The 90,736-nt window shown below is 50.5% G+C and carries 90 protein-coding genes, 4 tRNA genes and 2 pseudogenes (1 of these 96 only partly in view); 40 read left to right on the top strand and 56 right to left on the bottom strand.

Features of this window, described 5'->3' with window-relative positions; genetic code table 11:
• Nucleotides 1-197: pseudogene (tnpA, locus tag BEB42_RS13370) on the top strand (IS200/IS605-like element IS609 family transposase); the annotation flags it as partial.
• Nucleotides 198-233: 36 nt separating this feature from the next.
• On the opposite strand, the pseudogene BEB42_RS13365 reads toward tnpA, so the two are convergent.
• Nucleotides 234-548 (bottom strand): annotated as a pseudogene (locus BEB42_RS13365) (TetR/AcrR family transcriptional regulator); the annotation flags it as partial.
• A 271-nt stretch (nt 549-819) separates the two neighbouring features.
• On the opposite strand from BEB42_RS13365, the gene BEB42_RS13355 reads away from it, so the two are divergent.
• Entirely contained in the window at nt 820-1,614 is a 795-nt protein-coding gene (locus BEB42_RS13355) for a DUF2686 family protein (protein ID WP_001351393.1), read from the top strand.
• Between the two features lie 70 nt (nt 1,615-1,684).
• Here the strand turns inward: BEB42_RS13355 and rplI are convergent, their stop codons facing one another.
• From rplI to rpsF, 4 genes are read right to left on the bottom strand one after another with little or no spacing between them, the layout of a single operon-like run.
• Nucleotides 1,685-2,134, bottom strand: coding sequence for a 50S ribosomal protein L9 (rplI, locus tag BEB42_RS13350; RefSeq protein WP_001196062.1), 450 nt, complete (start codon nt 2,132-2,134; stop codon nt 1,685-1,687).
• 41 nt (nt 2,135-2,175) lie between these two features.
• Complete coding sequence (rpsR, locus tag BEB42_RS13345) at nt 2,176-2,403, bottom strand: 30S ribosomal protein S18 (protein WP_000135199.1); 228 nt, start codon at nt 2,401-2,403, stop codon at nt 2,176-2,178.
• Nucleotides 2,404-2,407: 4 nt separating this feature from the next.
• The gene (gene priB, locus BEB42_RS13340; RefSeq protein WP_001296681.1) at nt 2,408-2,722 is read right to left on the bottom strand and encodes a primosomal replication protein N; all 315 of its coding nucleotides are present in this window, start codon (nt 2,720-2,722) and stop codon (nt 2,408-2,410) included.
• 6 nt (nt 2,723-2,728) lie between these two features.
• Nucleotides 2,729-3,124, bottom strand: coding sequence for a 30S ribosomal protein S6 (gene rpsF, locus BEB42_RS13335; protein WP_001216676.1), 396 nt, complete (start codon nt 3,122-3,124; stop codon nt 2,729-2,731).
• 326 nt (nt 3,125-3,450) lie between these two features.
• Here rpsF and yjfY point away from each other — a divergent pair, with 326 nt between their 5' ends.
• Entirely contained in the window at nt 3,451-3,726 is a 276-nt protein-coding gene (yjfY, locus tag BEB42_RS13330) for a DUF1471 family protein YjfY (RefSeq protein WP_000492914.1), read from the top strand.
• Between the two features lie 74 nt (nt 3,727-3,800).
• On the opposite strand, the gene BEB42_RS13325 is transcribed toward yjfY, so the two are convergent.
• From BEB42_RS13325 to ulaA, 7 genes are all read right to left on the bottom strand, one after another.
• The gene (locus tag BEB42_RS13325; RefSeq protein WP_000996728.1) at nt 3,801-4,352 is read right to left on the bottom strand and encodes a YagU family protein; all 552 of its coding nucleotides are present in this window, start codon (nt 4,350-4,352) and stop codon (nt 3,801-3,803) included.
• Nucleotides 4,353-4,448: 96 nt separating this feature from the next.
• Nucleotides 4,449-5,135 (bottom strand): L-ribulose-5-phosphate 4-epimerase UlaF, encoded by a 687-nt coding sequence (ulaF, locus tag BEB42_RS13320; protein ID WP_001170812.1) that lies wholly within the window; start codon nt 5,133-5,135, stop codon nt 4,449-4,451.
• A complete protein-coding gene (gene ulaE / locus BEB42_RS13315; RefSeq protein ID WP_000949539.1) occupies nt 5,135-5,989 on the bottom strand; it encodes an L-ribulose-5-phosphate 3-epimerase UlaE in 855 nt (284 codons plus the stop codon). The genes ulaF and ulaE overlap by 1 nt, the downstream gene beginning before the upstream one ends.
• A 9-nt stretch (nt 5,990-5,998) precedes the next feature.
• Nucleotides 5,999-6,649 (bottom strand): 3-keto-L-gulonate-6-phosphate decarboxylase UlaD, encoded by a 651-nt coding sequence (gene ulaD, locus BEB42_RS13310; protein WP_000056760.1) that lies wholly within the window; start codon nt 6,647-6,649, stop codon nt 5,999-6,001.
• Nucleotides 6,650-6,662: 13 nt separating this feature from the next.
• Nucleotides 6,663-7,127 carry a PTS ascorbate transporter subunit IIA gene (gene ulaC / locus BEB42_RS13305; RefSeq protein WP_000776505.1) on the bottom strand — a complete coding sequence of 155 codons (465 nt, stop codon included), beginning with the start codon at nt 7,125-7,127 and terminating at the stop codon, nt 6,663-6,665.
• A 9-nt stretch (nt 7,128-7,136) separates the two neighbouring features.
• Nucleotides 7,137-7,442 carry a PTS ascorbate transporter subunit IIB gene (gene ulaB / locus BEB42_RS13300; protein WP_000218360.1) on the bottom strand — a complete coding sequence of 102 codons (306 nt, stop codon included), beginning with the start codon at nt 7,440-7,442 and terminating at the stop codon, nt 7,137-7,139.
• Nucleotides 7,443-7,457: 15 nt separating this feature from the next.
• Nucleotides 7,458-8,855: a PTS ascorbate transporter subunit IIC gene (ulaA, locus tag BEB42_RS13295; protein WP_001300695.1), complete on the bottom strand. Its 1,398-nt coding sequence runs from the start codon at nt 8,853-8,855 to the stop codon at nt 7,458-7,460.
• Nucleotides 8,856-9,209: 354 nt separating this feature from the next.
• On the opposite strand from ulaA, the gene ulaG reads away from it, so the two are divergent.
• Both ulaG and ulaR read left to right on the top strand, forming a co-directional pair.
• Complete coding sequence (gene ulaG, locus BEB42_RS13290; RefSeq protein ID WP_001295191.1) at nt 9,210-10,274, top strand: L-ascorbate 6-phosphate lactonase; 1,065 nt, start codon at nt 9,210-9,212, stop codon at nt 10,272-10,274.
• A 107-nt stretch (nt 10,275-10,381) separates the two neighbouring features.
• Nucleotides 10,382-11,137: an HTH-type transcriptional regulator UlaR gene (gene ulaR, locus BEB42_RS13285; RefSeq protein WP_000133631.1), complete on the top strand. Its 756-nt coding sequence runs from the start codon at nt 10,382-10,384 to the stop codon at nt 11,135-11,137.
• Here ulaR and yjfP read toward each other — a convergent pair.
• The gene (gene yjfP, locus BEB42_RS13280) at nt 11,134-11,883 is read right to left on the bottom strand and encodes an esterase (RefSeq protein ID WP_000569708.1); all 750 of its coding nucleotides are present in this window, start codon (nt 11,881-11,883) and stop codon (nt 11,134-11,136) included. The genes ulaR and yjfP overlap by 4 nt on opposite strands.
• Before the next feature lie 181 nt (nt 11,884-12,064).
• On the opposite strand from yjfP, the gene bsmA reads away from it, so the two are divergent.
• Nucleotides 12,065-12,394: a biofilm peroxide resistance protein BsmA gene (gene bsmA / locus BEB42_RS13275; protein WP_000254636.1), complete on the top strand. Its 330-nt coding sequence runs from the start codon at nt 12,065-12,067 to the stop codon at nt 12,392-12,394.
• 148 nt (nt 12,395-12,542) lie between these two features.
• Nucleotides 12,543-12,818, top strand: a complete 276-nt coding sequence (gene yjfN, locus BEB42_RS13270; protein ID WP_000811566.1) for a DUF1471 family protease activator YjfN — start codon at nt 12,543-12,545, stop codon at nt 12,816-12,818.
• Between the two features lie 116 nt (nt 12,819-12,934).
• On the opposite strand, the gene BEB42_RS13260 is transcribed toward yjfN, so the two are convergent.
• The 21 genes from BEB42_RS13260 to nnr form a co-directional block, all read right to left on the bottom strand.
• Complete coding sequence (locus BEB42_RS13260; protein WP_001339483.1) at nt 12,935-14,560, bottom strand: isovaleryl-CoA dehydrogenase; 1,626 nt, start codon at nt 14,558-14,560, stop codon at nt 12,935-12,937.
• A gap of 83 nt (nt 14,561-14,643) precedes the next feature.
• Nucleotides 14,644-15,807 carry a glutathionylspermidine synthase family protein gene (locus tag BEB42_RS13255; RefSeq protein WP_000943976.1) on the bottom strand — a complete coding sequence of 388 codons (1,164 nt, stop codon included), beginning with the start codon at nt 15,805-15,807 and terminating at the stop codon, nt 14,644-14,646.
• A 2-nt stretch (nt 15,808-15,809) separates the two neighbouring features.
• Nucleotides 15,810-16,448 (bottom strand): DUF1190 domain-containing protein, encoded by a 639-nt coding sequence (locus BEB42_RS13250; protein WP_000101644.1) that lies wholly within the window; start codon nt 16,446-16,448, stop codon nt 15,810-15,812.
• A 9-nt stretch (nt 16,449-16,457) separates the two neighbouring features.
• On the bottom strand, nt 16,458-16,856 hold the full coding sequence (locus BEB42_RS13245) for a DUF350 domain-containing protein (protein WP_000547760.1): 399 nt from the start codon (nt 16,854-16,856) through the stop codon (nt 16,458-16,460).
• A gap of 17 nt (nt 16,857-16,873) precedes the next feature.
• On the bottom strand, nt 16,874-17,533 hold the full coding sequence (locus tag BEB42_RS13240; RefSeq protein WP_000012553.1) for a YjfK family protein: 660 nt from the start codon (nt 17,531-17,533) through the stop codon (nt 16,874-16,876).
• A gap of 50 nt (nt 17,534-17,583) precedes the next feature.
• A complete protein-coding gene (locus tag BEB42_RS13235) occupies nt 17,584-18,282 on the bottom strand; it encodes a PspA/IM30 family protein (RefSeq protein WP_000511955.1) in 699 nt (232 codons plus the stop codon).
• An 18-nt stretch (nt 18,283-18,300) separates the two neighbouring features.
• Complete coding sequence (locus tag BEB42_RS13230) at nt 18,301-18,702, bottom strand: YjfI family protein (protein ID WP_000220137.1); 402 nt, start codon at nt 18,700-18,702, stop codon at nt 18,301-18,303.
• Between the two features lie 126 nt (nt 18,703-18,828).
• Entirely contained in the window at nt 18,829-19,560 is a 732-nt protein-coding gene (gene rlmB, locus BEB42_RS13220; protein ID WP_001293282.1) for a 23S rRNA (guanosine(2251)-2'-O)-methyltransferase RlmB, read from the bottom strand.
• A 179-nt stretch (nt 19,561-19,739) separates the two neighbouring features.
• Nucleotides 19,740-22,181 (bottom strand): ribonuclease R, encoded by a 2,442-nt coding sequence (gene rnr / locus BEB42_RS13215; protein WP_000076316.1) that lies wholly within the window; start codon nt 22,179-22,181, stop codon nt 19,740-19,742.
• 38 nt (nt 22,182-22,219) lie between these two features.
• On the bottom strand, nt 22,220-22,645 hold the full coding sequence (gene nsrR / locus BEB42_RS13210) for a nitric oxide-sensing transcriptional repressor NsrR (RefSeq protein ID WP_001177639.1): 426 nt from the start codon (nt 22,643-22,645) through the stop codon (nt 22,220-22,222).
• A 204-nt stretch (nt 22,646-22,849) separates the two neighbouring features.
• Nucleotides 22,850-24,148 carry an adenylosuccinate synthase gene (gene purA / locus BEB42_RS13205; RefSeq protein WP_000527940.1) on the bottom strand — a complete coding sequence of 433 codons (1,299 nt, stop codon included), beginning with the start codon at nt 24,146-24,148 and terminating at the stop codon, nt 22,850-22,852.
• Nucleotides 24,149-24,251: 103 nt separating this feature from the next.
• Nucleotides 24,252-24,449 (bottom strand): DUF2065 domain-containing protein, encoded by a 198-nt coding sequence (locus tag BEB42_RS13200; RefSeq protein ID WP_001089292.1) that lies wholly within the window; start codon nt 24,447-24,449, stop codon nt 24,252-24,254.
• Between the two features lie 81 nt (nt 24,450-24,530).
• Nucleotides 24,531-25,535, bottom strand: a complete 1,005-nt coding sequence (gene hflC, locus BEB42_RS13195) for a protease modulator HflC (RefSeq protein ID WP_001232412.1) — start codon at nt 25,533-25,535, stop codon at nt 24,531-24,533.
• A gap of 2 nt (nt 25,536-25,537) precedes the next feature.
• Nucleotides 25,538-26,797, bottom strand: coding sequence for an FtsH protease activity modulator HflK (hflK, locus tag BEB42_RS13190; RefSeq protein ID WP_000312477.1), 1,260 nt, complete (start codon nt 26,795-26,797; stop codon nt 25,538-25,540).
• Nucleotides 26,798-26,882: 85 nt separating this feature from the next.
• Nucleotides 26,883-28,163: a ribosome rescue GTPase HflX gene (gene hflX / locus BEB42_RS13185; RefSeq protein ID WP_000460360.1), complete on the bottom strand. Its 1,281-nt coding sequence runs from the start codon at nt 28,161-28,163 to the stop codon at nt 26,883-26,885.
• A gap of 76 nt (nt 28,164-28,239) precedes the next feature.
• Complete coding sequence (gene hfq / locus BEB42_RS13180; RefSeq protein ID WP_001051883.1) at nt 28,240-28,548, bottom strand: RNA chaperone Hfq; 309 nt, start codon at nt 28,546-28,548, stop codon at nt 28,240-28,242.
• A gap of 85 nt (nt 28,549-28,633) precedes the next feature.
• Nucleotides 28,634-29,584 (bottom strand): tRNA (adenosine(37)-N6)-dimethylallyltransferase MiaA, encoded by a 951-nt coding sequence (miaA, locus tag BEB42_RS13175; RefSeq protein ID WP_001280339.1) that lies wholly within the window; start codon nt 29,582-29,584, stop codon nt 28,634-28,636.
• Nucleotides 29,577-31,424 (bottom strand): DNA mismatch repair endonuclease MutL, encoded by a 1,848-nt coding sequence (gene mutL / locus BEB42_RS13170; protein WP_001353511.1) that lies wholly within the window; start codon nt 31,422-31,424, stop codon nt 29,577-29,579. The genes miaA and mutL overlap by 8 nt, the downstream gene beginning before the upstream one ends.
• Before the next feature lie 9 nt (nt 31,425-31,433).
• The gene (gene amiB, locus BEB42_RS13165) at nt 31,434-32,771 is read right to left on the bottom strand and encodes an N-acetylmuramoyl-L-alanine amidase AmiB (protein WP_000990287.1); all 1,338 of its coding nucleotides are present in this window, start codon (nt 32,769-32,771) and stop codon (nt 31,434-31,436) included.
• Nucleotides 32,772-32,789: 18 nt separating this feature from the next.
• On the bottom strand, nt 32,790-33,251 hold the full coding sequence (tsaE, locus tag BEB42_RS13160; RefSeq protein WP_000981977.1) for a tRNA (adenosine(37)-N6)-threonylcarbamoyltransferase complex ATPase subunit type 1 TsaE: 462 nt from the start codon (nt 33,249-33,251) through the stop codon (nt 32,790-32,792).
• Nucleotides 33,223-34,770 carry a bifunctional ADP-dependent NAD(P)H-hydrate dehydratase/NAD(P)H-hydrate epimerase gene (gene nnr / locus BEB42_RS13155; RefSeq protein ID WP_001353512.1) on the bottom strand — a complete coding sequence of 516 codons (1,548 nt, stop codon included), beginning with the start codon at nt 34,768-34,770 and terminating at the stop codon, nt 33,223-33,225. The genes tsaE and nnr overlap by 29 nt, the downstream gene beginning before the upstream one ends.
• Here nnr and queG point away from each other — a divergent pair.
• A complete protein-coding gene (gene queG / locus BEB42_RS13150; protein WP_001353513.1) occupies nt 34,769-35,908 on the top strand; it encodes a tRNA epoxyqueuosine(34) reductase QueG in 1,140 nt (379 codons plus the stop codon). The genes nnr and queG overlap by 2 nt on opposite strands.
• Here queG and BEB42_RS13145 read toward each other — a convergent pair.
• The 5 genes from BEB42_RS13145 to orn all read right to left on the bottom strand — a co-directional run bounded on the left by BEB42_RS13145 (nt 35,891) and on the right by orn (nt 37,475).
• Entirely contained in the window at nt 35,891-35,944 is a 54-nt protein-coding gene (locus tag BEB42_RS13145; protein ID WP_010723271.1) for a hypothetical protein, read from the bottom strand. The two genes, queG and BEB42_RS13145, sit on opposite strands and share 18 nt — an antisense overlap.
• A 233-nt stretch (nt 35,945-36,177) precedes the next feature.
• Nucleotides 36,178-36,253 (bottom strand) — tRNA-Gly (locus tag BEB42_RS13140).
• Nucleotides 36,254-36,410: 157 nt separating this feature from the next.
• Nucleotides 36,411-36,486, bottom strand: a tRNA-Gly gene (locus BEB42_RS13135).
• Nucleotides 36,487-36,643: 157 nt separating this feature from the next.
• Nucleotides 36,644-36,719, bottom strand: a tRNA-Gly gene (locus BEB42_RS13130).
• A 210-nt stretch (nt 36,720-36,929) separates the two neighbouring features.
• Nucleotides 36,930-37,475 carry an oligoribonuclease gene (gene orn / locus BEB42_RS13125; protein WP_001353514.1) on the bottom strand — a complete coding sequence of 182 codons (546 nt, stop codon included), beginning with the start codon at nt 37,473-37,475 and terminating at the stop codon, nt 36,930-36,932.
• Between the two features lie 94 nt (nt 37,476-37,569).
• Here orn and rsgA point away from each other — a divergent pair, with 94 nt between their 5' ends.
• The 3 genes from rsgA (at nt 37,570) to mscM (ending at nt 43,032) form a co-directional block, all read left to right on the top strand.
• Entirely contained in the window at nt 37,570-38,622 is a 1,053-nt protein-coding gene (rsgA, locus tag BEB42_RS13120) for a small ribosomal subunit biogenesis GTPase RsgA (RefSeq protein WP_000041975.1), read from the top strand.
• A gap of 96 nt (nt 38,623-38,718) precedes the next feature.
• A complete protein-coding gene (asd, locus tag BEB42_RS13115) occupies nt 38,719-39,687 on the top strand; it encodes an archaetidylserine decarboxylase (RefSeq protein ID WP_000934929.1) in 969 nt (322 codons plus the stop codon).
• 21 nt (nt 39,688-39,708) lie between these two features.
• Nucleotides 39,709-43,032 (top strand): miniconductance mechanosensitive channel MscM, encoded by a 3,324-nt coding sequence (gene mscM, locus BEB42_RS13110; protein ID WP_001236769.1) that lies wholly within the window; start codon nt 39,709-39,711, stop codon nt 43,030-43,032.
• Between the two features lie 30 nt (nt 43,033-43,062).
• Here the strand turns inward: mscM and BEB42_RS13105 are convergent, their stop codons facing one another.
• From BEB42_RS13105 to epmA, 4 genes are all read right to left on the bottom strand, one after another.
• Complete coding sequence (locus tag BEB42_RS13105; protein WP_001353515.1) at nt 43,063-43,377, bottom strand: YjeO family protein; 315 nt, start codon at nt 43,375-43,377, stop codon at nt 43,063-43,065.
• Entirely contained in the window at nt 43,374-43,691 is a 318-nt protein-coding gene (yjeN, locus tag BEB42_RS13100) for a protein YjeN (RefSeq protein ID WP_000368623.1), read from the bottom strand. Before yjeN ends, BEB42_RS13105 begins: the two co-directional genes overlap by 4 nt.
• A 62-nt stretch (nt 43,692-43,753) precedes the next feature.
• Entirely contained in the window at nt 43,754-45,256 is a 1,503-nt protein-coding gene (yjeM, locus tag BEB42_RS13095) for a glutamate/gamma-aminobutyrate family transporter YjeM (protein ID WP_024218677.1), read from the bottom strand.
• Between the two features lie 219 nt (nt 45,257-45,475).
• Nucleotides 45,476-46,453 (bottom strand): elongation factor P--(R)-beta-lysine ligase, encoded by a 978-nt coding sequence (gene epmA, locus BEB42_RS13090; protein ID WP_000004768.1) that lies wholly within the window; start codon nt 46,451-46,453, stop codon nt 45,476-45,478.
• A gap of 324 nt (nt 46,454-46,777) precedes the next feature.
• Between epmA and frdA the strand changes: the two genes are divergently transcribed.
• From frdA to blc, 6 genes are all read left to right on the top strand, one after another.
• On the top strand, nt 46,778-48,586 hold the full coding sequence (frdA, locus tag BEB42_RS13085) for a fumarate reductase (quinol) flavoprotein subunit (protein WP_001192973.1): 1,809 nt from the start codon (nt 46,778-46,780) through the stop codon (nt 48,584-48,586).
• Complete coding sequence (frdB, locus tag BEB42_RS13080; protein ID WP_000829498.1) at nt 48,579-49,313, top strand: fumarate reductase iron-sulfur protein; 735 nt, start codon at nt 48,579-48,581, stop codon at nt 49,311-49,313. The genes frdA and frdB overlap by 8 nt, the downstream gene beginning before the upstream one ends.
• Before the next feature lie 10 nt (nt 49,314-49,323).
• Complete coding sequence (frdC, locus tag BEB42_RS13075; RefSeq protein WP_000208757.1) at nt 49,324-49,719, top strand: fumarate reductase subunit FrdC; 396 nt, start codon at nt 49,324-49,326, stop codon at nt 49,717-49,719.
• Nucleotides 49,720-49,729: 10 nt separating this feature from the next.
• The gene (gene frdD, locus BEB42_RS13070) at nt 49,730-50,089 is read left to right on the top strand and encodes a fumarate reductase subunit FrdD (protein ID WP_000609663.1); all 360 of its coding nucleotides are present in this window, start codon (nt 49,730-49,732) and stop codon (nt 50,087-50,089) included.
• Nucleotides 50,090-50,151: 62 nt separating this feature from the next.
• Nucleotides 50,152-51,285 (top strand): BlaEC family class C beta-lactamase, encoded by a 1,134-nt coding sequence (locus tag BEB42_RS13065; RefSeq protein ID WP_001353517.1) that lies wholly within the window; start codon nt 50,152-50,154, stop codon nt 51,283-51,285.
• 89 nt (nt 51,286-51,374) lie between these two features.
• Entirely contained in the window at nt 51,375-51,908 is a 534-nt protein-coding gene (gene blc, locus BEB42_RS13060) for a lipocalin Blc (RefSeq protein ID WP_001238369.1), read from the top strand.
• On the opposite strand, the gene sugE is transcribed toward blc, so the two are convergent.
• The 4 genes from sugE to efp all read right to left on the bottom strand — a co-directional run bounded on the left by sugE (nt 51,905) and on the right by efp (nt 53,397).
• Entirely contained in the window at nt 51,905-52,222 is a 318-nt protein-coding gene (sugE, locus tag BEB42_RS13055) for a quaternary ammonium compound efflux SMR transporter SugE (RefSeq protein WP_000118482.1), read from the bottom strand. The genes blc and sugE overlap by 4 nt on opposite strands.
• Nucleotides 52,223-52,396: 174 nt before the next feature.
• Nucleotides 52,397-52,543, bottom strand: a complete 147-nt coding sequence (gene ecnB, locus BEB42_RS13050) for a lipoprotein toxin entericidin B (protein ID WP_000239594.1) — start codon at nt 52,541-52,543, stop codon at nt 52,397-52,399.
• Between the two features lie 110 nt (nt 52,544-52,653).
• Nucleotides 52,654-52,779 carry a lipoprotein antitoxin entericidin A gene (gene ecnA, locus BEB42_RS13045; RefSeq protein WP_000977757.1) on the bottom strand — a complete coding sequence of 42 codons (126 nt, stop codon included), beginning with the start codon at nt 52,777-52,779 and terminating at the stop codon, nt 52,654-52,656.
• A gap of 51 nt (nt 52,780-52,830) precedes the next feature.
• Nucleotides 52,831-53,397, bottom strand: a complete 567-nt coding sequence (gene efp / locus BEB42_RS13040; RefSeq protein ID WP_000257278.1) for an elongation factor P — start codon at nt 53,395-53,397, stop codon at nt 52,831-52,833.
• A 41-nt stretch (nt 53,398-53,438) separates the two neighbouring features.
• Between efp and epmB the strand changes: the two genes are divergently transcribed.
• Nucleotides 53,439-54,467 (top strand): EF-P beta-lysylation protein EpmB, encoded by a 1,029-nt coding sequence (epmB, locus tag BEB42_RS13035; protein WP_000940518.1) that lies wholly within the window; start codon nt 53,439-53,441, stop codon nt 54,465-54,467.
• A 234-nt stretch (nt 54,468-54,701) separates the two neighbouring features.
• A complete protein-coding gene (locus BEB42_RS13030; protein ID WP_001008063.1) occupies nt 54,702-55,571 on the top strand; it encodes a YjeJ family protein in 870 nt (289 codons plus the stop codon).
• Nucleotides 55,572-55,620: 49 nt separating this feature from the next.
• Here the strand turns inward: BEB42_RS13030 and BEB42_RS13025 are convergent, their stop codons facing one another.
• From BEB42_RS13025 to BEB42_RS13015, 3 genes are all read right to left on the bottom strand, one after another.
• Nucleotides 55,621-55,974 carry a DUF4156 domain-containing protein gene (locus tag BEB42_RS13025; protein ID WP_000558209.1) on the bottom strand — a complete coding sequence of 118 codons (354 nt, stop codon included), beginning with the start codon at nt 55,972-55,974 and terminating at the stop codon, nt 55,621-55,623.
• Nucleotides 55,975-56,111: 137 nt separating this feature from the next.
• A complete protein-coding gene (gene groL, locus BEB42_RS13020; RefSeq protein ID WP_000729132.1) occupies nt 56,112-57,758 on the bottom strand; it encodes a chaperonin GroEL in 1,647 nt (548 codons plus the stop codon).
• A 43-nt stretch (nt 57,759-57,801) separates the two neighbouring features.
• Nucleotides 57,802-58,095: a co-chaperone GroES gene (locus BEB42_RS13015; RefSeq protein ID WP_001026276.1), complete on the bottom strand. Its 294-nt coding sequence runs from the start codon at nt 58,093-58,095 to the stop codon at nt 57,802-57,804.
• A 275-nt stretch (nt 58,096-58,370) separates the two neighbouring features.
• Between BEB42_RS13015 and yjeH the strand changes: the two genes are divergently transcribed.
• Nucleotides 58,371-59,627, top strand: coding sequence for an L-methionine/branched-chain amino acid transporter (gene yjeH, locus BEB42_RS13010; RefSeq protein ID WP_000015866.1), 1,257 nt, complete (start codon nt 58,371-58,373; stop codon nt 59,625-59,627).
• A 15-nt stretch (nt 59,628-59,642) separates the two neighbouring features.
• Here yjeH and BEB42_RS13005 read toward each other — a convergent pair whose 3' ends face one another.
• Complete coding sequence (locus tag BEB42_RS13005; RefSeq protein ID WP_001267448.1) at nt 59,643-60,119, bottom strand: FxsA family protein; 477 nt, start codon at nt 60,117-60,119, stop codon at nt 59,643-59,645.
• A gap of 336 nt (nt 60,120-60,455) precedes the next feature.
• Here BEB42_RS13005 and aspA point away from each other — a divergent pair, with 336 nt between their 5' ends.
• The 11 genes from aspA to lysS all read left to right on the top strand — a co-directional run bounded on the left by aspA (nt 60,456) and on the right by lysS (nt 75,597).
• Entirely contained in the window at nt 60,456-61,892 is a 1,437-nt protein-coding gene (aspA, locus tag BEB42_RS13000) for an aspartate ammonia-lyase (RefSeq protein WP_000069437.1), read from the top strand.
• 117 nt (nt 61,893-62,009) lie between these two features.
• Nucleotides 62,010-63,311: an anaerobic C4-dicarboxylate transporter DcuA gene (dcuA, locus tag BEB42_RS12995; RefSeq protein ID WP_000961958.1), complete on the top strand. Its 1,302-nt coding sequence runs from the start codon at nt 62,010-62,012 to the stop codon at nt 63,309-63,311.
• Nucleotides 63,312-63,425: 114 nt separating this feature from the next.
• Nucleotides 63,426-63,764, top strand: coding sequence for a divalent cation tolerance protein CutA (cutA, locus tag BEB42_RS12990; protein WP_000883405.1), 339 nt, complete (start codon nt 63,426-63,428; stop codon nt 63,762-63,764).
• Nucleotides 63,740-65,437, top strand: a complete 1,698-nt coding sequence (dsbD, locus tag BEB42_RS12985) for a protein-disulfide reductase DsbD (protein WP_000068958.1) — start codon at nt 63,740-63,742, stop codon at nt 65,435-65,437. Before cutA ends, dsbD begins: the two co-directional genes overlap by 25 nt.
• Before the next feature lie 36 nt (nt 65,438-65,473).
• A complete protein-coding gene (locus BEB42_RS12980; RefSeq protein WP_001317578.1) occupies nt 65,474-66,049 on the top strand; it encodes a transcriptional regulator in 576 nt (191 codons plus the stop codon).
• 106 nt (nt 66,050-66,155) lie between these two features.
• Nucleotides 66,156-66,231 (top strand) — tRNA-Phe (locus tag BEB42_RS12975).
• A 631-nt stretch (nt 66,232-66,862) separates the two neighbouring features.
• Nucleotides 66,863-68,401, top strand: a complete 1,539-nt coding sequence (gene cadC / locus BEB42_RS12965) for a lysine decarboxylation/transport transcriptional activator CadC (RefSeq protein WP_001187201.1) — start codon at nt 66,863-66,865, stop codon at nt 68,399-68,401.
• Between the two features lie 364 nt (nt 68,402-68,765).
• Nucleotides 68,766-70,100 carry a cadaverine/lysine antiporter gene (cadB, locus tag BEB42_RS12960; protein ID WP_000092915.1) on the top strand — a complete coding sequence of 445 codons (1,335 nt, stop codon included), beginning with the start codon at nt 68,766-68,768 and terminating at the stop codon, nt 70,098-70,100.
• A gap of 79 nt (nt 70,101-70,179) precedes the next feature.
• Nucleotides 70,180-72,327 (top strand): lysine decarboxylase CadA, encoded by a 2,148-nt coding sequence (gene cadA, locus BEB42_RS12955; RefSeq protein WP_001353520.1) that lies wholly within the window; start codon nt 70,180-70,182, stop codon nt 72,325-72,327.
• A 58-nt stretch (nt 72,328-72,385) separates the two neighbouring features.
• Nucleotides 72,386-73,843 (top strand): dipeptide/tripeptide permease DtpC, encoded by a 1,458-nt coding sequence (gene dtpC, locus BEB42_RS12950; protein ID WP_000856812.1) that lies wholly within the window; start codon nt 72,386-72,388, stop codon nt 73,841-73,843.
• 236 nt (nt 73,844-74,079) lie between these two features.
• Nucleotides 74,080-75,597 (top strand): lysine--tRNA ligase, encoded by a 1,518-nt coding sequence (gene lysS / locus BEB42_RS12945; RefSeq protein WP_000003806.1) that lies wholly within the window; start codon nt 74,080-74,082, stop codon nt 75,595-75,597.
• Nucleotides 75,598-75,715: 118 nt separating this feature from the next.
• Here lysS and ghoT read toward each other — a convergent pair whose 3' ends face one another.
• From ghoT to yjdI, 4 genes are all read right to left on the bottom strand, one after another.
• A complete protein-coding gene (ghoT, locus tag BEB42_RS12940) occupies nt 75,716-75,889 on the bottom strand; it encodes a type V toxin-antitoxin system toxin GhoT (protein ID WP_001173343.1) in 174 nt (57 codons plus the stop codon).
• 27 nt (nt 75,890-75,916) lie between these two features.
• Nucleotides 75,917-76,213 carry a type V toxin-antitoxin system endoribonuclease antitoxin GhoS gene (gene ghoS / locus BEB42_RS12935; protein ID WP_000398619.1) on the bottom strand — a complete coding sequence of 99 codons (297 nt, stop codon included), beginning with the start codon at nt 76,211-76,213 and terminating at the stop codon, nt 75,917-75,919.
• A 228-nt stretch (nt 76,214-76,441) separates the two neighbouring features.
• Complete coding sequence (locus tag BEB42_RS12930; RefSeq protein WP_000405647.1) at nt 76,442-76,714, bottom strand: GNAT family N-acetyltransferase; 273 nt, start codon at nt 76,712-76,714, stop codon at nt 76,442-76,444.
• Nucleotides 76,715-76,725: 11 nt separating this feature from the next.
• Nucleotides 76,726-76,956, bottom strand: coding sequence for a 4Fe-4S mono-cluster protein YjdI (gene yjdI, locus BEB42_RS12925; RefSeq protein WP_000371708.1), 231 nt, complete (start codon nt 76,954-76,956; stop codon nt 76,726-76,728).
• A gap of 180 nt (nt 76,957-77,136) precedes the next feature.
• Between yjdI and BEB42_RS12920 the strand changes: the two genes are divergently transcribed.
• The 5 genes from BEB42_RS12920 (at nt 77,137) to BEB42_RS12895 (ending at nt 83,890) form a co-directional block, all read left to right on the top strand.
• Nucleotides 77,137-78,768 (top strand): sensor histidine kinase, encoded by a 1,632-nt coding sequence (locus tag BEB42_RS12920; protein ID WP_001216477.1) that lies wholly within the window; start codon nt 77,137-77,139, stop codon nt 78,766-78,768.
• A complete protein-coding gene (dcuR, locus tag BEB42_RS12915) occupies nt 78,765-79,484 on the top strand; it encodes a two-component system response regulator DcuR (protein WP_000611290.1) in 720 nt (239 codons plus the stop codon). The genes BEB42_RS12920 and dcuR overlap by 4 nt, the downstream gene beginning before the upstream one ends.
• Nucleotides 79,485-80,052: 568 nt before the next feature.
• Nucleotides 80,053-81,393, top strand: coding sequence for an anaerobic C4-dicarboxylate transporter DcuB (gene dcuB / locus BEB42_RS12905; protein ID WP_000899522.1), 1,341 nt, complete (start codon nt 80,053-80,055; stop codon nt 81,391-81,393).
• A 77-nt stretch (nt 81,394-81,470) separates the two neighbouring features.
• Nucleotides 81,471-83,117 (top strand): class I fumarate hydratase, encoded by a 1,647-nt coding sequence (gene fumB / locus BEB42_RS12900; RefSeq protein ID WP_000066710.1) that lies wholly within the window; start codon nt 81,471-81,473, stop codon nt 83,115-83,117.
• Nucleotides 83,118-83,239: 122 nt separating this feature from the next.
• A complete protein-coding gene (locus BEB42_RS12895; RefSeq protein WP_000198767.1) occupies nt 83,240-83,890 on the top strand; it encodes a DUF2238 domain-containing protein in 651 nt (216 codons plus the stop codon).
• Here the strand turns inward: BEB42_RS12895 and melA are convergent.
• Nucleotides 83,887-85,242 (bottom strand): alpha-galactosidase, encoded by a 1,356-nt coding sequence (gene melA, locus BEB42_RS12890; protein WP_032304332.1) that lies wholly within the window; start codon nt 85,240-85,242, stop codon nt 83,887-83,889. The genes BEB42_RS12895 and melA overlap by 4 nt on opposite strands.
• 258 nt (nt 85,243-85,500) lie before the next feature.
• Between melA and melR the strand changes: the two genes are divergently transcribed.
• The 4 genes from melR to adiC form a co-directional block, all read left to right on the top strand.
• The gene (gene melR, locus BEB42_RS12880) at nt 85,501-86,433 is read left to right on the top strand and encodes a transcriptional regulator MelR (RefSeq protein ID WP_255756424.1); all 933 of its coding nucleotides are present in this window, start codon (nt 85,501-85,503) and stop codon (nt 86,431-86,433) included.
• Between the two features lie 198 nt (nt 86,434-86,631).
• Nucleotides 86,632-88,899, top strand: a complete 2,268-nt coding sequence (adiA, locus tag BEB42_RS12875; RefSeq protein WP_105267414.1) for an arginine decarboxylase — start codon at nt 86,632-86,634, stop codon at nt 88,897-88,899.
• Between the two features lie 323 nt (nt 88,900-89,222).
• Complete coding sequence (gene adiY, locus BEB42_RS12870; protein WP_001217059.1) at nt 89,223-89,984, top strand: DNA-binding transcriptional activator AdiY; 762 nt, start codon at nt 89,223-89,225, stop codon at nt 89,982-89,984.
• A gap of 136 nt (nt 89,985-90,120) precedes the next feature.
• Nucleotides 90,121-90,736, top strand: partial view of an arginine/agmatine antiporter gene (gene adiC / locus BEB42_RS12865; RefSeq protein WP_000093154.1) — the 5' portion only. The gene runs 722 nt beyond the window's last position; the window shows 616 of its 1,338 coding nt (coding positions 1-616); the start codon lies at nt 90,121-90,123; the stop codon falls past the right edge of the window.

Raw genomic sequence — 90,736 nt, 5'->3', positions numbered from 1 at the left:
AACTGGCGATATCCAGTCTGGTAAACAGCCTCAAAGGCGTATCGGGTAGGTTACTGCGACGAGATCGACCAGATATTGCAGTCAGGTATTACTACAAAGGCGTTTTGTGGAGTCCTGGCTATTTTGCCAGTAGCTGCGGAGGTGCGCCAATATCCGCCATCCGTCAATACATTGAACAACAGCAAACACCTGGTTAGGTGGAAAACCGCGCCGTATATCCCCGCCCTGAAGGACGGGGTTTTACGGCGCACCAGATAAACCAGGCCAAGCGTATGCTGGTTGATCAAATAATATCCCCCAAGCGCAGCAATATTAATATTCACCTGCAATGGGTCGATACCTGGCTTAAAAATATTGTATTTCTTCCCTTCATCCAATAAGGATTCCATTAACTGCAAGTGCGCATGGTTAATTTCTAAGAGACGCTGTGATTTTGCATAATGCACACCTTTACTTTGATTTTCACTATGCACAATTTTTAAAAACCAAGGGTTAGCAATAGAATAATCCCATGTAAAATCAATAATTTTCTCAATGGCTTTTTGTGGCTGGTTAACCAGATGATTAACAAACGCACCGATACCAACAGCGTAGAATAATTACATACCGCACAACAAGAATGTATGGTGGAAGGCGTGGAAGTCATTTTCTCCCCGGGGGCATCGTTATATCCATAATGAGCGATTTTTGATATTAATATCTTTCACCATCCGCTATTTTCACTACTTCAGAAAACAAACTTATTTTTATTAATATCGATTCTTTTTCTGTGAACATCAGCTGCGATATTTATAAAAACATTAAACAGGTAACATTACAATGACATTACCAACGACTATTTATTCATTTCCTGCATATTCACCCCATTTTTCGTCCACCGACAAACCAGTAAAATTAAAATTTCATCAATATGCACGTGCTACATTACTGCCAAATCGTGGAAGAGATCATAATTGCGATGGCAGACGTACTGTTGAGATCCACAAACTAGATCTCTCTGACTGGCAAGCATTCAATAAGTTAGCAACGAAGTGTAATGCTTACGATGGAGTAACAATGAATGGTGATAATTCTTTTGGATGGAACCATGAAGCTACATTAGATAATATTCACGCCCAGAAATACAATAAAGCTTACGCGGGTGCGAGGTTAACCGCAGAACTGAAATATTTATTGCAAGATGTCGAATCCTTCGAACCCAACAGTAAATACACAATACACGAGGTTGTTTTGGGACCTGGTTATAGTACTCCAGACTATACCGGCCAAACGATAGGATACGTTGTAACCCTTCCTGCCCAAATGCCTAATTGCTGGTCATCTGAACTACCAACAATCGATCTTTATATCGACCAACTTCGCACTGTTACAGGCGTTTCTAATGCCCTCGGATTCATCATTGCTGCATTGCTAAACGCGTATTCTGATTTACCCCATGATTTGAAAATTGGTCTACGTTCCTTATCAAATTCAGCAGCAATCTACTCGGGTTTAGGTTTCGAGCGAGTGCCGCAGGACCGAGACATAAGGAGTGATCGTATGCATCTAACGCCAGCAAACCATCCTGACTTATGGACACAAGAGAATGGTGAATGGATCTACTTGCGAAACTAATACCTGACGAAAAATAGAAAGCAAAACGCCGACCAATGGTCGGCGTTTTTACGTCTCGTTGAATAACGAATTATTCAGCTACTACGTTTACGATCACTTTCGCGAATACTTCGCTGTGAACCTGGAAGCTCACTTCGTGTTCGCCAGTGGTACGCAGAACGCCGTTCGGCAGACGAACTTCGCTCTTAGCCACTTCAACGCCAGCTGCAGTTACAGCGTCAGCGATGTCGCGAGTACCGATGGAACCGAACAGTTTACCTTCGTCGCCAGCTTTAGACGCGATGGTAACAGTTTCCAGTGCATTGATTTTCTCAGCGCGAGCATTAGCAGCTGCCAGAACTTCAGCCAGTTTAGCTTCCAGTTCAGCGCGACGTGCTTCGAAGAATTCAATGTTTTTCTTGGTAGCTGGAACAGCTTTACCCTGCGGTACCAGGAAGTTACGAGCATAGCCCGCTTTAACGTTTACCTGATCACCCAGGCTACCCAGGTTTGCTACTTTATCAAGCAGAATAACTTGCATTACCTTATCCTCTCAAAGTCGTATTAATGGACCGTGACCGATTACTGATGGCGATCAGTGTACGGCAGCAGGGACAGGTAGCGAGCGCGTTTGATAGCGCGAGCCAGCTGACGCTGGTATTTTGCACGGGTACCGGTGATACGGCTTGGGACAATCTTACCGCTTTCGGTGATGTAGTTTTTCAGCGTAGCGATATCTTTATAGTCGATCTCTTGAACGCCTTCCGCGGTGAAACGGCAGAACTTGCGACGACGGAAATAACGTGCCATATGGCTAGTCTCCAGAATCTATCAATTCAATCTGCTCGGCATGCAAAACCATTTTGCTCAGTCCGTTCTTTGCCTTGTGGCATGAAATGAACCCCTGAACGGTTATGCGACTGCCGACCGTTATACTGTGAGTAATGGCCTGGTTTTCGTGTCCGCTAACAATAACGGGCATTTGGCACCACGCCTGCCGGTGAAAACCGGCTTCCTCCTGCACAGAACGATGCTCAAGCACGAACTGGCAGTGAGGAATTCCTGATGGACTGACCTTTCGAAGGGGAGTCCTGCACACGGTGCCGGACAACACCAGACGGTTGGTCATCAGAAATTACTCTTCAGAATCCCCAGCTTCAGCATCATCAGCGGTTTCGTTTGCGAAATCATCGCGACGCTCACGGCGCTCGTCTTTCGCTTTAACCATCGGAGATGCTTCGGTAACAGCGTGCTTGGTACGCATAACCATGCTGCGGATAACGGCATCGTTGAAGCGGAAGGTAGTTTCCAGCTCATCGATCACTTCCTGCGGAGCTTCAACGTTCATCAGAACGTAGTGTGCTTTGTGCAGTTTGTTGATCGGGTAAGCCAGCTGACGGCGGCCCCAGTCTTCCAGACGGTGGATCTTGCCTTCTGCACCAGTGATGGCAGCAGTGTAGCGCTCGATCATGCCCGGAACCTGTTCGCTCTGGTCAGGATGGACCATAAAAACGATTTCGTAATGACGCATCGAATTGCTCCTTACGGATTATTCAGCCTCCTGTCTGGGTCAGCCGAATCCCGGGGAGGCAAGGAACGTGTTAAAGGTCGGCTGAAAAATGACGCGTTATAGTACTTGTATGCCCCGCTAAACTCAAGGGCAGAGCCGAAATAAATCTCCCCTTTCGCAATTAACCTCTAAACCGCTGATTTGGAGTTCATCACACTTCATCATGGTGTTTTTTTGAACAACTGCATCAGAAATGGTCACCATCAACTTCTTTATCATTGATTAAAATTAAATCAGAAGATCATCACAGAGGAGAGCACACAAAGTCAGCCGTCGAGGAGGTATCTATGTTCAGTCGAGTTTTAGCCCTTCTGGCTGTGCTTTTGCTAAGTGCAAATACATGGGCAGCCATTGAAATTAATAACCACCAGGCCAGAAATATGGACGACGTACAGAGCTTAGGCGTGATTTATATCAATCATAATTTCGCCACTGAAAGCGAAGCACGTCAGGCATTAAATGAAGAGACAGATGCGCAGGGCGCAACGTACTACCACGTAATTCTGATGCGGGAACCGGGGAGTAACGGCAATATGCACGCCAGCGCGGATATTTATCGCTAGCACCAGGTATAACCAACGAAACATTGCCATAGTTTGCTTTGCCCCCTTCGCAGGGGGCTTTTTTATACGGTTATTCACCGAATTGCGACTTCCGGATCTGGCTCATGAGTAATGCGATTACGTAAGTCGCGGCGCATAATCTCTATTATCCAAAACCAGAAAATATGCCCCAGGATTTCAGACGCATATTCGTCAAAAGGCAATTGAGTGAGCGGCGGCGTTAAATTCAGCGCCGGGCAAAATATACCGTGGACTGCCACTGTCACAATAAGCCCTGCTAATATCCCCTGCCATAATTTCACTTTCGGAAAAATTTCCGCGACAACACAATACCCTATCGCAAAAACCAGTGAGAAGATGATATGCGTCACCATCACCGGGTTGATAATATGTTCCGAGAATGTGTACACAGTTTGGGTTGGGTCGATACCTAAATAATCTCGTAGAAAGATATACGGCGGGTTAAATTCATCGCGACCACCGGAAAATGTGCGCGGTGGCAAGGGGACTTCCGCTCCCCATTTAACAAATGCTGAAATAATTCCTGAAAGTACACCCACAAGTAACGCAACGCCATAGCGGCGACGTTGCGGATCCGTTCTGACAAACAATCCATTGATAGCCATAAAAACACCTGTTGTTTATACGATTTTTTAACTGAAGCGGCCCCGGAATCAGACCAATTACATCCCGCAGGAGGTAATAATTCCGGGGCGCACTGCTTACTTCTGCCCGTAATAGGCGTTAGGACCGTGCTTACGCATGAAGTGTTTATTCATGAGGAAGCTGTCGATGTGATTGAGTTGTGGATTAATACTGCGCGCAATCCACGCCATTTTCGCCACTTCTTCCATCACTACCGCGTTATGCACCGCGTCGTGGGCATCTTTCCCCCAGGCGAACGGTCCGTGCTGATACACCACAATTCCCGGCGTATGCAGCGGCTCGGCGTTGCCCAGCGTTTCGATAATCACTTTGCCAGTGTTCAGTTCATACTCACCCTGCACCTCTTCTTCGCTTAATCCACGCGTACACGGGATGTCACCAAAGAAGTAGTCAGCGTGCGTGGTGCCTAACGCCGGGATCGCCAGCCCCGCCTGCGCCCATGCGGTAGCATGAGTGGAGTGGGTATGGACAATGCCGCCAAGCGACGGATAACGACGGTAGAGTTCAAGATGCGTCGCGGTGTCGGAAGATGGGCGATACTCCCCTTCCACCACCTTACCGCTCATATCGACCACCACCATATCGTCTGCTTTCATGGTTTCGTAGGCGACGCCGCTGGGCTTGATCACCACCAGCCCGCGTTCGCGGTCGATAGCGCTGACGTTGCCCCAGGTAAAGGTCACCAGCCCATAGCGCGGCAGATCCATGTTGGCTTCAAATACCTGCTGTTTTAGCTTTTGCATTATGCCGCCTCCACCATGCCCGCTTTCGCCATGCGCGCTTTCACCCAATCACGCGCTTTCGCCACTTCTGCCGCCGGGTCTTCCGCCGTTTCGCTCCACATCTCAATCAGGTACGGCCCGCAATAGCCACTCTGTTTGAGCGTTTCGAAACAACGTTCGAAATCCACTACACCTTCGCCAAACGGCACGTTTTTGAAGACGCCAGGTTTGGTGTCTTTCACATGTACCGCGACGATATGCCCGATTCCGGCCTGCAACTCCATCTGCACATCGTTGTCCCACGCCGACAGGTTGCCGATATCCGGGTAGAGCTGGAACCACGGGTTGTTGAGATAGTGCGCGTAACCCAGCGCCTTGCTGATGGAGTTCATCAACGGATAATCCATGATCTCCATCGCCAGCGTCACCTGCGCGCGGCTCGCCATCTCAACGCTCTCTTTCAGGCCGTCACGGAAACGACGACGCGTTTCGTTATTGGCTTCCTGATAGTAAACGTCATAGCCCGCCAGCTGGATCACGCGAATGCCGACGTCCTGGGCGAACTGGATAGCTTTACGCATAATCTCCAGCCCCTGCGCCCGCACCGCGTCATCTTCACTGCCCAGCGGGAAACGACGATGAGCAGAAAGGCACATGGACGGCACGCGCACGCCGGTTTCAACAATCGCATTCACCAGCGCCAGACGCTGCTCGCGGCTCCAGTCGAGGCGCGACAGGCGCTCGTCAGTTTCATCTACCGACATCTCGACAAAATCGAAGCCCAACGTTTTTGCCAGTCGCAGGCGTTCCAGCCAGCACTCCCCGGCGGGGAGCGCTTTTTCATAGATGCCAAGCGGGATTTGTTTGGACAACATATCCGCTCCTTAGCCCCACAGTTCGGCGATGGAACGTTTGAACTGACGCGCGGCTTCAACCGGAGAAGCGGCATCACGGATGCTGCGACCGGCGATAAACACATGAATCGGAATACCTTTGAACAGCGGCAGATCTTCCAGCGCCAGGCCACCGGTGACGGTGACTTTGAAGCCCATATCGGAAAGACGTTTGATCGCGGTAATGTCCGCTTCGCCCCACGCTACGCCTGCGGCCTGCGCGTCACGGCTGCGGTGATAAACCACCTGCTGAATGCCTGCGTCACGCCACTGCTGCGCCTGTTCCCAGGTCCAGTAGCCGGTCAATTCGATCTGCACGTCGCCGTTAAACTCTTTTGCTACGTCCAGCGCGCCTTTGGCGGTGTTGATATCCGCACAGCAAATTACCGTCACCCAGTCAGCGTTGGCTTCGAAGCACATACGCGAAAGGATTTTGCCCGCATCAGCAATTTTAGCGTCTGCCAGTACGATTTTGTGCGGGTAGAGCGCTTTCAGGTCACGAACCGCACGCACGCCTTCGCCCACGCACAGAATGGTACCCACTTCGATAATGTCGACTTCTTCGGCAATCAGGCGAGTGGTTTCGTAGGCGCTATCCATAGTCTGGTTGTCCAGCGCGACTTGCAACATCGGTAATGACATCTTCAATTCCTTCTTAAGCTGCCGCGTTGGTGCGGTCAATGAGATCCAGTACTTCCTGCTCGGTACGGCAGGCACGTAAACGGTCGAAATTTTCTTCATCTTCAAACAGGTTGACGATCTGCATGATGCCCACTTCCTGGTGCGTGTTGGCATCGACCGCCGCCATGGTGATGAGGATATCCACCGGGTCGTTATCTTCGTGGTTGAACTCCAGCGGCTTTTTCAGCGTCACCAGCGCAAAACCGGTTTTCTTAACGCCCTCTTCCGGGCGACCGTGCGGCATTGCCAGGCCTGGTGCGAGCACAAAGTACGGACCGTGCTGTTCAACCGCATCCAGAATCGCCTGGTAGTAACGCGGCTCGACAACATCCGCCGCCACCAGCAGGTCAACGCCGATTTTTACTGCGTCCTGCCATGTCTCAGCTTCAGCCTGCAGGCGGATGGATTTATTCTCCGCCAGCGAATCACGTAATTTCATGGCGCGTCCTTACTTCACATCCTGCGGGAAATGCGCTTTGATCACTTCCAGCAGTTTCGGGCCAAAGTCGGCAGGAGAGAGCATGTTGCGCACGCCAACCACGTATTTGTTGCCGGTCACGGTGATTTCGCCCGCAATGTGCGTAGAAGCGATGATGATATCCGCGCCGCTCAACTCGCTTTTGTATTCGCCAACCGCGCAGCTATTTACCGTGTGGTCAATGTTTGATTGGGTTAAAAACTGGTCCACTTTCATCTTCATGATCATGGAACTGCCTTGTCCGTTGCCACACACAGCCAGAATACGTACGGTCATAATCAAAACTCCTTATTAAGCAGACTGTTCTGCCAGTTGTTTTTCTGCATCTTCTTCTGCGCGCAGTGCGCGGCCAGCGAAGAACATATAAGCCAGTGCAATTACAATGATGACGGCCATAAAGGCGATACCGATGGAGAAGAAGCCCTGCATCATCGGCGGTGCCAGAATCGACCAGTCCGCCATGCCCATCCAGGCGCTCATACCGGTGAGTTTCACCGCCCAGACGCAGCCAAAGATTTCAATCATCCCCATCACCAGACATATCTTCAGCGCCGCACGCCAGCCGCCGAAGTGGTTAGCGAACACGCCGATGGTGGCGTTGGAGAAGAACATCGGGATAAAGCCGGGAATAATCAGGATCGAGGAACCGCAGGCGACCAGGATGCCAACCGCAATCAGCTGACCGATGGTGCCCCACATAAAGCCCCAAACCACGGCGTTCGGCGCGAAGCTATAGATAGCCGCACAGTCAATCGCCAGAACCGCACCAGGGATCAGGCGCTGGGAGATACCGTTAAATGCTTCAGAGAGTTCCGCCACAAACATGCGCACGCCCTGAGTGATGATGAAGATCGCCACCGCGAAGGAGAAACCAGTTTGCAGGATGTACACCGTCCAGTTCACTTTGCCTGCCATCGCCTGCACGGTGTCGATACCGAAGGAGAGCAGAATGGCACCAAAGAAGATGGTCATCACAATCGCCGTGGAGACGATGTTGTCGTGGAAAATATTCAGCCAGCCTGGCAGTTTGAGGTCTTCAACGCTTTCCTCTTTTTTGCCGAGGAACGGCGCAACTTTATAGGCAATCCATGATGCAAACTGTTGCTGGTGACCGATGGAGAAACCGCAGCCGTCCGTCACTTCCTGAGTCGGCTTGTACATCATGTTGGAGGTAATGCCCCAGTAGAGCGAAACCAGAATCGCCGTGCAGATAATGGTTGTCCACATGGAGTAGCCGAAAATAAACAACGTAACGGCAATCAGCCCCGCCTGCTGGAACATGATATGACCAGTCAGCATGATGGTACGAATACCGGTAATGCGACGCAGCAGCACGTAACAGATGTTCAGCGCCAGCGCTAACAACACCGCGTAACCTACCCAGCTATAGGCATCGCCCATGCGGTCGATGGTTGCCATCATCGACGCGTAAGTATCGGAAATTGCGCCGTTAATGCCGTAGACTTCGGACATTTTCGCCACCACCGGTTTGAAGGTGCTGGTGAGGATGCCGGACCCTGCCTGCAACAACATGAAACCAATTATGGTTTTAATCGTGCCTTTAATAATAACGCTGACACTTTTGCGCAGTAGGATGTAGCCCAGACAGGTCACAATACCCAGCAACAACGGGGCATTGGTCATGACCTGGTTAAAAAACACGGTAAAGATGTTGTAGAGGATCTCCATAACGATCTCCTGAAGAAGAGGTAACCGGGTATTCCACACACCCGGAATGTTGTGCACTCACTCTAATTTTCAAAAGTAATCACAACAAGATTATTTATGATTAAATGTGACGCGACCCGCAAATAATTCCACATGGATAGAATGGGATTCACACAACGAAACAACTATTCATTTAAATTCATTTAGTTAATTGAATTACACATTCCATTAAATCTTTCCACACTCAAAATCAACAACCACTTCCCTGGCAAAAAGTCAAAAAATGGTCATTGCCTTCCTGAAAAAATAGTGTCAGGATTAATCAAAACCAATCACACATTGATTCGAATTGAACAATCATGAAGGTAAATGGCGATGAGTAAAGTGAAAAGTATCACCCGTGAATCCTGGATCCTGAGCACTTTCCCGGAGTGGGGTAGCTGGTTGAATGAAGAAATTGAACAAGAACAGGTCGCTCCAGGCACATTTGCGATGTGGTGGCTTGGCTGCACCGGGATCTGGTTGAAATCGGAAGGTGGCACCAACGTTTGCGTTGATTTCTGGTGCGGCACTGGCAAACAAAGTCACGGTAACCCGTTAATGAAACAGGGTCACCAGATGCAGCGCATGGCTGGCGTGAAAAAACTGCAGCCAAACCTGCGCACCACCCCGTTTGTTCTTGATCCGTTTGCGATTCGCCAGATCGACGCGGTACTGGCGACTCACGATCACAACGATCATATCGACGTTAACGTTGCTGCTGCCGTGATGCAGAACTGTGCTGATGACGTACCGTTCATTGGACCGAAAACCTGTGTGGATTTGTGGATTGGCTGGGGCGTACCGAAAGAGCGTTGCATCGTGGTCAAACCGGGCGATGTAGTAAAAGTGAAAGACATTGAAATTCATGCGCTTGACGCTTTCGACCGTACTGCACTGATCACCCTGCCTGCCGATCAAAAAGCGGCTGGCGTACTGCCAGATGGCATGGACGATCGCGCAGTAAACTACCTGTTCAAAACCCCTGGCGGTTCCCTATATCACAGTGGCGATTCCCACTACTCCAACTATTATGCGAAGCACGGTAACGAACATCAGATCGATGTGGCGTTAGGATCGTATGGTGAGAACCCGCGCGGTATTACCGACAAAATGACCAGCGCCGATATGCTGCGTATGGGTGAAGCCCTGAATGCGAAAGTGGTTATCCCGTTCCACCACGACATCTGGTCAAACTTCCAGGCCGATCCGCAAGAGATCCGCGTGCTGTGGGAGATGAAAAAAGATCGTCTGAAGTATGGCTTCAAGCCGTTTATCTGGCAGGTTGGCGGCAAATTTACCTGGCCGCTGGATAAAGACAACTTCGAGTACCACTATCCGCGCGGTTTCGATGATTGCTTCACTATTGAACCGGATCTGCCGTTCAAGTCATTCCTGTAATCTGTCGTTTATACCGGATAGCGTGGAGAAGTTCGCGCTATCCGGCGTAGTATTTCCTGGCTATTTCAAATATCATCTAAAAAAATCAAATTTTATCGGAATAGCTCATGACTGAAGCACAAAGACATCAAATCCTCCTGGAAATGCTCGCACAATTGGGCTTTGTGACCGTTGAGAAAGTCGTTGAGCGTCTGGGAATTTCGCCTGCCACTGCGCGACGCGATATCAATAAACTTGACGAAAGCGGCAAACTGAAAAAAGTGCGCAATGGCGCAGAAGCTATTACCCAACAGCGCCCGCGCTGGACGCCGATGAATCTGCATCAGGCGCAGAATCACGATGAAAAAGTACGTATCGCTAAAGCGGCCTCGCAGCTGGTTAATCCGGGCGAAAGCGTAGTCATCAACTGCGGCTCCACCGCGTTTCTGCTTGGGCGGGAAATGTGTGGCAAGCCAGTGCAAATCATCACTAATTATCTACCGCTGGCAAATTACCTGATCGATCAAGAACATGACAGCGTGATCATTATGGGCGGACAGTACAACAAAAGTCAGTCCATCACTTTAAGCCCGCAGGGCAGCGAAAACAGTCTCTATGCCGGGCACTGGATGTTTACCAGCGGCAAAGGACTGACAGCAGAAGGGTTGTATAAAACCGATATGCTGACGGCAATGGCAGAGCAGAAGATGCTGAGCGTGGTAGGGAAACTGGTGGTACTGGTTGATAGCAGTAAGATTGGCGAACGCGCGGGAATGCTTTTTAGCCGTGCCGATCAAATTGATATGCTGATCACCGGCAAAAATGCTAACCCGGAAATCCTGCAACAACTGGAAGCGCAAGGGGTCAGCATTCTGCGTGTTTAAAGATGCTGGCGGAAAAATGTCACTGCAGCATCTAACGCCTCAGGCGTAATGCGGTGACGCACGCCTGGCTGCCATGAACAGGTTAGCAGTTTATCCCGTCCCGTCTCGCTTAAGGCCTGCTGCAAACGTAGTGATTCGTCGGCAGGCACAACGTCATCGTCGAGGCCATGCCACAGCAGTAGAGGTCTGTCACTAAGTTGTTCCAGGTGGTTTGTCGCTTCCCACTCTGCCAGCGGCGCGACAATGTTATTGAATTCATTCTGCTGTGCTGTCGTTTCAGGTATCAGCGGTGGAAACAGTGAACGGGCGAGTGATGTAAAATAGCCCGATCCCATCATGCTGGCGGTACATCTCACCGTGGGGTGGCGAGCGGTAATCCCCAGTGCCGTCATCGCGCCCATCGACGCACCACCGACTGCCAGACGGTCATCAAGCAGCCAGTTTTCTTCGGCTATTGCCGCACGTAAAGTAGTGAATTCCTGCATACTTTGTAGCAAGATTTGCCAGAATTGATTTAACCGCCGCGCTGCGTCACCACTAAAACGGCTACCGTGATCGGGCGCATCCGGCATGATCACTCGCAAACCAGCCTGCGCCAGCGCAACGGCAAAATAGCTATACACCAGACTGGATGAAGTAAAGCCGTGATAAAAAATTACGCACGGTAACGGGGTATCTTTTTGCCCGACAGGATAAGCATGAAGAACGGGAATATCTGCCAGCTCGCGTGATTCTATTTCAATCATCTGTCTCTCCTTTTTGTCTGGTATGACATGAAGAAATCCTTAGCACAAGTTTCTGCTGGCGGTATTAGTTCATAATGTTGAGATGTGGGTTACGCTTTCGTCACGTTTTCATTCGAAAATCGCGTACCAGGTAACAATTCGGGAACATTCCCCCAAAGTTAAATTAATAAGGCACTACACTATGGTTAGCAGGAAACGTAATAGCGTTATTTACCGGTTTGCCAGTTTATTATTGGTGTTGATGTTAAGTGCCTGTAGCGCACTGCAAGGTACGCCACAGCCAGCACCGCCAGTAACGGACCATCCGCAAGAGATTCGCCGCGACCAGACGCAAGGGTTACAGCGAATAGGCAGCGTAAGCACGATGGTTCGGGGTTCTCCGGATGACGCATTAGCAGAAATCAGAGCGAAAGCTGTCGCTGCAAAAGCTGATTATTACGTTGTCGTCATGGTGGACGAAACCATCGTGACAGGACAGTGGTATTCACAAGCCATTTTGTACCGTAAATAAATCAGACAACTTACATAGTCAGCTTTACATTGCTTTGCGTCCCTATGCGTTTACCTGTGCACAATAAATTACCGGCTGGAAGCCTGGGCGTTTATTACCGCGATGGAATGCCCTGCAACATGTGGGGAAACGAAAAATGGAGCTGACGATGAAACAATTACTTGCCTCACCCTCGCTGCAATTAGTGACTTATCCTGCGAGCGCCACGGCACAGTCTGCAGAATTCGCCAGTGCTGACTGCGTGACGGGCCTGAATGAAATAGGTCAGATCTCAGTTAGCAATATTTCAGGGGATCCGCAGGACGTGGAACGTATCGTGGCGTTAAAGGCCGATGAACAAGGTGCGTCATGGTACCGCATTATTACCATGTACGAAGACCAGCAGCCTGATAACTGGCGCGTACAGGCGATACTGTATGCATGAGTGTCATCTACAGCAAATGAACAATGCCGGATGCGGCGCGAGCGCCTTGTCCGGCCTACAATTTTCACATATTTCATTTAGTTAATCGAAACCAGCGTCGCATCAGTCGTATACGCTTACACACACACTCCCCCCGTCGCCCGCAGCAATAAATCATTCTGGATCTGCTCTGACAACCGTACGCCGCCGCGCGTATCTAACATCACCTGACACCACGCCTGCGCCATTGGCGGAGAAGCATATTTCAACATTTGCGCACCGCAGCCCAGCAGGAATAGCTGATGAGTAATCTCTCGCCTCAGTTCTTCAGCTGGCTTACGCAGCTGCTGCTGTAAACGACGAACCGCGCGATCAAAATAGCGATCCTGCCCTTTCACTTCCACAAACGCTTCCGACAATAAGTCGTATACGCCCGCTTGCTTATTGAGAACGCGCAGCACATCCAGGCACATAATATTGCCGGAACCTTCCCAAATACTGTTTACCGGCATCTCCCGGTAAAGCCGCGGCAGCTCGCTCTCCTCGCAATAACCAATGCCGCCCAGCACCTCCATCGCTTCGGCCACAAACGGCATACCTCTTTTGCAGATCACAAATTTTGCCGCAGGCGTAAATAAACGCGCCCACAGGGCTTCTTTGGCATCGGCACGCCGGTCCCACGCTCGCGCAAGACGAAACAGCAACGCCGTTTGCCCTTCAAGCTGAAGTGCCATGCGACTTAAGACATGACGCATAAGGGGCTGTTGGATCAATGGATTACCAAAAACATGGCGTTGATGTGCATGATAAATCGCCAGCGAAAATGCACGGCGCATCATGGCATGGCTACCCAGGGCGCAATCAAAACGCGTCATCCCACCCATTTTCAGGATCAGACGAATTCCTTCCCCTTCCTGCCCCAACAACCAGCCAATGGCATCCTGAAACTCCACTTCGCAGCTGGCGTTAGAGCGATTACCCAGCTTATCTTTCAGCCGCTCGAGGCGAATCGCGTTGCGTTGCCCGTCAGGCAAAAAGCGCGGCACAAAAAAGCAGGACAAACCGCCCGTAGTCTGCGCCAGCACCAGATGCGCATCGCTTTGCGGCACCGAGAAAAACCATTTATGCCCCACCAGCCGATAAGAGCCATCTTCCAGGCGCTCTGCGCGGGTGGTGTTGCTCATGACATCGGAACCGCCCTGCTTTTCCGTCATTCCCATGCCAATCAACAAACCGCGTTTTTGCCCACCTGGCAATAAGTGAGAATCGTAGCGATCGCTCAGCAGCGGCGTGGTCCAGTCCTGAAACGGCGCGGGTAACATCTGTAACAGCAATGGCGTGGCGGCAAAGGTCATGGTTATCGGACATAACGACCCTGCCTCAACCTGTGCGTGCAACATAAAACGCGCCGCGCGCGCCACAAATGCGCCGGAGCGAGCGTCTTCTTCCCAGGCAAGATTGTGCACCCGATTGGTACATAGCGCCTGCATCAGCAGGTGCCAGGCGGGGTGAAAACGCACATCGTCCAGACGGCGTCCTTGCGCATCGTAGCGCAATAATTCAGGCGGATTCACATTCGCCAGCCGCCCCAGTTCAAGGGATTCAGCCGTTCCTAACTGCTGACCAATACTGGCTAGAAAATCGCTATCCCAGCCGGCACCTTCACGCGTTACCGCTTCGCAGAGCGCGCCATCAGACAGGTATAAGTTGCTGTTATTTAATGGTATAGGTTGATTAAAAACGGTGTGAGTTTGCCAGTGCACTGTGTATCCCTCCATCAATGGCAGTCACCATTAGTATGGTCACTGCCATGGATTCCTGACAGAAAGAGATTGCTAAAACATTCTTAGCCAGCAATGTAATGCGGAACGAAACGAGAGGTGTCTTTGGTGATCAGCGTGTTATCTTCACGGATCCCCATTCCGCACGCTTCATCATCGACAATCCAGCTACCGATGAGTGTGTAGCTATCGCCAAATCGCGGCAGAGGTTGAAACGCCTGGTAGATCATCGGTTCATCGGCGTAATCACCATCAGCGTGGTCAACGACGTTATTCTGACCGTCGAAAATGGTGACGTTTCCGCCTTCGCGCGAGTAGATCGGTTTACGCACATAGCTTTCGCCAGCGGCAATCTGCGATTTTTCACCCTCAAACCAGGATGCAAGAAGGTTAGGATGACCAGGGAAGAAGCGCCAAAGCAGCGGCATTAGCCCTTTATTACTCAAGATACTTTTCCATAACGGCTCCACCCATTGCTCGCGACGCTTGCACAGCAGCGGACCGTTATCGTCACGCATCATCCACTCCAGCGGATACAGCTTAAATGCACGCTGGATGACATTATCATCAAGATCGGTCAGTACACCGCCGACGCCCAAACCGAGATCTTCAATGTAGATAAACCGCGACTCCTGCCCTGCCTGCTGAGCGCAGTCCTGCAAGTACAGCACGGTAGTCCTGTCTTCATCGGTGTCCTGACAGCAGCAGAAATAAAACGGCTCCCGGCTATAAAGCTCGCTAAAGCGTGAAATCAGGCGTTCCTGAATGGCATTGTACTGATCGGCATCACGCGGAATAATGCCGCTGCGCCGGGCATCCTCCAGCCACAACCACTGGAAATAAGCCGACTCATACAACGAGGTCGGCGTATCGGCGTTGTACTCCAGCAGCTTCACCGGCGCATTGCCACACCAGGCAAAATCCATCCGGCCATACAGCGAAGGATCGCGTGCGCGCCAGCTTTCGGCGATCACATCCCAGTACAACGGCGGGATCGCCAGTTGCGTCAGGATCTCTTCGTCTTTAACCGCGCGATCCACCACCTCAAGGCACATCTGATGCAGTTCCGCAGTCGGTTTTTCGATCTGCTCTTCAATCTGGCGCAGAGTAAAACGGTAAGCCCCACTCTCGTCCCAATAGATTTCATTGTCGATGATATGAAAGTCGAAACCGTTGTTAGCGGCGATCTGGTCCAGATCCCGTCGCACAGGAACGTTGTGTCTCAGCATGATTAGCCTCCCCAATGCCCACGGGCGCTGGAAGAACGACCATAGCCGCCGCGCGAAACGGTTGACGCTTTTTTGGTGGTAAAGCCGCCTGAAGAGTAAGACTCTTTTTTGCCAGAACCGGAGCGCCAGGAGTAATCACCGGAAGTGTTGCGCCAGACGGGGCGGGAAGCAAATGAGGATCCGCCGCTGTTATAGACGAACGGCTCATCGCGATCTTTACGAATAACTCGGCTTAACAAAAATCCAGAAACGACCGGGATCCAACTCTGTTCAACATTGTCGTAGTAGCAATTTTCGTACTTAGACTGACAATTCTGCTGAGTCATATTCTTCGGAACATCGGCATAAAATGCCGCTTTGGCGTTGTTCCAGCCACGCGCGCAAATGTCGGCATTATTACCGTCATCAATACAATCCTGCACTGTCGAATAAAACGTTCCGTCGCCGTCGTTATCGACATCGCCACTTTCACTCCATCCTTTGACTATTAAAAAAACGGCACCGCCCATTAGCACCAACGTTAAGTATTTTTGTGCGTAGCGATTGCGGCGCGGCTCAAAAGGATTATGCGGTCTTCCAATGCGACTGATCGCTCCGTGACCAAATTTACTGTTATTTCTTGATTTGCGTTTTCTGGCCATGATCGTCCATTACCATGTCATACAAGCTGCGTTAAAAATACCACCAGCCAGTGCGGCGGTTCCCATAAACATTCCTGCTGCGGTATTGTGATTAATAATTTTTTCGCTTAATGCGGGCATATAAAGTCTGACACCAGCAAAAACGAGTAACTGAATCACCAGTGCAATCCCGCCCCAGGCGAAATAGTCTGGAATACTCACCGCATTGATTGCCGCACTGGATAAGGGGATCACGTAACCCAACAATGTACCGCTGAATGCCAGTGACGCCGCGGTATTATTGTTTTTGATTAATTGCCATTCGTTGTGCGGTGTAATTTTGGAGTAGATAAACAGAAAAATAATCACCATAGCCACGCCAATAAAAAAATAGGCACTAAAGGCAAGAAGTGAATCCAGTATATGCATTGTAAACGTCCTTGTAATTAACCAATAATATGAAGTGATGTCAGCGGGATATCGACACCCAACGCGCGCGAAAATAACCACTCTGGCTCGCCGAGATCGTTAAAAGATTCCTCACCATTTAACAGCAAATATTCGTAAGTATCTTCGGTTACTTGGCGTTGGTAGCCCATGGTAAAATTATGGACCTCCCATTTGGCATGGTTTTGATTTTCTACTTTTTCCAGCATGTAGACGGGTTCGATATTTCCCGGTTCTTCGCTGTTAAAAAATCGCTGCCAGCGTTTTTCCTGCCAGTTTAAGATCATTGCCCCCATCACTTTGGCGTTGATCGCCTCGCGCCAGTGACTCTCTTTACTGATACCGTAGCTCTCTTCATAGACAAAGAGCTTGATATCATCAATGTCATCAATATCTTCGCCGCCGGTGGTATTGATTTGCAGAAATTCATCGCCTGAAGTGTAGTAGCGGAAAATCTGACTACCGCCGCCCAGATCGATGTGGCTGACAGCGGCTACCGTAAATTCCTCACCCGGCAGCGCAATCAGCAATTCATCTTCCAGCAAACGAAACGCTAACGTGTCGAGCGTAAAGCCACTATTGAGATGAAGTCCCAGCGGACCGCGAGCGATAGCAGGCTTATTATCCTTGCCAAACAGACGCTGGAAAAAACCAGACATATTTTATCCTTAAAATAGTTGCCAGCCTTTTAGCGAGGCTGGCAAAAAAATTACTCGCCCTGTTGGCGTTGCAGTCTTGCTAATACATCCTGGGCGCTACTTTTATTGCTACCGCCAATTCCGGCTTCCGCCAGCTTTTCATCAAGATCGCGACCGTCTGCGACTTTTTCCAACTGTGCAGCAGCATCCAGGCGAGCCTGACGTTCGGCCTGACGCGTTTGCAGGCGTTTTAAGGATTCTGCCGCTGTCGAAACGCTGGAAGATGCGCCAACGGTAGAGGTTGTTACAGCCTGTTGTGCACGCTGCATGGCTTCAGTGGCTTTAACGACTTCCATTTGCTGCTCAAACTGAGCGATACGCTGCGCTGTCGCTGTAACTGCTTTTTCCACGCCATCACGGGAGACTTCCAGATTCGACAACACTTGCTCTTCAGCGGTAATGAGATTCTCAAGGCGCGCGATTTCTTCAGCAACTTCGTTAATCAACGACGGATTAACGTTCTTGCTTAACGCTTCCAGCGCACGGGCTTCCAGACTGGCTTTGCGCTCACGTAAATCTTTCAGCTTATCGTGACTTAATTTCACCCGCGCCAGCAGATCAACGCGAGATTTTCCGGCTTTATCGAGTTCAGCTTTAGCGTCACGAATATGCTGTTCCAGCATGCGCACGCCCTGGGTTTCTTCAATGGATTCTTCCGCCTGGGAGATAAACGATTTCCCCAGCGTAAATAAACTTTTTAAAATTCCCATAAATACCCGTCCTTGTAATTAGTGTGAATATTCTTCTGTAATTTCAGCCAGATCCAATGCGTTATCTACCAGCGAGGTTATCTCAAGCAGGATATCTTCAAGAGAAGATTTAAGCGATAACGCCCCGAAAACAATGTAATACTCTTCCTGTTGCACGCTGGAGATTCCTACCGATGACAACGGCATCATCTTCTGATTTCTTAATAAGAAGGTATTAAATTCATCTGGATTGCTGATACTACTTACCGGACAAATAAAGGTTTCGATAATCATTTGGCGGGAAGTAAAAAGAATATTGATTTGCAAATCGCCATAATCATTCATTTTAATAATTAATGCGCTCTCGCTATTTGTCACATCAATATTTTGTTCAGGTACAGTTTGCAGCGCCGTCGCCAGCGCCAACGGATTCCATGTCATATATTATTCCATATAGATTTAGTTTAAATATTAATAAAATGAATATTTGCAGTACGTAATTATCTTACCAGCTATAGACAAAAAAAAACCATCCAAATCTGGATGGCTTTTCATAATTCAGACGAACTAGCTGCGCTGACGAACCGCTTCAAATAAGCAAATTCCGGTTGCAACCGAAACGTTCAGGGAAGAAACACTTCCTGCCATTGGGATGCTGATCAACTCATCGCAATGTTCACGGGTCAGGCGACGCATACCTTCACCTTCCGCGCCCATCACCAGCGCCAGGCGTCCGGTCATTTTGCTCTGATAGAGTGTATGATCCGCCTCGCCTGCCGTACCGACGATCCAGATATTCTCTTCCTGCAACATACGCATGGTGCGCGCAAGGTTAGTCACCCGAATCAGTGGAACGCTTTCTGCCGCGCCGCAGGCTACTTTTTTCGCCGTAGCGTTGAGCTGTGCGGAGCGATCTTTCGGCACAATCACCGCGTGAACGCCAGCAGCGTCCGCGCTACGCAGGCACGCGCCGAGGTTGTGCGGATCGGTTACACCGTCGAGGATCAGCAGGAACGGTTGATCGAGCGAAGCGATCAGATCCGGCAGATCGTTTTCCTGATACTGACGTCCTGGCTTCACGCGGGCGATAATGCCCTGATGCACGGCACCGTCGCTTTTCTCGTCGAGATATTGGCGGTTTGCCAACTGGATAACCACGCCCTGAGACTCAAGGGCGTGAATCAGCGGTAACAGACGTTTATCTTCACGGCCTTTTAAAATAAAGACTTCCTGAAAACGTTCAGGGGCGCGCTCCAGCAGGGCCTGCACTGCGTGGATGCCGTAAATCATTTCGCTCATTAATGTACTCGTTGTTTACGTTTTGCCTGATGCACTACGTTTATCCGGCCTACATGATCTCTGCAATATATTGAATTTGCGTGATTATGTAGGCCGGATAAGGCGTTCACGCCGCATCCGGCATGAACAAAGCGCATTTTGTCAGCAATCTAACCCTCTTCTTTTAAAGAGGGTATTGATCACTCTGCCACTTTTTTCTTCGCCGCACGCTTCGCTTTGGTCGCTGCGGCTATTTTCTGCGTTTTCGCCGATGGCTTTTTCGCTTTTCTCGCGTCTTTCTTCGCCGCTTTCGGCTTCGTTTTTTTCTCACCGCGGAAGGCGCTGTCTGGCTCAAAGTTTACCTTTTTACCGACCTGACGACGCTTGCCGCCTTTTTTGCCTGCATCGCCTTTTTTCGCTTTCTCGCGCGCCGTTTTACCGACGTTGCGCGGTGCGCGTTCACTGGAGATCAGACTAAAGTCGATTTTGCGCTCGTCCATATTAACCGCTTCGACGCGAACTTCCACGCGATCGCCCAGGCGATAAGTCTGGCCGCTGGATTCCCCCATCAGGCGTTGCCCTACCTGGTCAAAGCGATAGTAGTCATTGTCCAGCGAAGAGACATGGACCAGACCATCAATGAACAAGTCGTCCAGACGGACGAAGAAGCCAAAGCCAGTGACGCTGGAAATTACGCCTTTAAAGACGTTACCTACCTGGTCGAGCATGAAGTCACACTTCAGCCAGTCAGCGACATCGCGCGTTGCTTCGTCGGCACGACGTTCCGCCATCGAACAGTGCTGACCCAGTTGCAACATCTCTTCCATCGAATAATGGTAGCCGCCGGTTTCAGTGGTGTTGCCCTGATGCCCCTGCTCTTTCGCCAGCAGATATTTAATGGCGCGGTGCAGCGTCAGGTCAGGATAACGACGAATCGGCGAAGTAAAGTGCGCATAGGACTGCAATGCCAGACCGAAGTGACCACGGTTTTCTGGATCGTAAATCGCCTGTTTCATCGAGCGTAGCAGCATGGTTTGCAGCATTTCTGCATCAGGACGGTCGGCAACCGACTCCAGCAGTTCCGCGTAGTCACGCGGTTCCGGCTTGTTACCACCCGGCAGCTCCAGCCCCAGCTCCGCCAGCACTGAACGGAAAGAGGTAATCGCTTCGGTGCTCGGCTTGTCGTGAATACGGAACAGTGCCGGTTCTTTCGCTTTCTCAACGAAACGCGCCGCCGAGATATTCGCCAGAATCATGCACTCTTCAATTAATTTGTGCGCGTCGTTACGCTGGGTCTGTTCGATACGTTCAATACGGCGTTCAGCGTTGAAAATGAACTTCGCTTCTTCGCTCTCAAATGAGATCCCACCGCGTTCTTCACGGGCTTTATCCAGCACTTTATAGAGGTTATGCAACTCTTCGAGATGCTTAACCAGCGGGGCGTACTGCTCGCGCAGATCCTGATCGCCCTGCAGAATATGCCAGACTTTGGTGTAGGTCAGACGCGCGTGAGAGCTCATCACCGCTTCGTAGAATTTGTAGCCCGTCAGGCGGCCTTTCGACGAAACCGTCATCTCGCACACCATACACAGGCGGTCTACCTGCGGGTTGAGCGAACACAGGCCGTTAGAGAGCACTTCCGGCAGCATCGGGATAACCTGCGAAGGGAAGTACACCGACGTGCCACGGTTACGCGCTTCTCTGTCCAGCGGCGTTGGCGGACGCACATAGTAGCTGACGTCGGCAATCGCGACCCATAAACGCCAGCCGCCGCCGCGTTTTTTCTCGCAGTAAACTGCATCGTCAAAGTCACGGGCGTCTTCGCCATCAATGGTGACCAGCGGTAAATCGCGCAGATCAACACGGCCCGCTTTTGCTTCTTCCGGCACTTCTTCTTTCAGCCCGGCAACCTGTTGCTCAACAGCCTGCGGCCAGATGTACGGAATTTCATGGGTACGCAGAGCGATATCAACCGCCATGCCGGTGCCCATATTGTCGCCCAGCACTTCGACGATTTTACCCACCGCTTTGGTGCGGCGAGTCGGACGCTGAGTCAGTTCGACTACGACCACAAAGCCCATCCGCGCGCCCATGATCTGATCGGGCGGGATTAAGATATCGAAGCTCAGACGGCTATCGTCAGGAACCACAAAGCCGACGCCCGCTTCAGTAAAGTAGCGACCAACAATCTGGCTGGTTTTTGGCACCAGTACGCGGACAATACGCGCTTCACGACGACCTTTACGGTCAGCGCCCAGCGGCTGCGCCAGCACCTGATCGCCATGAATGCAGGTTTTCATCTGCTCGCTGGAGAGATACAAATCATCTTTACGCCCTTCAACCCGCAGAAAGCCGTAGCCATCACGGTGGCCAATAACGGTACCTTTCACCAGGTCGAGGCGTTCCGGCAGCGCATAGCACTGACGGCGAGTAAAGACCAGTTGACCATCGCGCTCCATCGCGCGCAGGCGGCGACGCAGGCCTTCAAGCTGCTCTTCGCCTTCAATGTGCAGTTCTACCGCCAACTCATCACGGCTGGCCGGTTTTTCACGTTTGGTTAAATGTTCGAGGATAAATTCCCGACTAGGGATGGGATTCGCGTATTTTTCAGCTTCGCGTTCCTGGAAAGGATCTTGTGACATCTCGGTTCCTCCGTTGTCATCTCTGATGAAGATTTTCGTCACTCCACCAGCAATAATTTATAAAGCGGTTGATTCTCTTCAACCAAATCGGCAAGCGTGTAGTTATCCAGTTCCGTAAGAAAACTTTGCACGGCCTTAGAAAGTGCCTGTTTCAACCGACAGGCAGGTGTAATGTGGCAAAACTCACTGCTGCAATTCACCAGCGATAAAGGTTCCAGCTCGCGCACCACATCACCAATACGTATCGCACTCGCCGGTTTCCCCAGGCGAATGCCGCCATTTTTTCCACGAACAGCAGTCACGTAGCCGGCACGACTAAGTTGATTGATTATTTTGACCATATGATTACGGGAGACGCCGTAGACGTCAGTCACTTCAGAAATACTGGTCATCCGCCCTTCTGGCAATGACGCCATGTAGATCAGCGCACGTAATCCGTAATCAGTGAAACTCGTTAACTGCACATCAACCTCAAAAGGGAAATCGGGAAAAAATACATTTATATTGATGATAAACCAGCCACAAGCTGTGTCGCTAATTTATTTCAGTTTGGGGAAGGAAAAAAGCGAGGATTTAACACTGTGTCGGAAAGCGTAATGGCTTAACCGACACAGCAATGTATCACACTGTTAGCCCGGCAGGCAAAATATCTGCCAGGCGTACCAGAATTACGCGTCGAACGGATCGCGCAGAATCATGGTTTCAGTACGATCCGGGCCGGTAGAGATGATATCGATCGGCACACCGGTCAGTTCTTCAATACGCTTGATGTAGTTCAGTGCCGCCTGCGGCAGACCGCTACGATCTTTCACGCCGAAGGTGGATTCAGACCAGCCCGGCATGGTTTCGTAAATCGGCTCTACACCTTTCCAGTCGTCTGCTGCCAGCGGAGTGGTAGTCACTTCGCGACCATCCGGCATACGGTAAGCCACGCAGAGTTTCACCTCTTTCAGGCCATCCAGAACGTCCAGTTTGGTCAGGCAGAAGCCAGACAGGGAGTTCAGCTGTACCGCACGACGAACGGCAACGGTGTCCAGCCAGCCGGTACGACGACGACGACCCGTAGTTGCGCCGAATTCGTTACCCTGCTTGCAGAGGAACTCACCAGTTTCATCAAACAGTTCGGTCGGGAACGGACCTGCACCTACACGAGTGGAGTAAGCTTTGAGGATACCCAGAACGTAATCAACATAACGCGGGCCCAGGCCGGAACCGGTCGCCACGCCACCTGCAGTGGTGTTGGAAGAAGTTACGTACGGATAAGTACCGTGGTCGATATCCAGCAGCGTACCCTGCGCACCTTCGAACATGACGAAATCGCCACGCTGACGCGCCTGGTCGAGCAGGTCAGAAACGTCAACCACCATAGAAGTCAGGATGTCGGCAACAGCCATCGTATCATCCAGAACTTTCTGGTAATCAACCGCTTCAGCTTTGTAGTAGTTAACCAACTGGAAGTTGTGATATTCCATCACTTCTTTCAGTTTTTCAGCGAAGGTTTCTTTGTCGAAAAGGTCGCCAACACGCAGACCACGACGTGCCACTTTATCTTCATAAGCAGGCCCGATACCACGACCCGTGGTGCCGATCGCTTTCGCGCCGCGCGCTTTCTCACGCGCGTTATCCAGCGCAACGTGATAATCAAGGATCAGCGGACATGCTTCAGACAGCAGCAGACGCTCACGAACGGGGATGCCACGGTCTTCAAGTTCTTTCATCTCTTTCATCAGCGCGGCCGGAGACAGCACAACACCGTTACCGATGATGCTGATTACATTCTCGCGGAGAATACCTGATGGAATAAGATGGAGAACGGTTTTTTCACCGTTGATTACGAGAGTATGGCCTGCGTTGTGACCGCCCTGGTAGCGTACAACATATTTAGCCCGTTCAGTCAGAAGATCGACGATCTTACCTTTACCTTCGTCACCCCATTGGGTGCCCAGTACGACGACGTTGTTACCCATTTTTCAAAATCACCGTTTGCTTAAAAATGGATTCTACCATCGCTTTTTCAGAGTTACAGCACTTTTTGCACTCAAAAATGACCTCGATCAGTCTGTTTTTTGTTCAGCCAATCGTTTTCCTCAACATGTAGTAGACCACAACGCCCGCAACCACAAGTCCACCGCCAAAACGACGTAAAATATTATCGGGCAAATTGGTCATCGCAGCGATCATCTTCTTCCATGCCTTCGGGTAAAGCATCGGCCCTAAACCTTCCAGCACCAAAACCAGGGCAAGCGCCAGCCAGATTGTCGAATTCATTCATTATCCTTATAGAAAAAGAAAACCACCGACATCCCTGAGGATGCGGTGGCTTTATTGACCTGTACCGCAGTCGTTATATTAACGCGTTGCGGAAGTCGGCGTCTTCATGTAGCGGAAGAAATCGCTGTCCGGGCTCATGACCATCACGTCCTGATTGCCAGAGAAGCTGTTCTCATAAGCACGCAGGCTACGGATGAATGCGTAGAAGTCCGGATCTTTACTGAATGCATCAGCAAACAGTTTGGCTGCTTCTGCATCGCCTTCACCACGCATGATGCGGCCCTGACGCTCCGCTTCTGCCAGCGTTCTGGTCACTTCATAGTCGGCAGTCGCGCGCAGTTTTTCCGCTTCTTCCTGACCTTGTGAACGGTGACGACGTGCTACCGCTTCACGCTCGGCGCGCATGCGGTTGTAGATCGCTTCAGACACTTCGGTCGGCAGGTTGATCTGCTTGATACGCACATCGACAACTTCAATACCCAGCGCCGCCATACTGTTCGGGTTGATGACCGGTACTTTACCCTTCGTCTCAGCCGTTACGCGCTCTGCCGCTTCGGCAATGGCGTTATCTGCAGCCGGAGTAGTAACTTCATCTTCTGTACCCGCAGAACCGGAGTTTAGCGCGTCACGTACTTCCAGGGTCAGACGACCACGAGAATCGGTGACGATGTCTTTCACATCCAGACGACCAATTTCAGAACGCAGACGGTCAGAGAACTTACGTTTCAACAGCACTTCCGCTTGCGAAATGTCGCCACCGCCCGTTGCCAGGTAGTAACGACTGAAATCACTGATGCGCCATTTGATGTAAGAGTCGACGATCAGGTCTTTCTTCTCTTTAGTCACAAAGCGGTCGGCCTGGTTGTCCATGGTCTGAATACGTGCATCAAGCATTTTCACCGTTTCAATGAACGGTATCTTGAAATGCAGACCCGGCTCATAAACCAGAGGTTTGTTGTCATCGTCACGCAGTACCTTACCAAAACGCAGCGTAATACCGCGCTCACCTTCTTTGACGACAAAGACAGACATGTAAAGCACTACCAGCACGATGATGATAATCGCGATAACTGACTTACGCATCGTTATTCCCCCTGACGCTGGTAGTCGTTACGCTGCGCGTTAGCGCGGCGTTGGTCCATAATATCGCCCTGACTGGTGGACGACGTGTTGCTTGCTCCACTGGTTGTGGAGGAAGAGGCTGGCGGCAGACGCAGCAGATTGCTGGCACCGTTATCGCTCTTCGCCGCAGGGGCGTTACCACCTTTCAGCATCTGGTCTAACGGCAGAACCATCAGGTTGCCACCTTTATCGTTAACCAGCACTTTGCGGGTGTTGCCCAACACTTTTTCCATCGTCTCGATATACAGACGCTCGCGGGTAATTTCCGGCGCAGCTTTATATTCCGGCAGAAGTTTAGCAAAGCGTGCCACTTCACCCTGGGCTTCCAGGATAGTCTGAGCCTTGTACGCACGCGCCTCTTCGAGGATACGTTGCGCCTGACCGTTCGCACGCGGCTGAACTTCGTTGGTATACGCTTCTGCTTCACGAATGTATTGCTGTTCGTTTTCACGCGCGGCAATCGCATCGTCAAACGCCGCTTTTACTTCTTCCGGCGGACGAGCTGCCTGGAAGTTGACGTCCAGCAGAGTGATACCCATGTCATACGGACGAATCGTCTCTTCCAGTTCGCGCTGAGTATCGCTACGAATCACGGTACGACCTTCCGTCAGAATGCGGTCCATGGTGTATTTACCGATAACCCCACGCAGGGCGCTGTCGGTAGCCTGACGCAGGCTGTCATCCGGGCTGGTCACGCTATATAGATATTTTTCCGGATTGGTGACGCGGTACTGTACGTTCATCTCAACGCGCACCACGTTTTCGTCCGACGTCAGCATCACACCGGAAGCAGCCAGTTCACGCACGGCTTCCACATTCACCGGTTTGACTTCGTCGATAAACGTCGGTTTCCAGTTCAGACCCGGCTCAACCAGATGGCTGAATTTACCAAAGCGTGTTACCACGCCGCGTTCGGCTTCTTTAATGGTGTAGAAACCACTGGCCGCCCAAATAATGACAATCGCTGCCGCTGCGATGGTAACGACACGACCGCCAAGCTGCGGGCGCGGGCCTTGCGATGAATTACCACCGCCAGATCCGGTGCCTTTACCGCCGCCCAGACCACCGAGCTTTTTGCTCAGTTTGCGGAAGATATCATCTAAATCAGGTGGCCCTTGATCGCGACCGCCTTTGTTTCCATTTCCCTCAGAGTTGCCGCCAGGTTTGCTGCTTCCCCACGGGTCGCGGTCTTGTCCGTTATTACCGGGCTGATTCCACGCCATGTTTGTGCTCCATATTTGTTATGCGGTGATCCCTGTTGTCTTTCGACGCCAGAGGATATGACTCCACGCTTCAGACGCTACGCCGTTAGATCAGGTAATCGATCAACGCCGGTTCTTGTTTACAGAGGCGACGCCAGTCAACGATCGGCATACGAACTTGCAGACTTACGCTGCCGTCCTCCTCCATCCACTCTTTTTCTATTGCCTGAAGCTGATAAAAACGACTTCTCAGACGCCCTTCCTGCGGTGGCAGACGCAATGTATGCTGCGCCACCTCGCCGGAAAGCCGCTCCGTCAAAGCCTGAAAAAGCTGTGGTATCCCCGCTCCGGTCTGTGCGGAAAGCCAGACACGGATCGGTTTGTTCTCTTCGTCCCGATCAATACGCGGTTCGAAATCTTCCAGCATATCGATCTTGTTCATCACCAGCAGGGTTGGGATCTCGTGAGCATCGATCTCTTCAAGAACCGTATTCACCGCTTCGATGTTTTCTTGTACTCGCACATCTGCCGCGTCAATGACGTGCAGCAGCAATGTGGCTTGCCGCGTCTCTTGTAACGTGGCTTTAAATGCCGCCACCAGATCGTGCGGCAGGTGGCGAATAAACCCTACGGTATCTGCCAACACGGTTTCACCGACATCCGCGACGTCAATACGCCGCAACGTCGGGTCGAGGGTGGCAAACAACTGGTCTGCCGCATAGACCCGCGCTTCGGTGATGCGATTGAAAAGGGTAGATTTACCGGCGTTGGTATATCCCACCAGCGAAACAGTAGGAACGTCGGCTTTGATACGCGATTGCCGCCCCTGCTCACGCTGTTTTTCAACTCTTTCCAGGCGCGACTGTATCTGCACGATGCGATTACGCAACAAACGACGGTCGGTTTCGAGCTGGGTTTCACCCGGACCACGCAAACCGATCCCGCCTTTCTGTCTTTCAAGGTGGGTCCAGCCACGCACCAGGCGCGTAGCCAGATGGCGCAACTGCGCCAGCTCAACCTGCAACTTACCCTCATGGGTACGCGCACGCTGGGCGAAAATATCTAAAATAAGGCCGGTGCGGTCGATAACACGACACTCGCACAAACGCTCCAGGTTACGCTCTTGCGCCGGGCTCAGGGCATGGTCAAAAAGAACGACCGAAGCACCCGTCGCTTTGACAGCTTCCGCAATTTCAACTGCTTTACCTTCACCTACAAAATACTTTGGGTGCGGCGCTTTACGGCTACCGGTAATCACCTGCAATGCTTCGACACCGGCGGAAGAGACCAGAGATTCAAACTCCTGGAGGTCTTCCATATCTTTGTCTTGCGTAAAATAGATGTGTACCAGTACCGCCTGCTCACCAGCATCATAACGGTCAAACAAGCGTATAACCCTCTAAATAGATCAGCGGGGAACGCAGGATCGCTGGCTCCCCGTGTAAAAAAAACAGCATGAAACCTTATTCGGTTTCTTCGCTGTCCTGTTGCGCGGAAGTATTCTGCGCGCTGCTACCATGATGGTAGTTACTGCTGGTACCGCCACCGGCGTTGTTACTGTGATGAGAAACCGGGCGAGACGGGACAACAGTAGAAATCGCGTGCTTGTAAACCATCTGGCTGACCGTGTTTTTCAACAGGATCACGAACTGATCAAAAGACTCGATTTGTCCTTGCAGCTTAATACCATTCACCAAATAAATAGAAACTGGAACACGTTCCCGACGCAGTGCGTTCAGGAACGGATCTTGTAAAGATTGCCCCTTAGCCATTCTCTCTTTTCCTTATATGCTTATTTGTACTTTGAACCTTTCGATTCTGAAAAAATTGCGCACGATACGTCTCAATTGTACACATTCAGCCTGCGATAGCACCAACAACCTGTAATACTTCATCACGCGCCTGTTCTGGTTTTTCACTGTCAAGCCAGTGAACCCCTTCCCAACCACGCAGCCAGGTTATCTGCCGCTTCGCCAACTGTCTCGTGGCGCAAACACCTCGATAAACCATTTCATCGTATGAGATTTCGCCTTCAAGGTAAGACCACATCTGGCGATAACCCACGCAACGAATGGAAGGCAAGTCCGTATGCAAATCTCCTCGGGCAAAAAGCGCCCGGACTTCTGCTTCAAAACCTGAAGCCAACATCTGATGAAAACGCTGCTCAATTCGTTGATGGAGCAGTTCACGGCTCGCCGGGGCGATGGCGAACTGATGCACCTGATACGGTAGAGCGTCTCCTGACGTTTGCGTCAGTTCCGTTAAAGTTTTACCCGAAATGAAAAAAACTTCCAGTGCCCGGGAAAGCCTTTGTGGATCATTTGGATGAATCCTTGCTGCCGCAACCGGATCGATCTCCTGAAGTTGACGATGCAATGACTCCCAACCTTGCTCTGCCGCCTGTTGCTCAATTCTGGCCCGCACTTCGGGGTCTGCCGACGGTAGCGGCGACAACCCTTCCAGCAATGCCTTGAAATACAACATCGTACCGCCCACTAATAGTGGGATCCGCCCCGCCGCGGTGATATCAGCCATTTCCGCCAGCGCATCGCGGCGAAAATCAGCGGCCGAATAAGCCTGCGACGGATCGCGAATATCCAGCAATCGGTGCGGCGCGGCGAGTAACTCTTCAGCGTTCGGCTTCGCCGTCCCGATATCCATCCCTTTGTAAATAAGGGCAGAATCAACGCTTATCAACTCTACTGGTAAAATTTTACGCAGCTCAATGGCTAACGCCGTTTTACCGGAGGCCGTCGGCCCCATCAAAAAAATCGCCTTAGGCAGGCTCGCCTTACTGATATCACTCATCTTTCAGGGCTTTTATCGCCGGATGTAAATCAACAGATTGTAACAGACCACCCGGCGGCGTTTTCACAAGTTGCGGACATAACCGTTCCACGTCCGCCAGCAGGGTGATGGCCTGTGCCATTGACCACTGCGCATGTTCGCTCATCAGATTTCGTGCAATCCACTGCGCAATATTGCCAGGTTCGAATACGGACTGCTTCGCCAGGTAGCCTATCAGTTCAGGAATCAAGATTTGTAAATTTTGTTGGCGTAAGGGTAAAGGCACGGCCCTGATGGTCACATACTGTGCATCGGACTGGAAATCAATACCCAATTCCGCCAGGGCAGACTGCGCTTTTTCTAATGCCGATTTTTCTTCGCCAGAAACTTTTAGCCGCAACGGAATAAGCAACGGCTGAGCGCAAACTGGCGTTTCACCCGGCGTCAACTGCGCCTGACGCAGCCAACGTTCTGCCACTGGCAGGGCTAAAAGTGAAATGTTGCCGTCGCGCTCCAGCAACGCACAGTCGGAATGGACGATAGTCAGTACTCGACCAAAACTCTGACTGTTCGCCGCAAGCGCTGGCTCCTGCGGTTCAGGTGCTTTTGGTTTTTGCATCGGCGCAGGCGTTTGCAAAAGCTGGCGATACACTTCACCTTGCTGTTTCTGGTAGCCTGGCTGCGCATTCGGCCAGGAAGCTGCTGGACGACCACCAGAGGCGGGCGCAGGAGAGTAGCGGGGGGCTACCGGTTCACGAACTGCCGGTTCAGCAAAATGATTACGCCCGGCGGCCACGCGGTTCTCCGGAATGGTGCGCGGTGCAGGTTGAGGTTCATCGTCCAGTGGCAGCGGCGTTTCCAGCTGTTGTTGTAGCACACTCAGCACGCCCTGATAGATAAAGTCGTGCACCAGACGCGACTGATGGAAACGCACTTCGTGTTTGGCGGGGTGCACGTTGACGTCCACTTGATGTGGGTCGATCTCCAGATACAACACAAATGCCGGTTGCTGATCGGCCCCCAGTTTGTCTTCACAGGCCTGACGGATCGCATGATTGATCAGGCGATCGCGCATCATGCGACCATTCACGTAGCAATACTGAATTTCTGCCAGTGCGGGCGTGGTGTGATTCGGATCTGCCACCCAGCCGCGCAGCGTGAGATCGCCGTGTTGCCATTCAATCGCCAGCGCTTGTTCGAGAAAAGCGGTGCCGCAAATCGCGCCTAAGCGCCGTTCTTTTTGCCCGCCTTCCGGCACTGCGCGGTACTGGCGAACTATTTTGCCGTTATGCGACAGATTGATAGTGACGTCGAAACGCGCCAGCGCAATGCGGCGGATGATTTCATCAATATGGTTAAATTCGGTTTTCTCGGTACGCAGGAATTTGCGCCGCGCCGGGGTATTGTAGAACAGATCCAGCACTTCCAGCGTCGTTCCCACCGGATGCGCCGCCGGTTTAACCGTCACGTCCATATCGCGCCCTTCGGCATACGCTTGCCATGCCTCCTGCTGCTCTGCGGTGCGCGAAGTGAGCGTCAGACGGGAAACTGAACTGATACTCGCCAGCGCCTCACCGCGGAACCCCAGGCTGATAATAGCTTCGAGATCGTCCAGAGAGGCGATTTTACTGGTAGCATGACGCGCCAGCGCCAGCGCCAGTTCATCTTTTTTGATACCGCAGCCGTTATCACGAATGCGGATAAGTTTCGCCCCACCGCGTTCGATATCAATATCAATACGCGTCGCACCCGCATCGAGGCTGTTTTCCACCAGTTCTTTGACTACCGACGCAGGTCGCTCGACCACCTCACCTGCGGCAATCTGGTTCGCCAGTTGTGGCGGTAAGACCTGAATTGGCATCAATCATCCTTAGTTTGGCAGCGTGCGATCTGGCGTCGTCACCGTGCTGGCCGTTTGTGCCGTTGCCCCCTGCGGCGCAGATTGCATCGGATGCGCAAGGAAATAATTGCGCAGGCCTTTGTAAATGGCTTCTGCCAGCTGTTGTTGGTAATCGTCGCTCGCCAGCAAACGTTCTTCGCTGTTGTTACTGATAAAACCGGTTTCGACCAGTACTGATGGGATATCCGGCGAACGCAGAACGCCAAGGCTGGCGTGTTCTGGTCGACGTTTATGAATTTCGCCGATGCGTTGCAACTGACTGATCATACTGGTCGCCACATCATACCCTACCCGCTGGGAATGACCGAACTGTAAATCCAGCACCGCCTGGCTTAAATACGGGTCAGACTGACTGTTCGCCAGCACATCGCCCGCTCCGCCCAGCAGCTCCGACTGTTTCTCGTGCTGCTCCAGCCAGCTGGCCATTTCGCTGTTGGCGCGACGGTTAGAGAGCACCCATACGGAAGCGCCAGTCGCACTGCGGTTCGGTGCGGCATCAGCGTGAATCGACACGAGGAAATTAGCGTTTTGCTTACGTGCCACATCGCTGCGCCCCATCACCGAGATAAAGTAATCCCCGTCACGGGTTAAAACGCCCTTAAACATTGGATCGTCATTGAGCAAAGTACGCAATTTACGTGCGATGGCGATGGTGACATTTTTCTCCCGCGTACCACCGGGGCCGATAGCGCCAGGATCCTGACCGCCGTGTCCGGCATCAATAGCGATGATAATTTTATCGCCTGTGTTAGCCGTCGCGCGCGCTGCCGGACGCGTTACCGTATTACTGCTGATAATACCCGTAGTGCGGTTACTTTCGGTTTTAAACGGATTGCGCGCTGGTTCGCTGACGCGCGGTGCGACAACCGCAGGCGTTTCAACGCGTTTCGCAACCACAGGCGGCGGAGGAGGCGGTGGTGGAACATCGGCGTTAATCGTAAAGACGACAGTGTAATTGCTACCATTCTGCCGCTTCACCGCTTCGGTTTTACCGTTTTCGGTGAGATCGACCACTAGCCGTAGCGTTTGTGCATCTTTAGGCGTTCCAGAGCGAATCGCCTTCACCAGATTATTACCGCTGAACAACAACGGTAGCCCCTGAATCACGCCCGTTTGTTTGATATCGAGCGCCACGGTGCGTTTGTTTTGATGGCTAAACGCGTAATCAGGATCGCCAGTAAAACTCAATGTTATTCGCGCCTGTTGATTACCGTTAGAAACCTGAATATCAGAGAGCGTAGCGGCGCCAGCCTGCGCGCACAGCAGCAGCAGCGTCGCTACCAACCAATTTCTGATGCGATACATCATCCCGCCACCTTTCAAAGGTTAACCGGCTAAACGCGCCAGCAACAATTCACCCGCAGAGGAAACCGCGCTCACGCGCGCCTCACGGCCTTGTGCCTGATAATCAATGTGTATTTCGACATCCGGGTCAGGAAGAACACCTGTACCTTGTTGTGGCCACTCCACCAGGCAGATGGCATCGTTGGCAAAATAATCGCGGATCCCCATAAACTCCAGCTCCTCGGGATCGGCAAGGCGGTATAAATCAAAGTGATACACCATTAAGTTGTCGAGCGTATAGGGTTCGACCAGCGTATAAGTGGGGCTTTTGACATTACCCTGATGACCCAGAGCCTGTAAAAAGCCCCGGCTAAAGGTGGTTTTACCTGCGCCTAAATCGCCATACAGATAGATTACAGTCGCGCCATCGCAGGCTTTCGCTACCCGCTCGCCCAGGTCTAATGTTGCCTGCTCATCAGGGAGCGGAATTACTCGATTCATCATGGTTTTTATCAGTCACTTCCGGGTTAACAATACGCTGTAGCGTGGAAAAGAGATCGGTCGCCAGCATTCCGCGCGTTCCAAAACGCGCCGCCAGTACATCAGCTGCCGTACCGTGGGCGACACAGCCCGCGCACGCTGCATCATACGGCGACAGTTTTTGCCCAAGCAATGCGCCAATAATACCAGAGAGCACATCGCCCATGCCGCCGCTCGCCATGCCTGCATTTCCGGCATCAATAATGCCTAAAGCGTCAGGATGCGCGGCAACTACGGTTCCGGCACCTTTCAGCACCGCTACGCCGCCATAACGTTGTACCAGACGTTGGGCGCAATGTAAGCGGTCACTTTCAATTTCTGTTACGGAACAGCCCAACAACCGTGCGGCCTCGCCAGGATGCGGCGTGATCACGCGATTGTGACGCTTATCAGGATTGATTGCCAGCAGGTTCAATGCATCGGCATCCCATAACATCGGTTTGCGAAAATTCTCAACTTTTTGCAGGGCTTTTTTTCCCCACTCTTGCTGGCCCAGACCGGGACCAATCACCACTACATCGGCCCATTCCAGGCTTTCGGTAAGTGAATCCATAGTCAGTTCATGCACCATCAATTCCGGTCGTGCAGTCAGCAGCGGCGCAATGTTCTCACTGCGGGTCAGTACTCGGACTAAACCAGCACCAGCACGCAGTGCCGCTTCCCCCGTCATACGAATAGCCCCCGCCGTGCCGTGATCGCCACCAACAATCACCAGCCGCCCGTGATCGCCTTTATGCGAAGTCGGGCGACGCGGTTTCAGCCAGTGAGAAAGTTGTTCTGCCGAAAACCGCTGAATTTTCGTCTCCTGACCTGCCAACCAACTGTCCAGCCCCAGCGAGTCAAAATGCAGTTTTCCGGTAACATCCCGGGCTTTCCCGGTGAGCAAGCCAGGTTTCAGCGCAATAAAAGTGATGGTGTGATCGGCGTTGATTACCGCGCCTGGCGTAGCGCCAGTTTCAGCCAGCAGGCCGGAAGGGATATCAACCGCCACAATCGGCGCAGGGTGAGTATTAGCGTGGTCGATTAACTGGCTAATGGATTCGCGGGGCGCGTGCTGCAATCCGGTACCGAGCAGCGCATCAACAATCAGATCTACTGACTCGGGCCAGACAATATTCGAAGCATGGATCTCGCCTCCCGCGTTTAACCATGCATCGCGTGCCTGCGCGGCCTCTTCCGGTAACGATTTGTCACTTTCCTGGGCCAGCAGCGTGACCTCAATGCCGACCGCTTTTGCCAGCCGCGCAATCACATAACCATCGCCGCCGTTATTGCCATGACCGCACAGCACCAGCCAGTGGAAGGCATCAGGATAAGCCGAACGACACACCTGAAATGCGGCTTCACCAGCGCGAAGCATCAGTTCATAGAGTGTAAGCCCCAACGAATCTGCCGCCTCGCGTTCGCCGCGGCGGATATCGTCGGCGTGCCAGACGGTGTGTGGTATACTTACGGGGTTTTTCTTCATTGTATGGTCCGTCATGTCAGAGCCCCTCGATCTCAATCAGTTAGCGCAAAAAATTAAACAGTGGGGGCTGGAACTGGGCTTTCAGCAGGTAGGTATTACCGATACCGATCTCAGCGCGTCCGAGCCCAAACTGCAAGCATGGCTGGACAAACAATACCACGGCGAAATGGACTGGATGGCGCGTCACGGTATGCTGCGCGCCCGCCCCCATGAGTTATTGCCCGGTACGCTGCGCGTCATCAGCGTGCGGATGAATTACCTTCCTGCTAACGCCGCATTTGCCAGCACGCTGAAAAACCCCAAACTCGGCTATGTAAGTCGTTATGCGTTGGGCCGTGACTATCACAAACTTCTGCGCAACCGACTCAAAAAGCTGGGCGAGATGATTCAGCAACATTGTGTTTCGCTGAATTTTAGACCGTTTGTCGATTCTGCGCCTATTCTCGAGCGCCCGTTAGCTGAAAAAGCAGGTCTTGGCTGGACAGGTAAGCACTCACTTATCCTCAATCGCGAGGCCGGTTCGTTCTTCTTTTTAGGTGAATTACTGGTCGATATTCCGCTGCCCGTGGATCAACCGGTCGAGGAAGGATGCGGTAAATGCGTGGCCTGTATGACGATTTGCCCGACCGGCGCCATCGTCGAGCCATATACCGTCGATGCTCGCCGCTGTATCTCTTATCTCACCATTGAACTGGAAGGGGCGATCCCGGAAGAGCTGCGTCCATTGATGGGAAACCGTATTTACGGTTGCGATGACTGCCAGCTTATCTGCCCGTGGAATCGCTATTCGCAACTCACTAAAGAAGACGATTTCAGCCCGCGCAAACCACTACACGCACCGGAACTCATTGAGTTATTCGCCTGGAGTGAAGAGACGTTTTTAAAAGTCACGGAAGGTTCGGCGATTCGCCGTATAGGTCACCTGCGTTGGCTGCGTAATATCGCCGTGGCATTAGGCAATGCCCCCTGGGATAAAACGATTTTGACAGCGCTGGAAAGTCGTAAAGGTGAGCACCCACTTCTTGATGAGCACATAGCGTGGGCGATTGCGCAGCAAATCGAGAGGCGAAATGCGTGCGTCGTAGAGGTACAACTACCGAAAAAACAGCGTCTGGTTCGGGTGATTGAAAAAGGGTTACCGCGTGACGCCTGATTCATCCACAGCTTGTGAATAAAAATAAAAACGCATTGCAATTCAAGGCGAATAAAATCGTCAAGTGATCGACTCGACAAAACGAGATCTTAATTTTCAACCTATATATCAATAAGTTAAAAAAATACTATTCACCGTGCGAAGTTTCTTTGAAATTAAGATTACGACATGAGGCTGTGGATAACTCTGTTTACAAGAGTTTGTCAGAGACAACAAAAACCAGCAATAACGCATCGCGTCGCTGTGGATATTTTATTGAGAGAAGAATTTGGAGCGGGAAACGAGACTCGAACTCGCGACCCCGACCTTGGCAAGGTCGTGCTCTACCAACTGAGCTATTCCCGCTTAATCTTCGTCTTTCGAACCGCTACTGCCTTGGCTGCCTTCACTCACCTTAGTCACTTACTTTTGTAAGCTCCCAAGGATTCGTTTAGTTGCCGCCTTGTCGCAATTCGAAATACTGCGATTGGGTGGTCTGTGCTTTGCAGCACTTTTCAAATTTTGGAGCGGGAAACGAGACTCGAACTCGCGACCCCGACCTTGGCAAGGTCGTGCTCTACCAACTGAGCTATTCCCGCTTAATCTTCGTCTTTCGAACCGCTACTGCCTTGGCTGCCTTCACTCACCTTAGTCACTTACTTTTGTAAGCTCCCAAGGATTCGTTTAGTTGCCGCCTTGTCGCAATTCGAAATACTGCGATTGGGTGGTCTGTGCTTTGCAGCACTTTTCAAATTTTGGAGCGGGAAACGAGACTCGAACTCGCGACCCCGACCTTGGCAAGGTCGTGCTCTACCAACTGAGCTATTCCCGCGTACTGCTTAATTTTGCTTTCGTAATTTTCGCATTTCTGCGTCGTTACGGGAGGCGCATTATACGAGAAATCTTTCCCTCTGCAACCCCCCTAAAAAATTTTTTTTGAGTTTTTATCTCAAGTGCTGAAATTATCAGCAAGACGTTCAATTTAGCGTCAAAATCACGCCGCCGCAAGTGGATTCCGGCGCTTACGTGACCAGGAAAAATTTTACAGCTTGATAAAATGCTCGCGGTAGTAAGCCAGTTCTGCCACCGACTCACGGATATCATCCATCGCCTGATGCGTCCCCTGCTTGGTAAAGCCGTCAAGAATTTCCGGCTTCCAGCGGCGCGCCAGCTCTTTCAGTGTGCTGACATCCAGATAACGGTAGTGGAAGTAGGCTTCCAGCTCCGGCATGTATTTAAACAGGAAGCGACGGTCCTGGCCGATGCTGTTACCACAGATCGGCGATTTACCCGCAGGCACCCACTGTTTTAAAAATTCGAGCGTCGCCAGTTCCGCTTCCCGATCGCCCATCGTGCTCGCTTTCACCCGATCCACCAGCCCGCTGGCGGTATGAGTACGGACATTCCAGTCATCCATCAGCGCCAGCTGTTCATCGGACTGGTGTACTGCAATGGTCGGCCCTTCTGCCAGAATATTCAGGTTGGCGTCGGTCACCAGCGTGGCAATCTCAATAATGCGATCGCGCTCGGGATCCAGACCGGTCATCTCAAGATCGATCCAAATCAGGTTGTTTTCATTGGCACTCATGCTATTTTCCACCCATTCACAGTGACTATATTGATCCACAATTGCGTGTATCATAGATGTTTTGCCCATCAGGGGCGACCAGGAGTCAGTACGATTGAGTAAAAATAAACTCTCCAAAGGCCAGCAGCGCCGCGTGAACGCCAATCACCAGCGTCGTCTTAAAACGTCTAAGGAGAAGCCCGACTACGACGACAATCTGTTTGGCGAGCCTGATGAAGGTATCGTCATCAGCCGCTTTGGTATGCACGCTGATGTGGAATCCGCCGATGGCGACGTTCACCGCTGCAATATTCGCCGTACCATCCGTTCGCTGGTGACCGGCGATCGCGTAGTCTGGCGTCCGGGTAAACCAGCGGCGGAAGGCGTAAATGTCAAAGGGATCGTGGAAGCGGTGCATGAGCGCACCTCAGTGTTGACGCGCCCGGATTTCTACGACGGTGTGAAACCCATTGCTGCCAATATTGACCAGATTGTCATTGTCTCCGCGATTTTGCCGGAGCTGTCGCTCAATATTATCGACCGTTACCTGGTGGCCTGCGAAACCTTGCAGATTGAGCCGATTATTGTGCTCAACAAGATAGACCTGCTGGACGACGAAGGCATGGAATTCGTCAACGAGCAGATGGATATCTACCGCAATATCGGTTATCGCGTATTGATGGTTTCCAGTCATACTCAGGATGGACTGAAACCGCTGGAAGAGGCGTTGACCGGGCGCATCAGTATTTTTGCCGGGCAGTCTGGCGTCGGCAAATCCAGCCTGCTGAACGCGTTGCTGGGGCTGCAAAAAGAGATCCTGACCAACGACGTCTCGGATAACTCGGGGCTTGGTCAGCACACCACGACTGCCGCGCGGCTGTATCACTTCCCGCACGGCGGTGATGTGATTGATTCCCCAGGTGTGCGTGAGTTTGGTCTCTGGCATCTGGATCCGGAACAAATTACTCGGGGTTTTGTCGAATTCCATGACTACTTAGGTCTGTGTAAATATCGCGATTGCAAACACGATACCGATCCGGGCTGCGCTATCCGGGAAGCAGTTGAGGAAGGGAAAATCGCGGAAACCCGTTTCGAAAACTATCACCGTATTCTGGAAAGCATGGCGCAGGTAAAAACGCGTAAAAACTTTTCTGATACGGATGACTGACAATTAAGCTAACCGTCGTTAGAATCGTCCCCTTTTTTTCAGGATCCGGCATGTAGGCCGGATCAGGAACGACAAAACAATGGCCTGGAGGCTACCTTGTTAAATTCATTTAAACTTTCGCTACAGTACATTCTGCCGAAATTATGGCTTACTCGCCTGGCGGGTTGGGGCGCAAGCAAGCGGGCAGGATGGCTGACAAAACTGGTTATCGATCTGTTCGTTAAATACTACAAGGTCGACATGAAAGAGGCGCAAAAGCCGGACACCGCCAGCTACCGCACCTTTAACGAATTCTTTGTCCGTCCGCTGCGTGACGAAGTACGCCCAATCGATACCGATCCTAATGTACTGGTCATGCCTGCCGATGGCGTTATCAGCCAGTTAGGTAAAATCGAAGAAGATAAAATCCTGCAAGCTAAAGGCCACAACTACAGCCTCGAAGCTCTGCTGGCAGGGAACTATCTGATGGCGGATCTTTTCCGTAACGGTACGTTTGTGACCACTTACCTCTCCCCGCGTGACTACCACCGCGTACACATGCCGTGCAACGGTATTCTGCGTGAGATGATCTATGTGCCGGGCGATCTCTTCTCCGTTAACCATCTCACCGCTCAGAACGTGCCGAATCTGTTTGCCCGTAACGAACGCGTGATCTGCCTGTTCGATACCGAATTTGGCCCGATGGCGCAGATTCTGGTCGGGGCGACGATTGTTGGCAGCATTGAAACTGTCTGGGCGGGCACCATTACGCCGCCGCGCGAAGGCATCATCAAGCGTTGGACCTGGCCTGCCGGAGAAAACGACGGTTCTGTGGCGCTGCTGAAAGGCCAGGAAATGGGTCGCTTTAAACTCGGCTCTACCGTTATCAACCTGTTTGCACCGGGTAAAGTTAATCTGGTTGAGCAACTGGAAAGCCTGTCTGTCACGAAAATTGGCCAGCCGCTGGCAGTATCTACCGAAACCTTTGTTACGCCAGACTCTGAACCTGCCCCGCTTCCTGCTGAAGAGATCGAGGCAGAACACGACGCCAGCCCATTGGTTGACGACAAAAAAGACCAGGTCTAATCCATCAAAGGAAACGCTGACGTGCGCCTGATTATCGCTTTTCTGATGGCCTGGTGCCTCAGTTGGGGGGCGTACGCCGCGACGGCCCCCGATAGTAAACAAATCACCCAGGAACTGGAGCAGGCAAAAGCGGCGAAACCCGCGCAGCCGGAAGTCGTAGAGGCACTCCAGTCCGCCTTAAATGCGCTTGAGGAACGAAAAGGTTCCCTTGAGCGCATCAAGCAATATCAAGAAGTCATTGATAATTACCCGAAACTCTCCGCTACTCTGCGCGCGCAATTAAACAACATGCGTGACGAGCCGCGCAGCGTATCGCCGGGAATGTCTACCGACGCGCTGAATCAGGAAATTCTCCAGGTCAGCAGCCAGTTGCTGGATAAGAGCCGTCAGGCCCAGCAGGAACAGGAACGTGCCCGCGAGATTGCCGATTCGCTGAATCAATTACCGCAACAGCAAACCGACGCTCGCCGTCAGTTGAATGAAATCGAGCGGCGGCTGGGAACACTTACCGGCAATACCCCGCTTAATCAGGCACAAAATTTCGCGTTGCAGTCTGACTCTGCACGTCTTAAGGCGCTCGTTGATGAACTGGAGCTGGCGCAGCTGTCTGCCAATAACCGTCAGGAATTAGCGCGCTTACGCTCTGAGCTGGCGGAAAAAGAGAGCCAGCAGTTGGATGCATATTTGCAGGCCTTACGTAATCAGTTGAACAGCCAACGTCAGCTTGAGGCGGAGCGGGCGCTGGAAAGTACCGAATTGCTGGCAGAAAACAGCGCCGATTTGCCGAAAGACATCGTCGCACAATTCAAAATTAACCGCGAACTATCAGCGGCGCTGAATCAACAGGCGCAGCGGATGGATCTCGTTGCCTCGCAACAGCGTCAGGCTGCCAGCCAGACGTTACAGGTCCGGCAGGCGTTGAATACGCTGCGTGAACAGTCGCAATGGCTGGGATCGTCCAACCTGCTCGGTGAAGCGTTGCGGGCGCAGGTGGCACGGCTACCGGAAATGCCAAAACCACAACAGCTTGATACCGAAATGGCGCAGTTGCGTGTGCAACGGTTACGTTATGAGGATCTGCTAAATAAACAGCCGCTGCTACGGCAAATCCATCAGGCCGACGGTCAGCCGCTGACCGCCGAGCAAAACCGTATTCTGGAAGCACAGCTACGCACTCAGCGTGAGTTGCTGAACTCATTGTTGCAGGGTGGCGACACGTTACTGCTGGAACTGACCAAGTTGAAAGTATCCAACGGGCAACTGGAAGATGCGCTGAAAGAAGTGAATGAAGCGACGCACCGCTACCTGTTCTGGACTTCGGACGTGCGCCCGATGACCATCGCCTGGCCGCTGGAGATCGCTCAGGATCTGCGTCGTCTCATTTCGCTGGACACCTTCAGTCAGTTGGGCAAAGCCAGCGTAATGATGCTGACCAGCAAAGAGACGATTTTGCCGCTGTTTGGCGCGTTGATTCTGGTCGGTTGCAGTATTTACTCACGCCGCTATTTCACCCGTTTTCTTGAACGTTCGGCGGCGAAAGTCGGCAAAGTGACTCAGGATCACTTCTGGCTGACGTTGCGCACCCTTTTCTGGTCGATTCTCGTCGCATCACCGCTACCGGTGCTGTGGATGACGCTGGGTTACGGCTTGCGCGAGGCGTGGCCTTATCCGCTGGCGGTCGCAATTGGTGATGGCGTAACGGCCACCGTACCGCTGCTGTGGGTAGTGATGATTTGCGCCACCTTTGCCCGTCCGAACGGCTTGTTTATCGCTCATTTCGGCTGGCCACGCGAACGGGTTTCCCGCGGGATGCGTTACTACCTGATGAGCATCGGGCTTATTGTGCCGCTGATTATGGCGCTGATGATGTTCGATAACCTCGACGACCGTGAATTCTCCGGTTCGCTGGGACGGCTTTGTTTTATCCTCATTTGCGGTGCGCTGGCGGTGGTCACCCTCAGCCTGAAAAAGGCCGGGATCCCGCTGTATCTCAACAAAGAAGGCAGCGGCGACAACATTACCAACCATATGCTGTGGAACATGATGATTGGCGCACCGCTGGTTGCTATTCTGGCGTCGGCGGTGGGTTATCTGGCAACGGCGCAGGCACTGTTAGCAAGGCTTGAAACCTCAGTTGCCATCTGGTTCCTACTATTAGTGGTTTATCACGTTATCCGCCGCTGGATGCTGATCCAACGCCGCAGGCTGGCGTTTGACCGGGCGAAGCATCGCCGGGCAGAGATGTTAGCGCAGCGTGCGCGTGGCGAAGAGGAAGCGCATCATCACAGTAGCCCGGAAGGGGCAATTGAAGTCGATGAAAGTGAAGTCGATCTCGATGCCATCAGTGCACAATCCTTGCGGCTGGTGCGCTCAATCCTGATGTTGATCGCCCTACTTTCAGTCATTGTGCTGTGGTCAGAAATCCATTCCGCTTTCGGCTTCCTCGAAAATATTTCGCTGTGGGATGTCACTTCCACGGTACAGGGCGTGGAAAGCCTGGAGCCGATTACCCTCGGTGCGGTGCTAATTGCCATTCTGGTGTTTATCATCACCACGCAGCTGGTGCGCAACCTGCCCGCGCTGCTGGAACTGGCGATTTTGCAGCACCTGGATTTAACGCCGGGTACGGGCTACGCCATCACCACCATCACCAAATATCTGCTGATGCTGATTGGCGGGCTGGTCGGCTTCTCAATGATTGGTATTGAGTGGTCGAAATTGCAGTGGCTGGTTGCCGCGCTCGGTGTTGGTCTCGGTTTTGGTTTGCAGGAAATTTTCGCCAACTTTATCTCTGGCCTGATTATCCTGTTCGAAAAACCGATTCGTATTGGCGATACGGTGACGATCCGCGATCTCACCGGTAGTGTGACGAAAATTAACACCCGCGCCACCACCATCAGCGACTGGGACCGCAAAGAAATTATCGTGCCGAACAAGGCGTTTATTACCGAGCAGTTTATCAACTGGTCGCTCTCTGACTCGGTCACGCGCGTGGTGTTGACGATTCCGGCCCCTGCCGATGCCAACAGTGAAGAAGTGACGGAAATCCTGCTCACCGCAGCGCGTCGCTGCTCGCTGGTGATCGACAACCCGGCGCCGGAAGTCTTCCTGGTGGATCTGCAGCAGGGGATTCAGATTTTCGAGCTGCGTATTTACGCCGCTGAGATGGGTCACCGCATGCCACTACGCCATGAGATTCACCAGCTGATTCTGGCAGGATTCCATGCCCACGGTATTGATATGCCATTCCCGCCCTTCCAGATGCGTCTGGAAAGCCTCAACGGTAAACAAACGGGGAGAACATTAACTTCTGCGGGCAAAGGTCGTCAGGCGGGAAGTTTGTAAGGTCTTTGTGGCCGGATGAACCCATCCGGCTCACAAGCAAAACTGATAGCGCAGAAAAAACTGCCACAACCAGTAGCCGAAAATAGCCAGCGCGGTGGCGTACATAAACCAGCCGCGTTTTTTTCGCCACAAAGCGAACCAGAGAAAAGGGAAAAAGAGCGGTAACGTCATTATCACACCGACATCGCGAGTATCGTCATCTTCGAGATACATCAAAACATCACAGACGTTGTTAATCCCGCGTCCATCAATCATCCACTCTTTGTCCAGCGTGGACATTATCAGAATCCAGAGAACAGATACGAAGAACCAAATGCAGCATAAAATAAACTGACGAGCACTCATGATGCTTCAATCGGTAGTTTAATTTCGCTATAACGCATGCGGAACAAATCACCATACCCGATTAATCCCCCACGAAAAACCAGGCACCTGATCAGGTAAGTGCAATAGATATCAGGCAGGTTTCCCCACCGCGAACCATCGCGATCTTTGAGGGTATTAATGGTATTACCGACCACCATTGCCACTTTACGGGTGTGACAGGCATCGACAAAAGAGAGAATAGTCTGCTCTATTTCCGCTACATCCCAGGCAGAAAATTGCAGCGCCCTGATTTCATCTTCGGTTATCACTGGATCCCGACTACCGTTGTCCATAACGTCTTCCTTACCAGACAACTCATCGCCGGAGAGACGATGAGTTGCAGGATTCCATAGGATCAGTCGAGAGCTAACTCAGGTTTGTTCGCCATGCGACTGCAATAGTTCTGGTAAATCGCCATCGCTAACAGCGAGAAGAAGACAGGGCCGCCAATCATCCACAATGTGCTGTCCCAGTCTCCGGCTTCAACCACAGGTTGAATGATGGTGAACACGTTCGCAAATGTCACCACCAGTACGACAACAACTGTCGCAATCATTGCCGACATATGTGTTTTGAAAATCACAAACGGCCTGTCGAGATCCTGACGTGCTTTAAAGAACGGGAAAGCCAGTGCAAGGAACAGGTAAGGAAGCGTCATAGACACGTTCGCCATCAGCGTCAGTTTGTTAAAGAACGCCGATGCGGTACCGCCACCAAACGAAACCAGCAGGATGAAGACAGTAACCAGCCCGCACTGCATCCACATTGCGATAGAAGGCATACCCATCGTATTCAGGCGAGTCATCGGTTCCGGCCACAATGCTTTCGGCGTCCCCTGGATGATGGCTTTCAGCGGTGAATAGCAAAGCGTAAAGAACGCACCGGTATAGGCGAGGAACATCGACAGTCCGGTAATACGCGCAAACCACACACCCAGCGACAATGACGCTTCAGGTGACAAATGCAGTGCGTTACCCAGAGTCATTCCGAGGCTCTTCATCAGCACATAGGTAATATTGCCGAGGTTAACGGAACCATTACTTAATACCTGCTGCCAGTTTGTGCTGACGCCCCATAAAAATATTGCCAGCGAATAACCGATTGAAATAACAATAGCGGCAAAAACAATACCTTTGGCAAAGTTCTTTTCTGGATTTTCCGTTTTATCGACCAGACCACCCACCGCTTCAATTCCGCCATAGGCAAAAATAGCAAATACCACAAACGATAGCATTGCCAGACCGGACTGATAACCTGGGTTCGGTGATGCAAGGAAATTAATATCCTGCGCGAAATGCCCACCATTTAATAACAAAATAGTAATGCTTACTAACAGCAATACTAAATTCAGACACATTACTGCAATACCGCCCACCGCAGTAATGCGGGCAATTTTATTAATCCCCTTTGAAGCAACGACGGTGACCAGAATCATCCATGCCACTGCCAGCAGACCAACCACCTGCGTAGGTTCCAGTCCGGCAATACGCCAGTGCTGGGTCATGTCGCTTCCATAGAGGAATGTTGAGAACGGTACCCAAACTTTCGCGGAGGTGCTCACCATCCAGATGATATAAGAGGAAAACCACATAAACGTACCAATGAAGGCAAAACGTGGTCCGACACTATTATTCATCCAGGAATAGATACCGCCTTCTTCTTTGCGATACGCAGCGCCCATTTCAGCCATCATTAAGGCGAATGGAATAAAGAATAACAATGCAGAAAATATATAAAAGGGAATCGCACTATAACCCATTAAGTAATAAGCCGATGGGCTATTGGCAAATCCAAATACGGAAGTAAAGATCATCAATATGAGTCCTATCAGACTCATCTTTTTTATCGTGTGAGGCATGAAACCATCCTTCATTTCAGCGCGTGTCTAAAACGCGCCCACTGAACTGCACTACCCTATCATTGAGTGGGCAGCGTAAAAACCAATACAGAATTGATACCTGGATGATATCAAATATCCAGTCTTAAATTGTGGCCTTTAGCGGAAAAATGAAAACATATGCTACAGAATGGCGCTCATCACGCCATTCTTCGCAGTTAATTCAGTAATTTTTCAGAATTATGCCCGGTCAACGCTAAAGGCGATGACTTCAGCCAGTGTCTCCGCGCCCAGCGCCAACATCACCAGACGATCAACGCCTAATGCCACGCCGGAACAGTCAGGCATACCGACTTTCAAGGCTTCAATAAGATTCTCGTCAATGGGGTGCTGCGGCAAACCGCGCGCCGCGCGCTTACGGTTATCTTGTTCAAAGCGTTGTTGCTGCTCACGGGCATCCGTTAATTCATGGAAACCATTCGCCAGCTCAATACCTTTATAGTAAACCTCAAAGCGTTCAGCGACCCGATGATCTTCGGTACTGATTTGCGCCAGTGATGCCTGGCTGGCGGGAAAGTGGTACACAAAGGTCGGTTTTTCTTTGCCAATATTTGGCTCTACGCCAAAGGTAAACAGCAGTTGTAGCAGCGTGTCGCGGTCTTCTTCGGTATCGGCAACGTTGCTCAAATCCAGTTTCGCTGCCACTTCCCGCAGTTGCGTTTTGTCGGCAGAGAGCGGGTCAATTTCCAGATAACGCAAGAAAGCTTGTTGATAAGAAAGACTTTCTGCTGCCGGGCAGTCAAGCACCTGTTGTAAGAGATCGTCCACCTCGTTCATCAACCGGTACATATCATAGTGCGGTCGATACCACTCAAGCATAGTGAACTCAGGGTTGTGATAACGCCCCATCTCTTCATTACGGAAGCTGCGGCACAGCTGGAATACCGGCCCACAACCGGCAACCAGCAGGCGTTTCATATGGTATTCCGGGCTGGTCATTAACCAGAGATTCATCCCCTGCGAATGCCCGGGGCCAACGAAACGCGTCTCAAACGGGACCAAATGAATATCGGTTACCGTCGCCTGGCTCATACAAGGCGTCTCCACCTCCAGCACTCCACGATCGGCAAAGAAACGACGGATCTCCGCCATAATCGCCGCGCGTTTTAATAAGTTAGGAATGGATGCGCTCGGCTGCCAGGATGCCGTTTCGCTCATAGTTAAATCTCCATTTTTTGACAAGGGCACGAAGTCTACTCGCAACGCGGCGGCGAGACAAATTTTACGCAGGTATCAATCAACGGTGGGCGGTGACTAAAAAAAGCACGATCTGATGGTTTAGTAATTAAATTAATCATCTTCAGTGATAATTTAGCCCTCTTGCGCACTAAAAAAATCGATCTCGTCAAATTTCAGACTTATCCATCAGACTATACTGTTGTACCTATAAAGGAGCAGTGGAATAGCGTTCGCAGACCGTAACTTTCAGGCACTTACCCTGAAGTACGGGGCTGTGGGATAAAAACAATCTGGAGGAATGTCGTGCAAACCTTTCAAGCCGATCTTGCCATTGTAGGCGCCGGTGGCGCGGGATTACGTGCTGCAATTGCTGCCGCGCAGGCAAATCCAAATGCAAAAATCGCACTAATCTCAAAAGTATACCCTATGCGTAGCCATACCGTTGCTGCAGAAGGGGGCTCCGCCGCTGTCGCGCAGGATCATGACAGCTTCGAATATCACTTTCACGATACAGTAGCGGGTGGCGACTGGTTGTGTGAGCAGGATGTCGTGGATTATTTCGTCCACCACTGCCCAACCGAAATGACCCAACTGGAACTGTGGGGATGCCCATGGAGCCGTCGCCCGGATGGTAGCGTCAACGTACGTCGCTTCGGCGGCATGAAAATCGAGCGTACCTGGTTCGCCGCCGATAAGACCGGCTTCCATATGCTGCACACGCTGTTCCAGACCTCTCTGCAATTCCCGCAGATCCAGCGTTTTGACGAGCACTTCGTACTGGATATTCTGGTTGATGATGGTCATGTTCGCGGCCTGGTGGCAATGAACATGATGGAAGGCACGCTGGTGCAGATCCGTGCTAACGCGGTCGTTATGGCTACCGGCGGTGCGGGTCGCGTTTATCGTTACAACACCAACGGCGGCATCGTTACCGGTGACGGTATGGGTATGGCGCTAAGCCACGGCGTTCCGCTGCGTGACATGGAATTCGTTCAGTATCACCCAACCGGTCTGCCAGGTTCCGGTATCCTGATGACCGAAGGCTGCCGCGGTGAAGGCGGTATTCTGGTCAACAAAAATGGCTACCGTTATCTGCAAGATTACGGCATGGGCCCGGAAACTCCGCTGGGCGAGCCGAAAAACAAATATATGGAACTGGGTCCACGCGACAAAGTTTCTCAGGCCTTCTGGCACGAATGGCGTAAAGGCAACACCATCTCCACACCGCGTGGCGATGTGGTTTATCTCGACCTGCGTCACCTCGGCGAGAAAAAACTGCATGAACGTCTGCCGTTCATCTGCGAACTGGCGAAAGCGTACGTTGGCGTCGATCCGGTTAAAGAACCGATTCCAGTACGTCCGACCGCACACTACACCATGGGCGGTATCGAAACCGATCAGAACTGTGAAACCCGCATTAAAGGTCTGTTCGCCGTGGGTGAATGTTCCTCTGTTGGTCTGCACGGCGCAAACCGTCTGGGCTCCAACTCCCTGGCGGAACTGGTGGTCTTCGGTCGTCTGGCCGGTGAACAAGCGACAGAACGTGCAGCAACTGCCGGTAATGGCAACGAAGCGGCAATTGAAGCGCAGGCTGCTGGCGTTGAACAACGTCTGAAAGATCTGGTTAACCAGGATGGCGGCGAAAACTGGGCGAAGATCCGCGACGAAATGGGCCTGGCTATGGAAGAAGGTTGCGGTATCTACCGTACGCCGGAACTGATGCAGAAAACCATCGACAAGCTGGCTGAGCTACAGGAACGCTTCAAGCGCGTGCGCATCACCGACACCTCCAGCGTGTTCAACACCGACCTGCTCTACACCATTGAACTGGGCCACGGTCTGAACGTTGCTGAATGTATGGCGCACTCTGCAATGGCACGTAAAGAGTCTCGCGGCGCGCACCAGCGTCTGGACGAAGGTTGCACCGAGCGTGACGACGTCAACTTCCTCAAACACACCCTCGCCTTCCGCGATGCTGATGGCACTACTCGCCTGGAGTACAGCGACGTGAAGATTACTACGCTGCCGCCAGCTAAACGCGTTTACGGTGGCGAAGCGGATGCAGCCGATAAGGCGGAAGCAGCCAATAAGAAGGAGAAGGCGAATGGCTGAGATGAAAAACCTGAAAATTGAGGTGGTGCGCTATAACCCGGAAGTCGATACCGCACCGCATAGCGCATTCTATGAAGTGCCTTATGACGCAACTACCTCATTACTGGATGCGCTGGGCTACATCAAAGACAACCTGGCACCGGACCTGAGCTACCGCTGGTCCTGCCGTATGGCGATTTGTGGTTCCTGCGGCATGATGGTTAACAACGTGCCAAAACTGGCATGTAAAACCTTCTTGCGTGATTACACCGACGGTATGAAGGTTGAAGCGTTAGCTAACTTCCCGATTGAACGCGATCTGGTGGTCGATATGACCCACTTCATCGAAAGTCTGGAAGCGATCAAACCGTACATCATCGGCAACTCCCGCACCGCGGATCAGGGTACTAACATCCAGACCCCGGCGCAGATGGCGAAGTATCACCAGTTCTCCGGTTGCATCAACTGTGGTCTGTGCTATGCCGCGTGCCCGCAGTTTGGCCTGAACCCCGAGTTCATCGGTCCGGCTGCCATTACGCTGGCGCATCGTTATAACGAAGATAGCCGCGACCACGGTAAGAAGGAGCGTATGGCGCAGTTGAACAGCCAGAATGGCGTATGGAGCTGTACTTTCGTGGGCTACTGCTCCGAAGTCTGCCCGAAACACGTCGATCCGGCTGCGGCCATTCAGCAGGGCAAAGTAGAAAGTTCGAAAGACTTTCTTATCGCGACCCTGAAACCACGCTAAGGAGTGCAACATGACGACTAAACGTAAACCGTATGTACGGCCAATGACGTCCACCTGGTGGAAAAAATTGCCGTTTTATCGCTTTTACATGCTGCGCGAAGGCACGGCAGTTCCGGCTGTGTGGTTCAGCATTGAACTGATTTTCGGGCTGTTTGCCTTGAAAAATGGCCCGGAAGCCTGGGCGGGATTCGTCGACTTTTTACAAAACCCGGTTATCGTGATCATTAACCTGATCACTCTGGCAGCAGCTCTGCTGCACACCAAAACCTGGTTTGAGCTGGCACCGAAAGCGGCCAATATCATTGTAAAAGACGAAAAAATGGGACCAGAGCCAATTATCAAAAGTCTCTGGGCGGTAACCGTGGTTGCCACCATCGTAATCCTGTTTGTTGCCCTGTACTGGTAAGGAGCCTGAGATGATTAATCCAAATCCAAAGCGTTCTGACGAACCGGTATTCTGGGGCCTCTTCGGGGCCGGTGGTATGTGGAGCGCAATTATTGCGCCGGTGATGATCCTGCTGGTGGGTATTCTGCTGCCGCTGGGGCTGTTTCCGGGTGATGCGCTGAGCTACGAGCGCGTTCTGGCGTTCGCGCAAAGCTTCATTGGTCGCGTATTCCTGTTCCTGATGATCGTTCTGCCACTGTGGTGTGGTTTACACCGTATGCACCACGCGATGCACGATCTGAAAATCCACGTGCCTGCAGGCAAATGGGTTTTCTACGGTCTGGCTGCTATCCTGACAGTTGTCACACTGATTGGTGTCGTTACAATCTAACGCATCGCCAATGTAAATCCGGCCCGCCTATGGCGGGCCGTTTTGTATGGAAACCAGACCCTATGTTCAAAACGACGCTCTGCGCCTTATTAATTATCGCCTCTTGCTCCGCACTTTCCGCCCCGCAACAGCTCAACGAGATTGTGCATCGCACAATTACCCCGCTTATAGAGCAACAAAAGATCCCCGGTATGGCGGTGGCGGTGATTTATCAGGGCAAACCTTATTACTTTACCTGGGGCTATGCGGATGTAGATAAAAAGCAGCCTGTCACGCAGCAAACGTTGTTTGAGTTAGGCTCGGTCAGCAAAACATTTACGGGCGTGCTTGGTGGCGACGCTATTGCGCGAGGGGAAATCAACCTAAGCGATCCTGCGACAAAATACTGGCCTGAACTTACCGCTAAACAGTGGAATGGGATCACACTATTACATCTTGCGACCTACACCGCTGGCGGCCTGCCGTTACAGGTGCCGGATGATGTTAAATCCTCAAGCGACTTGCTGCGCTTCTATCAAAACTGGCAGCCTGAATGGGCTTCAGGAACACAACGTTTGTATGCCAACGCCAGTATCGGTTTGTTCGGCGCACTGGCTGTGAAGCCGTCTGGTTTAAGTTTTGAGCAGGCGATGCAAACTCGTGTCTTCCAGCCTCTCAAACTCAACCATACGTGGATTAATGTGCCGTCCGCAGAAGAAAAGAATTACGCCTGGGGATATCGCGAAGGTAAGGCAGTGCATGTTTCGCCAGGGGCATTAGACGCTGAAGCTTATGGTGTGAAGTCGACCATTGAAGATATGGCCCGCTGGGTGCAAAGCAATTTAACCCCCCGTGATATCAATGAGAAAACACTTCAACAAGGGATACAACTGGCACAATCTCGCTACTGGCAAACCGGCGATATGTATCAGGGCCTGGGCTGGGAAATGCTGGACTGGCCGGTAAATCCTGACACCATCATAAACGGCAGTGATAATAAAATTGCACTGGCAGCACGCCCCGTAAAAGCGATTACGCCCCCAACTCCTGCAGTACGCGCATCATGGGTACATAAAACGGGGGCGACCGGTGGATTTGGTAGCTATGTCGCGTTTATTCCAGAAAAAGAGCTGGGCATTGTGATGCTGGCTAACAAAAACTATCCCAATCCAGCGAGAGTTACCGCCGCCTGGCAGATTCTCAACGCTCTACAGTAAAATTTCATCGGGTCCGAATTTTTGGACCTTTTCTCCGCTTTTCCTTGCTGTCATCTACACTTAGAAAAAAAACCAGTAAGGAAACATTTATGCGCCTGCTCCCTCTCGTTGCCGCAGCGACAGCTGCATTTCTGGTCGTTGCCTGCAGTTCTCCTACGCCGCCGCGTGGCGTGACAGTAGTGAATAATTTCGACGCCAAACGTTATCTCGGTACCTGGTATGAGATTGCCCGTTTTGATCACCGCTTTGAACGTGGACTGGAAAAAGTCACCGCAACATACAGTCTGCGGGATGACGGCGGCCTGAATGTCATTAATAAAGGCTATAACCCTGACAGAGAAATGTGGCAGCAGAGTGAAGGGAAAGCGTACTTTACCGGCGCGCCTACCCGCGCTGCGCTGAAAGTGTCATTCTTTGGTCCTTTCTATGGCGGTTATAACGTTATTGCACTCGATCGGGAATACCGCCATGCGCTGGTTTGCGGCCCGGACCGCGACTACCTGTGGATACTCTCCCGCACGCCAACCATTTCTGACGAAGTGAAACAGGAAATGCTGGCAGTCGCGACCCGGGAAGGGTTTGATGTCAGTAAGTTTATTTGGGTACAGCAGCCCGGTAGTTAGTGAGTGCTGAGTTTCAGACCAATAATCCCCAATACGATTAACGCCAGGCTCGCCAGGCGCATCGGGTTAGCGGACTCACCGAGCAGCACAATACCGGTGATGGCCGCGCCGACTGCGCCAATACCCGTCCACACGGCATAAGCTGTCCCTACTGGTAACGATTTCATCGCCCAGGCAAGTAGCGCCATACTGACAATCATCGCCGTCACGGTAATAACACTTGGCGTCAAACGACTAAAACCGTGGGTATATTTCAGACCAACGGCCCATACCACTTCCAGCAGACCAGCAATAACTAAGATAATCCAGGACATATCAGGCTCCGGAGAATTGGGGCCGTCCCCGGTGAAAAGAGGCGTTTGCAGGTCGTCCTGCAAAGCTGATGGTTGAACGGGTATTTTGCCAGGTGGCAGGGGAATTTCAACTATTACCTTAGTGACTATCGCAAAAAAACAAACGGCACGACACAGCTGTCGTACCGTTATTGCTTATTGCTGTGCTTTTGTTGCTGCACCAGAAATCGCGTTACCGCCATCAGAGATATCTTCACCAACGCCACGCGTGGTGTTGCAGGCAGTTAATAATGTTGAAAGCACCAGAACAGAAAAGATCGCTGCAATTGTCTTCTTCACCATAACGTCTTCCTTTTAGGTAATGTTATTTATGTTTGCCTATAGCAAATTAATAATAGACAACATCGCCAAAAATGATGGAAATCTGATGATTTTTCGGAAGAGAAGAAAAATTAGCTGGCAGCGCGGGAGATGGAGTTGCCGAGATGTTTGATATCTTCGCCGAAACCGCGAGCGGTGTTACAGCCCGTGAGCAGCGTGCTGGCAAGCAAAACAAGAACGATAAGGCGTTTCATCATCTCTGACCAGAATAAGTGATGGTGCAGCCAACAGGCCGCACCAAAACCGCATTACTTCACGCGAGAGACGTATTCACCAGAGCGGGTATCCACTTTGATGACTTCGCCGATCTGCACGAACAGCGGAACTTTAACCACAGCGCCAGTAGACAGGGTAGCCGGTTTGCCGCCAGTACCTGCGGTATCCCCTTTCAGGCCTGGATCGGTATCAACGATTTCCAGTTCAACAAAGTTCGGCGGAGTAACGGAGATCGGCTGACCATTCCACAGAGTTACGATACACTCTGCCTGATCCAGCAACCATTTAGCGTTGTCGCCAATTGCTTTTGCATCAGCTGACAGTTGCTCGAAAGTTTCGTTGTTCATGAAGTGCCAGAACTCACCGTCGTTGTACAGGTAAGTCAGGTTCATATCGACAACATCAGCGCCTTCAGCGGAATCAGTAGATTTGAAGGTTTTTTCTACGCGAGTACCGGTCAGCAGACGACGCAGTTTAACGCGAGCAAATGCCTGGCCTTTACCCGGTTTTACGAATTCACTCGCTTCAACCGCGTAAGGTTCGCCGTCTAACATGATTTTAAGACCAGCACGAAAATCGTTGCTATAGTACGTTGCCATAAGGCCCTCTGAAATTTATTAATTGGTAGCTAAGCCACAAAATGGCGCATATTGTAACCCTAAATACCCCATCCAGAGAAGATTGGTTAACGCAACTTGCCGATGTTGTGACCGATCCTGATGAACTTCTGCGTCTTTTGAATATAGACGCGGACGAAAAACTGTTGGCCGGACGCAGCGCCAAAAAGCTGTTTGCCCTGCGTGTTCCCCGCTCATTTATCGATCGCATGGAGAAAGGCAATCCGGACGATCCACTTTTGCGTCAGGTACTTACCTCGCAAGATGAGTTTGTCGTCGCGCCCGGATTCTCCACCGACCCGCTGGAAGAACAGCACAGCGTAGTCCCTGGTTTGTTGCATAAATACCACAACCGGGCGCTATTGCTGGTCAAAGGCGGCTGCGCGGTAAATTGCCGCTATTGCTTCCGTCGCCATTTCCCGTATGCCGAAAATCAGGGCAACAAGCGTAACTGGCAGACTGCACTTGAGTATGTTGCTGCGCATCCGGAACTGGACGAGATGATTTTCTCCGGCGGCGATCCGCTGATGGCGAAAGATCACGAGCTGGACTGGTTGCTTACACAACTGGAAGCCATCCCGCATATCAAACGTCTGCGGATTCACAGCCGTCTGCCGATTGTGATCCCGGCACGCATCACAGATGCGCTGGTTGAACGCTTTTCACATTCTACGCTGCAAATCTTGCTGGTGAATCACATCAACCATGCCAATGAGGTAGATGAAACATTCCGCCAGGCGATGGCTAAGTTGCGCCGGGTAGGCGTTACTTTGCTGAACCAGAGCGTTCTGTTACGTGGTGTGAACGATAACGCACAAACGCTGGCAAACCTGAGTAATGCGTTGTTCGATGCGGGCGTGATGCCGTATTACCTGCATGTGCTCGATAAAGTACAGGGCGCGGCGCATTTTATGGTGAGTGATGACGAAGCACGGCAGATTATGCGTGAGCTGCTGACGCTGGTATCTGGATATATGGTGCCGAAACTGGCGCGCGAGATTGGCGGCGAACCCAGTAAAACGCCGCTGGATCTCCAGCTACGCCAGCAGTAACTGATTAAACAGGGAAGTTTAATCTTTGCACGTTGCATAACCTTTAATTATTCATATACATTGCTGTTATTACTTTTTATATAACCAACACCAATAATTAACCTTTCTTTTCTGTTTATATAGAGTGAGCACGGCTATTTATGTTATTTTAACAACTATTACTACCAAGCCCATTTATCTGGCTTATAAATTAAAATTAATTATTTAATTGAGAAATGGTTAGGGAGAACCTACATGGCCATAAGCATCAAGGGAGTTAATACCGGTGTTATTCGCAAGAGTAATAATTTCATTGCACTGGCGCTGAAAATTAAAGAGCCTCGCAATAAAGAATCGTTGTTCTTTATGTCTGTCATGGAACTGCGAGACCTGCTGATTGCGCTGGAAAGCCGTCTGCATCAAAAGCATAAACTGGATGCTGATGCACGTCTTCAGTATGAGCAGACTCGCGATAAAGTTATTAAGAAAATGGCAGAAAATATCCCAGAAATTCTGGTTGATGAGCTTAAAAATGCCGATATTAATCGCCGAGTTAATATGCTGGAACTTACCGATAATCAGGGTGAAAATCTTACCTTCGTATTAACGCTACATGACGGTAGCAAATGTGAGTTAGTCATCAATGAATTGCAGATTGAAATGCTGGCGCGAGCAATCATTCATGCAATTAATAATGCGGAAATGCGTGAACTGGCATTACGTATTACCTCACTGTTAGATTTCCTGCCGTTATACGACGTTGACTGCCAGGACAATGGCAATCTGGAATATGACACCTATTCCCAACCGGAATGGAAACATAACTTGTTCAACCATTATCTGGCAGTGCTTTATCGCTTTAAAGATGAAAATGGCAAAGAGCAATTTAGCGGCGCGGTGGTGAAAACGCGTGAAGCAACGCCGGGTAAAGAAGTGGAGGCGATCACTCGCCGAATGCTTGATTTCAGCCCCAGACTGAAAAAACTCGCGGGTGTGCCATGTCAGGTCTATGTTCGCACCGTAGCGGCAAATAACACCCAACCGCTAACCCAGGATCAATGCTTACGCGCGCTGCATCACTTACGTGTTCAGTCCATCAGCAAAAGTGCACCACAAGCGAAATAATCTCATCTTTGCTAATGCGAGGCTGGAGTCATCCAGCCTCTGAATCACATCAATTCGGGCACTTATATACCTGGCCGATAATCTGGCTATCCGTCGGGACAAAACTGGACAACATTCCCTGCGACGGGCTGCTGATACCATAAATCACGTTACCACCCATTGCCGCTGCCTGGTTGCGCAGATCGTTTGCCGCACCACGCATAGAACCGCCTTCTTCACCGTGTTGCCCGGAAAGCCAGTTACTTTGCTTACCTGTCGCAGTACCAATCAGCTGGCACTCCGCACCTGGCTGCTCGTCCACAATGCGTACACTCTGACCGGCAGCACTCAATTCGTTGCTGGAGCTACAACCCGCCATCAGTAGCGCGGCACCGACAATCCCTGCTAAGTATTTTACGTGCATGTTATTCCCCATAATCAATGAGCTGGACGCCACTCGCGTCGTCCGTGTCTGAATCTTATACTAGAAAGATGACCAAAAGAAAAACCCCCAGACATTTCTGCCCGGGGGTTTGTTTATTTCTGCGAGGTGCAGGGCAATTACATCATGCCGCCCATGCCACCCATGCCGCCCATACCGCCAGCAGCGCCTAAGTCAGCTGCATCGTTTTTCGGCAGGTCGGTAACCATGCACTCGGTGGTGATCATCAGGCCAGCCACAGAAGCCGCGTACTGCAGAGCAGAGCGGGTTACTTTGGTTGGATCCAGGATACCCATGTCGATCATGTTGCCATATTCTTCGGTTGCTGCGTTGTAACCGTAGTTGCCGTCGCCAGCTTTAACAGTGTTAGCAACAACAGACGGTTCTTCACCGCAGTTCAGTACGATCTGACGCAGCGGAGCTTCCATTGCACGCAGTGCAACTTTGATACCCACGTTCTGCTCTTCGTTCTGACCACGCAAGTCAGCCAGTTTAGACGCTACGCGGATCAGCGCAACACCACCACCAGCAACCACGCCTTCTTCTACCGCAGCACGGGTCGCGTGCAGGGCGTCTTCAACGCGTGCTTTTTTCTCTTTCATTTCAACTTCGGTAGCAGCACCAACTTTGATAACTGCAACACCGCCTGCCAGTTTCGCTACGCGCTCCTGCAGTTTTTCACGGTCGTAGTCAGAAGTTGCTTCTTCAATCTGCTGACGGATCTGAGCAACACGGCCCTGGATTGCAGCTTCTTCACCCACGCCATCGATGATGGTGGTGGTGTCTTTGTTGATCACAACACGTTTAGCCTGACCCAGGTCTTCCAGGGTTGCTTTTTCCAGCTCCATACCGATCTCTTCAGAGATTACGGTACCGCCAGTCAGGGTTGCGATATCCTGCAGCATAGCTTTACGACGATCGCCGAAGCCCGGAGCTTTAACCGCAGCAACTTTCACGATGCCACGCATGGTGTTAACAACCAGAGTTGCCAGTGCTTCGCCTTCAACATCTTCAGCGATGATCAGCAGCGGTTTACCTGCTTTGGCAACAGCTTCCAGAACCGGCAGCATTTCGCGGATGTTGGAGATTTTCTTGTCAGCCAGCAGGATGAACGGGCTTTCCAGTTCTACTGCGCCAGTTTCCGGCTTGTTGATGAAGTAAGGAGACAGGTAGCCACGGTCGAACTGCATACCTTCAACCACGTCCAGTTCATCCTGCAGACCGGTACCGTCTTCAACGGTGATAACGCCTTCTTTACCGACTTTGTCCATCGCTTCAGCGATCAGTTTACCTACGGTTTCGTCGGAGTTAGCGGAGATGGTACCAACCTGAGCAATCGCTTTAGAGTCAGAGCACGGTACGGACAGAGCTTTCAGTTCTTCAACTGCAGCGGTAACGGCTTTGTCGATACCACGTTTCAGGTCCATCGGGTTCATGCCCGCAGCAACAGCTTTCAGACCTTCAGTGATGATAGCCTGAGCCAGTACGGTTGCGGTGGTGGTACCGTCGCCTGCAGTGTCGTTCGCTTTAGAGGCAACTTCTTTCACCATCTGCGCACCCATGTTTTCGAACTTGTCTTCCAGTTCGATTTCACGAGCAACGGAAACACCATCTTTGGTGATGGTCGGTGCACCGAAAGATTTATCCAGAACTACGTTACGGCCTTTCGGACCGAGGGTAACTTTCACTGCATCTGCCAGTACGTTTACGCCGCGCAGCATTTTCACACGAGCGTCGTTACCGAATTTTACGTCTTTAGCTGCCATTATCTTTATTCCTTAAATTCGTATGTTCAGTGTCGTGCGCGGATTACGCTTCAACAATTGCCAGAATGTCGCTTTCGGACATGATCAACACTTCTTCATTGTCGATCTTCTCAGATTTCACACCGTAGCCATCGTTGAAAATAACGATGTCGCCAACTTTCACGTCCAGCGGCTTCACTTCGCCATTTTCAAGGATACGGCCATTGCCGACAGCCAGCACTTCGCCACGGGTAGATTTAGCCGCTGCAGAGCCGGTCAGAACGATGCCGCCAGCAGATTTAGTTTCAACTTCTTTACGCTTGACGATCACGCGATCATGCAATGGACGAATATTCATTGATAACTCTCCTTTGAGAAAGTCCGTATCTGTTATGGGTGACGCCGGACCTTACGTGGTTTCCCGGCTGGTGACCAGAGAAATGGGGGTGAGGCTTCGCCCCTTCAAGGGGGAAAATGAAAAAAAATTCTGATCAGCACAAAATCGGGTGAAAACACTGATTCACCTCACATTTCATCGCAATTTATTCATCGCCGTCATAAGCGAATCTGATTGTGCTACCATCGAAAATCTACGCAGTTGCCCAAGATTTGGGCGCAATCGGACATCAACCCATGAGTGGACTCAAACAAGAACTGGGGCTGGCCCAGGGCATCGGCCTGCTATCGACGTCATTATTAGGCACTGGCGTGTTTGCCGTTCCTGCGTTAGCTGCACTGGTAGCAGGCAATACCAGCCTGTGGGCGTGGCCCGTTTTGATTATCTTAGTGTTCCCGATTGCGATTGTGTTTGCGATTCTGGGGCGCCACTATCCCAGTGCAGGCGGCGTCGCACACTTCGTCGGTATGGCGTTTGGTTCGCGGCTTGAGCGAGTCACCGGCTGGCTGTTTTTATCGGTCATTCCCGTAGGTTTGCCTGCCGCGCTACAAATTGCTGCCGGATTCGGCCAGGCAATGTTTGGCTGGCATAGCTGGCAACTGCTGTTGGCAGAACTCGTTACGCTGGCGCTGGTGTGGTATATCGGTACGCGCGGTGCCAGTTCCAGTGCTAATCTACAAACAGTCATTGCCGGGCTTATCGTCACGCTAATTGTCGCCATCTGGTGGGCGGGCGATATCAAACCTGCGAATATCCCCTTCCCTGCACCAGGTAATATCGAACTTACTGGGTTATTTGCTGCGTTATCAGTGATGTTCTGGTGCTTTGTCGGTCTGGAAGCATTTGCCCACCTAGCCTCGGAATTTAAAAATCCAGAGCGTGATTTTCCTCGCGCGTTGATGATTGGTCTGCTGCTGGCAGGATTAGTCTACTGGGGCTGTACGGTAGTCGTCTTACACTTCGACGCCTACGGTGAAAAAATGGCGGCAGCAGCATCGCTTCCAAAAATTGTAGTGCAACTGTTCGGTGTAGGAGCGTTATGGATTGCCTGCGTGATTGGCTATCTGGCCTGCTTTGCCAGTCTCAACATTTATATACAGAGCTTCGCCCGCCTGGTCTGGTCGCAGGCGCAACATAATCCTGACCACTACCTGGCACGCCTCTCTTCTCGTCATATCCCGAATAATGCCCTCAATGCGGTGCTCGGCTGCTGCGTGGTGAGCACGTTGGTGATTCATGCTTTAGAGATCAATCTGGACGCACTTATCATCTATGCCAATGGCATCTTTATTATGATTTATCTGTTATGCATGCTGGCAGGCTGTAAATTATTGCAAGGACGTTATCGACTACTGGCGGTGGTTGGCGGGCTGTTATGCGTTCTGTTACTAGCAATGGTCGGCTGGAAAAGTCTCTATGCGCTGATCATGCTGGCGGGGTTATGGCTGTTTCTGCCAAAACGAAAAACGCCGGAAAATGGCATAACCACATAATCCGGCGTTTCGGCATTAATCCTGGCGATCGTCTTTATGATCAAGGCGGTCGCGCTCATCATCCTTTCGCTGGTACTCACCATCAAAAGTATTACCGCCACCGGTCCCGGCGCTAAAACCGCCGCCTGGCATGCGAGAAAAGCGCAAATGCGGCATCAACTTCACTGTCAGATGCTTTTGCACCGGCGGTAATAAAAGCAGAAGACCGAGGAAGTCGGTGAAAAAGCCCGGTAATAAAAGCAGCAAACCGGCAATGATCAGCGAAACACTTTTAATCATCTCCGCCGCTGGGTTTTCACCTGCCGCCATTTTTTGCTGCATCAGCACGAAATTCTTAAAGCCCTGGTTACGTACCAGTGACATACCAATAACTGACGTGAATATAACCAGCACGAGGGTCAGCAATACCCCCAATACATGGGCAACCTGAATAAAGATTGAAATCTCAATATAGACATAAAGGAAAATGGCAATAAAAGGTAACCAGCGCAAAGGTTTCTCCTGTAATAGCAGCCGGTTAAACCCGGCTACCTGAATGGGTTGCGAATCGCGTTCAGCTTATATTGTGGTCATTAGCAAAATTTCAAGATGTTTGCGCAACTATTTTTGGTAGTAATCCCAAAGCGGTGATCTATTTCACAAATTAATAATTAAGGGGTAAAAACCGACACTTAAAGTGATCCAGATTACGGTAGAAATCCTCAAGCAGCATATGATCTCGGGTATTCGGTCGATGCAGGGGATAATCGTCGGTCGAAAAACATTCGAAACCACATATATTCTGTGTGTTTAAAGCAAATCATTGGCAGCTTGAAAAAGAAGGTTCACATGTCAAACAACATTCGTATCGAAGAAGATCTGTTGGGTACCAGGGAAGTTCCAGCTGATGCCTACTATGGTGTTCACACTCTGAGAGCGATTGAAAACTTCTATATCAGCAACAACAAAATCAGTGATATTCCTGAATTTGTTCGCGGTATGGTAATGGTTAAAAAAGCCGCAGCTATGGCAAACAAAGAGCTGCAAACCATTCCTAAAAGTGTAGCGAATGCCATCATTGCCGCATGTGATGAAGTCCTGAACAACGGAAAATGCATGGATCAGTTCCCGGTAGACGTCTACCAGGGCGGCGCAGGTACTTCCGTAAACATGAACACCAACGAAGTGCTGGCCAATATCGGTCTGGAACTGATGGGTCACCAGAAAGGTGAATATCAGTACCTGAACCCGAACGACCATGTTAACAAATGTCAGTCCACTAACGACGCCTACCCGACCGGTTTCCGTATCGCAGTTTACTCTTCCCTGATTAAGCTGGTAGATGCGATTAACCAACTGCGTGAAGGCTTTGAACGTAAAGCTGTCGAATTCCAGGACATCCTGAAAATGGGTCGTACCCAGCTGCAGGACGCAGTACCGATGACCCTCGGTCAGGAATTCCGCGCTTTCAGCATCCTGCTGAAAGAAGAAGTGAAAAACATCCAACGTACCGCTGAACTGCTGCTGGAAGTTAACCTTGGCGCAACAGCAATCGGTACTGGTCTGAACACGCCGAAAGAGTACTCTCCGCTGGCAGTGAAAAAACTGGCTGAAGTCACTGGCTTCCCATGCGTACCGGCTGAAGACCTGATCGAAGCGACCTCTGACTGCGGCGCTTATGTTATGGTTCACGGCGCGCTGAAACGCCTGGCTGTGAAGATGTCCAAAATCTGTAACGACCTGCGCTTGCTCTCTTCTGGTCCACGTGCCGGCCTGAACGAGATCAACCTGCCGGAACTGCAGGCGGGCTCTTCCATCATGCCAGCTAAAGTAAACCCGGTTGTTCCGGAAGTGGTTAACCAGGTATGCTTCAAAGTCATCGGTAACGACACCACTGTTACCATGGCAGCAGAAGCAGGTCAGCTGCAGTTGAACGTTATGGAGCCGGTCATTGGCCAGGCTATGTTCGAATCCGTTCACATTCTGACCAACGCTTGCTACAACCTGCTGGAAAAATGCATTAACGGCATCACGGCTAACAAAGAAGTGTGCGAAGGTTACGTTTACAACTCTATCGGTATCGTTACTTACTTGAACCCGTTCATCGGTCACCACAACGGTGACATCGTGGGTAAAATCTGTGCCGAAACCGGTAAGAGTGTACGTGAAGTCGTTCTGGAACGCGGTCTGTTGACTGAAGCGGAACTTGACGATATTTTCTCCGTACAGAATCTGATGCACCCGGCTTACAAAGCAAAACGCTATACTGATGAAAGCGAACAGTAATCGTACAGGGTAGTACAAATAAAGAAGGCACGTCAGATGACGTGCCTTTTTTCTTGTGATCAGTAACTTAAAAATAACAATCTAATATCAACTTGTTAAAAAACAAGGAAGGCTAATATGCTAGTTGTAGAACTCATCATAGTTTTGCTGGCGATCTTCTTGGGCGCCAGATTGGGGGGAATAGGTATTGGTTTTGCAGGCGGATTGGGGGTGCTGGTTCTTGCCGCTATTGGCGTTAAACCCGGTAACATCCCGTTCGATGTCATTTCCATTATCATGGCGGTTATCGCCGCTATCTCTGCCATGCAGGTTGCTGGCGGTCTGGACTATCTGGTTCATCAGACAGAAAAGCTGCTGCGCCGTAACCCGAAATACATCACGATCCTCGCACCGATCGTGACCTATTTCCTGACTATCTTTGCTGGTACTGGCAACATCTCTCTGGCGACACTGCCAGTTATCGCTGAAGTTGCGAAGGAACAAGGCGTTAAACCTTGCCGTCCGCTGTCTACTGCAGTGGTATCCGCGCAGATTGCGATCACCGCATCGCCAATCTCAGCAGCAGTGGTTTACATGTCTTCCGTGATGGAAGGTCATGGCATCAGCTACCTCCATCTGCTCTCCGTGGTCATCCCGTCCACCCTGCTGGCGGTTCTGGTGATGTCCTTCCTGGTCACTATGCTGTTCAACTCCAAACTCTCTGACGATCCGATTTATCGCAAGCGTCTGGAAGAGGGCCTGGTTGAACTGCGCGGTGAAAAGCAGATTGAAATCAAATCCGGTGCAAAAACGTCCGTCTGGCTGTTCCTGCTGGGCGTAGTTGGCGTTGTTATCTATGCAATCATCAACAGCCCAAGCATGGGTCTGGTTGAAAAACCGCTGATGAACACCACCAACGCAATCCTGATCATCATGCTCAGCGTTGCAACTCTGACCACCGTTATCTGTAAAGTCGATACCGACAACATCCTCAACTCCAGCACCTTCAAAGCAGGTATGAGCGCCTGTATTTGTATCCTGGGTGTTGCGTGGCTGGGCGATACTTTCGTTTCCAACAACATCGACTGGATCAAAGATACCGCTGGTGAAGTGATTCAGGGTCATCCGTGGCTGCTGGCCGTCATCTTCTTCTTTGCTTCTGCTCTGCTGTACTCTCAGGCTGCAACAGCAAAAGCACTGATGCCGATGGCTCTGGCACTGAACGTTTCTCCGCTGACCGCTGTTGCTTCTTTCGCTGCGGTGTCTGGTCTGTTCATTCTGCCGACCTACCCGACGCTGGTTGCTGCGGTACAGATGGATGACACGGGTACTACCCGTATCGGTAAATTCGTCTTCAACCATCCGTTCTTCATCCCGGGTACTCTGGGTGTTGCCCTGGCCGTTTGCTTCGGCTTCATGCTGGGTAGCTTCATGCTGTAATGACCAATCGCGGGGCTTCAGGCCCCGCTTTCTTTCCCGCCGACTAACATCCTTCCCCCGTCCGTTGTATAGTGACCTCTCTCTTGCGGTTCCATCTGTTCTTGCGAGGTGTTTATGCTTGATGAAAAAAGTTCGAATACCGCGTCTGTCGTGGTGCTATGTACGGCACCGGATGAAGCGACAGCCCAGGATTTAGCTGCCAAAGTGCTGGCGGAAAAACTGGCGGCCTGCGCGACCTTGATCCCCGGCGCTACCTCTCTCTATTACTGGGAAGGTAAGCTGGAGCAAGAATACGAAGTGCAGATGATTTTAAAAACTACCGTATCTCTCCAGCAGGCACTGCTGGAATGCCTGAAGTCTCATCATCCATATCAAACCCCGGAACTTCTGGTTTTACCTGTTACACACGGAGACACAGATTACCTCTCATGGCTCAACGCATCTTTACGCTGATCCTGCTACTTTGCAGCACTTCCGTTTTTGCCGGATTATTCGACGCGCCGGGACGTTCACAATTTGTCCCCGCGGATCAAGCCTTTGCTTTTGATTTTCAGCAAAACCAACATGACCTGAATCTGACCTGGCAGATCAAAGACGGTTACTACCTCTACCGTAAACAGGTCCGCATTACGCCGGAACACGCGAAAATTGCCGACGTGCAGCTGCCGCAAGGCGTCTGGCATGAAGATGAGTTTTACGGCAAAAGCGAGATTTACCGCGATCGGCTGACGCTTCCCGTAACCATCAACCAGGCGAGTGCGGGAGCGACGTTAACTGTCATCTACCAGGGCTGTGCTGATGCCGGTTTCTGTTATCCGCCAGAAACCAAAACCGTTCCGTTAAGCGAAGTGGTCGCCAACAACGCAGCGTCACAGCTTGTGTCTGTTCCGCAGCAAGAGCAGCCCACCGCGCAATTGCCCTTTTCCGCGCTCTGGGCGTTATTGATCGGTATTGGTATCGCCTTTACGCCATGCGTGCTGCCAATGTACCCACTGATTTCCGGCATCGTGCTGGGCGGTAAACAGCGACTCTCCACTGCCAGAGCATTGATGCTGACCTTTATTTATGTGCAGGGGATGGCGCTGACCTATACGGCGCTGGGTCTGGTGGTTGCCGCCGCAGGGTTACAGTTCCAGGCGGCGCTACAGCACCCATACGTGCTCATTGGCCTCGCTATCGTCTTTACCTTGCTGGCGATGTCAATGTTTGGCTTGTTTACCCTGCAACTCCCCTCTTCGCTGCAAACGCGCCTCACGCTGATGAGCAATCGCCAACAGGGCGGCTCACCTGGCGGTGTGTTTGTTATGGGGGCGATTGCCGGACTGATCTGTTCACCATGCACCACCGCACCGCTTAGCGCGATTCTGCTGTATATCGCCCAAAGCGGGAACATGTGGCTGGGCGGCGGCACGCTTTATCTCTATGCGTTGGGCATGGGCCTGCCGCTGATGCTAATTACCGTCTTTGGTAACCGCTTGCTGCCGAAAAGCGGCCCGTGGATGGAACAAGTCAAAACCGCGTTTGGTTTTGTGATCCTCGCACTGCCGGTCTTCCTGCTGGAGCGAGTGATTGGTGATATATGGGGATTACGCTTGTGGTCGGCGCTTGGTGTCGCATTCTTTGGCTGGGCCTTTATCACCAGCCTACAGGCCAAACGCGGCTGGATGAGCGTAGTGCAAATAATTCTGCTGGCAGCAGCATTGGTTAGCGTGCGCCCACTTCAGGATTGGGCATTTGGTGCGACGCATACCGCGCAAACTCAGACGCATCTCAACTTTACACAAATCAAAACGGTGGATGAATTAAATCAGGCACTCGCCGAAGCCAAAGGTAAACCAGTGATGTTAGATCTCTATGCTGACTGGTGCGTCGCCTGTAAAGAGTTCGAGAAATACACCTTCAGCGACCCTCAGGTGCAAAAAGCGTTAGCAGACACGGTCTTACTTCAAGCCAACGTCACTGCCAACGACGCCCAAGATGTGGCGCTGTTAAAACATCTCAATGTCCTTGGCCTACCGACAATTCTCTTTTTTGACGGACAAGGCCAGGAGCATCCGCAAGCGCGTGTCACGGGCTTTATGGATGCTGAAACCTTCAGCGCACATTTGCGCGATCGCCAACCGTGAACGACACTTGCAGTGGGAAAGACGGAGGAAAATAGCGTGCAACGTGAAGATGTACTGGGAGAAGCCCTGAAATTATTAGAATTACAAGGGATTGCCAACACCACGCTGGAGATGGTTGCTGAACGTGTGGATTATCCACTGGACGAGCTACGCCGCTTCTGGCCAGACAAAGAGGCAATCCTCTATGATGCGCTGCGCTATCTTAGCCAACAGATAGATGTCTGGCGTCGTCAGCTGATGCTGGACGAAACGCAAACCGCCGAACAAAAGCTGCTGGCGCGTTATCAGGCGCTATCGGAGTGCGTTAAAAACAACCGCTATCCGGGCTGTCTGTTTATCGCTGCCTGTACGTTTTATCCCGATCCTGGCCACCCTATTCATCAACTGGCCGATCAACAAAAAAGCGCGGCCTACGATTTCACCCACGAACTGTTAACCACGCTGGAAGTTGACGATCCGGCGATGGTAGCAAAGCAGATGGAACTGGTGCTGGAAGGCTGTTTAAGCCGAATGCTGGTGAATCGTAGCCACGCGGATGTCGACACCGCACATCGGCTGGCAGAAGATATCCTGCGCTTCGCTCGCTGCCGCCAGGGTGGCGCACTGACCTGACAGAAACACAGAAAAGAAGCGATTTGCCGCAATCTTAAGCAGTTGAATCGCTTTTACTGAAATTAGGTTGACGAGATGTGCAGATTACGGTTTAATGCGCCCCGTTGCCCGGATAGCTCAGTCGGTAGAGCAGGGGATTGAAAATCCCCGTGTCCTTGGTTCGATTCCGAGTCCGGGCACCAAATTCATATAAACGGACCTCCACGGAGGTCCGTTTTTCGTTTCAGGACGCCATGTGATTTAAGCGTTCTGCCTTCAAATCATTTCTAACAATCTCAACCAAATTTTCCCACATCGCCAGCATGTTGCGGGTATACCCCAGCTCTGGGAAATTTATCCCTAAGCTATGAATGACTCTCACGAAATGTCGTGCGGCTGCGTGATGCAGTTGAAAATCAAATGATGTCATCAAGAGCTTAACGGTATCGTTGCCGATGACATATATAAAGCACAACCTCGGGCAGAACGCCGACTGATGAGATTTTCTGAATGAGAACAAAGAGAAAGGTATCAGTCCGCTTGCTCATGCAAAGACTAACAATCCATAAAAATAGTAAGCGCGCCGGGCAATTTCCCATGGATTATTTTCTGAACATTTTTCTTTGGCAAAGATGATGAATTTTGATGATAAGGAATATTACTTCTGGTTCTCAGTAAAATCCTTTCGTAATACTATGTAATCAAGAAGTTTATGGCTGGTAAAAATAACGTCTTGCATTCACCAATAATATGTAAATAAAACCATCTATAGATGGTAAAAATAGGTTGTGGCAATTATCATTGCATCATTCCCTTTTCGAATGAGTTTCTATTATGCAACAACCTGTAGTTCGCGTTGGCGAATGGCTTGTTACTCCGTCCATAAACCAAATTAGCCGCAATGGGCGTCAACTTACCCTTGAGCCGAGATTAATCGATCTTCTGGTTTTCTTTGCTCAACACAGTGGCGAAGTACTTAGCAGGGATGAACTTATCGATAATGTCTGGAAGAGAAGTATTGTCACCAATCACGTTGTGACGCAGAGTATCTCAGAACTACGTAAGTCATTAAAAGATAATGATGAAGATAGTCCTGTCTATATCGCTACTGTACCAAAGCGCGGCTATAAATTAATGGTGCCGGTTATCTGGTACAGCGAAGAAGAGGGAGAGGAAATAATGCTATCTTCGCCTCCCCCTATACCAGAGGCGGTTCCTGACACAGATTCTCCCTCCCAAAGTCTTAACATTCAAAACACCGCAACACCACCTGAACAATCCCCAGTTAAAAGCAAACGATTCACTACCTTTTGGGTATGGTTTTTTTTCCTGTTGTCGTTAGGTATCTGTGTAGCACTGGTAGCGTTTTCAAGTCTTGATACACGTCTTCCGATGAGCAAATCGCGTATTTTGCTCAATCCACGCGATATTGACATTAATATGGTAAATAAAAGTTGTAACAGCTGGAGTTCCCCGTATCAGCTCTCTTACGCGATAGGCGTGGGTGATTTGGTGGCGACATCACTTAACACCTTCTCCACCTTTATGGTGCATGACAAAATCAACTACAACATTGATGAACCGAGCAGTTCCGGTAAAACATTATCTATTGCGTTTGTTAATCAGCGCCAATACCGTGCTCAACAATGCTTTATGTCGGTAAAATTGGTAGACAATGCAGATGGTTCAACCATGCTGGATAAACGTTATGTCATCACTAACGGTAATCAGCTGGCGATTCAAAATGATTTACTGGAGAGTTTATCAAAAGCGTTAAACCAACCGTGGCCACAACGAATGCAGGAGATGCTCCAGCAAATTTTGCCGCATCGTGGTGCGTTATTAACTAATTTTTATCAGGCTCATGATTATTTACTGCATGGCGATGATAAATCATTGAACCGTGCCAGTGAATTACTAGGTGAGATTGTTCAATCATCCCCCGAATTTACCTACGCGAGAGCAGAAAAAGCATTAGTTGATATCGTGCGCCATTCTCAACATCCTTTAGATGAAAAACAATTAGCAGCACTGAATACAGAAATAGATAACATTGTTACACTGCCGGAATTGAACAACCTGTCCATTATATATCAAATAAAAGCGGTCAGTGCTCTGGTAAAAGGTAAAACAGATGAGTCTTACCAGGCGATAAATACTGGCATTGATCTTGAAATGTCCTGGCTAAATTATGTGTTGCTTGGCAAGGTTTATGAAATGAAGGGGATGAACCGGGAAGCAGCTGATGCATATCTCACCGCCTTTAATTTACGCCCAGGGGCAAACACCCTTTACTGGATTGAAAATGGTATATTCCAGACTTCTGTTCCTTATGTTGTACCTTATCTCGACAAATTTCTCGCCTCAGAATAAGTGACTCCCGGGTTGACTCATGCTCGGGAATATTTGTTGTTGATTTTTTGTATGTTATTGTTGGTATAATATGTTGCGGCAATTTATTTGCCGCATATTTTTTATAACATAAATTTAACCGAAAAACATCTCTTAATTCATTGTAAATATTGAATGTTTATCTTTTCATGATATCAACTTGCGATCCTGATGTGTTAATAAAAAACCTCAAGTTCTCACTTACAGAAACTTTTGTGTTATTTCACCTAATCTTTAGGATTAATCTTTTTTTTTGAGTAATCTTGTCGCCAGTTTGGTCTGGTCAGTAAATAGTTACGCATCATGACCCGGACTCCAAATTCAAAAATGAAATTAGGAGAAGAGCATGAGTTCTGCCAAGAAGATCGGGCTATTTGCCTGTACCGGTGTTGTTGCCGGTAATATGATGGGGAGCGGCATTGCATTATTGCCTGCGAACCTTGCAAGTATCGGTGGTATTGCTATCTGGGGTTGGATTATCTCTATTATTGGTGCAATGTCGTTGGCTTATGTATATGCCCGACTGGCAACAAAAAACCCGCAACAAGGTGGCCCAATTGCTTATGCCGGAGAAATTTCTCCTGCATTTGGTTTTCAGACAGGTGTTCTTTATTACCATGCTAACTGGATTGGTAACCTGGCGATTGGTATTACCGCTGTATCTTATCTTTCCACCTTCTTCCCTGTATTAAATGATCCTGTTCCGGCGGGTATCGCTTGTATTGCTATCGTCTGGGTATTTACCTTTGTAAATATGCTCGGCGGTACCTGGGTAAGCCGTTTAACCACTATTGGTCTGGTGCTGGTTCTTATTCCTGTAGTTATGACTGCTATTGTTGGCTGGCATTGGTTTGATGCTGCAACTTATGCTGCTAACTGGAATACCGCAGGTACTACTGATGGTCATGCGATCATTAAAAGTATTCTGCTCTGCCTGTGGGCCTTCGTGGGTGTTGAATCCGCAGCGGTAAGTACTGGTATGGTTAAAAACCCGAAACGTACCGTTCCGCTGGCAACCATGCTGGGTACTGGTTTAGCAGGTATTGTTTACATCGCTGCGACTCAGGTGCTTTCCGGTATGTATCCGTCTTCTGTAATGGCAGGCTCCGGTGCTCCGTTTGCAATCAGTGCTTCTACTATCCTGGGTAACTGGGCTGCGCCGATGGTTTCTGCATTCACCGCTTTTGCGTGCCTGACTTCTCTGGGCTCCTGGATGATGCTGGTAGGTCAGGCAGGTGTGCGTGCCGCTAACGACGGTAACTTCCCGAAAGTTTATGGTGAAGTCGACAGCAACGGTATTCCGAAAAAAGGTCTGCTGCTGGCTGCAGTGAAAATGACTGCCCTGATGATCCTCATCACTCTGATGAACTCTGCCGGTGGTAAAGCATCTGACCTGTTCGGTGAACTGACCGGTATCGCAGTACTGCTGACTATGCTGCCGTACTTCTACTCTTGCGTTGACCTGATTCGTTTTGAAGGCGTTAACATCCGCAACTTTGTCAGCCTGATCTGCTCTGTACTGGGTTGCGTGTTCTGCTTCATCGCGCTGATGGGCGCAAGCTCCTTCGAGCTGGCAGGTACCTTCATCGTCAGCCTGATTATCCTGATGTTCTACGCTCGCAAAATGCATGAGCGCCAGAGCCACTCAATGGATAACCACACAGCGTCTAACGCACATTAATTAAAAGTATTTTCCGAGGCTCCTCCTTTCATTTTGTCCCATGTGTTGGGAGGGGCCTTTTTTACCTGGAGATATGACTATGAACGTTATTGCAATATTGAATCACATGGGGGTTTATTTTAAAGAAGAACCCATCCGTGAACTTCATCGCGCGCTTGAACGTCTGAACTTCCAGATTGTTTACCCGAATGACCGTGACGACTTATTAAAACTGATCGAAAACAATGCGCGTCTGTGCGGTGTTATTTTTGACTGGGATAAATATAATCTCGAGCTGTGCGAAGAAATTAGCAAAATGAACGAGAACCTGCCGTTGTACGCGTTCGCTAATACGTATTCCACTCTCGATGTCAGCCTGAATGACCTGCGTTTACAGATTAGCTTCTTTGAATATGCGCTGGGTGCTGCTGATGATATTGCTAACAAGATCAAGCAGACCACTGACGAATATATCAACACTATTCTGCCTCCGCTGACCAAAGCACTGTTTAAATATGTTCGTGAAGGTAAATATACTTTCTGTACTCCTGGTCATATGGGCGGTACTGCATTCCAGAAAAGCCCGGTAGGTAGCCTGTTCTATGATTTCTTTGGTCCGAACACCATGAAATCTGATATTTCCATTTCAGTATCTGAACTGGGTTCTCTGCTGGATCACAGTGGTCCACACAAAGAAGCAGAACAGTATATCGCTCGCGTCTTTAACGCAGACCGCAGCTACATGGTGACCAACGGTACTTCCACTGCGAACAAAATTGTTGGTATGTACTCTGCTCCGGCAGGCAGCACCATTCTGATTGACCGTAACTGCCACAAATCGCTGACCCACCTGATGATGATGAGCGATGTTACGCCAATCTATTTCCGCCCGACCCGTAACGCTTACGGTATTCTTGGTGGTATCCCACAGAGTGAATTCCAGCACGCTACCATTGCTAAGCGCGTGAAAGAAACACCAAACGCGACCTGGCCGGTACATGCCGTAATTACTAACTCTACCTATGATGGCCTGCTGTACAACACCGACTTCATCAAGAAAACACTGGATGTAAAATCCATCCACTTTGACTCCGCGTGGGTGCCTTACACCAACTTCTCACCGATTTACGAAGGTAAATGCGGTATGAGCGGTGGCCGTGTAGAAGGGAAAGTGATTTACGAAACCCAGTCTACTCACAAACTGCTGGCGGCGTTCTCTCAGGCTTCCATGATCCACGTTAAAGGTGATGTAAACGAAGAAACCTTTAACGAAGCCTACATGATGCACACCACCACTTCTCCGCACTACGGTATCGTGGCGTCCACTGAAACCGCTGCGGCGATGATGAAAGGTAATGCTGGTAAGCGTCTGATCAACGGTTCCATTGAACGTGCGATCAAGTTCCGTAAAGAGATCAAACGCCTGAGAACGGAATCTGATGGCTGGTTCTTTGATGTATGGCAGCCGGATCATATCGATACCACTGAATGCTGGCCGCTGCGTTCTGACAGCTCCTGGCACGGCTTCAAGAACATCGACAATGAGCACATGTATCTTGACCCGATTAAAGTCACCCTGCTGACCCCGGGGATGGAAAAAGACGGCACCATGAGCGACTTTGGTATTCCGGCCAGCATCGTGGCGAAATACCTCGACGAACATGGCATCGTTGTTGAGAAAACCGGCCCGTATAACCTGCTGTTCCTGTTCAGCATCGGTATTGATAAGACCAAAGCATTGAGCCTGCTGCGTGCTCTGACTGACTTCAAACGTGCGTTCGACCTGAACCTGCGTGTGAAAAACATGCTGCCGTCTCTGTATCGTGAAGATCCTGAATTCTATGAAGATATGCGTATTCAGGAACTGGCTCAGAATATCCACAAACTGATTGTTCACCACAATCTGCCGGATCTGATGTATCGCGCATTTGAAGTGCTGCCGACAATGGTAATGACTCCGTATGCTGCGTTCCAGAAAGAGCTGCACGGTATGACCGAAGAAGTTTACCTCGACGAAATGGTAGGTCGTATTAACGCCAATATGATCCTTCCGTATCCGCCGGGAGTTCCTCTGGTAATGCCGGGTGAAATGATCACCGAAGAAAGCCGTCCGGTGCTGGAGTTCCTGCAGATGCTGTGTGAAATCGGCGCTCACTATCCGGGCTTTGAAACCGATATTCACGGTGCATACCGTCAGGCTGATGGTCGCTATACCGTTAAGGTATTGAAAGACGAAAGCAAAAAATAATTAGCTCGTACAAGGGAAGTGGCTTGCCACTTCCCTTTTTCGCTCGTAAGGAGAACACATGAAAACACCCTCACAGCCGCGCGCGATATACTATATCGTGGCGATCCAAATCTGGGAGTACTTCAGTTTTTACGGCATGCGTGCCTTACTCATTCTCTATCTCACCCATCAGCTTGGTTTTGATGATAACCATGCCATCAGCCTGTTCAGCGCATATGCATCTCTGGTTTACGTTACCCCTATTCTCGGCGGCTGGCTTGCCGACCGCCTGCTCGGCAATCGTACTGCGGTAATTGCCGGCGCGCTGTTAATGACCCTTGGCCATGTAGTGCTGGGCATTGATACAAATTCAACCTTTAGCCTGTATCTGGCGCTGGCAATCATTATTTGTGGCTACGGTTTATTCAAATCAAACATCAGCTGTTTGCTTGGCGAGCTCTACGACGAGAACGATCATCGACGTGATGGCGGTTTTTCGCTGCTGTATGCTGCGGGCAATATCGGTTCTATCGCAGCCCCCATCGCCTGCGGCCTGGCTGCTCAGTGGTATGGATGGCATGTTGGCTTTGCCCTTGCGGGTGGCGGCATGTTTATCGGTTTGTTGATTTTCTTAAGCGGTCATCGTCATTTCCAGTCCACGCGTAGTATGGATAAAAAAGCGCTCACTCGCGTGAAATTTGCCTTACCGGTATGGAGCTGGTTAGTGGTGATGCTCTGTTTAGCCCCAGTATTTTTTACCCTACTGCTGGAGAACGACTGGTCCGGATATTTGCTGGCGATCGTTTGCCTTATTGCTGCACAAATCATTGCCCGCATGATGATCAAATACCCCGAACACCGTCGTGCTCTTTGGCAAATAGTATTGTTGATGCTTGTCGGAACGTTGTTCTGGGTACTGGCACAACAGGGCGGCAGTACCATCAGCTTGTTTATCGATCGCTTTGTGAATCGTCAGGCATTCAATATTGAAGTGCCGACTGCGCTATTCCAGTCGGTGAATGCCATTGCGGTGATGCTCGCTGGGGTTGTTCTGGCCTGGCTGGCGTCGCCAGAAAGCCGCGGCAATTCAGCATTGCGCGTCTGGCTGAAGTTTGCCTTTGGCTTACTGCTGATGGCTTGTGGCTTTATGTTGCTGGCATTTGATGCCCGACATGCAGCGGCCGGCGGTCAAGCGTCAATGGGCGTGATGATATCCGGGCTGGCGCTAATGGGCTTTGCCGAACTCTTTATTGACCCGGTGGCGATTGCGCAAATCACGCGTCTGAAAATGTCTGGCGTATTAACCGGTATTTATATGCTGGCAACAGGCGCGGTTGCCAACTGGCTGGCAGGCGTCGTGGCACAGCAGACGACAGAGTCGCAAATTAGCGGTATGGCAATTGCCGCTTACCAGCGATTCTTTTCTCAGATGGGAGAGTGGACGTTGGCTTGTGTCGCGATCATCGTGGTATTGGCCTTTGCTACCCGTTTTCTGTTTAGCACGCCGACGAATATGATACAGGAGAGCAACGATTAACTGTCGTAAAAACAATTGGTTATGAATAAATTAACTTTCAGTTTATCACACTAATAAATCGAGATTAATAAGTCATTTAAACCATTTTGATGGTTATTTATTAGTGATATCAACTTGAGGTAAGCGTTAGTTTCGATAAGATAAACTGAGTTATTAATAGTCGAGGCAGATAATACAGTGTACCGATCTGTCTCTTTATCTACGCTAAATTGAAAGCTGGATTTAGAGGAACCAAAATGTCTGAACGAGAAACACGGGGAGCCAATGAGGCTATTGATTTTAACGATGAACTGAGAAATCGCCGCGAAAAACTGGCGGCACTGCGTCAGCAAGGTGTGGCGTTTCCTAATGATTTTCGCCGCGACCATACCTCTGACCAGTTGCACGAAGAGTTTGATGCGAAGGATAACCAGGAACTGGAATCCTTAAACATTGAAGTCTCGGTTGCTGGTCGAATGATGACCCGTCGTATCATGGGGAAAGCCTCCTTTGTAACGTTGCAGGATGTCGGTGGCCGTATTCAACTGTACGTTGCACGAGATAGCCTGCCAGAAGGTGTTTATAACGATCAGTTTAAAAAATGGGACCTCGGCGACATTATCGGTGCCCGCGGTACGCTGTTTAAGACGCAAACGGGTGAGCTTTCCATTCACTGTACTGAGTTACGCCTGCTGACTAAGGCACTGCGTCCATTGCCGGATAAATTCCATGGCTTACAGGATCAGGAAGTCCGTTATCGTCAACGTTATCTGGACCTCATCGCTAACGATAAATCCCGTCAAACGTTTGTTGTCCGTTCAAAAATTCTGGCCGCTATCCGTCAGTTCATGGTCGCTCGCGGTTTTATGGAAGTAGAAACCCCAATGATGCAGGTAATTCCAGGTGGGGCATCTGCTCGCCCGTTTATTACCCATCATAATGCTCTGGATTTGGATATGTACCTGCGTATTGCGCCGGAGCTGTATCTGAAACGTCTGGTTGTAGGTGGTTTTGAACGGGTATTCGAAATCAACCGTAACTTCCGTAATGAAGGTATTTCTGTTCGTCATAATCCTGAGTTCACGATGATGGAACTCTACATGGCGTATGCGGATTACCACGATTTGATTGAACTGACGGAATCACTGTTCCGCACTCTGGCACAAGAGGTACTGGGTACCACTAAAGTCACTTATGGCGAGCATGTGTTTGATTTCGGCAAACCGTTTGAAAAACTCACCATGCGCGAAGCAATCAAAAAATATCGTCCAGAAACCGATATGGCGGACCTGGATAATTTTGATGCTGCTAAAGCATTAGCTGAATCTATCGGAATTACGGTAGAGAAAAGCTGGGGGCTGGGACGCATTGTCACGGAGATCTTTGATGAAGTGGCAGAAGCACATCTGATTCAGCCAACCTTTATTACGGAATATCCGGCAGAAGTGTCACCGCTGGCGCGCCGTAATGATGTTAACCCGGAAATCACCGACCGTTTTGAATTCTTTATCGGTGGTCGTGAAATTGGTAATGGTTTTAGCGAATTAAACGACGCAGAAGATCAGGCGGAACGTTTCCAGGAACAGGTTAACGCTAAAGCTGCAGGTGACGACGAAGCCATGTTCTATGACGAAGATTACGTGACTGCGCTGGAATATGGTCTGCCGCCAACCGCGGGTCTGGGTATTGGTATCGACCGAATGATTATGCTGTTTACTAACAGTCATACTATTCGCGACGTTATTCTCTTCCCGGCGATGCGTCCACAGAAATAAATTTCATTTTAACGAACGAAGCAGTCAGACGACTGCTTCGTTCGTCGTTCCACAAATCCAGTTTTGAGGAGAGACGCTTCGTTTCAAGATAACCAGCGGGTCCACTCAACTACAGCTCCTAAAAGAGAGAAAAAAGTAATGCCACAGGCAGGCTCATTGGCCAGGTTATTCCGACCAGGAATGCACTAAGTAAACGAATATGTGTTTTCTCATGTGAGATAAACCAGATAATGACAAAGGATATGTTCACACCAATCACATAAAAAATTAATATTTTAGAGAATAGTGCCATTTTTTATGTTCTTCTTATCCTTCCTGACTACTTGTAAAACTGACGGAAATAGTCATCAACGGTCATAATGTTGAGGTCAAAATCAATATCCGGTAAGTCTAAGCATTTGAGCCTGATTAAATCTTCGATTTCACTTGCGGCTAACGATGTCGTTATTGCGAAGGAATTTTCATTCAATTGTCGTGGTATCCCATATTCATCAGCCACGATAGAGGAGAAATTCATATCATACATCAATGATCTTAACCTTAAGAACACTGAGGAATAAGATGATGGATAATCAAAAGAAACAACATAAGTATTGAACTTGTTTTTACCTTCCATAATATGACTCCTATCAATATTAAACGCTCTGGGGACGCACAACTTATTAACCCCGATCGATGATTCTCATATAGGAGATATTCTTTTTTTTTTGCTCAGTAAAGGGGATGACTTGGGACAAGAAAACGCTCTCTCTGACCATTCTTTGTGCATCCCCCTACCCTTCAGATGCTCTCCTGCATCACCCCGCGGAGAGCATGAAAAATATCGTGACTCTGTACTCTCCCATCAACTGCGAATATCATCATACTCCCGCGTTTTATCAAATTCGTGTTTCGCAAATGGGCATAATGGGATAATTTTTCGTTTTTCCCGACGCATTTTTTCCACGACTTTCGCAACCAGCTGTTTACCAATTCCTTGCCCTTTCAGGCTTTCATCGACATCGGTATGTTCGATAATCGCTAAATTCTCGCCGGTCGGCACAAAGACAATTTCAGCGATTTGCTTGCCTTGTTCGTCATTAATGTAAAATTTATTGTGGCCTTCGCGTATTTCCATTTTACCCTCGCTTATTTATGACGGTATTTCAGCGCGCCGCTCGGGCACATATCAATCACTTTCATTACAGTGGTGACATCAACTTCATCCGGCATGATCCACGGCTTACGTTTGAGATTAAATAACTTGCCGTTGCCACGTACGCAATTGCCAGAATGCTGACATATTGCAGTGTTGAAATAGACATCGATCTTTTCGCCGGTATAACAGCGATAACCCCCGTCCAGTAGCGCCTGATCCATGACCTTCCCTCTCTCATCAGTATGGTTTTCACTATAAGCATAGCCCCGGAATCTTCATACAGCACTGGCAGTTTCCGTTGCCAGAGTCTCTTCCCCTATATAGCCAATCATTCTTACTCCCTTTGAATTACCCGCCTCATCAGAGATAATGCTTAAGAAATTTGTCACACAAGGAAGCTGATGAGACATTCATTGCCCTACCGTATGTTACGCAAACGTCCGATGAAGTTGAGTACCACTGTGATCTTAATGGTCAGCGCGGTACTGTTCTCGGTGCTATTGGTGGTGCATCTGATTTACTTCTCGCAAATCAGTGATATGACGCGAGACGGGCTAGCCAACAAGGCACTGGCAGTGGCGCGTACTCTCGCCGACTCGCCGGAAATCCGTCAGGGCTTGCAGAAAAAACCGCAGGAGAGCGGCATCCAGGCCATCGCGGAAGCCGTGCGCAAACGCAACGATCTGCTGTTTATTGTCGTTACCGATATGCAAAGTCTTCGCTACTCGCATCCTGAAGCCCAGCGTATTGGTCAGCCATTTAAAGGTGATGACATCCTTAAAGCGCTGAATGGCGAAGAAAATGTCGCTATCAATCGCGGTTTTCTGGCGCAGGCTTTACGCGTATTTACCCCCATCTACGATGAAAATCATAAACAAATTGGCGTGGTGGCGATCGGCCTTGAGTTAAGTCGCGTGACCCAACAGATCAATGACAGTCGCTGGAGCATCATCTGGTCGGTATTATTTGGCATGCTGGTCGGGCTGATTGGCACCTGCATTCTGGTTAAGGTACTGAAAAAAATCCTTTTCGGCCTGGAACCCTACGAAATCTCCACGCTGTTTGAGCAACGCCAGGCCATGTTGCAGTCGATCAAAGAAGGCGTCGTTGCCGTGGACGATCGCGGCGAGGTCACGCTGATCAACGATGCCGCACAAGAATTGCTGAATTACCGTAAGTCGCAGGACGATGAGAAACTGTCGACGCTAAGCCACTCGTGGTCACAGGTGGTAGATGTCTCGGAAGTGTTACGCGACGGTACCCCGCGGCGCGACGAAGAGATTACGATTAAAGACCGGCTATTACTGATCAACACCGTTCCGGTGCGCAGTAATGGCGTTATCATCGGTGCCATTTCAACCTTCAGGGACAAAACTGAAGTACGTAAACTGATGCAGCGACTCGACGGTCTGGTCAACTATGCTGACGCACTTCGTGAACGATCCCACGAATTTATGAATAAATTGCATGTGATTCTCGGATTATTGCATCTGAAGAGTTATAAGCAGTTGGAAGATTACATTCTCAAAACAGCCAATAACTATCAGGAAGAGATTGGCTCTCTGCTGGGTAAGATCAAATCTCCGGTTATCGCTGGTTTTTTAATCAGCAAGATTAACCGCGCGACCGATTTAGGCCATACGCTGATTTTAAACAGTGAAAGCCAGCTGCCAGACAGCGGCAGTGAGGACCAGGTCGCGACGCTGATTACCACGTTGGGAAATCTGATAGAAAACGCGCTGGAAGCATTAGGGCCGGAACCCGGTGGCGAAATTAGCGTAACATTGCACTACCGTCACGGCTGGCTGCACTGTGAAGTTAACGATGATGGACCGGGGATCGCACCCGACAAAATCGATCACATTTTTGACAAAGGTGTCTCGACAAAAGGAAGCGAGCGAGGCGTCGGTTTAGCACTTGTCAAACAACAGGTAGAAAATCTCGGCGGCAGCATCGCCGTGGAATCGGAACCCGGGATTTTCACACAATTTTTTGTCCAGATACCCTGGGACGGGGAGAGGTCGAACAGATGATCAATGTATTAATTATCGATGACGACGCAATGGTCGCGGAGCTGAATCGCCGATACGTGGCACAAATCCCAGGCTTTCAATGCTGTGGAACGGCCTCGACGCTGGAGAAAGCCAAAGAGATTATCTTCAATAGCGATACGCCTATCGACCTGATATTGCTCGATATCTATATGCAAAAAGAGAACGGGCTCGATTTACTGCCTGTTCTGCATAATGCGCGTTGCAAAAGTGATGTGATTGTTATCTCTTCCGCTGCCGATGCCGCAACCATTAAAGATTCGCTGCATTACGGAGTCGTGGATTACCTGATCAAACCCTTCCAGGCTACCCGCTTTGAAGAGGCGCTCACCGGCTGGCGGCAAAAGAAAATGGCGCTGGAAAAACATCAGTATTATGACCAGGCCGAGCTTGATCAGCTAATCCACGGCAGCAGCTCCAACGAGCAAGATCCTCGTCGCTTGCCAAAAGGCTTAACACCACAGACGTTACGCACGCTGTGCCAGTGGATTGACGCGCATCAGGACTATGAGTTTTCAACCGACGAGCTGGCTAATGAGGTTAACATCTCGCGTGTTTCCTGCCGTAAATATCTCATCTGGCTGGTCAACTGCCACATCTTGTTCACCAGTATCCATTATGGCGTCACAGGTCGTCCGGTTTATCGTTATCGTATTCAGGCAGAACATTACTCACTACTTAAACAATATTGCCAATAACGATCACGGTTATCTGTAAGTAATAATTATTACAGTAATGCAAAATACCCCTGGCACAAGTTACATCGTTCATCAGTAAAACTTGTGCCAGATCAAATATAATTCCCCCTCTCTCACCGCTGAAAATTAATATCTCTTCGGATGAACGGTGTTTTTAATTTCAAAACGCTAACAAAAGTTAATTAACTATTATGTCGCCCGCATTATGTGTATTTTTACCCACAAATGGGTAGTTAAGAATAATCTATAAACCTGATGATACCTACCCTGAGAACAAAAAATATACCGATAAGTATCAATAAGATAGCAGCAAACAAAACATTAACATCTGCGTAGTACAAACTATAAACCCATCGCCAGAGAGTATTTCTCTCTGAAAAAACCGCTTATCACAGTGCATAAATTTGCCGCTGCTTTAATCAGCCAATATTCACTGTGAGGTATTTACTCAAGCCGGTAACGACCAAACGGATATTTAGTCAAGCTCTGAAAACAGTTCATACAAAACAGAACGTGACTGTGATCTATTCAGCAAAAATTTAAATAGGATTATCGCGAGGGTTTACACATGTTATTTACTATCCAACTTATCATAATACTGATATGTCTGTTTTATGGTGCCAGAAAGGGCGGTATCGCGCTGGGTTTATTAGGCGGTATCGGCCTGGTCATTCTGGTCTTTGTCTTCCACCTTCAGCCAGGTAAACCACCGGTTGATGTCATGCTGGTTATCATTGCGGTGGTGGCGGCATCGGCGACCTTGCAAGCTTCGGGCGGTCTTGATGTCATGCTGCAAATTGCCGAGAAGCTGCTGCGCCGTAACCCGAAATATGTCTCCATTGTCGCGCCGTTTGTGACCTGTACGCTGACCATTCTTTGCGGTACGGGTCATGTGGTTTACACCATTCTGCCGATCATCTACGACGTTGCTATTAAGAACAACATCCGTCCGGAACGTCCGATGGCGGCAAGTTCTATCGGTGCACAGATGGGGATTATCGCAAGCCCAGTGTCGGTTGCGGTTGTATCTCTGGTTGCGATGCTGGGTAATGTCACCTTTGATGGTCGCCATCTTGAGTTCCTCGACCTGCTGGCAATCACCATTCCATCGACGTTAATCGGTATCCTGGCGATCGGTATCTTCAGCTGGTTCCGCGGTAAAGATCTGGATAAAGATGAAGAGTTCCAGAAATTCATCTCCGTACCGGAAAACCGTGAGTATGTTTACGGTGATACCGCGACGCTGCTGGATAAAAAACTGCCGAAAAGCAACTGGCTAGCAATGTGGATCTTCCTCGGGGCAATCGCTGTAGTTGCACTTCTTGGTGCTGATTCGGACCTGCGTCCATCCTTCGGTGGCAAACCGCTGTCGATGGTACTGGTTATTCAGATGTTTATGCTGCTAACCGGGGCGCTGATTATTATCCTGACCAAAACCAATCCCGCGTCTATCTCAAAAAACGAAGTCTTCCGTTCCGGTATGATCGCCATCGTGGCGGTGTACGGTATCGCATGGATGGCGGAAACCATGTTCGGTGCGCATATGTCTGAAATTCAGGGCGTACTGGGTGAAATGGTGAAAGAGTATCCGTGGGCCTATGCCATTGTTCTGCTGCTGGTTTCCAAGTTTGTAAACTCTCAGGCCGCGGCGCTAGCGGCGATTGTTCCGGTCGCGCTGGCGATCGGCGTTGACCCGGCATACATCGTGGCTTCAGCACCGGCTTGCTATGGTTATTACATCCTGCCGACTTATCCGAGCGACCTGGCAGCGATTCAGTTTGACCGTTCCGGCACCACCCACATCGGTCGCTTCGTCATCAACCACAGCTTTATTCTGCCGGGGTTGATTGGTGTGAGCGTATCGTGCGTCTTCGGCTGGATCTTCGCTGCGATGTACGGGTTCTTATAAATGCACTTTGCGTGCCGCCCGTGACTGCGCGGCACGCCATTTTCGAATAACAAATACAGAGTTATAGGCTGGAAGCTATGTCAAACAAACCCTTTATCTACCAGGCACCTTTCCCGATGGGGAAAGACAATACCGAATACTATCTACTCACGTCCGATTACGTTAGCGTTGCCGACTTCGACGGCGAAACCATCCTGAAAGTGGAACCAGAAGCCCTGACCTTGCTGGCGCAGCAAGCCTTTCACGACGCTTCTTTCATGCTCCGCCCGGCACACCAGAAACAGGTCGCGGCTATTCTTCAAGATCCAGAAGCCAGCGAAAACGACAAGTACGTGGCGCTGCAATTCTTAAGAAACTCAGAAATCGCCGCCAAAGGCGTGCTGCCGACCTGCCAGGACACCGGCACCGCGATCATCGTCGGTAAAAAAGGTCAGCGCGTGTGGACCGGTGGCGGCGATGAAGAAGCGCTGTCGAAAGGTGTCTATAACACCTATATCGAAGATAACCTGCGTTACTCACAAAACGCGCCGCTGGACATGTACAAAGAGGTCAACACCGGCACGAACCTGCCTGCGCAAATCGACCTGTACGCGGTAGATGGCGACGAATACAAATTCCTCTGCGTCGCCAAAGGCGGTGGCTCTGCCAATAAAACGTATCTCTACCAGGAAACCAAAGCTTTGCTGACTCCCGGCAAACTGAAAAACTTCCTCGTCGAGAAAATGCGTACACTCGGTACTGCAGCCTGCCCGCCGTACCATATCGCGTTTGTGATTGGCGGTACGTCTGCGGAAACCAACCTGAAAACCGTCAAGTTAGCAAGCGCTCACTATTACGATGAACTGCCGACCGAAGGGAACGAACATGGTCAGGCGTTCCGCGATGTCCAGCTGGAACAGGAACTGCTGGAAGAGGCCCAGAAACTCGGCCTTGGCGCGCAGTTTGGCGGTAAATACTTCGCGCACGACATCCGCGTGATCCGTCTGCCACGTCACGGCGCATCCTGCCCGGTAGGTATGGGCGTCTCCTGCTCCGCTGACCGTAACATTAAAGCGAAAATCAACCGCGAAGGTATCTGGATCGAAAAACTGGAACACAATCCAGGCCAGTACATTCCACAAGAACTGCGTCAGGCCGGTGAAGGCGAAGCGGTGAAAGTCGACCTTAACCGCCCGATGAAAGAGATCCTCGCCCAGCTTTCGCAATACCCGGTATCCACCCGCTTGTCGCTCACCGGCACTATTATCGTGGGTCGCGATATTGCACATGCCAAGCTGAAAGAGCTGATTGACGCCGGTAAAGAACTGCCGCAGTACATCAAAGATCACCCGATCTACTACGCGGGTCCGGCGAAAACGCCTGCCGGTTATCCATCAGGTTCACTTGGCCCAACCACCGCAGGTCGTATGGACTCCTACGTGGATCTGCTGCAATCCCACGGCGGCAGCATGATCATGCTGGCGAAAGGTAACCGCAGTCAGCAGGTTACCGACGCGTGTCATAAACACGGCGGCTTCTACCTCGGTAGTATCGGCGGCCCGGCGGCGGTACTGGCGCAGCAGAGCATCAAGCATCTGGAATGCGTCGCTTATCCGGAGCTGGGTATGGAAGCTATCTGGAAAATCGAAGTAGAAGATTTCCCGGCGTTTATCCTGGTCGATGACAAAGGCAACGACTTCTTCCAGCAAATCGTCAACAAACAGTGCGCGAACTGCACTAAGTAACCTCTTCGGCCCAGCGCCTGGCAGCATGCTGCCAGGTGATCCCCCTGGGCCACCTCTTTTGCGATTGTAATTTCACGCTTGCTGGTGAATAGTCAGTATTTTCCCTGACTTGCGAACTCACCATGACCCGCACACTCAAGCCGTTAATTCTTAACACCGGCGCACTGGCGCTAACGTTAATCCTGATTTATACCGGCATTTCGGCCAATGACAAACTCACCTGGCTGATGGAAGTGACACCGGTGATTATTGTCGTGCCGCTACTGCTTGCCACCGCCAGACGTTATCCGTTAACGCCGCTGCTCTATACGCTCATTTTCTTTCACGCCATCATCCTGATGGTCGGCGGACAATACACCTACGCGAAAGTCCCCGTTGGTTTTGAGGTGCAGGAATGGCTGGGGTTGAGTCGTAATCCGTATGACAAGCTGGGGCACTTTTTCCAGGGGCTGGTGCCTGCACTGGTGGCACGAGAAATTCTCGTTCGCGGGATGTACGTGCGCGGACGTAAAATGGTGGCGTTCCTGGTCTGCTGCGTGGCGCTGGCGATAAGCGCGATGTATGAATTAATCGAGTGGTGGGCAGCGCTGGCAATGGGTCAGGGAGCGGATGATTTTCTCGGTACCCAGGGCGACCAATGGGACACACAATCCGATATGTTCTGCGCGCTGCTTGGCGCATTAACGACGGTGATATTCCTTGCTCGCTTTCATTGCCGCCAGCTACGGCGCTATGGCTTAATCACCAGAGCGCCGGAAGCGATTACCTCTTAACGGTGCAACCAGCCTGGCAGCCAGTCGCCGTGGGCGGCAATCAGGTCGTCAACAAGAGCATATATTTCGTCAATGCCCAGCACGGCGGCAGTATGCGGGTCCATCATCGCGGCGTGGTAAACACGGTCGCGATTTTCTGTGAGAATGGCTTCCGTCAGCAGCGTCTGTACGTTGATATTGGTTTGCATCAGGGCGGCCAGATGCGAAGGTAGCGTACCGACTTTGGTCGGCTGAATGCCATTAGCATCAACTAAACAGGCCACTTCCACACAACATCCTTGTGGCAGGTTATCAATCAATCCATCGTTACGGACGTTGCCGTAAATCACACTCGGCTCGCCAGTCCAGATAGCGTTCATGATTGTGCTGGCATATTCCCGTGACGGTTTAATATCAATCCGGGAGGCGTTCTTATACTCCTCCAGCTCTTTATGCCAGTTTGCCAATTGTTCGACGCAGCGTTTCGGGTACTCATCCAGCGGCACTTTATAACGCTCAATCAAATCCTCACGACCAGGCTTAATAAACCACGGTGTGTATTCAGCAAAATGTTCTGACGATTCCGTGACGAAGTAGCCCAGCTTTTTGAACATTTCGTAGCGCACAATATTCTGGCAGCGTGTATTGCCATGAATATTCGGCTTCGGTGCCTGCCCTGCTTCATAAGCCGCCAGCAGTTCCGGGTAGAGATTCACGTAACTGCCGTCGGCGGTTTTGCGCTCCAGTTCCAGGTAAAACGCCATATGGTTGATACCCGCACAACGGTAACGCAGCGTAGCCGGGTCGATATTGAGGTCACGCGCCAGCTCTTCCGCCGTTCCCTGCACCGAATGGCACAGCCCTACCTGTTTGATATGCGGATAACGGGCATACATCGCCCAGGTATTCATCGCCATTGGGTTAACATAGTTGAGCATGGTGGCATCGGGGCAGATTTCCGTCATGTCCTCGCAAATTTGCCACAGGTGAGGAATGGTACGTAGCGCGCGCATAATACCGCCCGGCCCCAACGTATCGGCAATGGTTTGTTCCAGACCGTGGCGCTTACAGACCTCAAAATCAGTCACCGTGCAAGGTTCATAACCGCCAATCTGAAATGCCACCACGACAAAATCGGCATCCTGTAAGGCTTCTTTCTGTTGGGTGTGGCAGGTGATTTTGCCGCTGGCCCCTGCTGAATCCATCAACTTGCGCACCACAATATGCGACTCTTCCAGGCGGGTGGGATCAATGTCCATCAGGGCAATATGCGCCGTTTTCAGCGCCTCGCGATGGAACACATCACCAAGAATATTTTTAACGAAAATCGTCGAACCAGCGCCGATAAATGTAATTTTGGGTGCAGACATCATGCAGATCTCCTGGCTTGCTTGAATAACTTCATCATGGCAGGCGAATCTGCAGAAAACCTCCGGCTTCCAGGCTGAGCATTCCCATAAACTCAGATCCTGTGTGAAGCATCAGAAAATCTGAATTTATGGGAATAAATTAGCTGAAAAGCAGAGTTTTCGGCCTCATGGTACTCGGATGATCCCTTCGCCCCTCAGGCAAGAGGGCGAAAACCGTGCTCCCACTCGCAGTCATCCTCCCTCACTCCTGCCATAATTCTGATATTCCAGGAAAGAGAGTCATCCATGAATACAGATACGTTTATGTGCAGCAGCGACGAAAAACAGACCCGCAGCCCGCTGTCGCTGTATTCGGAATACCAGCGGATGGAGATTGAGTTTCGCGCACCGCATATCATGCCCACCAGCCACTGGCATGGTCAGGTCGAAGTGAATGTGCCTTTCGATGGCGATGTGGAATACCTGATCAACAATGAAAAAGTGAGTATCAATCAGGGACATATCACGCTGTTCTGGGCCTGTACACCGCACCAACTAACAGATACCGGAACCTGTCAGAGCATGGCGATTTTTAATCTGCCGATGCATCTGTTTCTCTCCTGGCCGCTGGATAAAGACCTGATTAACCACGTCACTCACGGCATGGTGATCAAATCACTGGCGACACAGCAACTTAGCCCGTTTGAAGTGCGCCGCTGGCAGCAGGAATTGAACAGTCCGAACGAGCAAATTCGCCAGCTCGCCATTGATGAAATTGGCCTGATGCTCAAGCGATTTAGCCTCTCTGGCTGGGAACCGATTCTGGTCAATAAAACCTCGCGCACACACAAAAACAGCGTCTCGCGCCATGCGCAATTTTATGTCAGCCAGATGCTGGGCTTTATTGCCGAAAACTATGATCAGGCGCTGACCATCAACGATGTGGCTGAGCACGTCAAACTTAACGCCAACTATGCAATGGGGATATTCCAGCGGGTCATGCAATTGACGATGAAACAGTACATTACCGCGATGCGCATCAACCACGTTCGCGCGTTACTGAGCGATACCGATAAAAGTATTCTCGATATTGCCCTGACGGCAGGCTTTCGTTCGAGTAGCCGTTTTTACAGCACGTTCGGCAAATATGTCGGCATGTCACCGCAACAATACCGCAAACTTAGCCAACAGCGCCGCCAGACGTTTCCCGGCTAAAGACGATATCAGTATCAGCCAAAAAAATAGTTTAGCCGTCGATAATAAGCAGTGAAAATAAATCAAAATAATCACATAACATATTGTTTATAAAAATGAATATTTAAAAAATGTTTGTTTTTCATGCGCTTTACAGCCCGAAAAGGCCGGAAGATACTTGCCCGCAACGAAGATTCCTTCATAACCGGGTAAGCAATGATGAAAGTATTAATTGTTGAAAGCGAGTTTCTCCATCAGGACACCTGGGTCGGTAACGCCGTTGAGCGTCTGGCAGATGCTTTAAGCCAGCAAAATGTTACCGTGATTAAATCCACCTCCTTTGATGATGGCTTTGCCATTCTCTCTTCAAACGAAGCCATTGACTGCCTGATGTTCAGCTATCAAATGGAACATCCGGACGAACATCAAAACGTCAGACAATTGATCGGTAAGCTTCATGAGCGCCAACAAAACGTGCCGGTCTTCCTGTTGGGCGATCGGGAAAAAGCCCTCGCCGCAATAGACCGAGATCTGCTGGAGCTTGTCGATGAATTCGCCTGGATTCTGGAAGATACCGCCGACTTTATCGCCGGACGCGCCGTTGCCGCAATGACCCGCTACCGCCAGCAGCTGTTGCCGCCACTGTTCAGCGCGCTGATGAAATATAGCGACATCCATGAATATTCCTGGGCAGCGCCAGGCCACCAGGGCGGCGTTGGCTTTACCAAAACACCCGCCGGACGTTTCTACCATGACTACTATGGTGAAAATCTGTTCCGCACCGACATGGGCATCGAACGGACTTCCCTCGGTTCTTTGCTTGACCATACTGGCGCATTTGGCGAAAGCGAAAAATATGCCGCACGCGTATTTGGTGCCGATCGCTCCTGGTCGGTAGTCGTCGGTACTTCCGGCTCTAACCGTACCATCATGCAGGCTTGCATGACCGATAACGATGTAGTGGTCGTTGACCGTAACTGCCATAAATCCATCGAACAAGGCTTGATGCTGACAGGCGCGAAACCGGTCTACATGGTGCCAAGCCGCAACCGCTACGGCATTATCGGGCCAATTTATCCGCAGGAAATGCAACCTGAAACCTTGCAGAAGAAAATCAGTGAAAGCCCGCTGACCAAAGACAAAGTCGGGCAAAAACCGTCTTACTGCGTGGTGACCAACTGCACCTATGACGGCGTGTGTTATAACGCTAAAGAAGCGCAGGATCTGCTGGAAAAAACTTCCGATCGTCTGCACTTTGACGAAGCCTGGTACGGCTATGCACGTTTCAACCCGATCTATGCCGATCACTATGCCATGCGCGGTGAACCTGGCGATCACAACGGTCCTACCGTTTTCGCCACCCACTCAACCCACAAACTGCTGAATGCGCTGTCACAGGCCTCTTACATTCATGTGCGTGAAGGTCGTGGGGCGATTAACTTCTCCCGCTTCAACCAGGCATACATGATGCATGCCACCACATCCCCGCTGTATGCCATCTGTGCATCTAACGACGTGGCGGTGTCGATGATGGACGGCAACAGCGGCCTGTCACTGACCCAGGAAGTGATCGACGAAGCGGTTGATTTCCGTCAAGCGATGGCACGGCTGTATAAAGAGTTCACCCATGACGGTAGCTGGTTCTTCAAACCGTGGAACAAAGAAGTGGTCACCGATCCACAAACCGGCAAAACCTACGACTTTGCTGACGCGCCAACCAAACTGCTGACCACCGTTCAGGACTGCTGGGTAATGCATCCGGGCGAAAGCTGGCACGGCTTCAAAGATATTCCGGATAACTGGAGTATGCTCGACCCAATTAAAGTCAGCATTCTCGCACCGGGAATGGGTGAAGATGGTGAACTGGAAGAAACCGGTGTTCCGGCGGCGCTGGTCACTGCCTGGCTTGGTCGCCACGGCATTGTGCCTACCCGCACCACTGACTTCCAAATTATGTTCCTGTTCTCTATGGGCGTAACCCGTGGGAAATGGGGAACTCTGGTTAACACCCTTTGCTCCTTCAAACGCCACTACGACGCCAACACACCGCTGGCGCAGGTGATGCCGGAACTTGTTGAACAATATCCTGACACTTACTCGAATATGGGGATTCACGATCTGGGTGACACCATGTTTGCCTGGCTAAAAGAAAATAACCCTGGCGCACGGTTGAACGAAGCCTATTCCGGCCTGCCGGTGGCGGAAATCACCCCGCGTGAAGCGTACAACGCAATTGTCGATAACAATGTCGAACTGGTATCCATTGAAAATCTGCCTGGACGCATCGCGGCAAACTCAGTTATCCCGTATCCGCCAGGAATCCCGATGCTACTGTCTGGTGAAAACTTCGGCGATAAAAACAGTCCACAGGTAAGTTATTTACGCTCCCTGCAATCCTGGGACCATCATTTCCCTGGATTTGAACACGAAACTGAAGGGACTGAAATTATTGACGGTATTTACCACGTCATGTGTGTGAAAGCGTAACCACTATTCCGCTGAAGGCGTAATTGTTAAATAACATTACGCCGCCTGGCTTGAGGCCTTTTTAGTATGGCAACGTTTTCATAAAAATTGCTGCAAACAAAAATGTCATACTTTTTGCGCGGTCCCACCCCGCGCTTTTTTTCGCCTGTTATTTATCCTGTAAAAAAATATGTACATGAGAAATTACTATAAAAATTTGTAATATTAGTAAAACTCGTTATTTTTATGCATGTTTATATTCATCATACAATTATATAACCATTTCCCGGTATCGCTTTGCTTTAGCGAGAACTGGTCTTTTATTCGCACTCAGGAGTACATGTATGAGGATTTGCAGCGACCAACCTTGTATTGTTTTATTGACTGAAAAAGATGTCTGGATAAGGGTGAATGGGAAAGAACCTATTAGCCTTAAAGCTAACCATATGGCGTTATTAAATTGTGAAAATAATATTATCGACGTCTCCTCTCTTAATAACACTTTGGTTGCTCATATTAGTCACGACATCATCAAAGATTACCTCCGGTTTCTGAATAAAGATCTCTCGCAAATACCAGTATGGCAACGTAGTGCTACGCCCATCCTCACCCTGCCATGCCTGACGCCAGACGTCTTTCGCGTTGCCGCGCAACATAGCATGATGCCCGCTGAAACTGAGTCAGAAAAGGAACGAACACGTGCATTATTATTCACTGTGCTATCCCGTTTTCTCGACAGTAAAAAATTCCTTTCATTAATGATGTATATGTTACGTAATTGTGTAAGTGACAGCGTTTATCAAATTATTGAAAGCGATATCCACAAAGACTGGAATCTTAGTATGGTAGCCAGTTGTTTATGTCTTAGCCCAAGTCTGTTAAAGAAAAAGCTGAAAAGCGAAAACACCAGTTATAGCCAAATAATCACCACCTGCCGCATGCGTTATGCCGTCAATGAATTAATGATGGACGGTAAAAATATCTCTCAGGTCTCACAGTCGTGTGGCTACAACAGTACGTCGTACTTTATTTCTGTCTTTAAAGACTTCTACGGTATGACGCCTCTGCATTATGTTAGTCAGCACAGAGAGCGCACTGTCGCCTGATTTTTAACCTTAACGAAGAGCTATATTAATAACGGCATCAGCGATAACCCGGTCGATAATAATTCAACTATCGAATGCAGGCGTATGATATGACGTAATTTATTGTCACGAAGCTCGCCTTCGCAGGAGTTTAATTATGTCTTCGGATGCTGATGCTCACAAAGTGGGCTTAATCCCCGTCACCCTGATGGTGTCGGGGAATATTATGGGGTCAGGTGTTTTTCTGTTACCTGCAAACCTGGCCTCCACTGGCGGGATTGCCATTTATGGATGGTTGGTGACGATTATCGGTGCGCTGGGGCTCTCGATGGTATACGCCAAAATGTCGTTCCTCGACCCAAGTCCTGGTGGTTCTTACGCTTACGCCCGCCGCTGCTTTGGCCCGTTTCTCGGTTATCAAACCAACGTCCTCTACTGGCTGGCCTGCTGGATCGGCAATATCGCCATGGTGGTCATTGGCGTAGGATATTTAAGTTACTTCTTCCCGATTCTGAAAGATCCACTGGTATTAACCATCACCTGCGTCGTGGTGCTGTGGATCTTCGTCCTGCTAAACATTGTCGGTCCGAAAATGATCACCCGCGTGCAGGCCGTTGCCACCGTGCTGGCACTGATCCCCATCGTCGGGATTGCCGTATTTGGCTGGTTCTGGTTCCGTGGTGAAACCTATATGGCGGCATGGAACGTCAGCGGCCTGGGCACCTTCGGCGCGATTCAAAGTACCCTTAACGTTACGCTGTGGTCGTTCATCG

This window comes from Escherichia sp. MOD1-EC5990 (assembly GCF_002965285.1).
In the GTDB taxonomy this organism is placed as follows: Bacteria; Pseudomonadota; Gammaproteobacteria; order Enterobacterales; family Enterobacteriaceae; genus Escherichia; species Escherichia coli_F.
Note: the sequence above shows the minus strand (reverse complement) of the source record. Positions and strands in the feature narration are given on the sequence as shown.

Bases quoted from the DNA above. Each gene is read 5' to 3' on its own strand.
- BEB42_RS13355 (WP_001351393.1), top strand. From the start codon at position 820: ATGACATTACCAACGACTATTTATTCATTTCCTGCATATTCACCCCAT.
- rplI (WP_001196062.1), bottom strand. From the start codon at position 2,134: ATGCAAGTTATTCTGCTTGATAAAGTAGCAAACCTGGGTAGCCTGGGT.
- rpsR (WP_000135199.1), bottom strand. From the start codon at position 2,403: ATGGCACGTTATTTCCGTCGTCGCAAGTTCTGCCGTTTCACCGCGGAA.
- priB (WP_001296681.1), bottom strand. From the start codon at position 2,722: ATGACCAACCGTCTGGTGTTGTCCGGCACCGTGTGCAGGACTCCCCTT.
- rpsF (WP_001216676.1), bottom strand. From the start codon at position 3,124: ATGCGTCATTACGAAATCGTTTTTATGGTCCATCCTGACCAGAGCGAA.
- yjfY (WP_000492914.1), top strand. From the start codon at position 3,451: ATGTTCAGTCGAGTTTTAGCCCTTCTGGCTGTGCTTTTGCTAAGTGCA.
- BEB42_RS13325 (WP_000996728.1), bottom strand. From the start codon at position 4,352: ATGGCTATCAATGGATTGTTTGTCAGAACGGATCCGCAACGTCGCCGC.
- ulaF (WP_001170812.1), bottom strand. From the start codon at position 5,135: ATGCAAAAGCTAAAACAGCAGGTATTTGAAGCCAACATGGATCTGCCG.
- ulaE (WP_000949539.1), bottom strand. From the start codon at position 5,989: ATGTTGTCCAAACAAATCCCGCTTGGCATCTATGAAAAAGCGCTCCCC.
- ulaD (WP_000056760.1), bottom strand. From the start codon at position 6,649: ATGTCATTACCGATGTTGCAAGTCGCGCTGGACAACCAGACTATGGAT.
- ulaC (WP_000776505.1), bottom strand. From the start codon at position 7,127: ATGAAATTACGTGATTCGCTGGCGGAGAATAAATCCATCCGCCTGCAG.
- ulaB (WP_000218360.1), bottom strand. From the start codon at position 7,442: ATGACCGTACGTATTCTGGCTGTGTGTGGCAACGGACAAGGCAGTTCC.
- ulaA (WP_001300695.1), bottom strand. From the start codon at position 8,855: ATGGAGATCCTCTACAACATCTTTACCGTGTTTTTTAACCAGGTCATG.
- ulaG (WP_001295191.1), top strand. From the start codon at position 9,210: ATGAGTAAAGTGAAAAGTATCACCCGTGAATCCTGGATCCTGAGCACT.
- ulaR (WP_000133631.1), top strand. From the start codon at position 10,382: ATGACTGAAGCACAAAGACATCAAATCCTCCTGGAAATGCTCGCACAA.
- yjfP (WP_000569708.1), bottom strand. From the start codon at position 11,883: ATGATTGAAATAGAATCACGCGAGCTGGCAGATATTCCCGTTCTTCAT.
- bsmA (WP_000254636.1), top strand. From the start codon at position 12,065: ATGGTTAGCAGGAAACGTAATAGCGTTATTTACCGGTTTGCCAGTTTA.
- yjfN (WP_000811566.1), top strand. From the start codon at position 12,543: ATGAAACAATTACTTGCCTCACCCTCGCTGCAATTAGTGACTTATCCT.
- BEB42_RS13255 (WP_000943976.1), bottom strand. From the start codon at position 15,807: ATGCTGAGACACAACGTTCCTGTGCGACGGGATCTGGACCAGATCGCC.
- BEB42_RS13250 (WP_000101644.1), bottom strand. From the start codon at position 16,448: ATGGCCAGAAAACGCAAATCAAGAAATAACAGTAAATTTGGTCACGGA.
- BEB42_RS13245 (WP_000547760.1), bottom strand. From the start codon at position 16,856: ATGCATATACTGGATTCACTTCTTGCCTTTAGTGCCTATTTTTTTATT.
- BEB42_RS13240 (WP_000012553.1), bottom strand. From the start codon at position 17,533: ATGTCTGGTTTTTTCCAGCGTCTGTTTGGCAAGGATAATAAGCCTGCT.
- BEB42_RS13235 (WP_000511955.1), bottom strand. From the start codon at position 18,282: ATGGGAATTTTAAAAAGTTTATTTACGCTGGGGAAATCGTTTATCTCC.
- BEB42_RS13230 (WP_000220137.1), bottom strand. From the start codon at position 18,702: ATGACATGGAATCCGTTGGCGCTGGCGACGGCGCTGCAAACTGTACCT.
- rlmB (WP_001293282.1), bottom strand. From the start codon at position 19,560: ATGAGCGAAATGATTTACGGCATCCACGCAGTGCAGGCCCTGCTGGAG.
- rnr (WP_000076316.1), bottom strand. From the start codon at position 22,181: ATGTCACAAGATCCTTTCCAGGAACGCGAAGCTGAAAAATACGCGAAT.
- purA (WP_000527940.1), bottom strand. From the start codon at position 24,148: ATGGGTAACAACGTCGTCGTACTGGGCACCCAATGGGGTGACGAAGGT.
- BEB42_RS13200 (WP_001089292.1), bottom strand. From the start codon at position 24,449: ATGAATTCGACAATCTGGCTGGCGCTTGCCCTGGTTTTGGTGCTGGAA.
- hflC (WP_001232412.1), bottom strand. From the start codon at position 25,535: ATGCGTAAGTCAGTTATCGCGATTATCATCATCGTGCTGGTAGTGCTT.
- hflK (WP_000312477.1), bottom strand. From the start codon at position 26,797: ATGGCGTGGAATCAGCCCGGTAATAACGGACAAGACCGCGACCCGTGG.
- hfq (WP_001051883.1), bottom strand. From the start codon at position 28,548: ATGGCTAAGGGGCAATCTTTACAAGATCCGTTCCTGAACGCACTGCGT.
- miaA (WP_001280339.1), bottom strand. From the start codon at position 29,584: ATGAGTGATATCAGTAAGGCGAGCCTGCCTAAGGCGATTTTTTTGATG.
- mutL (WP_001353511.1), bottom strand. From the start codon at position 31,424: ATGCCAATTCAGGTCTTACCGCCACAACTGGCGAACCAGATTGCCGCA.
- amiB (WP_000990287.1), bottom strand. From the start codon at position 32,771: ATGATGTATCGCATCAGAAATTGGTTGGTAGCGACGCTGCTGCTGCTG.
- tsaE (WP_000981977.1), bottom strand. From the start codon at position 33,251: ATGATGAATCGAGTAATTCCGCTCCCTGATGAGCAGGCAACATTAGAC.
- queG (WP_001353513.1), top strand. From the start codon at position 34,769: ATGTCAGAGCCCCTCGATCTCAATCAGTTAGCGCAAAAAATTAAACAG.
- nnr (WP_001353512.1), bottom strand. From the start codon at position 34,770: ATGACGGACCATACAATGAAGAAAAACCCCGTAAGTATACCACACACC.
- orn (WP_001353514.1), bottom strand. From the start codon at position 37,475: ATGAGTGCCAATGAAAACAACCTGATTTGGATCGATCTTGAGATGACC.
- BEB42_RS13105 (WP_001353515.1), bottom strand. From the start codon at position 43,377: ATGAGTGCTCGTCAGTTTATTTTATGCTGCATTTGGTTCTTCGTATCT.
- yjeN (WP_000368623.1), bottom strand. From the start codon at position 43,691: ATGGACAACGGTAGTCGGGATCCAGTGATAACCGAAGATGAAATCAGG.
- yjeM (WP_024218677.1), bottom strand. From the start codon at position 45,256: ATGCCTCACACGATAAAAAAGATGAGTCTGATAGGACTCATATTGATG.
- epmA (WP_000004768.1), bottom strand. From the start codon at position 46,453: ATGAGCGAAACGGCATCCTGGCAGCCGAGCGCATCCATTCCTAACTTA.
- frdB (WP_000829498.1), top strand. From the start codon at position 48,579: ATGGCTGAGATGAAAAACCTGAAAATTGAGGTGGTGCGCTATAACCCG.
- frdC (WP_000208757.1), top strand. From the start codon at position 49,324: ATGACGACTAAACGTAAACCGTATGTACGGCCAATGACGTCCACCTGG.
- frdD (WP_000609663.1), top strand. From the start codon at position 49,730: ATGATTAATCCAAATCCAAAGCGTTCTGACGAACCGGTATTCTGGGGC.
- BEB42_RS13065 (WP_001353517.1), top strand. From the start codon at position 50,152: ATGTTCAAAACGACGCTCTGCGCCTTATTAATTATCGCCTCTTGCTCC.
- blc (WP_001238369.1), top strand. From the start codon at position 51,375: ATGCGCCTGCTCCCTCTCGTTGCCGCAGCGACAGCTGCATTTCTGGTC.
- sugE (WP_000118482.1), bottom strand. From the start codon at position 52,222: ATGTCCTGGATTATCTTAGTTATTGCTGGTCTGCTGGAAGTGGTATGG.
- ecnB (WP_000239594.1), bottom strand. From the start codon at position 52,543: ATGGTGAAGAAGACAATTGCAGCGATCTTTTCTGTTCTGGTGCTTTCA.
- ecnA (WP_000977757.1), bottom strand. From the start codon at position 52,779: ATGATGAAACGCCTTATCGTTCTTGTTTTGCTTGCCAGCACGCTGCTC.
- efp (WP_000257278.1), bottom strand. From the start codon at position 53,397: ATGGCAACGTACTATAGCAACGATTTTCGTGCTGGTCTTAAAATCATG.
- epmB (WP_000940518.1), top strand. From the start codon at position 53,439: ATGGCGCATATTGTAACCCTAAATACCCCATCCAGAGAAGATTGGTTA.
- BEB42_RS13030 (WP_001008063.1), top strand. From the start codon at position 54,702: ATGGCCATAAGCATCAAGGGAGTTAATACCGGTGTTATTCGCAAGAGT.
- BEB42_RS13025 (WP_000558209.1), bottom strand. From the start codon at position 55,974: ATGCACGTAAAATACTTAGCAGGGATTGTCGGTGCCGCGCTACTGATG.
- groL (WP_000729132.1), bottom strand. From the start codon at position 57,758: ATGGCAGCTAAAGACGTAAAATTCGGTAACGACGCTCGTGTGAAAATG.
- BEB42_RS13015 (WP_001026276.1), bottom strand. From the start codon at position 58,095: ATGAATATTCGTCCATTGCATGATCGCGTGATCGTCAAGCGTAAAGAA.
- yjeH (WP_000015866.1), top strand. From the start codon at position 58,371: ATGAGTGGACTCAAACAAGAACTGGGGCTGGCCCAGGGCATCGGCCTG.
- aspA (WP_000069437.1), top strand. From the start codon at position 60,456: ATGTCAAACAACATTCGTATCGAAGAAGATCTGTTGGGTACCAGGGAA.
- dcuA (WP_000961958.1), top strand. From the start codon at position 62,010: ATGCTAGTTGTAGAACTCATCATAGTTTTGCTGGCGATCTTCTTGGGC.
- cutA (WP_000883405.1), top strand. From the start codon at position 63,426: ATGCTTGATGAAAAAAGTTCGAATACCGCGTCTGTCGTGGTGCTATGT.
- dsbD (WP_000068958.1), top strand. From the start codon at position 63,740: ATGGCTCAACGCATCTTTACGCTGATCCTGCTACTTTGCAGCACTTCC.
- cadC (WP_001187201.1), top strand. From the start codon at position 66,863: ATGCAACAACCTGTAGTTCGCGTTGGCGAATGGCTTGTTACTCCGTCC.
- cadB (WP_000092915.1), top strand. From the start codon at position 68,766: ATGAGTTCTGCCAAGAAGATCGGGCTATTTGCCTGTACCGGTGTTGTT.
- cadA (WP_001353520.1), top strand. From the start codon at position 70,180: ATGAACGTTATTGCAATATTGAATCACATGGGGGTTTATTTTAAAGAA.
- dtpC (WP_000856812.1), top strand. From the start codon at position 72,386: ATGAAAACACCCTCACAGCCGCGCGCGATATACTATATCGTGGCGATC.
- lysS (WP_000003806.1), top strand. From the start codon at position 74,080: ATGTCTGAACGAGAAACACGGGGAGCCAATGAGGCTATTGATTTTAAC.
- ghoT (WP_001173343.1), bottom strand. From the start codon at position 75,889: ATGGCACTATTCTCTAAAATATTAATTTTTTATGTGATTGGTGTGAAC.
- ghoS (WP_000398619.1), bottom strand. From the start codon at position 76,213: ATGGAAGGTAAAAACAAGTTCAATACTTATGTTGTTTCTTTTGATTAT.
- BEB42_RS12930 (WP_000405647.1), bottom strand. From the start codon at position 76,714: ATGGAAATACGCGAAGGCCACAATAAATTTTACATTAATGACGAACAA.
- yjdI (WP_000371708.1), bottom strand. From the start codon at position 76,956: ATGGATCAGGCGCTACTGGACGGGGGTTATCGCTGTTATACCGGCGAA.
- BEB42_RS12920 (WP_001216477.1), top strand. From the start codon at position 77,137: ATGAGACATTCATTGCCCTACCGTATGTTACGCAAACGTCCGATGAAG.
- dcuR (WP_000611290.1), top strand. From the start codon at position 78,765: ATGATCAATGTATTAATTATCGATGACGACGCAATGGTCGCGGAGCTG.
- dcuB (WP_000899522.1), top strand. From the start codon at position 80,053: ATGTTATTTACTATCCAACTTATCATAATACTGATATGTCTGTTTTAT.
- fumB (WP_000066710.1), top strand. From the start codon at position 81,471: ATGTCAAACAAACCCTTTATCTACCAGGCACCTTTCCCGATGGGGAAA.
- BEB42_RS12895 (WP_000198767.1), top strand. From the start codon at position 83,240: ATGACCCGCACACTCAAGCCGTTAATTCTTAACACCGGCGCACTGGCG.
- melA (WP_032304332.1), bottom strand. From the start codon at position 85,242: ATGATGTCTGCACCCAAAATTACATTTATCGGCGCTGGTTCGACGATT.
- adiA (WP_105267414.1), top strand. From the start codon at position 86,632: ATGAAAGTATTAATTGTTGAAAGCGAGTTTCTCCATCAGGACACCTGG.
- adiY (WP_001217059.1), top strand. From the start codon at position 89,223: ATGAGGATTTGCAGCGACCAACCTTGTATTGTTTTATTGACTGAAAAA.